Origin of the sequence: Streptomyces sp. 796.1 (assembly GCF_047525675.1) — a bacterium.
Taxonomy (GTDB): domain Bacteria; phylum Actinomycetota; class Actinomycetes; order Streptomycetales; family Streptomycetaceae; genus Streptomyces.
In genome coordinates this window covers 1-108,929 of sequence record NZ_JBLIWA010000028.1, presented here as the reverse complement: position 1 = coordinate 108,929, position 108,929 = coordinate 1, and the positions used below count along the sequence as shown (strand labels likewise).

The following is a 108,929-nucleotide window of genomic DNA, read 5'->3' as shown; positions in this document are numbered from 1 at the left end:
GTCGCGGCGGGGGCCGCCGCATTCGACGGGGCGCCGGGGTACCCGCCGGCGGCGTCCCGGCGGCCCGGCAGGTCGGCCTGCTGCGTCGGGTCGTAGGCGTGCTGGTGGCCGCCGCCGGCCGGCTGCCCCGGTACGGGCCCGGGCGCGCTGACCCCGACGCCGTGGCCGCTGCCGCTGACGCCGCTGCTGTTGCCGTTGCCGCTGGCCTGGCCGTACGCCGCGTGGCCCGTACCCGCGCCCGCGGCGTAGGGCTGCGGCTGCGGTGCGTCGGCGGGCCGGCCGTACGCCGACTGCTGGCCGTGCGCCGACTGGTGCTGGCCCCGGCCGTCTCGCCCCTGCTCCTGCGCCGGGGCGGGGCCCGGGCGCTGACCCGCGTCGGGGCCCGTGGCGGGGCCGTGGGACGCGTCGTGCCGGGCGCCGTGGTCCGGCGCCGTACTGGGTGCGGCCGGGGGATGCGCTGCGTGCGGCGGCTGGAGCCCGTAACTCGTGGGCTCGTCCGCTCGTCCCCCATGGTTTGTCATGCCACTCATCATGACCCGCCGCGGGACGTCGCTGGCCAGCGGGCCGGGGCGGTACGCGCGATGGTGACCAAGCCGTTGCCGCGGCGGTCAGCCGGCCGCGCCGGGGCGACGGAAGGTGTCCACCAACGTCTGGAAATGCCGCTTTCCTTCGGCTTGCTGGGATATCGGGGCGGAAATCCAAATGTCATACATCTGCCCGCCCTCGTCCCAACTGAGGTCGTACGTCCGCCGGGCGCCCCCGTCGTCCTCGGCCCCGTCCCAGGTGAACTCCCACCGCGCGGCCGGGTGCCCGTTCCTGGTGGTCTCGGTGACCCGGCCGTCCCGATAGCCGTCGTAGCGCTGCGCGCCCTCGGCGTGCGCCTCGCGCATCACGCGGACCGCTCCGCGCGGGTCGAGCGACTGCGGGTGGATACCGATCCGGAACGCCCGGCCCGGCGAGTAGTAGTAGACCCGGGGCGGCTCGTACGAGCGGACGTACCCCTGGGGGATCGCGATCCGGAACCCGGCGGGGTCGGTGACCAGCTCGTACCCCTCGGGGGCGGCGGTGGGGACGGAGGCCGGACCGGTCGGCGCGCGGTCCGCGCCACCGCCCCCGCCGTGCTGCGCGCCCTCGCCCTTGCCGTCGCCTTCGCCCTTGCCGTCGTTCTCGCCCTTGCGGCTCGGGTCGCCGTCACCGTCCTGGGCGCTGGCGGAGCTGCCGCCGTCCTTGTCGAGCACGGCGACCACGCCCACGGTCAGACCGGCCAGCGCCAGCACGGCGGTACCGGCCACGGCGGCGGCCCGCCCGCGCGGCAGCGCGTCCCGCACCGTGGGCCGACTCCGCCCGGCGGCGCGGGCCGCGGCACGGCCGGTGGGGGCGGCGGAACCTGTCGGGGCGGCAGGTCCCGCCGAGGCGGCGGCTGCGGGCGGTCCTGCGGCGGGGCCCGTTGCCGCTGGCCGGCCCTGCCGTCCCGGCTGGCCCGCTGCCAGGTACGCGGCTGCCGCCGCTGGCGCTGCCGGATCGGTCGGCAGGTGGCCGGCCGGGGCGGTGTGGCCCGGGCCCGGCGGCTGCGCGGTGCGGGCGGGGCCGGCGTACCCCGTACGGCCGGGGAGCGGGGCGCCGGGATGCGGGGCGCCGTACGAGGGGGCGCCGTACGAAGAGTCTCCGTACGGCAGGCTGCCGGGCGCGGTGCCTGCGGAGGACGGACCCTCGGACGGCGATCCGGCCGCCGCCCCGGCCGACGGTGCGAACGCGGCGCCCCGCAGCGGGAAGCCGTCGTCCGAGGGCGGGTCCGCCGCGTACGCGCCGAGCAGGGCGCGGGCCCCGGCCGTCGTCAGTCGGCGGGCCGGGTCGCGGGTGAGCAGGCCGAGGATGACCGGGGCGAGCGGGCCGGCCTCGGCCGGGGCGCGTATCTCGTCGAAGACCACCGCGTGCAGCACCCCGCCGAGCGAGTCGCGCCGGAACGGGGACTCGCCGCTGACCAGCGTGCACAGCAGCACCCCGAGCGACCACAGGTCCGACTCGGGGCCGGTCCTGTGGCCCGACATCCGCTCCGGCGCGGTGTACTCGGGCGAGCCGACGAAGGTGCCCGTCTCGGTGATGGTGGTGGCGCCGGTGACCTGGGCGATGCCGAAGTCGGTGAGGACGACCCGGCCGGTGGGCGCCTCGATGAGGACGTTGGCGGGCTTGATGTCGCGGTGCAGCACGCCCCGGCCGTGCGCGGTGGCGAGCGCGTCGAGCAGCGCGAGGGCGATCCGCGCGGCCTCCCGCCGGTCGACCGGGCCCCGTTCGGCGAGCTGGTCGGCGAGCGAGCGGCCGTCCACCAACTCCATGACGATCCAGGGGCGTTCGTCCTGCTCCACCACGTCGTGCAGGACGATCACGTGCGGGTGCTTGAGCTGGGCCACGGTACGGGCCTCGCGGAGCGTGCGTTCGCGCTGCACCTGGGCGTCGAGCGCGGACAGGCCCTCGACCAGGTGCAGTTCCTTCACCGCGACCTGCCGGCCGAGGAGTTCGTCCTGCGCCCGCCAGACGGTCCCCATGCCGCCGCGGCCCAACTGCCCCACCAATCGATAACGCCCGGCGATCAGCCGGGCGTTGCCCCCGTTGCCTACCATGCGGTTCATCTTGCAACACGGCCCGTACGGGCCGGCCGGGCGGGGGCACGCCGCTTACGCGCCCTCCACACACCCTGCCGCCAACCCCCGCAACGCGCTGTACGCCTGCTGGATGAAGGCGCCGCTCAGTGCGGGTGCCCGGTTGGCCAGCGCGACCAGCGAGACACCGGCCGCGGGGCTGAACCCGGCGAACGCGGTGAAGCCGCGAGTGCCGCCCGAGTGGTGGTAGAGGTCGTGCCCGGGGCGCGGCCTGATGTTCCAGACCAGGGCCAGCCGCGCGGTGCTGCGCGGCACCACCAGGCGGGGCCTGGTCACATCGGCGAGGGCCGCGATCAGCCGGGCCGGCGCGGTGCTCGGCGCGGCGGCCGGGTCGGCCAGCGCATCGAGCAGACAGAGCAGGTCGCGGGTGGTGGAGCGGGCCGCACCCGCGCCCGGCAGGCCGGGGATCTCCCACGGCGGCCTGGCCCTGCCGTGCCAGTAGCCGGTGGCCTGCGGCAGGTCGGGGCCGCAGGTGGTGCGGCGCAGGCCGAGCGGGCGCAGCACCCGGGCGGCGAGGAGTTCACCGAAGTCGCCGTAGGCGCCGCGGCCCGGGCTCGCGGCCCTGGCCAGCAGGTGGCCGAGGAGCCCGACGCCGAAGTTGGAGTAGCGGAACCTGGTGCCCGGCCTGACCCGGGTGCGGGTGCGGCCGAGCGCGGCGAGCAGGTCCTCGGTGCGGAAGGTGCCGTACGGGTTGGTGAACCACTCGGGGGCGCCGCGCAGCAGGAAGCCGGGCGGCAGCCGGGGCAGGCCGGAAGTGTGGGTGGCCAGGTGCAGCAGCGTGATCGGGCCGCCGGGCCCCTTCGGCGCCGCGATCCGCGGCAGGAAGCGGGTGATCGGGTCCTCGTACCGCACCTCGCCGCGCGCCACCGACTCCGCGAGCAGCAGCGCGGTCAGCGGCTTGGTCAGCGAGCCGATCTCGAAGCGGGTGTCGGCGTCCACCGACCGGCCGTCGCCCCAGGCGGTTCGGCCCTCCGCGAGGAAGACCCGGTCCGCGCCGCGGCGGGCGGCGACGGCCACCCCGCTGGCCCCCGGCGCGGCGCGCAGCAGCGGCACCAACGCCTCGGTGGCCCAGGCGGGTTCGGCCCCCACCGGCGCAGGCCGCACGGGCGCGCGGCCCCGCCGTCCGCCGGGTGCCGACCCGGGGGCCGCGGGCCGCCCGTCCGTACCGGGCCGAGGCGGCTCGCGGCCCGGTACGGGGGCGGTCCCCGGCCCGTCGTGACCGGGTCGTACGGGGGCGGTCCCCGGCCCGTCGTCGCCGGGCCGGGGTGGCTGTCCGGCCGGGGGGTCCGTCGCCTTCGCCGATTCCGTCACCTTCGCCGCTTGCGTCGTCTGCGCCGCGGGCCGTACGGGAGCGTCTGCCGCCGCGGCAGGCGGCCCGGCCGCCGCACCGGCCCGTACGCCGGCCGCCCGCACCCCGGCCGACGCGGCACCGGCAGGACCAGCCGGGGCAGCAGGACCGGCAGGACCAGCAGCACCAGTCGTGGCAGCCGCAGCAGAAGGACCAGCCGCGCCGGAAGTGCCGTCAGCACCAGCGGCACCAGCCGCCGTCCCGGCCCCGCCGGACGCGCCGGACGCGCCCCGCCTGCCCCGCGCCGCACCACCGGCGCCCCGGGCCGCACCACCCGCGCCCCGCGCCGCGCCAGCGGCCTTGCCGCGCGGCGCGCCCGTACCCGTGCCCGTACCCGCGGCCTTGCGCCGCTTCCCGCCGCCGGTCACCGGCCGCTGACCGGCGCGGAGCCGCCGCCCAGGGTGCGGGAGACGGCGAGGGTGCCGGCGACGGCCGCCACCACCGCGGTGTGCTGGTGGTCCTGGAAGCGTTCGTCGGGGTCGTCGGAGACCGGGTCGCCGTCCCGCGGCAGCAGGCCGTCCGCGTGCTGCACCCGGGCCAGCAGCTCCCAGTCGGCCGCGTCGCAGTACGGGCGGTCCAGGCAGCAGCCGACGATCATCAACTCGGCCACCAGGTCCCACTGTTCGATCTCGGCCCAGATGTCGATCCACACCGGCAGCCAGGTGGCGACGTACTCGGTCAACTCCGGTGAAAGACCGGTCGGGTTGCCGCCCCAGTCGGTCAGGTGGAAGACCGTGTGGGTCAGCGAGTAGCCGGTCATCCAGTCGATCAGCCAGGGCTCCGGGGTGCCGCCGAGCCAGGTGGCGCGGGTGAGCGTGTCCCAGTCGTAGGCGTGCCTGCCCTGGTCGATGCCGACGATGCGGGCGGCGTTGGCCACCGCGAGCTTCCGGTTGGGCTGCTGTTCCAGGCCGCGCACGGTGCGCAGCCCGGTGGTGTGGGTCAGCAGCCGCTCCAGCGGCCGGTGCCGGTAGCCGACCCGGGTGAAGTGGGCGTACGTCTCCAGCGGGTCGCTCATCATCGGGTAGCGCAGCAGCCGTTCGTAGAGCATGTCGCCCTCGCGGAACTGCCGCCAGCAGTAGTCGAGCAGTTCGCGCGCGATGCGCAGTTCGGCGGTGCCGGCGGCGGCCTCGCGCAGTACGAGCGTGCCGGCCAGCGCCGTCTCGCCGAGCGGTTTGTACACGCTGTCCGGGTCGCCGAGGTCGGCGGTGGTGCCCTCGGGCAGCGCCCCGCGCTCGTGGTGGGTGTGCAGCCAGGCCAGCGCCTTGGAGCTGACCTGGTGTGCGGTCTGGGTGACGGACGCCGTCATGCGGGGAGCTCCAGTGCGAGCAGTCGGCGGGCGATGGCCAGGTCGAGCGCGAGCCGGGGCCCGCCGCCGCCCAGCAGCTCCACGTGCTCGATCAGCGGGGGCAGTTCGATGGGCAGCGGCACGCCCTCGGAGCCGAGCAGTGCCAGCCAGCGCAGGATGTGGACGGCCGTGGGGTGGTCGCGCCGCAGCAGGGCGCGGCTCGCGCCCCGGGCCAGGGCCAGCGGCGCGGCCCGGGCCGCCCGGTGCACGGCGCTGTCGAGTCCGGGCAGCGCCAGCGGCGAGAGCTGCCCCATCCGGACCGACCAGCGCTGCCAGTCGAGCCCGGCGGCCTCGGCGGCCGTGGCGGGGGCGTCGGCCGGGTAGGCGACGCCGTGCGAGCCGGCCGCGTGCAGCCGGTCCGCGGTGTACGAGCCCTCGGGCACCCGGAGCGCATCGCGGGCGCCGGCCGTGCCGTAGGCGGCGCGCAACCGTGCCTCCGACAGCAGCGGCGCGCCCTGCGGCTCCGGGGCGCGCACCGTGCCGCCGGGGGCGTCGACGATCTCGGCGACGCCGCTGGCGTCGGTCCGCACGGTGGGCGGCAGGGCGTCGCCGCCGACCTCGGCGAACCGGCCGAGCACGGCGGCCATCGCCCAGTCGCGCCAGGCGACGACCCAGGGTTCGGCGGGCCCGTCCGGCGGCGGCGTCGGCGGGTTGACGGGGGGCGGGAAGACGGTGAAGGCCATGGCGACGGCCTCGGCGTCCTGCGGATGGAAGACGCTGTCGCCCAGCAGGTACGGGGCGAAGACGTCCGCTCCTACGACGCGCAGCGCGGCCAGTGCGGCCTTGGGATCTTCCGCGCGCTCGACGTGCTCGGCGACCAGCGCCGTGCCCCCGGCGCCCCGAAGGGCACCGAGGACACGGTGTGCCAGGTCGGCCGCCGATTCGGCATAGGCCGTCTGCGACCGATCAGGGGTCACTTGTCCTTGGGCTCCTTCGGCGAAAGAAGCGCAAGAAGCAGCAGGACGCCCGCTGCCTGCGGGGTGTACATCGGCGCATCGCTGAGCGGGGCCTCGGGCTCCGTCATCAGGTGGCCGATGGCCGCCGCATCGGTCGGAGTGGCGAGAAGGGACGTGGTGTGCTGAGCAAGCATTGATTGCCTCCTCAAATAGGCGTAGTCATCGCTGTCGATGACTCCTCACGACGCCCAAATTACACCCCTTTAGTCCGATTTGCTCCCTAGCTGATTCGACGCGCCGGCATATGACCCCGACCTGCGCAATCGGCCTAGTCGCACGCCGCACGAGACGGATGCACCGTCAATTACTGAGCCCTAAAGAGAACGTTGTAAGAAAAAGGTGCCGGGCCGGCCGCGGCGGCGGTGGACCAGTCGGCCGCGGCGGGGCCGGGGCGCGGAGCGGGCGGACCCGGGGCGCAGGCGGGCCACCACTCCCCAACCCGCCCCGAATTCCCCGGGCGAGCCACCGGCCACCGCCGCTCGCACTCTCAACTCACGGGGCACACAAGGCAGTTGACCCGCAGGGTCAGCCGCGCACCCACCACGACCTGCTGTCTGTGAGCAGCGCGCGCACCGCGGGGTCGCGGACCGCGTCCGTGGTGTCGGTGGCGCGGGCCGTGATCTGGTGCCAGCGGCCCGGGCGGGCGCCGAGCGAGGCGGGCGTGACGGCCTCCTTGCCGCGCGCCGAGCGCACCTCGCGCCCGTCCACGTACCACCGCACCGACGCCGACGCCGGCACCTGGACGCGCACCCGCTGGCCCCGCGTCAGCGGCCGGTCGGTGGGCACCGTGCTGGCCAGCACGGAGGCGTGCCGGTAGAAGCCGGCGATCATCGCCTCGCGCCCCGGCAGGTTGAACTCGCGCCCCAGGGTCCGCATGATCGAGTTCTCGGTGGGGCGGTTCAGCCCGTGCGCGAAGTAGCCGCCGCCCTCGTACGCGCCGACCGTGCCGCCGTCCGGCGACTGCTGGCCGAGCCAGCGGTGCCACTTGGTGCGCTGCGCCGCCATCGCGGACGCGCTCAGCGTGCTGCTGTTGGGCTCGCCGGGCTCGGGGCCGGTGTAGGTGCTGTCCTCGTCGTAGAAGTACTCGTCGGCGAGCTTGCCGAGCGAGTGGCCCGTCTCGTGCACCGCGATCTGCCCCGAGCGCGGGTCGTCGGAGGAGACGGTGGCTATGCCGTCGTAACCGGGCCCGGAGACGACGTCGTTGTAGCCGGCGCCGCCGTACTTGGTGGAGTTGCTGACCACGATGACCAGGTCGGCCGCCGGCGCCTTCGCCGCGTACGCCTCCACCTTGTCGGTGTCCACGCACAGCAGCCGCTCCATGTCGCTGCACCAGAAGTACGAGCTCAGCGCCGTGTCCTTGACCACCGACTTGACCGGGTCGCCGGAGACGCCGGACTCGCGCGAGACCGCGTCCACCGCCCACACGTTGAACAGCCCGCGGTAGGCGTCGTACGGCGCGACGGAGGAGATCTGCTGCCACTTCGCGCGCGCCGCGGCGTGGAAGTCCTCCTGCTGGGCCGCGGTGTAGCCGTCGCCGATGACGACGACGTCGAGCTTGTCCGCGGTGGAGCCGCTCTCCACGATCGGGGTGACGTCGCCGTCCGCGGCCCGCGCCGCGGGGGCCAGCGGGGCCGCCGCCCGGGCGATGCGCTCGGGCGTGGCCGCCGGCACCTGCACGTGCCGGCCGTGGCTGCCCGGCCCGCTGAAGTACTCGACCCGGTGGGCCCGCCCGTCCCCACCGGCGCCGCCGGCCCCGCTGGACCCGTTGGCCGCGCCGGCCCCGCCGGCCGCACTCGCCGTGCCGGCCAACAGCGCCACCGCACTCACCCCGGCGACCAGCGCGGCGGTACGAACCCGGACTCGTCTGGACATACGCAGCTCCCCCAGAGCAGTAATCAACTCGTTAAGTGGAATTAAGTTGCCGCTCAACGTAGGGGTGCGGCGGGCGCCAGGCAATGGGTCGGGCGGGAGTTCGTACGGAACGACAGGTGCGGGGCGGCGCGTTACGGGATGACGGGTACGGAAGGACGGGGCGCAGGCGCCGCCCCCACCCGCCGCCCCGTCCCGCCCGCTACGCCGTCCCGCCCGGCCGCGCCCCGCCGCGCGACCCGGGACCGCGACCCGTACGGCTCCCCTCCGGACGCGCCCCTCGTACGGCTACGCCTCCCCGCGGGCCAGGCGCAGCAGTCGGTCCAGGACCGCGCTGCCGCCCGCGCGCACGCCGTCGTGCTCGTACTCGTTGGTGACCCAGGTGCGCAGGCCGCGGATGGCGGCGGCGGTGCGCAGCGCGTGCTCGGTGTCCACGAACAGGTCGTCGTGGTAGACGGCCGCGGCCACCGGCACGGTGTTGCGGGCCAGTTGCTCCGCGTCGTAGAGCGGGCCCCAGCCGGTGCGGGCGGCCAGCAGGTGCGCCGTCTCGCGCAGCGGGCGCAGCCCGGGCAGCACGTCGAGCATCCACGGGTGCACGCTCTCGCCGGTGAAGAGCACCGGGTCGCCGGCCGCGAGCGCGCCCACCGCGTCGAAGGCGGGGAACTCGGTCCGCACCCGGTGCGCCGACCAGTCGGTGGCGCGGCCGTCCTGTGCGTAGATGGCCTCGTGCAGGAGCGTGTAGAGCGGGTTGGTGGTGCGGCTGAGCACCGCGGCCACCTGCTCGCCGAAGTGGTCGCTCAGCCGCGGCCCGTCCACGGTCGGCACGAAGGCGTCCTCCAGCAGGTAGTGGAGCCGGTGCGAGCCGTCGCCGCCGCCGAGCAGGATGCCGAGCTGCTGGAACGCCTCGGGGGTGAGCACGGTGCCGTCCGGCAGCACCTCCTCGTGGTCGGCGAGGTGGCGGACGATGCGCGCCGCGGCCACCGCGTCGCCCGGGTAGCGCGCGTAGTGGGCCAGCGTCTTGTGCGCCATCCGCGGGTAGGCGGCCCGGTAGACGGCGTCCGCGTCCGCGGCGAGGTCCGGCAGCCCGCCGGTGATCAGCGCGGTCGCGATCCCCTCCGGCGCGTACGAGAGGTAGCTGACCGTGCAGAAGCCGCCGAAGCTCTGGCCGAGCACGGTCCACGGGGCACCGCCGGTGAGCCGGGCGCGGATGGCCTCGCAGTCGCGGACGATGGCGTCGGCCCGGAAGTGGGCGAGGTAGTCGGCCTGTTCGGCGGGGGTGCCGCGGAGCGGCAGGGTCTGCCGGGTGGCGGGCGTGGAGCGACCGGTGCCGCGCTGGTCGAGCAGGAGCACCCGGAACTCCTGCACGGCCCGGCCGAGCCAGCCGCCGGTGCCCACCGGCCGGTCGGCCGCGCAGCCCGGGCCGCCCTGGAGGAACAGCAGCCAGGGCAACTCGTCGCGGTCGGCGAAACGGTCGGCCGCGACCACTTCGCGGGCGTAGACCTGGAGGTGCTCGCCCTCCGGTGCCGCGTGGTCGAGCGGGAGGTCGAAGAGGTGATCAGTGAGGACCAGCCCCGGCTGGCGTACGGTCACATGGGGGGCGATCACGTTCGACATCGTTCCATCCTGACGTAAAAGAATTTGAGTAAGTGAATTTAACTCCTCGATCAAACTACCTGCGGGAGACGAGGCACGGTGGCTGACAAGAGCGCCCGGGCGGCGGGGGACGCGACCCCTGGCCGCGGCACGGGTACGGGGCGCGCCCGCACATCCGGGGACGGCGCCGGCCGTGGGCGCGGGGCGCCCGCCACGCCCTCCGCGCGCGAGGCGGAGCGACCAGCCGCCGCGGACGCGCCCGACGTGCCTCGCGCGCGGGCGGGCGCGGGACGGGCCCCCACAGCCGCGGCCGAGACCCCGCCCGAAGCCACGCCCGGGGCCCCGTCCAGAGCCGGGGCCGGGCGGCCGGGCCGGCGCCCCGTCGAGCCGATGGGCGCCGATGACGACCCGACCGCCCCGCGCGCCATCGGGCGCCGGGTGCTGCGGCTGCGCACCGCACACGGCTTCACCCAGCGCCAACTGGCCGAGCCCGCCTACACCGCCGCCTACGTCTCCACGCTGGAGGCCGGTCGGGTACGGCCGTCCGAGGCCGCGCTGCGGCACCTCGCCGAGCGGCTGGGGGTCAGCCCCGAGGAACTCGCCACCGGCCGCTCCCCGCAGGCGGCGACCGAGGTGCGGCTCGGCCTGACCGACGCCCGCCGCACCCTGGCCACCGGCGGGGCCGACGCCGCGGCCGACGCCTTCACCGCCCTGCTCGACCAGGCCGGCGAACTCGGCCTGCCGGCCGAACGCGCCACGGCCCTGATCGGGCTCGGCGACTGCGCCCTGGAGAGCGGCGAACTCGGCACCGCCAGGGAGCGGTTCGAGGCGGCCGAGCAGTTGCTCGCGGACGAGCCGCTGCCGCGCCGGGTGCCGGCCATCCGCGGCCGGGCCACCGCCCACCTGCTCGCCGGCGAGCTGCGGTACGCCTGCTACCTGCTGGAGAGCGCACTGGACGAGCTCAACGCGTCGGGGCTGCACGACCCCGGTGCGCTGCTCCTGCTGTACACCGCCTCCATCGCCCCGTACATGGACATGGGCGCGCACGCCAGGGCCGCCCAGGCCGCCGAGATGGCGCTGGCGCTGGCGCCGCGGGTCGCCGATCCGGTGCTCGTCGCCGGCATGCACCGGGGCGTGGCCCGCACGCTCATCGCCGCCGGCCGGATCGCCGAGGCGGACGCCGCCCTCGCCAAGGCCCAGGACCTCTACCAGCAGTTGCAGATCCACACCGACCTGGCGCACTGCCACTGGATGCGCGGCTACGTGCACGCCCAGGACGGCGACCTGGCCCGCGCCGAAGACGAACTCCGCATCGCCCGCACCATGCTGGAGTCCAAGCGGGCCACCCTGTTCACCGGCCAGGTCGAGGTGGAACTCGCCGACGTGCTCCGCCGCCGCGGCAAGTCCACCGAAGCCGAATCCCTGCTCCGCCCCCTCCTCACCCCCGCCCCACCGGGTGCCCCCGCGCGCGAGGACGCGGCACGAGACGGCTCCGTACGGGAGGTCTCCGCAGCGGACGGAAGCGGGGGCGCGGGCGGGCGCGGGCGCGGGGCCCCCGTGGGGACGGCCGGCGGTGGGCTGAGCGCCGAGCGGGGTGCGGTGCACGCCGGCGGGGCGCACCGGCTGCTCGGGCTGATCGCGGAGGAGCGCGGCGACACCGAGGCCGCCGAGGAGCACTACTGCGCCGCACTGTCCCTACTGGAGCGCACCGGCGCGGCCGGCGACCTCGCCGACCTGTGTCGGCTGCTCGGGGACCTGCTGCGCCGCACCGGCCGGGTCGAAGCGGCGCTGGACGCCTACCGCACCGGCCTGGGTCACCGGGCCGCCCCCGGCACCACCACCCTGGGCCCGGCCCCGGCCGGCCCCCCGGTCTGAGCCGGGGCGGCGGGAGCAGCGACGGGATGCAGCGGCAGGGCCGGTGCGGGGATCTGCGGGGGGGCCGGGCCGGCCGGCGGCGGGGTACGGGCGGGATCGCGGGGCGGGGCCAGCAGGGGGGCCAAGCAGCGGGCCGAGCGCCAGCCCGGGCGGCGGGGCCGTCGGCAGACCCAGGCACGAGGCCCGGTCGGCGCGGCCGGGCAGCGGGCCCGGCCAGGCGGTCGAGGACCAAGCCCGGTCGGCGGGCCCGGGCGTCAGGCCCGGTCGGCGGGGCCTGGCTCGGGCTCAGGCAGAGAGGGGTTCGGCGGCCTCGTCGATCGCCGTGGGGAGGTCGGGGTAGACCTCGAAGAGCCGCCGTACGCCCAGGGCGGCCAGCACCCGGTTGACGTGGGAGCCGTCCACGGCGCCCTCGGCGGGCAGTATCAGGCGCAGCCGCCCCGAACACGACCGCATCAGCCGGCGGGCCGCGATGAGCACGCCGACCCCGCTGGAGTCGCAGAACCGCACCTCGCCCAGGTCGAGCACCAGACTCCGGCGCCCCTCGGCCACCGCGTCGTGCACGTGCTGACGGACCGCGGGCGAGGTCACCAGGTCCATCTCGCCGGAGACCCGGAGCACCGCCCACCCCTCCTGTTCGACCTCCAACACCTTCAATGTCACGCGCCCGAAGCCCCTTCCTCGTCCGCCCGTCGGAATCCGCAAACCGGAATTGACTGCTCCTGGAGCGGCTGCCCCTGCGCCACGCCACGAAACCCCGGAGCACCAGCCGAACCACCCGGCTCCGTCGACCCTATGCCCCGCTACGGCACATCAGCCCCAAAAATCCGGTCACACCGCGATAACACATCGACACAACCGCACGTCAACGGCGGGTAGCCGGCACGGCGGCACGTGCCGTGCCGCACGTTCGGCGCGCACCCGCCGAATCGGCCGTACCGACGGCGCGGGCCCGTACGGCCGGCACCGCCGGCACGGACCGCGCCGGTCGTACGCACAGTGCCGATCGCCATACCATCCGCAACCACCCGGTAGGCGGACGTTGCCGCAAAGCCGCCTCGCTCTCATCGCTGCGGACTACATTCGGGGAGACGTCGGCGTACGACCGGAGACAGGCATCGGGAACGCAGGGGGCCACATGACGCAGGAGGCACCGCCTCGCTGGGACCGCAAGATGCAGCAGCGCCTCGCCCGCGGGGAGGCCGCCGCACTCGGCGAGCTCTACGACCGCTTCGCGTCCCTGGTGCACCACCTCGCGTACCGCGTCCTCGGTGAGGAGGAGGCGGCCGACCGGATCACCCGCGACGTGTTCGCGCACGTGTGGGAGAACCCGGACGCCTTCGACCCCAAGCAGAGTTCCCTGCGGTCCTGGATCGCCACGCTCACCCACCGGCAGGCCGTGTACCGGCTGCGCCAGGCCAAGACCAGCGCGGCGGCCGAGGCCGCGGGCACGGGCGACGACCCGCAGAGCGCCGAGAACGTCGAGACCTCGATCCGCAAGGCATCCGCCGCCGCCCGCGCGGACTACATCGTGACCGCCATGCCGGCCCCGCTGCGCGCCGCGCTCGAACTCGCCTACCGGGAGCGGCAGGACTACCGGCAGGCCGCCGCCGCGCTCGGGGTCACCGAGGACGAGGCCAGACGGCGCCTGCGGCTCGGCCTGCAACTGCTCTCCACGGCCAACGACGTCGCCCCGCAGGCCGTTTCGCCACCCGGTTACGGATCGGGCCGGTGAGCGGGCCCGGCGAGCCGGGCCGCATCAGCCCGGACGACGACGGCGAACCCGGCCCCGCCGGGCGACCCCGCATACCCGCACCCCGCGCGCCGGCCGAGGACGGCGGCCACTGGCCCGGCCGTTCCGCCAAGCGCCGCGAGACACCCGACCGCACCCAGCCTCCCGGCACACCGCCACGGGCCGCCGGAGCTGAGGCCACCCCACGACCGACGGAGCCCACGGCGGATGCACTTACCCCGACGAGACCAGCGCCAGGCACCCCACCCGCGGCAGCCGAACCCCCCACGGCCACCCCGGACACGACCCCGGACACAGCGGGCCCAGACGCAGCGGCAACGGACGCCGCAGCAGGCGCAGCAGGCTCCGACGCGGTGGACATCCGCGCGGCCAGAGCCGCAGCCGGTGCGGCGAACAGTGCGGCAGACAGTACGAGAGGCAATACGGCAGACAGCGCGGCAGCGCGCACCGATGCCGACGCCACAGCCGGGACCGGCACCAGCCCCGACGCCAACGCCGCCGCACAGGGCGACGCCGCGGAAGGCGATCGCGTGAACCGGGACGCCGGCCACGGCGAGGCGTCCGGGCCGGCCACCGCCCCGGACGCCCTCTCGCACCAGGTGTTGAAGTCGCTGCTCGGCGCCTGGGCGCTGGCCGCCTGTTCGGCCGATGAGATCGCGGCCGTCGACCGGCACCTGGACCAGTGCACCCCGTGCTCCAACGAGGCGGAGCGGCTGCGCCGCGCGGTCGGCCTGCTGCACACCGAGGAGAACCTGGACCTCGATCCGCGGCTGCGCTCCCGGGTGCTCGCCGGCTGTCTCGGCCGCCGCCCGGCGCGCATCCCGGTGCCCGAGTGGGCGGCGCCGTACGACGCGGAGACCGCCCGGCTCGACGCGCTGATCAGCGACATGGGCGAGGCGGAGTGGCGGGCGCCGGTCCCGCTGCGCTGGTACGACGGGGTGCGGGCCCAGGAGCGGGACACCACCGTCGCCGGCGTCATCGGCCACCTGCTGGCCGTCGACGGGATCGTGGCCGGCGCCGTCGGACTGCCCGACCCGCTCGGCCCGGGCGCGCCGGCCTCGCCACTGGCCCGCACCGAGGCGTACTGGCGCGACGCGCCCGCCCACCTCGCCCGGCTGACCCGGCGCGGCACCCGGCCCGCCGGCATCCTGCCGCGGCCGACCACCCGGCCGGCCAGACCCGACCCCGCGCGGCCGGCGCCGCCGCGGCCCGGTGCGGTCCGCGAGCCGTGGCGCCGGCAGGGGCACGCCCTGGTGCGGACCGTGTCGTTCGCCGCCCGCGGCACCAGCCAGCTCTCGGTGCCCTACGGCGAGTTCGCGCTGCCGCTGCGCGACTCGTTCCTGGACCGCGCCTTCGAGTGCTGGGTGCACGCCGGCGACATCGCGGAAGCGGTGGACTATCCGTACGACCCGCCGGCCGCTGCCCATCTGCACCTGATGATCGACCTGTGCGCGCGGCTGCTGCCCCGGGCGCTCGCCGAACGCCGGCAGTGCGGGCTCGCCAGCCCGCCGCGCCACCTCGACCGGCCCGGGACGCCGAGCCGCTCCCTGCACCTGGAGATCGAGGGGCACGGCGGCGGCCACTGGTACATCGCGCTCGACTCGCCCACCGCGACGCCGGCCGTCGAGGAGCAGGTGGCCCACATCGCGCTGGACCGGGAGGAGTTCTGCCAGTTGGTCGCGGGACACGTGCCGCCGCTGGACGCGGCTGCCGGTCAGGTCGGCGACCCGGAGGCGATCCGCGACGTGCTGCGCACCGCCGCCTCGCTCTCCCGCCTGTAACCGGCCGGGGCGCGGGGCGACGGGGCCAACCGCGCGGCGCCGGGCCGCCCGCCGGGCGTGTCGTACGCGCACCTGGCGCGGACCCGCCTGCCGAGCGGCTGCCGTACGTCCCGCCGGGCGGGTCCCCGCCGTCGGGCGGCCCGGCGGGAACCCGCCCGGCCGCTACGCGAAGACGACGGTGCGGTGTCCGTTGAGCAGGACGCGGTGTTCGCTGTGCCACTTGACCGCGCGGGCCAGCGCCTGGCACTCCACGTCCCGGCCCACCGCGACGAGCTGGTCCGGGGTGACCTCGTGGCCCACCCGCTCGACCTCCTGCTCGATGATCGGGCCCTCGTCGAGGTCGGCCGTCACGTAGTGCGCCGTCGCACCGATCAGCTTGACCCCGCGCGCGTGGGCCTGGTGGTAGGGCTTGGCGCCCTTGAAGCTCGGCAGGAACGAGTGGTGGATGTTGATGATCCGGCCGGACAGTTGCTTGCACAGGTCGTCCGAGAGCACCTGCATGTACCGGGCGAGCACCACCAGCTCCACCTGCTCGCGCCGCACCAGCTCAAGGAGCTCGGCCTCGGCCGCCGCCTTGTTCTCCGCGGTGACCCGGATGTGGTGGAAGGGGACGCCGTAGGAGGCGACGAGTTCGGCGAAGGTGGGGTGGTTGGAGACGACGGCCACGATCTCGACCGGCAGCGCGCCGATGCTCGAACGGAACAGCAGGTCGTTGAGGCAGTGCCCGAACTTGCTCACCATCAGCACCACGCGCATCTTCGCGTCGGCCCGGTGGATCTGCCAGTCCATCGCGAAGGAGTCGCCGACCGCGGCGAAGCTGGCCCGCAGCTTCTCCACCGTCACCGGCGTCTCGGGCCGCGTCGCCGCTGCGCCCGCACCGTCCCGCTGCCCGCCCGTGAAGTGCACCCGCATGAAGAACAGCCCCGTGTCACGGTCGCCGAACTGCTGGCTGTCCTCGATGTTGCAACCGGTCATGAAGAGGAAGCTGGACACGGCGTGCACGATGCCCTGCTTGTCCGGGCACGACAGCGTCAGCACGTACTGCTCCGGGGCGGGCGGCGGCGCGGGATGCGAGGCGTTCATGGTGCCCAAGCGTCGCACACCGCGCCGGCCCCCGGGCCGGCTGTCCAACAGGCGGGCCGGCTGCCCACCGGGCGGCCCGGCGGGCGGTCAGACGGACTGGGTCAACTGCGCCAGGGCGTGCAGCGAGCGCGGCGGCGCGTCCGCGTCCTCACCGTCGCTGGCCGCGAGCCGCACGTGCGCCTCCCGTGCCGCGCGCACCGCCTCCGGCCAGCCGTGGTGCTCCATGTACGTGGAGACGGGGGCGTCGGCACCGACCTCGTGCATGATCCGCAGCACCCGCAGCACGGCCACGTCCACCAGGGCCGCCTCCTGGGTGTCGCGGAAGATCGTCCCGACGTACTTCTCGGCCGACCAGTTGTCCAGCCAGGTGTCCTCCACCAGCCGGTACACGGCGTCGGTGACGTCCCCGTAGCCGTCGTGGCCGGCGAGCCAACAGTCCCGCTGGAAGACCGGGTCGGAGAGCATGTGCAGCGCCGAACGCACATTGCTGCGCCAGCGCCACCACGGCATGTCTGTGAGGGGCATGGCGCCCATGGTGGTCGAGCGCCTGCCGCGACGGGAAGTCTTCTCCGAACCTTGCACAGTATTCGATCGTACGTTCCGCGCCCGACTCCCTCCACGCACCCCCGCAATTCACCTTCGATACACCTTTCATTCTCTCTACAACACTCGGGCGTTTTGGGCGGCACGCAAGGGTCTGTTCCCATGAACGGTCGGCGACGTTCCTTCCTCCGTCCCTCCTCTACCGCACGAGTGGCGGCGGCCTGCACGGCGGCCGGCACGCTGTTCCTCAGCGGCTGTAGCGCCTTCCCCGGGTCCTCTGGCGGGTCCCGTAGCGAGCCCATCACGGTCGTGACCTGGGCCCCTGACGACACCAACGCAACCAACATGCCGGGCATGCCTGCAATGGCGCAGGCGTACGCCCGTTGGGTCAACGACACCGGCGGCATCCACGGCCGCAAGCTCCACGTCATCACCTGCAACGAGCGCAACGACGCGATCACCGCCGCCAAGTGCGCGCGGCGCGCCGTCGACGCCAAGGCCGTGGCCGTGGTCGGCTCCTACAGCCAGCACGGCCGCTCCTTCATGTCCCCGCTCGAAGACGCGGGCATCCCCTACATAGGTGGCTACGGGCTCTCCGAGGAGGAGTTCAGCAGCCCGTTCTCGTACCCGGTCAACGGCGGCCAGGCGACGCTGCTCGCGGGCAACGGCCGCCAGTTGGCGAACGTGTGCTCCGCGGTCTCGCTGGTCCGCCCGGACACCATCGCCGGGGACGAACTGCCCGAACTCCTCGACGCGGGGCTGGCCGAAGGGGACCGCAAGCCGGCCACCGACGTCCGCGCCCCGGAGGACGCGAGCGACTACACGCACCAGGTCAAGGAGGCACTCGCCGGCGCGGGCGCGAAATCCGGCGGCACCCGGACCGGCACGGGTACCGGCACAGGTACAGGTACCGGCACGAGCACCGGTACGGGCACCGGCGTCTCGGACAGCGCGGTCGCCGACACCGGCGGCACCGAGGGCTGCGTGACCGCGGCGCTCGGCAAGCGCACCAACACCTTCTTCGACTCCTTCCGCCGCGCGCAGAGGGAGGATTCGCAGGTACGGATGGCCTCCATCCTCGGCAGCGTGCGCCAGTCCCTGGTGGACAGCACCGGCGGCCGGAACAGCCCGCTGGAGGGCACGTACGCCACGGGCTGGTACCCGGTGGCCGACGACCCGCGGTGGAACCCGATGCACAAGATCGTCGACGACTACGCGTTCGACGACAACCGCATCGACGTGGCCGACCCCGGCGTGCAGACCACCTGGATCGCCTACACCGTGCTCAAGTCCGTACTCACCGCGCTCGACTCGGACAAGATCACCGCGCGTGGGGTCCGTACGTCGCTCGACCGCGGCCACACCACGGACACCGGGGGCCTCACGCCCAAGCTCCGCTGGCGCTTCGAGGACCTGCTGCCGATCCGCAACTACCCGCGGATCATCAACGCCAACGTGACCTACCAGGTCGTCAAGGACGGCAAGCTCGTCGCCGTGAAGCAGGGTTTCGTCGACGTGGGCCAGACCCTGGTCAACCGCAAGGTCGCGTAGCCGCCAGGCGGCACGACCGCCGCGCGCGGTGCGCCGCCGCACCCCAGGAACGGGACCGCCCCGCGCTCGGTCAGCTTGTACTTGCGGGCCAGCGGGTTCCACAGCTTCGCCGCCGCGTTCTTGGCCGCGCTCGCCTCACCACTGGCCCGGTTGCCGAGCGCGGTGTGGCTGCTGGAGCGCGCCTTGCCCTTGTGGCAGCCGTTCTTCTTGCCGACCTGGTCGGCCCAGGCCGCGTAGTGGTTGTCCGCCGACGCGGAGGACTGCCACGCCTTGGTCAGCGCCTGGGTGAGCTGGGTGTGCTGCGGGAGCTTGTCCACCGAGATCTGGCCGAGCCTGGTCACCAGCGCGCTGCGCTGCCGGGCCGCGGCGCGCAGGTCGCTGGCCGCCTTCGGCAGCGCCTTGCAGGTCTTGATGTTGTTCACCGACGCGATCACGCTGGCCCGGCTGCTGTTGCTGTCCTTGAGCAGCGCGTCCAACGCCTTGGCCTGCGGTTCGGCCGGGTCGGCCGTCTTGCTCGGCGACGGGGCCGCGGACGAGGGCGGCGGCGAGTCGCTGGCCACCACCTCCTTGCCTGGGGTTTCGGCCTTGTCCTTGTCCTTCTTGCCGTCGCCGCCGCTCATGCTGATCGCCGCGCCGGCCGCGAGCCCGGCCACCGCACAGGCCGCGACCACCACGCCGATGATCACCCCGCGCCGGGAGCGCCGCCCGCCGCCGTCCCCGACGTAGTCGACGTCGGCCGGCGGCTCCTGCCCGTAGCCGCCGTGCTGCGGGTACGGGCCGCCGCCCTGCGCCGCGGGCTGCGGCCCCGCGCCCTGGTCGTACAGCGGCATCTGCTGCGTGGACTCCGGGCCGTCGGCCGCGCCGCCGGCCCGGAACAGCCCGTCGAACTCGGCCGGCGGCTGCCGGTCGCCCGGTGCCCCGGGCCGCACCCCGTACGGCGCGCCCCCCGGGTGCGGCGGCGGGCCGCCCGGGATCGGCCCCGGCAGCACCTGGGTCTCCTCGGCCGTGCCGACCCCGGCCGGCGGCGGGCCGTCGTAGTCGGGCCGGCGCAGCATGGTGGTCGACTCGGCCGGCGACTCCGGCTGGCGCAACTCCGGCTGCGGCAGGCTCTGCCCGGCCGCCGGCTGCCCGGGGCCGGCCGGCGTCGGCCGCAGGATCTGGGTGTGGCCCTGCTCGGCGGTGGGCGCCGGCGGCGTGGGCCGCAGGATCTGGGTGTGCGCGGCGGGCTGCTGCCCGGGGGCCGGCTGCTGGGCGCGCAGGATCTGGGTCTGCGGCTGCTGCGGCTGCGGTCCGGGAGCGGGCTGCTGGGCCCGCAGGATCTGCGTCTCGGGCTGCGGCATCTGCGGCTGCGGCTGCGGCTGCGAGAGATCGCCCTGCGGCGGCTGCTGGCCGGCCGGGGCGGGCGGCTGCGCGCGCAGGATCTGCGTCTGCGGCTGCTGGCCCGGGCCGCCGCCGTAGCCGCCCGGCTGCTCGGGCGCGCCGTACGGTCCTGGCTGCTGCGGGGTGGCCGGCTGCTGGCCGGGCTGGAGGCTCGGGAAGCCGGGGGCGGCCTGCTCGGGCTGCGGGTAGCCGGGCTGTGCTTGCTGCGGCTGCGGTGCCTGTTGCGGCTGGCCGTAGTACGGCTGCGGGGTGGTCGGGAACTGGCCCTCGGCCGGCAGCGGCTGGCCCGGCGCCCCGTAGCCGCCGGGTGCCTGCTGCGGCAGCGCGCCGGGCGCGCCCTCGGCGGGCAGCGGCAGGGCGCCGCCGGGTTGGGGGCCGCCGGCCCCGCCCGGCATCGGCCCGGGGAGCCCGCCCGCGGCGTCCGCCGGGTATCCGTCGGGCAGCGGCTGGCCCGGCGCCTGCCCGGGGTGCGGGATGTACTGCGTCGCGTCGCCGTCCTGGCCGGGCAGCGGTCCGTAGCCGGTGGGCGCCGCGGGCGGCAGCGCCTGGCCCGGCACCGGCTCCCGGGGCACCAGCGCGCCGGGCTGTCCCGGGTGGGCGCCGGGCGGCGGGCCCTGCGGCGTGTTCGGGCCCCAGGGATCGCCCCACGGCTGGCCTTCGGCCGGCAGCGCTCCCTGTTCGGGCGAGGGCCAGCCGTCGGCGCCCTGCGCCCCACCGTGGCGCAGGCCGGCCGAGGGCAGGACCACGCCCTCGTGCGCGGGCGGGGCCGCAGGAGGCTGCGGCTCGTTTCCCTGTCCGCTCTGCGTCACCGGGACTCCTATGAGATATGCGGATGTACGGAACCGCCCGTCACGCTACCGGGTCCACGCACCCGCCGAACCGCGGGCGGCCCCCATCCGCCCCCCTCATAAGGGGGTTTCGCGGCGCGGACCGGTACGGATGCGGCGCGCCGTGACACCCCACACAGCCCGCCGCAAGGTCCCGCAGAACACCCACCGCCCCCTCCACGCTGCGTGATCACGCCACCACTCGGAGCCCGTCCCGCCCCGAAGCCACCGGACGGACCTCACGCCGGAGCACCGGGCTCGTACGACGGGGGACCGTCCAGCAGGAGTTCGTACGACCGGCCCCATGCGGCGGGGGTCACGTTGCGGTGTCGCGCGGCAGGACTCGTACCGCGGGAGGCCGGCCACGATGGGCTCGTACGGCAGGACCCGGGCGGCGGGGCCCGCGCTAACAGGCCCGTGCGACAGGGATTCCCCTCGTCAGGCGCGCGGACGGCTGCCCCCCACCACCACGGGCGGGGCCCCCGGCGCCCGCTCGCGCCCGGCTCGCAACGTACGCGCGCCCCCGCGCGCGTGACCGCGTCGCGGTCGGTCGACCCCGATCGGCCCCGGTGTCGACGTGGGCCGCCGACCGCGACGCGGCTCCCCCGTGGGCGACGGCGCGCACCGCCCGCGCGCACCGCCGCCCCGTCCGTGGGTTCAGGCAGCCGCCACTTCGAGCCGGGCGCTGAACTCTCGCACCACCGGCTCGTCCCGGAAGGGTTCGAGGCGCTGTTGCAGGTCGTCCAGGTACTCCACGCCGCGGTTGGAGCGCAGGCCGCTCAGGACGTCGACGGCCTTGGCGCCGGTGTGGCACGCCTCCTCCACCTCGCGCTGTTGCACCTGTGCCGCGGCGAGCAGGAGCAGGCCGATCGCGCGGCGTCTGGCCCGGCTCTCCGGGTGGTGCTCGACCGCGTCCCTCGCGTGCTGCCCGGCCGCCTCGCCCTGGCCGAGGTCGCGGTGGCAGTGGGCGAGTTCGTCGGCGAGGTAGGCCCGGTCGAAGTGCCGGATCCACTGCGGGTCGTCGCCCGACTCGGGGGCCGCATCGGCCGCCTCCAGGGCGGCGCTGGCCTGGCCGGCCGCCGCCTGGCAGGCCCGCGCGTCACCGAGCAGGGCGTGCCCGCGCGCCTCCGCCGCGTGGAACATCGCGCGCGCCCGCGGGGTGATCTGCCCCCGGGCCCCCTCCTGAGCGGCCCGCGCCAACTGCGCGATCTCCCGCGGGTTGCCGAGCGTGGCGGCGAGGTGGCTCATGCTCGCGGCCAGCACGTACCCGCCGTACCCGCGGTCGCCGGCGGCCTGCGCAAGACGCAGCGCCTGGATGTAGTAGCGCTGGGCGAGGCCCGGTTGGCCGGTGTCGACGGCCATGTAGCCGGCGAGTTCGGTCAGCCGGGCGACCGCGGCGAACAGGTCGCGGCCGACGGTCTCCCGGTACGAGCCGCCGAGCAGCCCGGAGACCACGCTGTTCAGATAGTGGACGACGACCGGGCGGACGTGGCCGCTGCCGTACTGGTGGTCGAGTTCGACGAGCGCCTCCGTGGTCGCGCGGACCGCGGCCACGTCCGCCTTGCCGACCCGGGCCCCCGCGGAGCGGGCCACCTGCGCGTCGGCGCTGGTGATCAGCCAGTCCCGGCTGGGCTCGACCAGCGCGGACGCGGCCACCGTCGAGCCGCTCAGGAAGTCCCGCCGACCCACGTCGCTCCGCCACAGCTCGCAGACCTGCTCGATGGCGCCGAGCACGGTGGGCGAGAACTGGAGGCCGACGCCCGATGCGAGGTTCTTGCCGCCGGCCATGCCGATCTCGTCGATGGTGACGGTGCGCCCGAGCTTGCGGCCGAGCGCCTCGGCGATGATGGCCGGCGCCCGGCCGCGCGGCTGCTGTCCGCGCAGCCAGCGGGCCACGGACGTCTTGTCGTAGCGGAGATCGAGTCCGTGCTCGGCGCCGCACATGTTGACGCGGCGCGCCAACCCGGCATTGGAGCAGGCGGCTTCCTGGATGAGCGCCTGGAGCCGTTCGTTCGGCTGCCGCGCTACGAGTGGCCTGGCGGCCATGGTGTTACCCCCTGATGACTGCTGTGCGTTCGCGGAGAACGCCGGTGCCTGGTGAACCTTGCCCGCGCAAAAGAGGGGAAATACCGCAGTTGCCCGTATTGATCGCATGCGGGCAACTGCTGAACGCCCCTGTCCCCCCGCGACATCGCGGCCGTCGAGCACCGGTGCGTGCTCGTCACGGAAGGTGGTTACCCGCACACGGCCCGAGTCGTCGTACGCGCCCCCGTTCATGCATCGATGCGCCCCACGTGCCGTGGCGAAGCGGGCACCGTCAACGCCTGAGTAGCCGTAACCCTTGGTGACAGCGGGAGTTGTGTTGAGCGTGGAGGAGACCTTGGACGTCACAGCAAGTCGGCAAATCCCCCAGCAGCGCGGTGAGCTGCTGCTCGACGCGGCGGTGCGGTACGCGGAGGAGCGCCATTGGGAGGTCCACCCCGGCACCTGGCTTGAGGTGGTCGAGGGGGGCGAGCGGTGCTCGTGCGGGCGGCTCGACTGCCCTGCGCCGGGGGCGCACCCGGAGCGCACGGACTGGGTGGGCTCCGCCAGCGGCAGCCCCGCCGCCGCCCGCCGCATGTGGGGCGAGACCCCGAAGGCGTCGATCCTGTTGCCCACCGGGCACAACTTCGACGTCATCGAGGTGTCGGAGTCGGCGGGCTGTCTGGCGCTGGCCCGGATGGAGCGGATGGACCTGCCGCTCGGGCCGATCGCCTGCACGCCGGGCCGCCGGATGCTGTTCTGGGTGATGGCCGGCGGCGCGGCCAAGTTCCCCCATCTCGTACGGGAGTTGGGCTGGACGCCCGCCGCGATGGACCTGATCCCGCGCGGCGAGGGGGACTACGTGGTGGCGCCGCCCTCGCGCGTCGGCTCGCAGGGCGCGGTGCTGTGGGCCAGGCAGCCCACCGCCGTCAACCGCTGGTTGCCGGACGCCGAGGAGTTGGCGAGCGCGCTGGCGTACGCGTGCGGGCGCGAGGCGAGCCTCGCCCGCCGCCGCTAGGTGTCAGCCGCTTAGCCACTCGCCCCCGGCCCCGGCCCGGCCCCGGGGAGCGGCGAACACCAGCAGGTCGCCCCGGTTCGTCGCAGGTCATCGCAGGTCATCGCGCGCCCGAGAGCAGTCACGCTCCGGGCGCGCGGTCGTAGGGTGGGCGCTGGACGGGGACGATACGGGCGCTCCCCGCGGGCGGCGGAAGGCGAGAGCCGGTGGCATCGGAGGCAGCGCACAACAACGCGGGGGCGGCACGACGGCCCGGCCCCGACCTCGCGGAGGAGGCTGGCGCGGGCGCGGGCGCCGCGGAGGGCGCGGGCGCCGCGGTCCGTTCCGGGGCTGAGGCTGGAGCCGGGGCCGGTGGCGCGGCGAGTGCCCGAGTCGAGGCTGGGGCCGGCGGCGAAGCTGGTGCCGGTGGCGAAGCTGGTGCCGGTGTTGGTGTCGAGTCCGCGCAGGGGCCCGCGTACGAGCCCGCCCACGTGCCCTCGATAGCCGGTGCTCCCCGTGGCGACGGGCCGGTCGCGGTGCGGATCTCCGGGCTCTGGAAGCGGTTCGGGGAACAGATCGCCGTCGCCGGCATCGACCTGACCCTGCCGGCCGGCCAGTTCATCGGGCTCGTCGGCCCCAACGGCGCCGGCAAGACCACCACGCTGTCGATGGTCACCGGCCTGCTCAGGCCCGACGTGGGCCGGGTGGAGATCGCCGGGCACGACGTGTGGCAGGACCCGGTGGCGGTCAAGGCCCGGATCGGGGTGCTCCCGGAGGGGCTGCGGATGTTCGAGCGGCTGTCCGGGCGCGAACTCCTCTCGTACACCGGGCGGCTGCGCGGCCTGGACGGCGACGAGGTGGACAAGCGCGCCACCCAACTCCTGGACGTGCTCGACCTGGCCGGCGCGCAGCACAAGCTGGTGGTGGACTACTCGACCGGCATGCGGAAGAAGATCGGGCTCGCGGCGGCGCTGCTGCACAACCCCGAGGTGCTCTTCCTCGACGAGCCCTTCGAGGGCGTCGACCCGGTCTCCGCCCAGTCCATCCGCGGCGTCCTGGAGCGGTACACCGCGTCCGGCGCCACCGTGGTCATCTCCAGCCACGTGATGGCGCTGGTGGAGTCGTTGTGCGACTGGGTGGCGGTGATGGCCGGCGGCAGCATCCGGGCGCACGGCCCGGTGGCCGAGGTCCGGGGCGCCTCCCCCACCCTGCACGAGGCGTTCCTCGAACTGGTCGGCGCCCAGGACCGCGACCGCGCGCACCACCTCGACTGGTTGGGCGGCACGCGATGAGCACCACGTCCCCGCAGCAGCGGCCCGGGACCGGCGCCGCAGCCCCGACGACCGGCGCGCCGGCGCCGACCCCGGCCCCCGCCGCAGCCCCGACCGCGGCCTCCGTCACCACCCTGGTCGCGGTCTTCGCCGCCCTCAAGCTGTCACTGCTGCGCAACGGGCTGCGGCAGTCCAGCGGCCGGCGCGCCGCGTACCTCGCCTCGGTGGTCGTCGTCGGGCTGGTCGCCGCGCTGCAACTGCTCGGCCTGGTCGCGCTGCGCGGGCACGAGCACGCGGCGGCCCTGGTCACCACGCTCACCGCGGTGCTGGCGCTCGGCTGGGCCGTGATGCCGCTGTTCTTCCCCGGCGGCGACGAGACCCTGGACGCCACCCGGCTGGTGATGCTGCCGCTGCGCCCGCAGTCACTGGTGGTGGCGCTGCTGGTGACCTCGCTGATCGGCATCGGCCCGCTGTTCACGCTGGCGCTCGCGGTCGGCTCGGTGGTGGCCGTGGCGCACGGCGCCGCTGCGGCGGCCGTCGCCGTGCTCGCCGTACTGCTGACGATGCTGGTGTGCGTGGCGCTGGCCCGTATGGTCGCGACCGCCAACATCCGCCTGCTGACCAGCCGCAAGGGCCGTGACCTGGCGCTGCTGAGCGGCCTGTTCATCGCGGTGGGCGCGCAGGCGGTCAACCTCGGCACGCAGAAGCTCTCCGACGCGGGCGGGCTCGGCGCGCTGGAGCCGGTGGCGGACGTGCTGCGCTGGGTGCCGCCGGCCGCCGCGGTGGACGCCGTGTGGTCGGCGGGCGAGGGCTCGTACGGGGTCGCCGCCGCGCAACTCGCGCTGACCGTCACGTTCCTGGTGGCCGTCGGCTGGTCCTGGCAGCGCGGCCTGACCGCGCTGATGACCTCGCCGGACGCGTCCACGATCCAGGCCCCTGGCGAGCGCCGGGTACGCGCCCGGGCCGGCGGCCTCGCCGGGCTGCTGCCCGCCGGCCGCTCGGGCACCGCGTTCCACCGGACGTTGCAGTACGCGTGGCGCGACCCGAAGACGAAGGCGAGCTGGGCCACGGCGCTCGGCATCGGGCTGCTGCTGCCGGTGGTCATGATGGTGCAGGGCAACGGCAGCGTGTACTCGGCGTGCTGGGCGTCCGGGCTGCTCGGCATGCAGATGTACAATCAGTTCGGGCAGGACTCCTCCGCGTTCTGGATGGTCGCCCAGACCATCAGCACCCCCCGCGACGCCTATCTGGAACTCCGCGGCCGGGCCCAGGCGCTGGCCCTGGTGGCGGTGCCGTACCTGACGCTGGTCGTCGTCGGCTCCGCCGCCCTCCTTGACGGTTGGGACGCGCTGGCCGAGACCCTCGGCCTGGCCCTGGCCCTCCTCGGCGCCCTGCTGGCGACCGGCTCCATCGCCTCCGCCCGCTACCCGTACTCCATCCCCCAGGACAGCGGCTACAAGAACGTCGTGCCCGGGCAGGGCGCGCTGGCCTGGATCTCCATCCTGGGCGGCAGCCTGGTCGGCGCCCTGCTGTGCGCCCCGCTGGTGGCCCTCACGATCTGGCTCCACGTGGCCGGCCACCACGGCTTCCTCTGGCTCGTCCTCCCGCTGGGCGCGGCGTACGGCTACGGCACCGCCCAGGCGGGCCTCCGCCTAGCGGCGCCGCAGACGGCGGGGCGGTTGCCGGAGATTCTGGCGGCGGTTAGCCGGGGGTGAGGGCGAGGGTGAACGGGGCCCCGTCCTAGGGAACGGGGCCCCGTCCTAGGCCGCCGTACCCGCTCCCGGAACGGGTTGTGTGGTCACGGTGGCGTCCTGGGTGAGGACTGCGTACGAGGCGTGAGCCACGAGGCTCGCGTACGGACCGCGCGACCCGCCACACCGTGCCGTCGCTGCCAGCGCGGTCCACCTCATCCAGCGGACAGTTCCAGGACGACCCGTTCACCAGCACGGAAAAAGCCCTGCGAGCACCACAGACGGCATGTTGGGATGAATCATCATGAACCCCATGCACACACCGTCCGTCAATGAATCCGACCTTCCCCGCGCGATGGAGCAGAACCTCGCCGAGCACGCCTGCCACCTGCACCGAACCCTGAAGGGCGCGTCCGTCACCGACACCGACGACCTGCTGATCGCCGACAGCGGTCTCGACGACGACACCTTCAACATCGTCGCCAGGGCCCGCTTCACCCCGGGCACCGCCCCGGCCCGCGCCGCGGAGACGGCCCGGACCCTGGCCGCCACCGGCCGCCCCTTCTCCTGGTGGGTCGGCCCCGCCTCCACGCCGGACGATCTCGCCGAGCACCTTCAGTCCGCCGGCCTGGAGGCGTCGGAAACGGAGGCGGGCATGTGGAAGGACCTGCGCGGTTCCCTCCCCGACGCGCACGTCGACGGTCTGGAGATCCGCCCGGCCACCACCCCGGAACAGCTCGCCGACTACGCCACGGTCCTCGCCGCGAACTGGAACCCGCCCGCCGCCACGGTGCGCCAATTCTTCGCCGACGCCGCCGAGTCGGCCCTCGCCGCCGACTGCCCCGCCCGCTACCTGGTCGGCTACGTCGACGGCCGTCCCGTCTGCTCGGCCGAGACCTTCCTGCAGGCGGGCGTCGCCGGGATCTACAACATCGCCACACTCGCCACCGACCGCCGCCGCGGCTATGGCGGCGCCATCACCGCTGCCACCCTGCACACCGCGCGGGACGCGGGCTACGAGACCGCGGTGCTCCAGGCATCCGCCGACGGTGAACCCGTCTACCGCCGCCTCGGGTTCACCGCCTGCGGCCACTTCACCGAGTACGCCCTCACCCGCTGACCCCGCACGGCAACCGCTCCGCTCCTCACCACCGCCTGGTGGTCGGTCGGCAACGCTCCACGCCCGGAGCATCGCCCCGATCAGCCGCCAGCTTCGGCCTCATGCCTGACCAGCAAAGCCACGCATCCTGTGATCAGCAGTAATGGGAGGACCCTGAGCCGTTCAGCGGATAGCCTTCCGGGTTTCCCTTCGGGATTTCCCGGTCCAATAGCCCGTGGATGTCACTGGGGGTGACGGCCTGCAATACCACCCAAGTTCCGTCCGCGAATCGGATGCGGAACTTACCCGTCGGCCGGACCTCGGCCGGCGGTTTTTCTACCACTGCTTGGTCGGCCGTCAGCACCTGGAGGACCTGCATCTCCTTTCCCTTGCCGAACATCACTCGCTCAGGCGTGCCGAGAAAACCAATGACCCCCGGGGCCAGGGCCACCAGCCTCTGTGGATGCTCGGAAACCGTGTAGTACCGCAACAGGAACTGCCCCGCTTCGCCGCTCCAGTCACCGTCGAAGACGCGATCCAGGTCGTGTTGGGCCGCGGCCTTGCGCGCCGCTTTCGACTCCTGCCACGAACTGCGGACTCTCCTCAGGTTCCGAAACGGGCGGAAGGCCGCGACCAGAAGCGTCAGTGCGCCTTCGATGAGTACGTAGCACAAGACCAGGACCCATAGGGGTGCACCGAGCGCTATCAGCAGCACGGGGCCCAACGGCATCCGGCCGGGGCGCAGTCGCCCGTTGCCGGTCACTGCGCGCACTTCGGGCGGCGGCTGCGGAATGGGCCCGAGCTTGCACCATTCGCCCACGACCTGGTGCGGCTCCAGTTTTTCCGTGAAGTGTCCGTACCGCAGGAGGTCCTGCGCCCGCTCACGGTGTTCGCTGTCCAGCATGATTCCCCCGGTGGCGTCTTCCGAGATTTCTGTTCCCGTTGGAGGGGGCCGGGTCCTTCGACGGTCCCGACCCCCATCAGCTCGTACGTGAGGACCCCGCTCGGACCGGCCCCGACGCGCCCCCCACACGCGAGTTCGCCCCGACCGTCGGAACGAGCGGCGGGACCGCAGCAGCCCACGGCCCACGGCCCCTGTGCCCGCTACTGCGATGGGTCCTACTCCAGCGTGTCCCGAGCCGTGCCGTGTCCTGCCGAAGGCCTCAGTTCGCCGCCGCCTCCGTGTCATCCCGCCACGTCGGCAGGAGTTCGTCCAACAGCGCCTCCGTGCGCGGCGGTAGGCCGCGGGCGCCGTTGCTGAGGGTGGCGTTGCGGTCCAGGAGGGCGGTGGCCGTCGTGGTGAGGAGGGTCGTGTCGGTGGTGGCGTGGGCGGCGCGGAGGAGTTCGTTCCACAGGCGCTCGTCCGCGGGGGCCGAGTTCAGGGCCGTCTCCAGCGCCTCCATGGCCTTGCGCGGCTGGTCCGCCTCCCGGTGGTGGGCGGCGAGGGCGAGGGCCACATCGGCGACCAGCAGCGGGAGTTGGGCGTCGATGATCTCGTGGGACAGCCAGCCGTAGCGGCCCTGCGGGCGGCCGGCCAGGAGGGGGCCGCGGGCCAGCGCCAGCGCGTCCGTCAGCAGCCGCTCGCGGACCCGGGCGTTGTTCGCGCCGCGGCCCTGGGTCGCCTCGTGGTGCAGGGTGCGCAGCACGTCCAGGTCGGAGACGACCGAGGTGGCGAGGGTGAGCCGGCCCGTTGCGTCGGTGCGCAGCCTGGGCGCGGAGGCCGCTGCGCTCCCGGGTTGCGCGCCCGGCTGCCCAGCCGGCTGCACGCCCTGCTGCGCGCCCGGTTGCCCGTCGCTTCCCAGCCAGGTGCCGAGGCGTTCGATGAGGGCGTCGCGTACGTCCTCGGTGGCGCCGCGGGGCCACAGGGCCGAGGCCAGTACGCGCGGGTGCACGCCCTCGCGGTGCAGCAGGAGCAGGGCGAGCGCCTCGTGCAGGAGGGCGCCGCGCTGGTCGTCCGGGGTCTCCAGGCCGATGATCTCGTAGTTGCCGAGCAGCCGCGCGTACACCGCGGGCCGGCCCGTCTCGGAGATGTCCACCAGGAACGGGGCGCGGTGCGCGGCGGCCGGGCCCGCGCCGCCCCCGTCGCCGCCGTCGGGGTCGGCCGCGGCGAACAGGTCGGCCACCGCCCGGTGCTGCTCCTCGGGCAGTTGCTGGGCGGTGAGTTCGAGGCCGAGCAGCGGGGCGCGGAGCCGGCCTTCGCCGGTGATCTCCAACTCCCAACTCGCGCCGGGGAACTGCTGCTGGCTGGTGCCGATGAGGTAGCCGATGCCGAGCCGGCCGGAGTCGGCGGCGAGTTCGGCCAGCCGCGCCGCCTGCGCCTCGGTGGGCTCGGTCGCGAGGAGCACCAGGTGCGGGGCGCGCTGGGTGTGCTGGGCCTGGCCGGTGCGGCCGGTGAGCACCGAGTCGTGGCCGGCGGCGCTGAGCGCGGCCCTGCGCTGCTCGGTCTCCGCCGTCATCGTCTCCACCAGCGCGGCCACCCCGTCCAGGTGCCGGATGCGGGTGGGGGCGAGCGCGCCGAGTTCGGCGCCGAAGCCGACCAGGGTCAGGGTGAGCCGGTCGGACCAGCCGCTGGTGGCCAGTTCGGCGGCGACCGAGGCGAAGACGGCGGTGCGGTCGGCCGCCGCGCCGGTCAGCGACACGATGCCGGGCACGGCCTCCAGGTTGAGCAGCAGCCGCGCGTCGTCGTCCAGCGTGCCGAGGCTGACCAGCCCCGGGTACGGGGCGGCGGTGCCGTCGTCCGCGTGGGCCACGATCGCCGAGCGGCGCAGCCGCCAGAACGTGGCGTCCTGCCCGAGTTGCCAGGGCTGGGGCGGTTCGCCAGCCGTAGCGGCAAGTTGCAGATGCAGTTCGGTGCCGGTCAGCCAGGCCGCGTACACGACGGGCAGGCTACGGCCTTCGGCGGCGAGGGCTGCCGAGAGTCCGCGCAGCGCGCTGTCCAGGTCGCGTACGGCCGCCGGGTCGGCGCCGACCAACAGCGCCTCCTCGATCCGGGCGGCCGGGCCGGTCGCGGTCAGGTCGATGCCGCTGCCCAGGCCCAGCGCCGACATGGCCGACTGCCACAGCGCGGCCCGCCGGCGCCGGCCGAGGGCCGCGAGCAGCCCGGCGGCCAACAGCGGGGCTCCGATCAGCGCCTCGGACAGGCCGAACCCGGAGTCGTCGGCGGCCGTGGCCGGCGGGGTCTGGTCGGTCGGCAGCGGCGGCAGCGGCCGGTCGGGGGTGACGTCGCGCGCGTGGTCGGCGTGGCCGGGCCCGGTGTGCGCCGGGTCGGTGGCGGGGGCCGGGGTGCGGCGCGACTTGTCGTACTCGTGGATCTGTTCCCGCAGGTCCTTGGTGATCTCCGGCGAGTCCTCGGGCATTTCGACCAGTTCGCCGCCGTGTGCATCGGCCGGCATCTCCATGATCCAGCCGGGGCGGATCAGGCTGGCCTGGGAGAGCTTGGAGCCGTCGGGCTGCACCCGGTCCTTGTTGAGCTGGTAGATCTCCTTGTAGCGGCGGCCGTCGTCGAGGTGCCGTTCGGCTATCTCCCACAGCGAGTCGTGGTGCCGGCCCTCGGGCGGCTGGATGCGGTAGAACTTCGTCTGCCGGTGTTCATCGCCCGCCCGCGCGGTGCCCGCGCCGGGGTGCGCCGGGTCCACCATGCGCCGTTCGTGCGCCTCCAACTGGCGCTGTCCGCCGGGCGCGTCCGCCTGGTCGCCCGTTTGCCCGGGCGTCTGTTGGGCGGAGGCCACGGTGGAGCGCGCGTTGTCGTCGTACGCGTTGCCGATCTGCGCCAGGCCCGGGGTCAGGCTCGCCGCGGACGCGCCGACCAGCAGCAGCGCCGCCACCAGTTGGCGGGCCAGCAACTGGCTCGGCCCGGCGCCCGGCACCCGGGACGGCATGCCGACGCCCGAGATCTCCGCCTTGCCCTCGACGATCACACAGGCGGCGAACTGCGCCCAGGCCAGCCACACCACCACGGTCAGCACGTCGATGAAGACGCTCGCGGTGATCGGCTGCCGCACCGTCTCCAGGGTGGGCGCCTCGTCGGGGAGCGGCCAGCCGACGAAGTACGCGAGGGCGCCGGGCACGCCGATGAGCAGCGCGGACAGTGCGATGAACGCGAAGAACGCCTTGACGAAGTCGCCGACCGTACGGGTCCGCACGGGCAGCGGCTGCGGCTGCCGTCGCGGCTGCGAGCCGGACGGGCCTGGGGTGGGGCGGGCGGTGCGCGCCATGGGCGGGTTTCCTCAGCCTCGGGTGGATCGTCGGATGGGCGACGGACGCGGTACGGGTCGGATGGGCCCGGCCGTTAAGGCCCCGTACGGGTCGGGCCTGGCCCGCGGGTGGAGCGCGGGCCGCAGCGGATCGGCCGCCGGCCGGCTCCCGGGCCCGTGCGGCGCCGTTGCTCCGCGCGGCGGCGTCGCGCCGTACCGCGGCGTGACTCCGTACCGCAGCATGGCCGCGTACCGCGCCGTGGCTCCGTACCGCGGCGTCGCCCCGTACTGCTCGCCCGTGTCCTCAGCCCACATGGGACTCCGCCTTGGACGAGCCGCGCACGGTGAAGGAGCCGCTGTAGAACAGCCCGGTCAGTACGGGTTCGTAGGTGAGCTGGATCTCGACCTCGACCTGTTCGGCGTTGGCCGACACGCAGCGGGAGGCGGCGACGTCCCGGGGGGAGAGTCCGGCCTCGCTCGCGAACTTGCGCACCCGCGAGGCGCAGTTCTCGTAGTTGATGGGCGCCCGCTCGCCGCCGCTCTCGCGCAGCGCCGTCTCGTCGATGTCCTGCGCGGCGTACCGCGCGGCCTGCTCGGCGATGTCCGCGGCCCGCTCGCGCTGCGAGATCGACATGCCGCCGTCCACCACGAACGCGGCGAGCGCGAGGAAGAGGAAGGCGAAGAGGATGACGGCCGCGGCCCCCGCACCCCGGTCCCCCGCCCGTCCGGCGTACCGGCGCCGCGCCGCCGCACCGAGCGCGTCGATGCGCCGGGCGACCGCGCGTACGGCGGTGGGCCGTCGCGGGGCGCACCGCTGTGGGGAAGATTGCTGCGGCCGGTACGCGCGTACGCGCGCGGGAGTGGCGGTCGGCGGGTGCGGGCTCATGAGGCCCGCCGGTACGGGTCGATGGGGGAGCTCGCGGTGGCCTTGACCGTGGAGCCGATGTCCAGGCCGATCATGCGCAGGCCGCGCACCTCGCAGCTCACCTCGACCTTGAAGAAGCCGCCCGGCTCGAAGCGGGAACCGGTCATCCGGACGTTCACCGAGCCCGTGCACACGTCCTCCAGGTCGGCGGCGGCGGCCTTGCGGGCCTCGCGCATGGCGATGTCGTAGTCGTGCTGGATGGACCCCGCCCGGGCGGCGTCGCGCGCCGCGCCGTCCACCGCGCCGCGGCCGTCCACGAGTTGCCCGAAACCGACCAGTACCAGGATGAAGAGGATCATCACCGGCGCGAGGATGACCACCTCGATGGTCGAGAGTCCGGCGTCGGACGCGCGCCCGGCGGTGCCAGCGCGCGAGCCGCGGCCGGCCGCGCCGGCGGCGCTCCCGCTCGGGTCGGGCGTACGCCGCGCGCAGGGCCGGGCCACCGTTCGTCGCTCAGCACGCCACACCGCGCTCAGCCCCTGTCCACGACGAAGCGCTCGATCGGCCCCTGCGACCGCGCGTGCACGGTGAACTTCATGCCGGGGAAGACCGTCGGCACCTCGGCCTCGACCTGGACGCCGACCGTGTCCGCCCGCGGCGTCAGCACCGTCACCTCGGGCCTGATCAGCAGTTTCGGACCCAGTTGCTGGATGTAGCTGTCGGCCGTGCTGCGCGCCTTGCCGCCCCAGCCGCCGGGGTTCTCGTCCGCCTCGGCACGCGCCTTGCGCGCGCCCGCCTGCGCCGCCGCCTGTGCGACGTGGTCGGCGAAGAAGTACAGCGCGAACTGCACGGTCGCGAAGATCAGGAAGAACAGGACGGGTGTGAGCAGGACGAACTCGATGGCGGTCATCCCGCTGTCGCTCGTACGACTGCCGCTGCCGGGGCCGTTGACCCGGCACTGGCACCGGCACCGGCACCGGCACTGGCCCTCGACGCTCCCGCCGCGACCGTGCTCGCCGCCCGCACCGCCGCCGCTCCCACTCCGATCACGACACCGACCGCGACCGCGACCGTCCGTCGCGTCGCCGCTGCCGCCGCGACCACTCGTACGATCACCACCACCGTCGCTGCCGCCGCTGCCGCCGCAACAGCCCGTCCCGCCGCGGCCGTCGCCGCGCATCGCGTCCAGCCTGCGGCGCACCGCGCGGTGCAGGGTGCCGCCCCCGGTTCGTCTCATGCCGTCATCCCCGTTGTGTTCTCGATACCGCCCCGTCGCGGCCCGCGGGGGCCGGCCGGCGGGCCGGTGGTGCGGTGCGGCGCGCTGGCCGCTGCCGCGTGGTGCGCGCTGCCGTACCGTGCGCTGCCGTGCGCTGCCGTGCGCTGCCCCACCGTCACGTGCTGCCGAGTCCCGCCGGGCGGCGCCCTGTTCGCAGGGCTCGTGCCGTGGGCCCCGGCGCGGGCGCGCGGTTCGCGCCCGGTCGTGCGCCGGCAGGTGTCGTGCCGGGTCAGCAGGTCTTGCTGGCGTCCGCGCCCTTGATGCAGTCGCCGACCTTGTCCGCGCCGTCGCTGAGCGCCGCGTTGATGATCGCGGCGACCACGCCGACGATCGCGACCACCACGGCGGAGATGATGACCCACTCCACGGCGGACGCGCCGCGGTCGAGTTCACCGGAGCGGGCGCGCTCGACCCTGCCGCGTACGAAGGCGAGGAGGAAGTCCAGTGCCGGGTGGCTGAAACGAGGTCCTGTGTTCATGGTGGAAAGTGTCCTCTCAGAGGGTGGAGGGAACGGCGAAGGAACGGTGACCGTTGGAGGAAGGCAGGGCCTGCGTCGGCATCGGGACCATTCAGACCTCGAAGACCCGCATGGCGGCCGGAAAGATGAGGAACACGAGGAACCCCGCACACAACAGGAGCTGTGCCACCAGCATCGACTGCGACTTCTCCCCTGCGCTCCCTTCGATCTCCGCGAGCTCCCGGTGCCGCATCGTTTCCGCCCGCGACCCGAGGGATTCACGTACCTTCGCCCCGTCGTCGGCGACCAGCGCGAGTGACGACGAGAGGTCTTTGAGTTCATCGACGCCGAGTTCCTCGCCGAGGTTCCCGAGCGCCTGCCACTGACTGGTCCCGGTGATCCGGGCGTCCGCGAGCGCGTTCCTGATCCGGCGCAGCGCCCAGCCGTCGCTGACCTCGGCGGCGGCCATCAGCGCCTCGGGCAGACCGCGGCCACCGGCCAGGTTCATCGCCACCAGGTCCAGGTACGCGCCGATCACCCGCCGCAGGTCACGCCGCTTGTCCGCGGCGTCCCTGCGCACCTCCAGGTCCGGCAGCAAGAAGAAGACCACGGCGAACAGCAGCGCCATCCACACCGGGATGATCGGGCTGCTGCCGAAGCCCAGTTGCCAGACGATGACGAAGACGAACGGGCCGAAGACCAGGCCGGCCGCGCCCAGCAGCACCTTCGTCGCCAGGAAGGACTCCCAGCTCCGGCCGAGCACGGCGAGGTCGGCCCGCAGCGAGCGCTGTTCCCAGCCCTGTTGCAGATAGAGGTCGGCCACCCGCTGCCCGACCCGGCTCCGTACGGCGTCCATCCGACTCTCGCCGGCCTCCGGCCCGCCGGCGCCGAAGCCGCGGTCCGCGCCGGCGTGCGCCGAGCCGCGCGCCCGCAGCGCATCGATCTGCGCGACCCGCGCCACCGCCCCGCGTTTGCCCGGCATCAGGGCCCTGACCAGGACGTAGACGCCCAGCCCGAAGACGGCGCCGACCAGCACCGGCATGGTGATGCTGCTGTTCATCGGGGACTCACCTCATCGCCGTAGACGGGGGCCTGTACGATGCCGGCGCCGGGCTGCTGCGCCCCTGGCGCGCCGGCGCGCGTTGCCGCGAACCGCTCCGGCGCCGCGTCGCGGGTCAGGAACCGGTCCGGCGTGTCGATGCTGGAGAGCTTGCGCAGCCACCAGAAGCCCATCGCGAACAGGGCGCACACACAGGCCAGCACGAGCTGTCCGACCGCCGTGCCGTACGGCTCGACGAAGTCCCGGTTGAAGATCGACAGGCCGAGGACGAAGGCGATGGAGACGCCCACCACGATCTGCACGCTGCGCCGGGTGCTGGCGCGCTGGGCCATCACCCGCTGCCGCATGTCCACTTCCTCGCGCGCCGACTTGGCGAGCGCGCCCAGCACCTCGCGCAGGCCCGGGCCGCGCAGCCGGGAGTTGAGGATGAGGGCGGCGATGATGATGTCGGCCGACGCATCGTCAATCTCGTCGGCAAGTTGCTGGAGCGCGTCCGGCAGCGGCGTGCGGGCCCGCAGCCTGTCGACCATCGCGTCCAGGTGCGGGCGCAGCGCCGGCGCGGCGGCCCGCGCGGACGAGGGGATGGCCTGTTCCAGGCCGACCGCGCCGGCGATCGTGTCGCGCAGCGACTCGGTCCAGGCGGCCAGCGCCTCGACGCGGCGCATCGCCGAGCGTTCCTCGGCCGCGCCGCCGAACAGCCGGTCCCAGACGAAGACGAGCACGCCGGCGGCGAGGCCGGCCACCACCCAGCGGGTGAGCAGCAGCACGGCGAGCCCGACGCCGACCGCCAGCGAGCCGCGGCGGCTGACGAACCTGGCCAGTTCTGCGGCGCGTTCGCCCGATTTGACCTTCTCGTGCTCGGGCTTGGCCGGCAGCCCCCGTACGGCGACGATCAAGAGCGCGATCCCGCCGCCGAAGGCCACTCCGGCCAGCAGCGCGTACAGCGTGGGCAGCGAGTAGAACCCGCCCATCGAGGTGACTCCCTTCATGCGGCCCTACCCCCAGGCCCCGGTCGGGCGGTAGCCGAACGCGGACAGCTCGTCCAGGCAGGTGACCGGCGCGTGCGGCACGACGCGGCCGTCGGCCGTCTCGATGAACACCTCGCTGGAGAGCACCCGGCCGTCCACGCCGTTGACCTCGCGTACGGAAGTGACGCGGCGGCTGAGCGAGCCGCCGCTGTGGTAGTCGTTGCGGCGCTCGACGAAGACGACGAAGTTGACCGCGCCGGCGACCAGCATGTGGCTGGCCTCGATGGGCAGTCGCTCGTTCGCCTGGAGCGCGTACGTGGAGATGCGGTTGAACACTTCGCTGGAGCTGTTGGCGTGGATGGTGGAGAGCGAACCGTCGTTGCCCTGCGACATCGCGTTGAGCATGGTGACGATCTCGTCGCCGAGCACCTCGCCGACGATGACCCGGGAGGGGTTCATGCGCAGCGAGCGACGCACCAGTTCGGCCATGCTGATGGTGCCCTGCCCCTCGGAGTTGGGCAGCCGCTCTTCAAACGCCACCACGTTCGGGTGCAGGTCGGGGAATTGATCGAGCCCGAGTTCAAGCGCCCGCTCCACGGTGATCAGCCGCTCGCTGGGCGGGATCTCGTTGGCCAGCGCCCGCAGCAGCGTCGTCTTCCCCGCGTTGGTGGCCCCGGCGATCATGATGTTCTTGCGGGCCCGTACGGCGCAGGCGAGGAAGTTGCCGAGTTCCGGGGTGAGGGTGCCGTTGCCGACCAGGTCGGCCATGAAGACCTTGCCGAGCCTGGCCCGCCGGATGGAGAGTGCGGGCCGCCGGGTGACGTCCATGACGGCGGAGAGCCGGGAGCCGTCGGGCAGCCGCAGGTCGAGCTGCGGGTTGGCGGTGTCGAACGGGCGCGACGACAGGCCGGAGTACGCGCCGAGCACCTGGATGAGCTCGATCAGTTCCTCGTCGGTCTCGGCGACCGGCTCGCCCTGCTCCTCGCGGCCGTCCGCGTACCCGATGAAGACCCGGTCGCAGCCGTTGATGTCGATGTTCTCGACGTCGGGGTCGTCGAGCAGCGGTTGCAGCCGACCGACGCCGAACAGCGCGGCGTGCACGGCCGCCGCGTAGCTCTCCTCGCTCTCGGCGTCCAGCGGCGTGCGCCCGAAGGTGATCTCGGACCGCGCGTGGTCCTCCAGGATCTGCGCGATGACGGCGCGCGCGTACTGGCGCTCGTCCTCCGGGGTCATCGGGGCGGCGCCGGAGACCTGGTCGATCCGGCGCTGCTCGGCTATGCGGTCGCCGGCGTCCTGCCGGAAGCGCTTGACGAGCTGGTGGTCGACGGAGCTCACCAGCCGACTCCCCCGCCCGGGCCGCCGACCCCGCCGTCACCCTGGCCGGTGCCCGGGCCAGAGCCGGTGCCGTACTCGGGCAGGGGCTGGGGCTGGGCCTGCGGCAGCGGCTGGGCCGCTGGGCGGGGGCCGGCCGGGCGGCGCGGTTGGTGGATCTGTTGGGTGCGTTCGTTCTCGTGCGTGTGGGTTTGGGTGGGGGCGTGGGGCTGGGGCTGGGGCTCGGGCCCGGTGTCCTGGTGCTGGGGCTGGTTCCGCTGGGCGTGCCGGCCGCCGGAGGTCGGCTCGCCGTGCTCACCCTGCCGGGGCTGGGCGCCGGCGGCCGGTTGACCGGACGCAGGTTGGCCGGACGCAGGTTGGCCGGACGCAGCTTCCGGGGCGGGCCTGCGGTGGGTGCCGGCGCCGGGGGGCGGTACGGGGCCGCCCGGCGGGGGTGTGGTGTGCGAGGGGGTGGTGTGGCTGGGTTGACCTGCGTGGCCCGGCTGACCTCCGTGGCCCGGCTGGCCCCCGTGGCCGGGGTGGCCCGTCGGGGTGGGCTGGCCCGGCAGTTGCTGGCCGGCCGCGTGCTGGCCGCCCTGCTGCGCCCCCGTTACGCGCCCAGCGCCGCCGATCCCACTGCCGCGCGGGCCGCCCGCAGCCGAACCTGGCACGCCACTGGGCGTACCGGGGCCACCGGGCGTACCGGGGCCACCGGCCCCCCGGGGCGTGCCGGCCCCGCTCGCGCCGCCGCCCCCGCCGGCGAACGCCGCGCCGAACTGCTGGTGCAGATCGCCCACGACCTTCCGTGCGGAGCGGATGAGCAGGGACTTCTCCAGCCGACCGCGCTTGCGTCCGGCCAACTGGGCGGCGCCCGACGCGTCCTCGGCGACGACCCCGACCACCCGGGCGCCGGCCTGGGCGGCCATCAGCATCTCGTTGACCTGCCCGACGATCCGGTTGGCGCTGCCGACCGCGGCCACCAGGAGCACGCCGATCAGCGGCGTACCGAGTTGCGCGGCGCCGCGCTGCGGCCCGTGCAGCCGGCTGGAGAGCGCGGCGGCCCGGTCCCGTACGCGGGCCAACTGCTCGGGCTCGGTGCCCGCGACCAGCAACACGATCGAGGCGTACGGGAACATCTCCACGGCCACCGCGTCCGCGCCGATCCGGCCGCAGTCGGCGATCACGTCGGCCGGGCTGTTCGGCGAGTCACCGAGGCCGGCGAAGGCCCGCCCCAGCATCGGCCAGAGCCCGGCGAGCCCGGCCGACTGCTCCGAACTCCCCAGCCCCACCAGTACGTCGAGCCCGCCGAGCATCGGCTGCGCGTGGTCCCACAACTGCTCGGAGACCAGGCCGCGACGGGCGGTGGCACCGATCGAGAGCATGCCGGTGTTCGGGTCGAGCGGCCCGCCGTGCGCGGCCGAACTGCGGTAGACCAGGTCACCGCCGGCCGGGTCGACCTCGGCCAGCAGCACCCGGCGCGGCCACACGGCCGACAGCGCGACGGCGGCCGTGGTGACCCCGGGCGAACCCTTGTCCGCGGCGAGAGCGATGAGCGCCATGTCTGCTACGTCCCCTGTCCCTGGCGCCGCGGCTCAGTCGCCGCTGCGGGCGGAGACCTTGACCACGGAGACGGCACCGTTGGCCGCGGCCTGCGTCAGCGCGGGCGCCTCGTCCTGGTTCACCACGACGGAGACCGGCAGATCGCCGCCGCCGATGCCGTCGTTGGCGCTGGTCACGCTCTCCACGGTGGCGCTGCGCACCAGCAGGGTGTCGCCGGCGCCGGCGGAGGACCCACCATCGCCGGAGGAACCGCCGGAACCGCCCTTGACGTCACCCACCCGGTACGCGGCGACGACGTCCCCGGTCTTCAGACTCCGCGGGTACTGCCCGTCCTTGAGCGAAAGGCCCACCACGACCTTGCCCTCGGGGAGCCCCTTCCGATCGGTGAGCATGGAGCCCACGAGGAGCGAACCCTTCGTAATGTCAGTGGCGGCCCGGTATTTGGACAGCACATTACGCTGGTCCCACTTCACGTAATCGATTGCAGAATCCTCGGCGACCATCACGGATTCGATGGCGGAGTTCGGAATCGGCTTGCCCGCACTGACCTCATCCGTAATCTTCACCACTTCAATCCGATCACCGGCGCGCAACACCAGAACAGTGGCCCCGAGTGCGCCGACCAGGATGAGGAGTACGGCGAGCGCGGCCAGTGCGGGTTTCCGTTCACGAGGCGCCGAGGGAAGCCGCTCCCCTACCGGTTGACCAGGCGCGTTGGCCCTGCCACTCCCGATACCCGCGCGCTCTTGGATCTTCACGCCACTGCCCCCGAAGTTATGTCCGTATTCAGGCATTTGCCCGCTACAGCCACTGTCGCACGCTTAAACCGCAGACTAAGAGGCTGTCAAGTCATCGCACCGTATCAGCAGCCTATAGCGGCCTCAAGGCGCGTCGACAACACCCCGTCACCATCCGGGCCCACCGTTATCCACACGCAAGGGAACCGTCGGCAATGCCTTCGGCATCCATGTCATCATCGGTGGCGTTTCTCATCGAACACCCACGGGAGATACGTACGTTGAAGACTCACACACGCTTCGGTGCAGGTCTCGCACTGTTCGTAGCCGCATCGATGTCGCTGACGGCATGCGGAGGTGACTCGGACTCAGGCTCCGACAGCAAGGACAAGATCAAGGGCGCGGAGACCTCCACCCAGCCCACCTCCCCCAAGCCCTCCGCAAGCTCAACCCCCATGGACGACGGAATCGACCGGCCGGAGATCAAGCTGCCGGGGGACGTACGACACGTCTTCGAAGGCCGCACCACGGGCGATCCGACGAAAGACGCCGTCCTCGCCGACAACGAACGCAACATCCTCGCCGAGGACGATGCGATTCTCCGAGGGGATCCAAAAGCGCCGGCATTGAGTTTCTATAACGATGGCGAGGGGCTGATCGGCGCGGTTAACTGGGTCCAGAAGTTCGTCGATGCGGATCTTTCCTTCACTGGCACGGTGCGATACTTCAACCGCCGTGTCGTACTGGACGGCAACGACAAGGCCGCGCTCTCCTACTGCGGAGACGAGAGCAAGGCTCACAACAAGAACCGCAAGACCGGCGAAGTCGATAAGTCGGCTCCCTCAGCAAATAGTTACGTCTTCTACAACAGTCGCCTCGCCAAGAACGAGAAGGGCGTATGGCAGGTGACCAAATTGATTTCAGAACGAGGTGCCAAGGCATGCCAACCGTGACCCGCAACAGAGATCGCATATGCGTGGTGCTGGCCATAGCCGTGGTCTCCACCATGATGACCGTTTCGAACGCAAGCGCCTGCATCGGACCCGACTGCCAATCATCAAGCAGCTCCCGGGGCTCGTCCGACGGAAGCAAACTGACTGCCGAGGTTCATGTTTCCGGAGTGCAGAAGCGGGTCAATGGAAGGCCTACTGGGAAGACAGGCACCCTGACCCCCAAGAACACCAACTGGAAGCCACCCGCCTGCTGGTACGAGCCCCGGTACTCCCCCAAAGACCTCAAAGGCATGATCGAGGGCTGGGAAGACTTCAAGTTCATGGGGATCGGCACCATGATCTCCGCGGCGTACAAGTCCATCTTCCAGACGGACAAGTACGACGACTACAACATGAAGAAACAGGGCAAGGGCATGTTCTGGGTCTCGGTGATCAACGAGAAGCGCAAGAACGAGCCCGAGGCCATGTCGTGCAACAAACCGCCCTTCTGGGTGGATGAGGGCCAGACGCCGTCCGAACCACTCGCCGTCTCCGCCCGGGTACTCGCCGAGTACGCGTACGACGAACTCCCGGTGCCGCAGACCGACATCACCATGAACCCCTCCGGCAAGCAGACCGTGAACCTGGACACCTGGGTCTGGCTCGACAAGTCGCGGTTCAAGCCCATTTCCGTCACCGCCAGCCTGCCCGGTACCGGCCTCTCCGCCACGACCACGGCCAAGCCGGTGGCGCTCACGATCGAACCCGGCACCGCGGACGCCAAACTCCACCCCGCGTCCGGTGAATGCCGCATCGCCGGCGACGGCAGCATCGGGGCCCCGTACAGCGACGACAAGAAGAACCAGTCGCCGCCATGCGGCGTCACCTATCTGCGGTCCACCAACCAGACCGGACCGCACCCGCTCAAGGCCACCCTCACCTGGGAAATCTCCTGGTCCAGCAGCAGCGGTGAAGGCGGCACGCTACCGACCGGCACCTTCGGCAGCACCACGAACGTCACCGTCGGCGAAGTCCAGTCCGTCAACCGATGAACGCGGGCCGCAGGCCACTCGCTTTCAGCGACACGGCGAAAGCGTCAGCGGGCGCGTTCCGGACGCCCGCTGACGCTGCGGAATTACGGCATTACGTGCCGGCCGGCGCGCTCGGCGTGCTCGCCCCCTGGCCATCCAGGGCCGCGTCGTCGGATTCCTCCGCCCGCAGTTCCACCACCATCGCATCGGTCCGCTCGCGCAATGCACGCACCCGCTCGGCGGATTTCGCATCAAGCGCCGAGGGGTCGGCCGGCAGTACCGGAATCCCGGCCGCCTGGGCCGTGACCACCAGGCTGTGGGCGACGTCGAGTTGCTGCGCGAGAAGTGCGGTGGTGAACAAATTGGCGCGCAATGTCTTGGTACGGCCGAGCGCGCCCTTGTACGTCACTTCGCAGCCGACGTTGACGCTGTCGAGCCGCTGGTCACTGGCCTGTTCCAGGGCGGCCAGCATCACCGAGGCCAGCCCCTCCACCACCTTGGTCACCGCCCACTTACGCCCCGGAACAGGTGGCAGGACCTCTCGAATGCGATCGACTTCCGCGTCGAGTGCCTCCGTCGTCATGGCGCCGAACGCATTGTGCAGTTGGAGCCCGGTGACCTTCTTCCACGGAATGTCCTCGCCCTCGAAGCCCACGGATTCAGGCCCGAAACGCAGCGCGCCGAGGCTGTCGAAGGGGCGCAGCGCCCGCGCGGTCACCGCCGGCACGCGCGGGTGCTTGCACACCAGGGCGCCGAGTGAGAACTCCCATTCCTCGGTGGCCGGCGATGCGGGCGCGGGCAGGGCGCCCAGCACTCCGATCACCCACTCCCCCGAGGCATTCGCCCCGGTCCGCCGCGCGTCGCCGCCCCGACTGACGACCTCCCGCCCCACGTTCGCCGCGGCGGACGTCACCGCTTCCCCCATACCGCGTATCCGACCCCGAACCCCCACGGGTCCCCCTCCGTCTTCGCCCCGCATTGCGGTGCACAATCCCCATCAGTACGCCCTAAATCTATAGACCGTGGCCAGTGGGCGTCCAGGTCGAGGTGAGGCGGCCACCCGGCAACTCGGCGGGTGCCGCGCGGCATTGCTCACCACGCATAGCTCCCGAAGGAGTTCCTTGGTTTCATGGGACATTGCTGGCAGCCGCTGATGCACCTTGGTCTCGTGTTGGGGGGGCGGGCCTTTCGGCACCGCTGACATCGGGCGCTCAACAGCACACCGCATCACATACGGGGGGAATTATGCGTAATGTCAATCCAGGTGATTTGGAAGAGCTTGCCAAACTCATCGACGGCAAGGACGGTCTCAGCGGCAAGCTGAGTGAGGCGTTCACCCGCGCTTCGAACCTGAACGTCAGTGGCGAGTTGGCGGCGCTGAGACCCCTGACCTCCTGGGTATCGGATACCGCTCCCGACCTCCGCAAGCGCGCGGCCATCGCACGGTTGGAGGACGGCGACCCGGAAGCCGGTCTGCTCGCAGCCGGCTTCACTCCCGAAGACCTCAAGAACTACAACGGCACCGTCGCGCCCGGAACCCTGCTGCTCGCCAGTTCAGTGGCCCAGAGCGACGACCCGAATGCCGATGAGTTCGACCGCAAACCCGGTGAGTCACTGGCCGACTACATTGCGCGGCTCGAAGCGCACGCCATGAGCAAGATTCCTGGCCTTGAGCCGCACGAGGAGACGCTGACCACGCTGATCAAACTTGGTGGCGACGTCATGACGTTCACCACCGTGGCGGGTGTCACGGCCTTCCAGGGGTCCTCGTTCGTCAAGACCGTGGGCGGTAACTCCTTCAAACAGGGCTGGGGTGCGACGCTCAAGAACAACATTGCGGCGAAACTCAAGTCCGGCAGTTACCAGAAACTGGTCAAGGCGGGCGAGAGCCTGGAGAAGTGGACGCCCAAGATCAGGTCTCTGGCAGCCCCCGGGAGCTGGTTGCCCGGCCAAATGGGCACGTGGGCGGCCGGCCGAAGTCCCGCCTATGCCCAACTCACTCGTGTGCCGCTGACCGGCGGCGTGATCGGCGACGGTTGGGGAAACACGTTCGACGCGGCCCGCAGACAAGGCGCGATGAATGCGACATGGCGTGGGATGAACGCCAACCGCGCGATCAACATGCTCGTCGGTTCGGATGACCTCGCCAAGCTCTACGGCGGCGCCACCCACTCGGGCCAACCCGTCGCGCGCGCCGGTCAGGCCAATCTCATCAACGTGTTCCGCAAGGCCAAGAACTCCGAACGCTTCGTGCAGGCGCTCAACCTCTCCCCCAATACGGGAAGCCCCTGGCGATTCGGTCTGAAGACCGCCGCGAAGACAGCCGGTGGATTGCGCACCTTCGGCATCGTCGGCCAGGGCGCCATGACCGCGTACAGCTTCGCGAACGTCGTGTCGCAGGACCCGCGGGACAAGTTCGACAGCCGAGAGGAAGGCGCGGGCTACGTCGCGGACGTGGCGGAGCTCGGATTCAACGCCTCGCTGACGGCGGCCATGGTCGCCCCCAACCCGGTGACCATCGGTGCGACCCTCGTCACCGGCGCCATATACGGTGGCGCCAAGGTGGTCCAGCACTGGGACGACATCAAGGGCGGGGCGTCGAAGGCCGCCGGCTGGGTGGGAAACAAGGCCAAGGACCTCAAGGACGGCGCAGTCAACAAGGCAAAGGACCTCGGCAAGAAGGTCAATCCGAAGAACTGGTTCTAGGCAGCACACCGATCACCCATGGGAAGCGCACCCCTTCCCCGACCCCGTACCGGAGGGCGCGGACATGTCGTCATTCTCCTTTGAACTCACACCCTTCTCGCACCCGGACCGTACGGGGTGGTCAGGCCCCGTCGGGGATTTCGGCACGGTGACGGTGCACTACGAACTCACCAAGTCCAGCAAGGAGAAGATTGGCCAGGCCCGGCTGTACGGCGACGGATTTCCCGACGGGCTGTTCCGGGGGCGGGGGCCCGGAATGCCCACGCTGGACGACCCGTACATGTACATCGGCGGCGAACGGGTGGACGTCGCGTACAACGCGCGAGGGCTGCGGCGGAGGGCACGTGCGCTCCAGTTGACGCAGGGAGAACGCCACTACACGTACACCTCGCTCGGCCTGGGGAAGTCCTCCGAATTGCGTCGGGATGGCGTACGGATCGTCGTCGGGCCGGGCCGGCAGGTCGACGAAGCGGCCGACACGCACGTGTCCGCCGGCGTGGTGACCGGCTCCGCCGACGCCACCGACATGGCCTTCGCCCTCCTCTTCGAAGCCGTCGACACCTCTTCACTGACACTCAGTGGGGCCGTGATCTCGGCGCCCTTCACCTTCCTGCAACGCAGTTCCGACGGCGGGGTCGCATAGCCGGAGGACGAGCCCACCCCGCGCCGAAGATTCCGCCCAGGCCCAGCCGCCATGGGCGACAAAATCCCCTAACTCGTGCGCTGCAAGGACATATTCACGGAACAGCGGAACACCGCGCCTTTCCGTCACATGCCACGCCGATATCAAACACTTCCCTTGCTCCACCCCTTTCGGCACACCTTCCTCAAGATCCCCAATCTCCGCGACACTTGGCAGCCTGCTAGTTACACCTAGTTGCCGATTCCACCGTATGGATAGGCGGCTTCCGCTGCCAGCTTCCTCCCCGCACACCTGTGACAGCATGCTCTCCAAGAAGCCCGCCCGGCCCATCCACCAACGGGGCCACGCAGCTTCGTTCGCAGGATGGCCGGTAGGGAAAAGCGGGAGGGGATCGCAGTGGCGTTCGGCAAGGGTGCGGGCGGGAAGGAGCCTCCGGTCCCGGCCGTCGACTGGAAGAACGTCGGGGAATTCACGATCGGCGGCGTGGAGCGGCCCGTAACCCCGCACCGGAAGCGTTCCGTGCGCGGTCCGCGGGCCATCCGCGTCCCGTCCGGCGGGAAGAACTACCGGGTGTACGCGCCGTGCGCGTACTGCGCACCCGCCGCGGTTTCCGCCCCACCCGGTGTCACGGGGCCGTGCCTGTACGAGGACGAGGCGGGCGAGCGACTGCTCTGCGCGCTGGACAGCGCCGCGGAAACCGACGGCGAGCGCCAGCACCGTGTCATCGACGCTCGGGGCGAACTCATCGGCACCATCACCCGCATTCCACCCACCAAGCGGATGTTCAAACACACTTGGCGGATGGAACAGGTCGGTCACCCCGAAATCATCGGCCGTAATCAATGGGCCAGCGGAGACACCAAGGACATCGTGGAGAACGGCGTCAGCAAGGTCGTCTTCGGGGCGCTCAAATCAGCGGTGACCTCCCTGGGCGCGGAGGAGAGCGACCATTCCGAGTCGCGTGAGCGGACGCTCGAATGGCGGTCGGACGGCAAGGTGGTCATGGTCTCGCAGGGCAGCAAGTCGGTGACGGTGCGGGTCGGTTGGATCGACCGCCGGCTGGCCTTCGCCTTCGCCTTGCTGGGCGACCGCTAGGACGCATCACCAAGACGAAACACCAAGGACGAATCACCAGGAGCGAGCGCGTCATCATGCGGGGCGGCGAACCGGTCGTCACGCGGCGCACGCCGGCATCTGGGGCACGTGCACGTACGAGTACGGGGGAGCGCATCATGCGCAATGTCAATCCGGGAGACCTAGAGCAACTGGCCAAACTCATCGACGGTAAGGGCGGCGTCGACGACAAACTCCGCGAGGCCTTCACCCGGGCCTCCACACTGGGGGTGACCGACAGGCTGGCCGCGCTCAAGCCGATGTCGTCCTGGGTGCGGGATTCGGGCTCCGACCTGCGCAAGCGCGCCGCCATTGCGCGCTTGGAGGACGGCGACCCCGAAGCCGGCCTGCGGTGGGCCGGTTTCACCGACGAGGAACTGAAGAAGTACAAGGGCGAGGGGCTGACCCCCGACGCCCTCTTGCTCGCCAATTCCGTGGCGGCGAGCGATGACCCGAAGGCCAAGGTCTTTGAGCGACAGTCGAACGAGTCGCTGGCCGACTGGTTGGACCGCATCAAGGCGCACGCCGTGGGAAAGATCCCGGGCCTCGCGCCGCACGAGGCCACGATTCAAACCATGATCGGCCTCTACGGCGACTGGAAATCGGTCAATGGGACCGCCGCCGTGATCACCATCCAGTCCGCTGCCCTCACCAAGGTGCTGGTGGGCAATTCCATGGCCCGTGGTCCGCTGCGGGCCTGGAAGACCCGTATCGGCGTGGCCATGCGTGGCAGCAGCAACGGACGCGTACAGCAGTGGGGCGGAAAGCTCATCCGCATGAAGCTTCCGATACGTTCGCTGAGCGCTCCGGGGAGCTGGCTGCCGAGCAAGCTGTCCCAGTGGGCGAACAGGGTTCCCGGGACTTCCGGCATGATCGCCGACCGCACCGGCCAGCTTTTCGACGCCGCCCGCCGTCTGCCGTTCATGAATTCGCCGATATGGCGCGGGCTGACCGCCAACAAGGCCATCAATGCGATCGTCGGCTCCGACACGCTCGCCGCGCGCTTCGCCGGGCTCACCCATTCGGGCCAGCCCGTCACCCGGGCCGCCAATGCCAGCCTCTACAAGGTCACCAAGAACATCGCGACCCGGGGCCGGGCCGCCGGTTGGTCCCGGAGCACCGCGCTGGTCAAGGGGCTGGCCGGGGCCGGGAAGGTGTCGGGTGCACTGCGCGGGCTCGGCCTGGTCGGTGGTGTGGCCTCCACCGGGTTCAGCGCGGCCAACGTCATATCCCAGGGCAATCCAGTCAAGGCGTTCCAACGCAATGGCGCGGGGTATGTCGCGGACGTCGCCGAAGTCGGCTTCAACGCCTCGCTGACCGCTTCCATGGTGGCGCCCAACCCGTACACGATCGGTGCCGCCGTCGTCTTCGGCGGGATCTATGTCGGCGCCAAGGTCGTGGAGCACTGGGACGATGTGAAGAAGGGCGCGGCGAACGCCGCCAAGTGGACGGGGCGGAAGGCCAAGGAATGGGGCTCGGCCGCCGTCAACAAGGGCAAGAGCGTCGCCAAGAAACTCAATCCGAAGAACTGGTTTTGACGCGGCGGCCATCCGCGGGGGGCGTCTGACGGGCGACTCGCCGCGGCGCGCCCGCGGGGCCGCCGCCCGCCACGGCTGCCGGCGCCGTCACCTGGCCGTGGCGGCGCCCCGCAGCCGGGCTGCACCCGCGCCGGCGTCGCCCGGTCGTGCCAGCACCGCAGCGCCGCACGTCCGGTCACGTCTGCCCGTGCCCGGCCCTCCGTCGCCTCGCGTGCCGCGACGTAAAGGGCCCCCGTGCCGCCGGCCAGGCCGCCGCTGCCCCGCGCACGGCGATCCGTACGCGGGGCAGGCGGAGCGTCACGGGGCCGCGCCTTGGCGCGGGAGCAGCGCGTCGCTACGGGGCGGGGACCGGCTCGGCGAGTTCGTTCTTGTCGGGCAGCAGGTTGGTGATGCGCTCCCAGACCCGGCCCGGTGAGACGCGGACGAGCTTCAAGGCGCTGTCAGGGCCCACCTGGCCTTCCAGAATGGGTTCCTCGGGCTTTTCCCGCACCCAGTAGCCGCGCGGCCCGCAGTCCCAGACGGCGAGGGCCCGCACCATCGCCGAGCGCTCGCCCTCGTGGTTTCCGTCCCAGACGGAGGTGATGCGCCACATCGAATTCATGCTCAGCACGAGGTCGCTCAACGCGATGGCTTCGCTCTCCTTGAGGCCACCCGTTTCGATCAGCGCCTTGCGCGTCAATTCGATGGCCTTCTCCTCGTCGTTCTGCGCCTCGTCGAGTGCGCTGAACGCGGCATCGAGCACGCCCATCGTCGTTTCGATGCTGGCGACTTCGAAGTCCTCGGCGTCGCCGCGCATCAGATGGACCATGCGGGCGAGTTCCCAGATGATGGTCGTCGCGTCGATGGGGACGTACTCGGATTCCTCTTCGCCGGGCCAGCCCTCATGCGCAATGACGTCGTCCTGGCCGACCATGATGCCGTGGTTCAACGTGCCGTGTGCTCCGGTCACTTCGACGGTGAGGAGCAGCATGGGATTGGCCATGGTGGTCAGCAGCGGGGCGAGTACGGGGGCCAGTTCGCCTTCTTCGCCGACCAGGCCGATGGCCTGCAACTCCGTTAGCGATTCCCATAGTTCGTCGACCGGGGTTTCGCCGTCCACCAGATGGGCGAAGACGGCCATATGCCGGTCGGCCAGCCGGAAGCGCGCCCTTGAGCTGTCGTAAGAAGGCATGTTCCTCAGTTCTCCCCGTGAACTCAGCAGCCCGGCCGGCTCACTTGTCTTTTGGCTTTCTTGCATTTTCGGCGCTCTTGTCACACTGAGTCGCCATTTCGCGCAGTTTGGTGGCAACTGTCGTGCACTTCGTATGCCATGAGTTCAGGTCGCCGCGCACCTTGTCGGCGTTGGGTCCCGCCCACTTCTTCATCTGTGTGGTGCTGTGCGTCTTGGGCTTTGTGACCAGTGAATCAATGTGGTCGGCCAGCGACCTGAGCTGCGTCGCCCGCTTGGTGAGATTCTCGATTTCCGGGTCAGCCATGCCACTCTTCCCCCTATCACACGACGACTTCAGCATAGCCGTACACACCCGGTCTTCGATGGGCTCGGATAGCTGCTGTCTGGCATTGCATCAGGTCCGTTACAAGGGCCGATGGCGGTTACCCGATGGACGGGGGGTGCGGTAGCGTCCAAGCGTGCGGACGGAGTGTCCGTCTGCTTCTGCCACACGGGGAGGATCGCCATGTCCGATATGGACCGCGGTGCAAGTCTTGAGAAGCTCAAGTCGCTGTACGAGGACTTCGACAAGAAGGCCGGTGAGCTCGCCGCCCTCGTCAAGGCGTTGAACACCAAGACGACTGGCAGCGAAAGCTACTGGAAGGGCCCGAAGGCCAACAGCTTCCGCGACGAGTGGTCCAACGTGAAGCCGACGTTCGACAAGTTCGTGGAAACGCTGCACAGCGCCAGCAAGTCGGCCAAGACGAGCCACGACAACATCGAGCGCGCGACCTGATCGACGCACTGCCAGGCAGTGCGTGCGTTGCTGCGCAATGGGGCGTCCACCGCATCGGTGGGCGCCCCATAGTCATGCAATTCTCACGCTCAGAGACGTGCGGGTGGAATCGCGGCACACGGCGCCCCTTTCATGACGCTGCGTCGCCCGCCGTACGAACCCCGCGGTACGGCGTACGGCACGCGTGTGATCATTCGTCGATGACGCCCTGAATGGGCATCATTCCGCCACCACGTATCAACAATCCGCTACCTGGGGCGCCGGTGTTGCTATTCGCCGGCAGCCGTATGTTGAACAATTCGCCGTCGGACGAACTCTGTGGCGTCAGCAGCACGCCGTTGCGCGTCTTCCGGGCCTCGGTCACGAATCCCCGGTACTGCGACGAGAGGGTGTCGGTCGTACCCGCCGCCACCACCCCGTGGTCCCCGTCCATGCCGCTGCGCAGGACCGACTCCAACGCGTCGTCGAGCGGCTCGTCGTACAGCAACTCCGCGTCGTCGACGAGGACGACGTACGGGCCGGCGGCCCGCTCGGTCAGCTCCTCCAGGTCCTCCGCCTTGGCGTCCCCGCCGAGCACGCCGAGGACGCCCTCGGTGCCGGCCAGGTCGCGCAGCGGCGACCGGCGGGGCGTGATGAGGACGAGGGGGGTGCGCTGCCGCAGCAGCGCGCGGGCGGCGCCGAGCAGCATGGTCGAGCGGCCCGACTTCGGGGGCCCGGCGATGACGATGCCGGGGCCGGTCTCGCGGAGGTCGACGCCGACGGGCTGGAGTTCGTCCCCGCCGACGCCGAGCAGCGTCCACAGCGGGGAGGGCGCGGCGAACTCGGGATCGAGGGCGAGGGCGTCGTGCGTGCTGATGCGGGTGGGCAGCGCGTCGACCCGCATGGGCCGCAGCGACCTGGGCAGGCGCGGCTGCCGCTCGCTGGCCGCGGCTCCGATCCGGCGCAACGCGGCGACCTGCGCCTGACCCGAGGGGTCCGGGTCGAGCAGACCGAGTTGGGTCTCTTCCACCCCGTTGTCGGCCAGCCGCAGCGCCCGGCCTGGCGGCATGTGCTTGGGGACGTCCTTGGCACGGAAGCCCGCCGTGGTGTAGTCGCTGGGGTCGGCCAGCCGCAGCACCAGCCGCTCACCGAAGACGGAGGCGACCTGGCCGGTGAGGCCGCTGCGGTCGGCGGACATGACCACGCGCAGGCCGACCGCGGCGCCTTCCCGGAAGATGCGCTGCATGGCCTCGATGAGCTGGCCGTAGTTGTAGCTCTCGAAGGTCGATATGAAGCCCTCCCACGCGTCCACGAGGAGGACCATCCACGGCAGTCGCTCTTCGGGCGCCGCGGCGGCGCGCTGCTCGGCCGCGCTGGACGCGCCCTGGAGGGCCAGCATCTGCTGGCGGCGGGAGATCTCCGCGAGCAGCCGGTCGATGAGGCGCCGCACCCGGTCGGGCTGGTCACGGGTGACGACCGCGCCCACGTGCGGCAGGGTGACCAGCGGAAGCAGGGCGTTGGAGCCGCAGTCAACGGCGTAGACGTGCACGTCGGCCGGTGAGGTGCCGTGCACCAGCGAGCCGGCGAGGGTGCGCAGCGCGGTGGAGCGGCCCGAGCGCGGGCCGCCGATCAGCAGGGTGTGCTCGCCGTCGACGAGGTCCAGCGCGTACGCCGCCCGGGACTGCGCGGCGGGCAGGTCGGTGAGGCCGAACGGGGCGGGCGCCACGTCGCCACCGGCCTGCCCGGAGCCGGTCGCGGGCAGTTCGGCGAGGCTGACCTGGTCCGGCAGCGGCGGCAGCCAGGGGCTGCGCGGCGGCGGGAAGGCCATGGCCGCGGCGCCGCCACGGACGGCGTCGACGAGCACGGCGAGGTCGGTGACCATGGTGCCGTCGTCGTCGGGTTCCACGGGCCGGGGCATCGGGCGGCCGTACGCGGACCGGGTGAGGGCCAGCACGGTGGCCTTGGGGCCGACCTGCCCGGTGCTGGGGCGGCGCCCTCCGATGCGCGCGGACTGCACGCCGACCAGCGACTGGGCGCCGGATCGCACGTAGGCGCGGCCGGGCGTCGCCTTGGAGATGGCGCCGGCGTCGGGGGCGTCGATGACGTCGGACGATTCGGAACCGTCCGTGACGCGCAGGGCTATCCGCAGGTTGGTGTTGGCCCGGATGTCGGCGCTGACCACGCCGGCCGGGCGCTGGGTGGCGAGGACCAGGTGCACGCCGAGGGAACGGCCCCGGCGTGCGATGTCCACCAGGCCGGCGATGAAGTCGGGCAGTTCGGCGACGAGCGAGGCGAACTCGTCGATGATCAGCACGAGCCGCGGCATCGGCTCCAGTTCGGGCTGGAGCCTGCGGGTGTCGTTGTAGTCCTCGATGTCCTTGGTGCCGGTGTTGAACAGGATCTCTTCGCGGCGGTGCAGTTCGGCGGCGAGGGAGGCGAGCGCCCGCTCGGTGAGGTGCGCGTCCAGGTCGCTGACCATGCCGACGGTGTGCGGCAGCCGGGCGCAGTCCATGAAGGCGCTGCCGCCCTTGTAGTCGATGAGGACGAAGTTGAGGGCGTCCGGGCGGTTGGCGACGGCGAGCGAGGCGATGATCGTCTGGAGCAGTTCGGACTTGCCCGCGCCGGTGGTGCCGGCGACCAGGGCGTGCGGGCCGTCGCGCCGGATGTCGAGGACGAACGGGCCGTCGGCGGCGATGCCGATGGGGGCGGCCGTGGTGGCCCCGCCGGCCCGCCACACGCGCTCGATGTCGGCGCCCGTGGGGTCGGGCATGCCGAGCAGGGAGAGCAGTCTGGCCGCGGTGGGCAGGGCGCTGTCGGCGTCGTCGCGGCTGACGTCGCGCACCGGCGCGAGCGAGCGGGCGACCAGTTCGCACCAGCCCTCGGTCACCTGGTCGACCAGGACCGGGCCCATCGACTCCAGCCCGGAGCCGCGCAGGTGGGCGCGGGTGGCCGAGTCGGGCGTCCAGCACAGGGCGGTGCGGCACTCCTCGGGCAGCAGCCGCTCGTCCGCGTCCAGGCAGAGCGCGAAGATGCCGTGCCGCGGGCCCTCCTGGAGGAGTTGCGGGACGCCGGGCATGCGGCGCAGCAGCCGGGCGCCGTCCAACAGGACGAGGACGTACGGGTCGGGGCGCAGCGCGCCCAGGGCGTTGTGGTGTTGGGCCGCGGCCTTGCGCCGGTCGAGCTCGACGAGGAGTTCGTTGACGCGGCGGGCCACCGTCTCGGAGTCCGAGCCGAGCAGGGCCACGCAGTCCTGGCCCTGTTGGGGTGCGGTGTGCGGCAGCCAGTGCGCCCAGCCCCAGTCGGCGCCGGCGGTGGCGTTGTCGCAGAGCACGACCAGGGACAGGTCGCGCGGGCTGTGCAGGGCGGTGGCCTGGACGGCGAGCCATCGGGCCGTGGCGAGCGCCCGCTCGCGGTCGCCCGCGATGCCGACCACGCCCAGCTCGCCGTAGGCCAGCGGGACGGGTACGTCGTTGATGACGGGCGGCTCGGGCCGCTCCTCGTCGTAACCGCCGCCGCGGGCCATGACCAGCTCGATGTCGGCGGGCAGGTCGGCCACGCCCAGGCGCAGTTGCATGGCGTCCGGGTCGGTGATCCGGCGCTCCCACAGCCGGCGCCGCGGGCCGGTGGCGAAGAGCAGCACCTCGGCGGGGTCGGGGTGGGCGGTGCGGCGGTTGCGCTGGTCGTCCTTGCCCACCTCGCGCAGGGCCACGGCGTGTTCGGCCATCTCGGCCTTGTACTGCTTCATGGACTTGCGGTGCTGCTTGCGCCCGTACCGGGTGTCGCTGACCCACTGGCCCACCATCATCAGCGGGCTCATCAGGCAGAACAGCAGCATGTAGATCTGCTTGGTGACGAAGTACATGATCAGGCCGAAGAGCAGCGGCACCAGGGAGGACAGGATCTGGAACCGGGAGGACTCGGCCTTGCCGGGCAGCGCCGGCACCACCAGGCGGGCGCGCGGGCGCAGCGGCGAGAGCCTGGGCGGGCGGTTGTACGCCAGGCCGCCTTCGCCGGTGGCTGCCAGGTGTGCGTCGGGTTCGGCTGGTTCGTCCAGGACGAACAGGGAGTCGCCGGCCCGCAACACGCCGCCGCGCGGCCAGTCCTGCTCGCCCGTCAGGGGCTCGTCGTCGAGCAGCAGGGTGGCTTCGGGGTGCGGGGTGACCCGCACCGTGCCGTCGGCGTGCACCGTGATCCTGGCTGCGGCCGGCGGCAGGCCGGGGTCGGGGGCGGCCAGCGTGCAGGTGTGGTGGCTGCCGATGGTGGCCACGCCGGCAGCCAGCCGCACCACGCGGCCTGCGCCGGGCCCCGCGGCCACCCGCAGTTCGAACCGGCCGGTGGGCTCGCCGGCGCGGAGCAGCGGGCCGATCGCGTCGTCGATCGAGATCCGCATGCCGTCGCGGAGGACGGAGCTCGCGCGGTCGGCCGGGTGGCACCGGCGGCCGTCCGCCCACAGCGTCGGCGCCCCGCCGGGCCCCGGGGCCTGGGGCGCGCCGGCGGGTGACGCCTCGGCGGACCAGGCGAGCGAGACGACCTTGCCGGTCGGGGTGGTGGCCCGGCGTGCGCCTTGGGGGGCGAACTCGGCCGTGAGCGCCCCGGCCACGTCGTCGGCCGTCGCCGCATCGTCGGCCGTGACCAGTACGTCCTGGGGTTCGGCCCCCGCCCGCACTGCCGTCACCAGGACACGCATGGCTGCCTTCCTCCCCGTTCGCGGCGCTGCGCCGGTCTCACTCGGCTGCCACCGAGGCTATCTGCTGGGTACGTCACGCATCCGGCGGCCTGTGGATAACTCGGCGCCGTGCGTTGCCCGTGGCGTACCGGGCCGTCCGTCGGCATTCACGGCACGGGGGTGGACGGTGGTTCCCACGGCTCCCGGAGGGTGACATTCCGGGGGCCGTGGAGCGTGGGGTGGGGCGTGGGCGGCGGTTCCGTGCGAGTCGGTGGGCAGCGGGGCAGCGGGACCGTGAGGCGGTGTGGCCGCGTACGGGCCCGGGGACGGCGTTTTGGCCCGGGGCGAGCGGCATTCGGGTAGGACGCGACGCTCGGCAGTGGCGTACGGGCCGACGGGCGAGCCGGCCGACGGGCGGCGTACGGGCCACCGGTCAGCGGCCGGCGGCCGGCCAGTGAGCAGCGGCGCCGCTGCCGCTCACCGGTCCACCGGGCGCCCAGGGGCCACGGGGTGCAGGGCCGTGCGGGCGAGGCGGATGAGGCCGGCCCGCATGCGTTCTTCGCCGAGCTCGGGCAGGAGGGCGGCCACGTGTTCGGCGGAGAGGGCGGCGAGCAGGGCATGGGCGGTGTGTTCGGGGTCGGGCGTGGCGCCGAGCAGGATCGTGGTGTGGCGGTGCCAGAACCGGTACGCGCCGATGCGGTACCTGGCGCCGGGCGTCGCCACCTCCGACATCCGGACCAGGGCCAGGTGTTCCAGCAGGTAGTCGAAGTAGGCGTCGATGAAGGCAGCCAGCCGCTCGTCGTCCGGCGCGCCGGGGCCCAGCGGGGGCGGGCCGGACAGGATCGCCTCCTGGAGCACTCGCTCGCGGGCGTCCAACAGGGCGACGGCCAGCCCGGACTTGTCGCCGAAGCGTCGGAAGAGGGTGCCCTTGCCGACGCCGGCGGCTGCTGCCACCTGGTCCATCGAGACGCCGTCCACGCCGTGTTCGGCGAAGAGGCGGGCGGCGGCGTCCAGCGCGGCGGCGCGGTTGCGGGCCGCGTCGGTCCGTTCCTTGGGGGGTCGGGTGCGCAGGAGTTCCAGCGGGATTGCAGAACCGGACTGCGGTCCGTTAACGTCATGAGCCACAACCGGACTATAGTCCGATTTCCTTGGGAGGGCATTGCCATGACCGCACTCATCACCCGCGACGAACTCCGCCAGGCCATCGACGCGGGCAGCGTGACCGTCCTCGACACCCTCGGCGGGGCGCAGTACGAAGCGCGGCACCTGCCCGGCGCCGTCGCGCTCGTACGGGCCGACGTCGATGCGCAGGCGTCCGCGCTGCTCCCTGATCGCGACGCCGCGATCGTCACGTACTGCTCCAACACGGCGTGCCCCAACAGCGGCCAGGTCGCCGACCGGCTCACCGCGCTCGGTTACACCAACGTCCGCAAGTACCGCGAGGGCATCCAGGACTGGGTGGAGGCCGGGCTGCCCACCGAGTCCGCCTGAGCCGTCCCCGGCCCCGGCTCCCGCTCGACGTCGCCGGGGGCGGGCAGCGCGTTCGCGTTGTCCGCCCCCGGCGGTCGCGCGTACGGGGAGTGCGTACGGCGGGCGCGTCAGGCCGCGGGTTGGGCGGCGAGCGCCTGGGTGAGGGCCGTCAGGAACGCCTGGGGGTCGCGGGTGGGGATGCTCAGGCCCTGTCCGCGTCGGGTGGCGATGACGACGCTGTCCATGCCCATCGGGACGGCCCAACCGCCGCCCACCAGGCGGGGCTCGCTCCGGACCGACTGCTGGGCGGCGCGGGCCGCGGCGAACGGGCGCCCCGGTGGCTGCTGCGCCAGGTGCAGTGCGGCGGCCACCGATGCCGCGTCGAGGTCGGCGAGCGGCAGCCGCTCGCGGCCGACGCGCAGGGTGGTGGGGTCGATGTCGATGCGGTTGTAGAAGTACTTGGAGATCGGGACGCTGGTGAAGGCGAAGAGCAGGAGCAGGAAGAGCGCCGAGACCGCGAGCCACGCCCCCAGGTCGTCGGGCAGCGAGTCCACGCCCATCCAGGCGACGCCCACGACGTAGACGGAGAGGCAGATCAGGGTCCAGACCTTGGACGGGCGTTCGCGGTACATGCGGTTGATGATCCGAGAGGCGTTTCCCGCCTGGCAAGCGAGTCCCGGACCACGCCACGATGAGATGGGCCACACGGGCTGGATACGGGGCCGGCCGGCGGACGCTTGCCGGCGCCCCGCGTGTTGGCGGTCGCGCGCGGGGTGGCGGCGGTCGCGGCGATTGCGTACGGCTCCGTGGCCGGGCAACTCCGGTGCCGGCAACGGCTCCTGCTGCGGTCGGGGCGACGGCGGCGCGCCAGCAGCAGCGACACGGCGGCAACGGCGCCGCGTCGCACGTGGCAGGCGTGTCGGCCGGGACGGCCGCCCCACGAATCCCCACCCCACGAATCCCCGCCCCCGGCATCACCCCAGGAGTTCGGCCGCCAGGAAGGGTTCGACCACGCGTCGCCAGTCGTCGGGCTGGTCGTAGTGGACGAGGTGGCCGGCGTCGGGGACCTCGGCGTATATGCCGCGGGGTAGGACGCGGACCATTTCCTGGGCCTCCGCGCGGCCCAACTCGCCGTCCAGGCCGCGCACGACCAGGGTGGGGCACTGCACCAGGGCGAGGTCCTCCCAGTGCGCGTCGTGCACCCAGGTCTCACGGGCCATCAGCATCTGACGGCGGGAGAAGACCGGCCGCCAGCCGTCGGCGCACTCCGACATCACCTCGGCGTAGAAGTCGCCGCGGGTGGACCTGGGGCGCTCAAGCGTCGGGTCGTCCTCGCCGAACCACCTGCGGACGTCGGCCAGCGTGGCGAAGGGGACCGGCCACGAGGCGAACCAGTCCGACCACTCGTGCTGCGACGCGGCCCCCAGCGCGGAGGCCCGCATGTCGCAGATGACCAGGGCGCGCACCAGGTCGGGGCGGCGGGCCGCGAGCTGCCAGGCGGTCAGGGCGCCCATCGAGTGCCCGATGAGGACGGCCGGGCCGAGGCCGAGCTGCTCGACGGCGGCTTCGGCGTCCGCCACGTACGCCTCGCGGGTGTACGGGCCGTCGGCGGGCTTGTCGCTGCGGCCGTGGCCCCGCTGGTCCAGGGCGACGGCCCGGTGGCGGGTGGAGAGCCAGCGGGCGGTCTCCGCCCAGTGCGCGGCCCGGCCCATCAGCCCGTGCAGTAACAACACGCCGGGCGCCTGCTCGGCGCCGCTCTCCGCCTTGGGCGGATCGGCGAACTCCCACGCGGCGAGCCGCACGCCCGCGGCCCCCGTCACGTCCGTGCGCCGCACCATGTGTCCCGGCACCTCCATCCCTCCCTAGAGCAGCCCCACAGTATCGAACCTTTATTCGAACAAGTGGCTATCGGCGCGAACACCCCTCGTTCGGGTGACTGGTCGCGGGGATTGTCAGCCGCTGCCGAGGGGAGACAGCTACACGGGGGCGGACTGCTCGGGGAAGGGAGTCCGCCGCGGTCGACCTTGAGAGCTCGGGGCTCCAGGTCGCCACAGGGGAACGGGGAGGCAGGGCCCCGGCGGCTTCGGCCGCCGGGCCCCTGGCGCTGTCACCGCCCCGCCCGCCCTGACCGACCCGCCCGCCCCGGCCGGTCCGTCCGCTCTGACCTCGCCGGTCGCCCCCACCGCGGTGGCCGCCTTGCCGGCCCCGGCCACCTCGCCCGCCCTCGTCACGCCGGCCACCCCCGCCCCACTGGCCGCACCGGCCACCCCCGCCGCGCCGACCGTCCCGATCGCTGGTGACGCACCACCGACCGTCCCGATCGCGGGTGGCGCGCCCCGCGCCCGACGCCGCCCCTGCCGCCAGCTCCCCGCCAGCGCACCGGGCCCCGCCCCGGGCCCCACAGCCACCTACCGCCAGGCCCCCGGCCCCGCGACCACGCACCACCGGGCGGCGGCCCGTACGCCCGCGGGCCCGGCCACACCCGCCGGCCCGGTCCGTACGCGAACCGGGCCCGCCCGGGCCCGAAGCAGCCGCCGAGCGACCCCGGGGCAAGGCCATGCGGCCGGCGTTCGGCGTTCTTCGCGCGGTGGCGCCCCTCGTACGTGACGGGCCCATCCGGCCCACCTCCCCAGCCCCGGGAGACGCCGGCGGTGGGCCCGCGTGCCCCACTCCCACCGGCTCTCAGCGCACCTGCACGCGTATGCGTCAGCGACAGGGTGGCACGCCGCGCGCGCGGGCGCGTGGTTTCCCCCAACTCCGGGCCGGGAAAACCGTGTTGCCGCAGGTGAGCAGGGGAACTGCGGTACCGGTTTCGGCTCACCGCCGTGCGGCGCGGGGCCGTCCCCGTGCGCCCGTACCCGCGCCGCGCTCCCCACGGGCGCTCCGACACCGCGCATCGTCCGCATCACCACACCACACCGCCCGCGGCACGCGCGCGTACGGGCGGGGGGCAGAAGGCGGGAGGGGCCCGGCCAGCGGGCCCGTACGGCAGTGTCTCGGCGCGGGGCCGCCCGCGGGCACGCGCGCACGCACGCGAAGGGCGCCGGCCCCGCGGAGGGGGGCCGGCGCCCTGTGGGTCCTACGGTCTGGGCCCTACGGCGGTGTCAGCGCTTGGCCACGAAGACGTGGGAGGCGATGGCGGACTCCAGCTCGGCCGCCTCGCCGCTGCTGCCGACCATGACGCCGGCCGCCGACTCGGTCACGCTGACGACCGCGCCGGGTTGCACCCCGGCCCGCCGCAGCGTGTACATGAGCTGGGGGTCCGTCTGGATCGGCTCGCCGATCCGGCGCACCACCACGGTCTTGCCCTCCGAACCGGGCTCCAGCTCCAACAGGCTCACCATGCCGGAGTCCAGGAACGGGTCGACCTCGGCCGACTCGCCGAGCTCTTCGAGGCCGGGGATGGGGTTGCCGTACGGCGACTCGGTGGGGTGCCGCAGGATCTCCAGCACGCGGCGCTCCACCGCCTCGCTCATCACGTGCTCCCAGCGACACGCCTCCGCGTGCACCTGCTCCCACTCCAGGCCGATGACGTCGACGAGCAGGCACTCGGCGAGCCGGTGCTTGCGCATCACGCGCGTGGCCAGGCGACGACCCTCGTCGGTCAGCTCCAGATGACGGTCGCCGGCCACCGTCACCAGCCCGTCGCGCTCCATCCGCGCCACCGTCTGGCTGACCGTGGGGCCGCTCTGGTCGAGCCGCTCCGCGATCCGGGCGCGCATCGGGACCACACCTTCTTCTTCGAGCTCCAGGATGGTGCGGAGATACATCTCCGTCGTATCGATCAAACCGGACATGTGCGTGCCCCTCGATGTGTCGTGCGGTGGCCCTGGACTCAATTCTGACGCATCCCGCGGACAACCGGGGCTCGCTCCCGCCATCGAGCAGGGTCAACGGCGTACGACGTATTGACAGGGCACTGGTCCAGACCGCAACGTGATCCGCGCCACGCACGTCCGGCGCGTGATAGCCGATGCCAGAAAAGAGCGAAAAACCTCTCGCTCACCGTGGCAATAACAGCCGAATAACGAAATAAAAACGAAGGAAAGGGCCCCTCGTCGATGAGCGAGAGCACGCGGTCAGTCCCTGCCGAGTTGGCCGAGCGGTACCTGGATGCCGCCATCGCCCTGCTGCGCACCGTACGTGACGAGGGTGTCGGGCCGATCGCCGAGGCGGGCGCGTTGATCGCGGACACCGTGCAGGCGGGCGGGCGGCTGTTCGCCTTCGGTGCCGGGCACTCCTCGCTGCCGGCGCAGGACGTGGTCTACCGCGCGGGCGGGCTCGCCCTGATGAACCTGCTCCAGGTGCCGGGCGTGATCGGCGTCGACGTGGTGCCGGCGACGCTGGGCAGCGCGTTGGAGCGGGTAGACGGGCTGGCCGGCGCGGTGCTCGACACCAGCCCGGCGGTCGCCGGCGACCTGCTGGTGATCATCTCGCTCTCCGGTCGGAACTCGCTGCCCGTCGAGATGGCGCAGAACGCCCGGGCGCTGGGGCTGAAGGTGATCGGCGTGACCTCGGTGGCGTACGCGGCGGAGACCAAGTCGCGGCACGCCTCGGGCACCTTCCTCAAGGACCACTGCGACCTGGTCCTGGACAGCAAGATCGCGGTGGGTGACGCCGAGCTGACGGCCGACGGCGTGGCCGCGCCGTTCGCCCCGGCGTCCACCGTGGTGACCAGTGCGCTGATGCAGGCGATGCTGGCGGCAGCCGCCGGCGAACTGGTGGCGCGCGGCATCGACCCGCCGCTGCTGCGCTCCGGCAACGTCGACGGCGGCCACGAGTGGAACGGGCGCGTGATGACGGAGTACGGGGACCGGATCTTCTACCGGCACTGAGCGGCCGGCGGGCCGGCCCCGCGCTACCGCAGTTGCTGGGCCAGGTCGATGGCGGCTGCGACGCGCACCGCCACGTCTTCCGCGTACGCCGCGTCCGTACGGTCAAACGCGCGGCGGCTGGTTCCGCGGAGGAACGAGGCCACGCCCAGGGTGCGGCCCCGGCTGCGGAGGACCGCGCACAGGCCGTGCACCGTGCCGCCGGGCCACTTGCGCGCCGCCGCCCACTGGAGGCAGCCCTCCTCGTCGGTACGGCCCGCGCTGGCGCGCACCGAGCCGCAGCGGTCGGCGGCCTGGAGTGCGGGGTGGCCCGGCACGTACGCCACCGGGATGCCGTCCGCGGTGCTGAGCGGGGTGCTCGGGCCGGCTCCGGTGGCCGCGCCCGCGGGTGCCGCCACCACTCTGACCAGCGCGATCGGTGGCCGGTCCGGCAGGCTGGAGGGCCCGCCGATGAGCGCGGCGCCGTCCCCGGCGGGGTGGGGGCCTGCCGCGCCGTGGTCGGGCGCGCCGTGCGCGGCGGCGTCGTGCGCGGCGGCGTCGTGGCCGGACGCATCCTGGCCGGACGCATCGTGAGCGGGGATTCCGTGGCCGGATGTGCCATGGCCCGATGAGCCGTACCCGGGTGGCGGGTAGCCGGCCGGCCCGGCGTCCGCTGCCCCGGCCTCCCCCACACCGACGGCATCGCCCGTACCGGCGACACCTTCCCTCCCCGTGGCACCTGCCACCCCAGCGGCATCGCCGAACCGCTCGGCACCACCCGTAACGTTCCCGCCCGAGGCCGCGGGCCCCGCACCGGCGCCACCAGCGGTACCGCCACCACCGGCAGCAGCACCAACAGCACCCGCGGTGACGCCGTTACCGCTGCCGTCGCCACTGCCGTTACCGCTACCGTCACCACGGCCCACACGGCCGGCACCGTCGGAGCCGCGCTGTCCGGTGGGCCCGCCCCACCGGCTCGGGGACGGTTCGCGGACCAGGTCGATCAGGGCGTGGTCGGCGAAGCCGGCCAGGGCGAAGTCGAGGTAGACGGTGGCCGCCTCGAAGGGGTCCTCGCATTCGGCGGCGGCGCGGGCGGCCCGGTGCAGTTGGTTGCTCCGGAACCGCATCCGGGCGCTCTCCTGCTCGGCCCGCTTGGCCTCGGTGACGTCGCGGAAGATCCACGCCACGCCCAGCGGCACCGCCTCCTCGGTGAGCGGCGAGGCCAGCCGTAAGAAGCCGCTGCGCCAACAGCGGCGCTGCGGCGGCTGGCCGACGGCCGCGCGCTCGCCCCGTACCGTCACCCAGATCTCGGTCGGCTCGGGCGGCGCGCCCTCCGCCAGCACGTGTTGGAACGCGCTCTCGACCTCCTCCACGCCCTGGTCGATGAGGTCGCCGAGCGGGCGGCCGAGGAGTTCGGCGCGGGGCGCGCCCAGCGAGCGCGCGGCGTGCCCGTTGAGCACCGCGGGGCGCAGGTCGGCGTCGACCAGGACGACGCCCCAGGAGGCGTCGTCGAAGAGTGCCTCGCTGAGCGCGATCGACCGTTCCAGGTCGATCTGCGCGTGCACCTCGCTGAAGGCGCAGTACACGCCGGCGGCGGCGCCGTCCGCGGTGGGTACGGGGGCGGTCTGGGCCCGTACGAGCACTCGGCCGCCGCCCTTGGTGACCAGGGCGAACTCGTGCACCTGGCGACCGCTCGCGCGCCGCGCGCCCAGCAACTGCGCCTCCACCTCGGGCGCGTCGGACGCCCGCAGCGCCCAGCCGGCCAGGCCGCGCCGGCCGATCGCCTCGGCCGGTGGCCAGCCGAGTACGCGTTCCGCCTCCCGGTTCCAGTGCGTGACGGTGCCCTCGGCGTCGAAGGCGCACAGCGCCGCGTCCATGCCGTCGAGCAGCGCGGCGAGCAGGTCGAAGTCGCCGTGGCCCGCGGTCTGCGCGTCGCCGGCGGGATCGGCGGCGCCCGCCGGTGGGCTGGTGGTCGGGCCGTTCCCGGGGCCCGCGGCACCCGACGCGGCCGTGGAACCCGACGAACGGGCGGGGTCGGAGCGTTGTGGAGCGGTCACCGGACACCCCCTGCTAGACAGGCTGGACGTGGCTGTGCGCGCCGCGCGTAGGGCCGTGCGTGGCACGTACGCGCGTGTGCGTGTGGTGTGTGCGTGGTGTGTGCCGTACGGCAGGTGTGGCGGTGCGGCAGGCCGGTGCCGGTCGGCAGCCGCACGTCGAAACATTCAACTCGAACGTGACGCGCACCACACCACCTTCGCCGAAATCGTTGCCTGCCGGAAATTCGGTTGTGAGGGGTCCGCGCCCGTCCTTACGGTGTGGGTACACGAGAAGGGAGGTGGTTCGGCCGATGTACAAGATCCGGACGCGTGAGGTGACTGCGGGCTAGTCGTCCGCCGTCGCATCCCGCCCGCACCCGATCCCCGTCCCACGGGGCCGAGGGTGCGAGCCGCGCAATGCCGGACGCGCACGCGAAGGCGTGTGCGGCTGGCCAATCCCAAGCAGTCACCCGACCCGCGAGTCGCCGGTACGTCCGACCGGCCCCGAGGTGCCGTCCGGCACCCGGGAAGCGACTCGCGGGTCGTCTGCGTTTTCCGCCCGTGGTGCCCGGCTGAGCTGCCCGCCCGTGGTCACCGGCGGCCGGTCCCCGCGCGCGGCGACCGGCCGGGGTTCAGCCCGCTACGGGCACAGCCGCTCCACCTGCCACGGGGGCGCCTCGGCCCCGGCCGCCCCCGTGCGGACGTACCGCAGCCGGTCGTGCAGCCGGTTGGCGCGGCCCTGCCAGAACTCCACCGTGTCGGGGGTGATGCGGAAGCCGCCCCAGTGCGGTGGGACCGGGACCTGTTCGCCCGGTGGGTAGCGGTCGGCGAGTTCGGCGTACATCGCGTCGAGTTCCGCGCGGGAGCCGACCGGTTCGGACTGGCGGCTGGCCCAGGCGCCCAACTGGGAGCCGTGCGGGCGGGTGCGGAAGTAGGCGGCGGTCTCGTCGCGCCCGGTGCGCTCCGCGACGCCGGTGACGATGACCTGGCGGGCCAGCGCGTGCCAGGGGAAGAGCAGCGAGACGGCGGGGTTGGCGGCGAGGTGGCGGCCCTTGCGGGAGCCGTAGTTGGTGAAGAAAACGAAGCCGCGCTCGTCGTACCCCTTGAGCAGCACGGTGCGGGCGTGCGGGCGGCCGGTCTCGTCGACGGTGGAGAGGACCATCGCGTTCGGCTCGTGCAGCCCGCTGTCGACGGCCTCCTCGAACCAGTGGGTGAACTGGGCGAAGGGAGTGGCGGCCAGGTCGGCCTCGGAGAACCCCGCGCCGCGGTACTGCTCACGCATGGCGGCGGGGTCGTGGACGCGCGGCTGGTGCGGGTCGGCATGGGACACGCGCATATCTTGCAGCATCGGGGTGAAGTCACTTGACGCTGCCCCGGGGCGCTTACGGGTAACCCTCTCGGGTGGAAGGGGGCAGTGTGCCTCTTCTCACGCTTCCCCGCAGGTGAGGAACCCACCAAAATCGTCGACTGTCCCACTGTGGCATCCGCACACCACGCACTATCGTGGCCGGTCCCCGCACCGAGCCGTACCACCCGCCACCCCTCTCGGCCCGATCCGTACGCGACTGGATGACCACCACGCCGCGCGGGACCGCGGTCGGGGCCGCCGGACCGGAGCGCGAGCCGCATGTGCGGCCGTGCAACCGTGCCGGCCTCCCAGACCTGGCGATGCGGCCACGAGCCGCCTCGTCCACCACTCGCGAAGGAGCCACCCCATGACCGACTTCGTACCCGGGCTCGAAGGAGTCGTCGCGTTCGAGACGGAGATCGCCGAGCCGGACAAGGAGGGCGGCGCGCTCCGTTACCGCGGCGTGGACATCGAGGACCTGGTGGGCCACGTCTCGTTCGGCAACGTGTGGGGCCTGCTGGTGGACGGCGCGTTCAACCCGGGGCTGCCGCCGGCCGAGCCGTTCCCGATCCCGGTGCACTCCGGCGACATCCGGATGGACGTGCAGTCGGCGCTCGCCATGCTGGCGCCGGTGTGGGGGCTCAGGCCGCTGCTGGACATCGACGCCGAGCAGGCCCGCGAGGACCTGGCGCGGGCGGCCGTGATGGCCCTGTCGTACGTGGCGCAGTCCGCGCGCGGCCAGGGCCTGCCGATGGTGCCGCAGCGCGAGATCGACAAGGCCGAGACCGTGGTGGAGCGGTTCATGCGGCGCTGGCGCGGCGAGCCGGACCCGCGACACGTGGCGGCCGTGGACGCGTACTGGACCTCGGCGGCCGAGCACGGCATGAACGCCTCCACCTTCACCGCCCGCGTCATCGCCTCCACCGGCGCCGACGTCTCGGCCGCGCTCTCCGGTGCGGTCGGCGCGATGTCGGGCCCGCTGCACGGCGGCGCGCCGTCCCGGGTGCTCGGGATGATCGAGGAGATCGAGCGCACCGGCGACGCGACCGCCTACGTCAAGGGCGCGCTGGACCGCGGCGAGCGGCTGATGGGCTTCGGGCACCGCGTCTACCGGGCCGAGGACCCGCGCGCCCGGGTGCTGCGCCGCACGGCGCGCGAGTTGGCGGCGCCGCGCTTCGAGGTGGCCGAGGCGCTGGAGAAGGCCGCGCTCGAAGAGCTGCACGCGCGCCGCCCGGACCGGGTGCTCGCCACCAACGTGGAGTTCTGGGCGGCCATCGTGCTGGACTTCGCGGAGGTCCCGGCGCACATGTTCACCTCGATGTTCACCTGTGCCCGCACCGCCGGTTGGAGCGCGCACATCCTGGAGCAGAAGCGCACCGGGCGCCTCGTCCGCCCCTCCGCCCGGTACACCGGGCCGGGGTCGCGCAGCCCGAAGGACATCGTGGGGTACGCGGACATCGCGCGCTGACCGACTGACCGCGGCAGCCGCCCTCCGTACGGAGCCGTTCCGCCGTTCCGCCGTTTCCACCGCCCCGTCGTCCCGTCGGCCCCGCTCAGGGGGCGCCGGGGTGGCGGGGCGGCTGCGTGTGCGTGTGCGCCCATTTTGAAGCAGTCGCTCCACAACATGCTAGGGTCTGCAGCGGCGCGCAACCGAAGACACCACGGGCTCGCGCGGACCCCACTTATGAAGCGAACGCTCCAAAACGGCGACCCGCTTGCCCGCACCACCCCTCACGCCGCCTCACCCCACCCCATCCCTCCCGGAGGACACCGTGCCGCTGCCGGTCTACATCCTCGGCTTCGTCATCTTCACGCAGGGCACCTCGGAGTTCATGCTCTCCGGGCTGCTCCCGAACATCGCCGATGACCTGGGCGTTTCCATTCCCGATGCGGGGTTGCTGATCTCCGCGTTCGCGATCGGGATGGTGGTCGGCGCCCCGCTGCTCGCGCTCACCACGCTGCGCTGGCCGCGCCGTACCGCGCTCGTCGCGCTCCAGGCGGTCTTCATCGCCGCGCACGTGGCGGGCGCGCTGGCCCCCGGATACGGGGTGCTGTTCGCGACCCGCATCATCAGCGCCCTGGTGTACGCGGGCTGCTGGGGCGTGGCCCTCGCGGCGGCGGTGAGCCTCGTACCCGCGGGTGCGCGGGGGCGGGCGGTGGCCACGGTGGCCGGCGGGCTGACGCTCGCGACCATCGTCGGCGTGCCGGCGGGCACCCTGCTCAGCCAGTACGCGGGGTGGCGCGCCGCGTTCTGGGCGGTGGCCGCGGCGACCCTGGCCAGCCTCGTGTGCACGGTGCTCGCCGTCCCCGACGGGCGCGGCGCGGCCACACCCGGCCACTCGGCCGCGACCGAGCTGCGCGGCCTGGCCCGCCCCCAGCTCTGGCTCTCCTACGCCGTCACCGCCTTCACCTTCGGCGCGGTGATCGTCACCTTCAGCTATCTGGCCTCGCTGTTGACCGACGTCAGCGGGGTGCCCGAGGGGTGGGTGCCCGGGGTGCTCGCGCTGTTCGGGGTGGGTGGGCTGCTCGGCATCGCGGCCGGCGGCCGGCTCGCCGAGGCGCATCCGATGCGCACGCTCGGCTGGGGCCTGGCCGGGCTGCTCGCGGTGTCGGCCGCGCTGGCCCTGACGGCGCGGCACGCGGGCGTGGTGGTCGCGCTCGTCTTCGTCCTCGGCTTCGTCGCCTGGGTGACCAATCCGGCCCTCCAGTCGCGGGTCTTCGCGCTCGCGCCCGGGGCGCCGACGCTGGCCGGGGCGGGCAACACGGCCGCGTTCAACGTCGGCAACACGCTGGCCCCGATGCTCGGCGGGGCGGCCATCGACGCGGGGTACGGCTTCGCCTCGGTGGCCTGGGTCGGCGCGGGCCTGGCCGCGGTCGGCCTGGCCGCCACCCTCGTGGCGGCGCGCACGGGCCGCCGTACGCCGCCGGCGACCACCGGCCCGGCGGCCTCCGCCCCAGGCCAGGGGGCCCCGTCCCCGGCGAACGCGCCACCCCGGCCCGTACGGCATGACTGCCAGCCCACGCCGCATGACCACCGGCCCGGCCCGCGCGCCCCGCCGCCATTTGGTGCGGGCGCTCCAAAACCCTTACCGTGGCGGCATGGCCAGGCCACGCGGGTTCGACGAGGGGCGCGTCATCGACGCGGCGATGGAGACGTTCTGGCGGCACGGGTACGAGGCGACCTCGACCCGGGAGCTCAGCCAGAGCACGGGGCTCGGCCCGTCGAGCCTGTACAACGCCTTCGGCGACAAGCGGCAGCTCTACGTGCGCGCCCTGCGCCGGTACTGCGAGACCGCCACCGCCCACCAGGTCGAGCTGTTGCAGCGGCCGGGCCCGGTCATCGACCGGCTGCGCGCGCTGATGGTGGAGGCGATCGACGCCGACCTGTCGCCGGACGGGCGGCGCGGCTGCTTCGCGGTGAACTCGGCGATCGAATCGGCCGCGCTCGACCCGGAGATCCGGGCCGCGGTACGGGAGAACTTCGGCCGGGTCGAGGACGAACTGACCGCGGTGCTCGCCTTCGGCCAGGCCAGCGGGGAGGTCCGCACCGACGGCGAGGCCCGGGCGCTGGCCCGGCAGGTGCAGGGCGCGTACTACGGGCTCCGCGTGCTCGCCCGGGTCCAGGACGACCGGGCGGCGCTGCTCGCCTCGGCGGAACTGACGCTCGCCGCGCTCCGATCCACCCAGCGGGCTCAACTCGCTTGATTCATGGCCGAGTTGCCGCCATCCGCCGTCCACCCGAGTGGCCGGATCGCGCGCCGCGGCTGCCGCGGTGACGACCCGGAGGACGGGGACGAGGCAACCGCCGCGGACGGAGCGAGCGAGGCGGGTGGCGCAGACGACGTAGCCGGGGCGGACGGCGCGGGAGCGGGCGGCGCGGCGGGGGCGAAACGCGCCACCCCGCCCGGCCGGAGGGCGTCCCCTTCGGCCGGGCGGGGTGGTCGGTCATGCGGGGCGTCGGTGCGGGGTGCGGATCACGGCTTCGGGCACTGTTTCCAGGCCAGCCGGTAGATCGTGTTGATGTCGGTGTCCGTCGAGTCCATCGTCATGAAGCTGGTCTTCTTCGGGTCCGACGTACCGGCGTTCACCCGGAGTTCGGTGTTGATGTTGAAGTTGCGGCGCGCTCCGCAGGGGGCCCAGACCAGTTGGCCCCAGTCGGTCTCGTCGGTGGCCTGCCAGTTGTCGTTCTGCGGGCCCTTGAAGTTGTGGCTGATGGCGGCCGTGTCCGGGGAGCCCTGGAAGTAGTACGACGCCTTCTCCTGGCCGGTGGCGCCGGGTTGCAGCGAGGTGTAGCCGCGGTAGTCGGCGCTGGCGATCGCGTAGGTGAAGCCGCTGGGGACGTACACGATCAGGCTGAGCTGGCAGTTCTTGCGGAACTCGGTCGGGTCGGAGTCACCGCCGACTCTGGCCAGGTACTTGCTGTAGGTGACGGTGAACGCGGTGTTGTCCGGGGAGACCGCCACCTCGGCCGAGCCCTTCGGGCAGCCGGAGCCGTTGACCGTCGCGAGCTCGATGACGATCTTGTCGTCGGGCGGGTTGATGATCGCGGACGGGCTCTGCGGCGAGAGCGTCGCGGAGAACAGGCCCACTACGGCGCCGGTCGCGAGAATGCCGGGATGCATGGGAAGTCCAATCGTCTGCCTTGGGGATGGGCACTTGCTGCGGGCACGCAGGGGTCACCGCGGAACTGGGGACGTACGCGTGCGAAACGGCGACCCGCCGATGCCCAGGAACGATCTGGAGCGATCTGGAACGGTGCAGCGGTTCGGCAGGGGCGCATGTGATCTGAGCGGCATGCGCATGCCAACCGAGCGAGATGTTAAGGAACCGTAGGGACGTCGCCTAGGGCGAACTCCGGCCAAACCATAGGCATACGGCGTACAAGCCCCATGCAACGTAGAAGGCCCATGCGTCGTAGAAGAGCTCATACGACGTAGGAGGGACAGCGTGCACGGGGCGGCCCGCGGGTGCGGCGGGGACTACCGCGGTTCGGCCGTCGGCAGGGCGTTGCGGATCAGGCGCGCGGCCTCGGCGGGTTGGTCGGCCGCGAAGTACACGTGTCGCGCCAGCACCGGCTCGCCGCGGCGGAACCGTACGGAGAGGGGTTCGGCGAGCTCGACGGCCATGGTGGTGGCGCTGCTGACGGAGCAGGCGACCGCGTCGGGCCGGTCCAGGGAGCGGCGCAGGCCGTGGCTCGGGGTCAGGCCGTGGGCGGGACGTACGGACGCGATGTGCGCGAGCGGGACGGCGAGCGTGCGGAAGGGGCCGGTGCGCAGGTGGAGCGTGTCGGCGTCGATGAGGTGCGGGGCGCGGGCGGTCATCGCGCAGCAGCCCGCGGTCAGCACGAGCGAGCAGAGCACCCAGGCGACGTGCAGCAGCCGATAGGCAGCCGGGATCATCGCGTCCACGACGACGCTGGAGACCAGGTCGGCCGCCATGACCAGGTAGATGGCCTGCCGTGCGTCGGCGGAGTGCCGTATCGCGTGGCTGGCGCCGGCCAGGGCGACCGGGCGGCGCGCCAGCAGGGCGACGAGGTCCCCGAGCAGGGTCCGCAGCCAGGTCCCGGCCGACCGCCGCGGCAGCGCACCGGCCGCGACCGCCGGCACGGCCTGGGCGGCGCCCCGCGTTTCACCTTGGGTTTCGCCCCGGGTTTCGCCCTGCGGCTGCGGTTCGGGCCGCGGTTGGTCCTGGGCTTCGCCCTGGGACTCGGGCTGCGGTTCCGCCCGACTGTCGGGCTGGCCCTCGCGGTGGGCTTCGTGCGGCGTGCCGTACGACCCGTCACCCTGTCTGTCGTACGGTCCGTCGGCCTGCCCGCCGCCCTGCCTGGCGTCCTGCACGTCGTGCGCCCCTCCCGCCCGGGGGACCGTGCGTGTCGACTCCGCGTCAGCCCCGTGCCAGCACCTCGTGGATCAGTCTCGCCCACTGGGTGACCACGCGTTCGCGTCGGGGGGCGTCGTCCGTGAGGAGGTTGGCGAGGCCGAGGCCGCGGGCCATGTCGAGCATGCCCTGCACCGTTTCGCGGACGCCGGGGACGCGCTCGTCGGCGCCGAGGAGTTCGATCGCCATGCGGTGCGTCTCGCGGCCGATGCGGGCTTCGAGCGCCTGCACCCGGGAGCCGAGTTGCGGCTCGTTGGAGGCCGCCACCCACAGTTGCAGCGCGGCCCGGAACAGCGGCCCGGTGTACAGGCTGATCAGGCCGTCCACCACGGCGTGCGTCCGCTCGGGGCCGTCCCGCTCGGGCGGGTCGGCCGCGGCCGGCAGCAGCGAGCGCAGCGCGGCCGTCCGCTCCTCGGCGACCTGCTCGACGGCGGCCGTGAACAGGTCCTCGCGGGTGGGGAAGTGGTGCTGCGCGGCGCCCCGGGAGACGCCGGCCCGCTCGGCGACCACCGCGACGGTCGAGCCGGCCCAGCCGTGGTCGGCGAGACAGCAGATGGCGGCTTCGAGCAGCCGCTGCCGGGTGGCTCGGCTGCGGTCCTGCTTGGGGTCGCGCAGGGCTGGGCGGGTGGTCAACGGGGGGCCTCCGCGGTACTGGGGGCGGCCGACGCCACCCGTTCGGTACGGGTAGATGGCCATATCGGGGCACGGCGTTCCAGAAAGGCGGTCATTCCTTCGCGGGCCTCGGCCGATGCGAAGAGCCGTGCCGACTCGGCGACCAGGGCCGCGGCGTCCCGGTCGAAGGTGCGCCGCACCTCGGCCGTGGCCAGCCGCTTCGCCGCGGCCAGGCCCTGTGGCGCGCCGCGGCGCAGCCCGTCCAGGATCGGTTCGAGCGCCCGTTCCGGGTCGCCGGCCAGAGTGATCAGGCCGATCCTCGCGGCCTCGGCCGCGTCGAACCGCTCGCCGGTGAGGTAGTAGCGGCCGGCGGCCCGCGGGTCGAGCCTGGGCAGCAGCGGCAGCGAGATGACGGCCGGCGCGAGGCCGAGCCTGACCTCGGTGAAGGCGAAGCTGGCCGCCGGCCCGGCCACCGCGACGTCACACGCGCCGAGCAGGCCGAGCCCGCCGGCCCGTACGTGTCCGCGCACCCGGGCCACCACGGGCAGCGGCAACTCCACGATGGCGCGCATCAGGTGGACGATGGCCTGCGGGCCGCGCGGTACGGCGTCGTCGCCGGCGGGGGCCGGGCCCGCGAGCCCCTTCGGCGCCGCCGACGTCGCCTCGGACAGGTCGGCGCCGGCGCAGAACGTGTTGCCCGTGTGGTCGACCAACACCGCCCGGGCCGCCGGGTCGGCAGCGGCTGCCGTCAGGCCCGCGAGCAACTCCGCGACCAGGCGGGACGAGAGCGCGTTGCGGTTGTGCGGCGAGTCGAGGGTGAGGGTGGCGATGCCGCGGTCGTGGCCACGTCGTACGAGCGGTGCCGGGCGCTCCTCGTTCGGCCCCGCCGGCCGGTGGCCATCGGATGGCTCGGTCATCGGTCCGCCGGCCTCCTTCCTGGTTCGAGAGTTGCTGTTGCTGGTCCTGACGGCTGTGCTCGCTCCGGTGTTCCTGCGTTCCTGCGCTTTTGGGGTGAGTGCGCCTCTTGAGGTGGTTATGTCTCTTGGGGTGGGCGTGCGCTTCTCGGGGTTCTCGTCGTGGGGTTCTTGCGCCCCGCGGTCCGTTCCGTTGCCGTGGGCGGGGCGGCTGCCGGTCGCGGCCGGGGCCCGCGCAGGGGTTCAGTACGACTTGGGGAGGCCGAGTGAGGCGTGCGAGACGTAGTTGAGGATCATCTCGCGGCTGACCGGGGCTATGCGCACCACACGGGCCGCCGTGACCAGCGAGGCGAGCCCGTACTCCGAGGCCAGGCCGTTGCCGCCGAGGGTGTGTACGGCGCGGTCGACGGCGTTCACGGTCGCCTCGCCGGCCGCGTACTTGGCCATGTTGGCGGCCTCGCCCGCCGCCCGGTCCTCGCCCGCGTCGTAGAGGTGCGCGGCCTTCTGCATCATCAGCCGGGCGAGTTCGAGTTCGATGTGGGACTGGGCCAGCGGGTGGGCGATGGCCTGGTGGGCGCCGATCGGGGTCTGCCAGACCTGGCGGGACCCCGCGTACTCGACGGCTCGGGACAGCGCGAACCTGCCCATGCCGAGGCCGAACGCGGCGGTCATGATGCGTTCCGGGTTGAGCCCGGCGAAGAGTTGGCGCAGCCCCGCGTCCTCGTCGCCGACCAGTGCGGCGGCCGGCAGCCGCACCTCGTCCAGGGTCAGTTCGAACTGCTTCTCCGCAGCCGCCACCTCCATCGGGATGGGCCGGTAAGCGAAGCCCGGAGCGTCCCGCGGGACGATGAACAGGCAGGGCTTGAGGCTGCCGGTGCGGGCGTCCTCGGTGCGGCCGACGATCAGCGTCGCGTCGGCGCGGTCCACCCCGGAGATGAAGACCTTCCGACCGGTGAGCACCCAGTCCGCGCCGTCCCTGCGGGCGGTGGTGGTGATGCGGTGCGCGTTGGAACCCGCGTCGGGCTCGGTGATGCCGAAGGCCATCGTGTGCGATCCGGTGGCGAGCCCGGGCAGCCAGGCCCGCTGCTGCTCCTCGGTGCCGAACCTGGCGATGACCGTGCCGCAGATCGCCGGCGAGACCACCATCATCAGCAGCGGGCAGCCGGCCGCGCCGAGCTCTTCGAGGACGAGGGCGAGTTCGGTGATGCCGGCGCCCCCGCCGCCGTAGGCCGCCGGCAGGTTGACGCCGAGGTAGCCCAACTCGCCTGCCTCGGACCAGAGTTCGTCGGGGTAGCCGCCGGCGCGTACGACGCCGTCCAGGTAGGGGCGGCCGTAGCGCGCACCGAGCGCGGCGACCGCGGCGCGCAGGGCGCGGTGTTCCTCGGACTCGATCAGGGCGTGGGGCATGGCGTCCTCCTCGGCGCGGGTCCTGCCAGTCGTCCGGCCGGCTCCCGGGATTGTGCACGGGGGCCGGCCCAGGTCGGTGGGTCGGGGTGCGCGGTCTCGGTCGGTGGTACGCGGTGGCGGTGGCTGGTCGGGGTGCGCGACGGTCGGCCCGGGCGGGGCGGGGCGGGTGGCGGCCGGCCGGGGTGCGCGCGGCGGCCGGGGTGCGCGCGGCGGCCGGTCGGGGAGTACGCCCGGCCAGTCACGCGCGCGTGGTCAGTCAGGGGCCGTGACGACCGCCAGCAGGGTGCTGACGTCCACCTGTTGGCCCGCCGTGACGGGGAGTTCGGTGAGGGTGCCGGCGGCGGGGGCGCTGATCTGGTGCTCCATCTTCATCGCCTCAAGCCAGAGCAGCGGCTGCCCGGCCCGTACGGCATCGCCCACCGCCACGCCCGCCAGCCGCAGGACCGTGCCGGGCAGCGGTGCGAGCAGCGAGCCGGGTTCGGTGCGGGCGGCGGGGTCGGGGAAGCGCGGGAGGCGGGTGAAGGCGTGGGCCGTGGGGTGGCCGGCCGGGGCGGGGGTGGCCGGCCCGTCCACGTACACCGCGTCGCCGTCCGCGTACGCCGCGACCGCGTAGCGCTGCCGTACGCCGGCGACCTCAAGGACGACCGCGTCGCGGGCGACCGTGAGCACCCGCACGTCGGGCAGGTCGACGGCGCACGGGCCGTCGTGGGTGAGGTGGTAGCGCACGGTGTGTTCGGTGCCGTCCGGTTCGCTGCGGTAGGTCTTGGTCTGCGGCTGGGACGGTACGTTGCGCCAGGGGCCGAAGCGGGAGCGGTCGCAGCCGTCGGCCAGGGCCGCGGCCAGCGCGGCGAGGTGGACGGCGGCCGGCGGCGCGGGCGCGGTCAGTGCCGCGCGGTGCCGGGTCAGGAAGCCGGTGTCCAGCTCGGCGGCGCCGAACTGCGGCTGGCGCAGGGCGCGTACGAGCAGGTCACGGTTGGTGTGCGGGCCGTGCAGGCGGGCCCGTTGCAGGGCGTGGGACAGCGTGCGGACGGCCTCGGCGCGGGTCGGCGCCCAGGCGATGACCTTGGCCAGCATCGCGTCGTAGTGCACGCCGACGGTGTCGCCGGCGGCCACCCCCGCGTCGACGCGCAGGCCGGATGGGGTACGGCTGGCCGCCGGCCCGTTCCTGACCTCGGCGGGCAGCTCGAACCGGTGCACCGGCCCGGTCTGCGGCTGCCAGTCGCGGCCGGGGTCCTCCGCGTACAGCCGGGCCTGCACCGCGTGCCCGACGGGTTCGGGCGGGGTCGCGGGGAGCGCCGCGCCCTCGGCGACGCGCAGTTGCCAGGCGACCAGGTCGATGCCGTAGACGGCCTCGGTGACCGGGTGTTCGACCTGGAGGCGGGTGTTCATCTCCAGGAAGGCGGCGCGGCCGTTTCGGGAGACGAGGAATTCGACGGTGCCGGCGCCGCGGTAGTCGATGGCGGTCGCCGCCCGGACGGCGGCGGCGTGCAGTTCGTCGCGGAGCGCCGTGGGCAGCGCGGGGGCCGGGGCCTCCTCGATGACCTTCTGGTGCCGACGCTGGAGCGAGCAGTCGCGGGTGCCGAGCGTCCAGACCGTGCCGTGCGCGTCGGCGAGCACCTGCACCTCCACGTGGCGCCCGTGCTCCAGGTACGGTTCGGCGAACACCTCGCCGTCCCCGAAGGCCGCCGCCGCCTCGGCGCTGGCTCCCTTCAACTCTCGCTCAAGCTCAGCAAGTTGCCGTACGACGCGCATACCGCGCCCACCGCCGCCGGCCGCCGCCTTGACCAGCAGCGGCAGGTCGGCTTCGGTGGCGGCGGCCGGGTCGACGGGGGCCAGCAGCGGGACACCGGCCGCCGCGAGCACCGTCTTGGCGCGGGTCTTGGAGGCCATGGCGGCCATCGCCGCCGGCGGCGGGCCGACCCAGGTCAGCCCGGCGGCGAGGACGGCGCGGGCGAAGTCCGGGTGTTCGGAGAGGAAGCCGTAGCCGGGGTGGACGGCGTCCGCGCCGCACTCCAGCGCGGCCCGCACCAGCAGGTCGGCGCGGAGGTAGGTGTCGGCGGGCGCGTTGCCCGGCAGGTGGCGTGCGGCGTCCGCCTCACGGACGTACGGGGCGTCCGCGTCGGCGTCCGAGAACACGGCGACGGTGCCGATGCCCAGGTCACGGCAGGTGCGGAAGATACGGCGGGCGATTTCGCCGCGGCCGGCGACGAGCAGGTTGGTGATCACGTGGGCCTCACATCCGGAAGACGCCGAAGCCGCCGCGGGCGCCCTCGACCGGCGCGCCGTGCACGGCCGACAGGCACAGCCCGAGCACGGTCCTGGTATCGCGGGGGTCGATGACGCCGTCGTCGTACAGCCGCCCGGACAGGAACAGCGGCAGCGACTCGGCCTCGATCTGCTGCTCCACCGCGGCCCGCAGCGCGGCGTCGCCCTCCTCGTCGTACGGCTGGCCCTTAGCGGCTGCCGCGGCGCGGGCGACCAGCGAGAGGACGCCGGCCAACTGCTGCGGGCCCATCACCGCGGACTTGGCGCTCGGCCAGGCGAACAGGAAGCGGGGGTCGAAGGCGCGCCCGCACATGCCGTAGTGGCCGGCGCCGTAGGAGGCGCCGACGAGGACGGACAGGTGCGGGACGGTGGAGTTGGCGACCGCATTGATCATCGCGGCGCCGTGCTTGATGATGCCGCCCTGCTCGTACTCCTTGCCGACCATGTAGCCGGTGGTGTGGTGCAGGAAGATCAGCGGCAGGTCGCGCTGGTTGGCGAGTTGGATGAAGTGGGCGGCCTTCTGCGCCTCGGCCGAGAACAGCACCCCTTGGGCGTTGGCCAGCACCCCCACCGGATAGCCGTGCAGCCGGGCCCAGCCGGTGGTCAGGCTCGGCCCGTACAGCGGTTTGAACTCGTCGAAGTCCGAGCCGTCGACGATCCGGGCGATCACCTCGCGCGGGTCGAACGGGGCCTTCAGATCGTCCGGCACGATGCCGAGGAGTTCATCGGCCGGATAGCGCGGCGGCTGCCCGGGCGGCGGGCCCGGGTGCGCCTTGGTCCAGTTCAGGCGGGCGACGATGCGGCGGGTCCGGTGCAGCGCGTCCGGCTCGTCGACGGCGAAGTGGTCGGCGAGGCCGGAGGTGCGGGCGTGCATCTCGGCGCCGCCCAGCGACTCGTCGTCGCTCTCCTCGCCGGTGGCCATCTTGACCAGCGGCGGGCCGCCGAGGAAGACCTTGGCCCGCTCCTTGACCATGATCGTGTGGTCGGACATGCCGGGCACGTACGCGCCGCCGGCGGTCGCGTTGCCGAACACCACGGCCACCGTCGGGATGCCGGCCGCCGACAGCCTGGTCAGGTCCCGGAAGAGGGCGCCCCCGGGGATGAAGACCTCCTTCTGGCTGGGCAGGTCGGCGCCGCCCGACTCGACCAGCGAGATGACCGGCAGCCGGTTGGTGCGGGCGATCTCGTGGGCGCGCAGCGCCTTCTTCAGCGTCCAGGGGTTGCTGGCGCCGCCGCGTACGGTCGGGTCGTTGGCGACGATCACGCACTCCACGCCGGCGACCACGCCGACGCCGGTGACCAGGGCCGCGCCCACCGCGTACGCCGGCGCTTCGCTGCCCCAGGCGGCCAGCGGGGAGAGTTCGAGGAAGGGCGTGTCGGGGTCGAGCAGCAGCTCGATGCGCTCGCGGGGCAGCAACTTGCCGCGGGCCCGATGGCGAGTCGCGTACTTCTCGCCGCCGCCGGCCACCGCCTTGGCGTGCTCGGCGGCGACGGCGGCCAGCTTGTCGAGCATCGCCGCCCGGCGGGCCGCGTACTCCGCGCCGCTCACATCGAGCGCGGACGCGAGGACGGTCACCACAACACCTCCGGTAGTTCGACGTGCCGGGCGCGCAGCCACTCGCCGACGGCCTTGGCCTGCGGGTCGAACCTGGCGCCGGCCGCAACGCCCGCGCCCAGCAGCCCCTCGATCAGGAAGGTGAGCCCGCGCAGCTCGGGCAGCAGATGCCGGCTGATGCTCAACTCGGCTGTCTCCGGCAGGAGTTGGCGCAGTCGCGACACGGTCAGCTCGTGCGCGAGCCAGCGCCAGCCCTCCTCCGTACGGGCCCAGACGCCGAGGCCCGCGCAGCCGCCCTTGTCGCCGCTGCGGGCGCCGAAGACCGCGCCGAGCGGGGCGCGCCGGGTGGGCAGGCCGGCCGGCAGCGGCTCGGGCAACGGCGGCGGGTCGACCGGGGCGAGGCCGCGGGTGTGGCCGGGCGCGGGGATCGGCAGCCGCTCGCCGCCGGGCAGCACGGCCGTGTGCGGCACGCCGGCCGCCGGCAGGAAGACCGCGTCGAAGGCGCCGTACGGGGTGCCCTTGCCGGGCGGGGCGGTGAGGTGGAGGCCGGGGACGCTGGCGAGGGCGAGTTCGACGGCGGCTGCGCCGAGCGCCCGGCCCACGGATTCGGCCGCCGCGTCGCGCGCCACCAGCCGCAGCAGGGCGCTGGCCTCCTCCTGTACGGCGGCGTCCGGGTGGTCCGTACGGGCCAGGGTCCAGCGCAGGTCAGCCGGCCGCCGGTCGGCGAGCGCGGCTTCCATCTGGGCGCGTACGAGGGCGGCCTTGGCGTCGATGTCGAGCCCGGTCAGGACGAAGGTGACCTCGTTGCGCCAGCCGCGGACGCTGGTCACGCCCACCTTCAGGTCGGGCGGCGGGGCCTCCCCGCGGACCCCGCTGATCCGCACCCGGTCGGGTCCTTCGGCGGCGAGCCGCACCGTGTCCAGGCGGGCGGTGACGTCGGGCCCGGCGTAGCGCGCGCCCTGCGTCTCGTACAGGAGTTGCGCGGTGACGGTCTCCACGGTGACCGCGCCACCGGTCCCCGGGTGCTTGGTGATCACGCTGGAGCCGTCGGCGTGGATCTCGGCGAGCGGGAAGCCGGGGTGGAAGGGGGTCGGCCCGCTGGTCTGGAGGGGTGCCGCGGTCCGGACGGGTTCCGCAGCCTGGACAGGTTCCGCGGCCTGAAGGAGTTCGGTGAAGAAGGCGTAGTTGCCGCCGGTGGCCTGGGTGCCGCACTCCAGGACGTGGCCGGCGACCACGGCTCCGGCCAGCGCGTTCCAGTCGTCGGCCGCCCAGTCGAAGTGGGCGACCGCGGCCCCGCTGACCAGCGCGGCGTCGGTGACCCTGCCGGTGACCACGACATCGGCGCCGGCGCGCAGACAGGCGGTGATGCCCGCGCCGCCCAGATACGCGTTGGCGGTGAGCGCGTCCGCGCCCCACCCTTCGCGCCGCCCGCGGGCCAGCACGTCGTCGCCGGTCACGTGGGCCACCCGGACCGCGATCCCGAGCCGGTCGGCGAGTTCCCGTACGGCGTCGGCGAGCGCGGCCGGGGCCAGCCCGCCGGCGTTGGTGACGATCCGCACGCCCCGCTCGACGGCGAGCCCGAGCCCCTCTTCCAGTTGCCCGACGAAGGTCTTCGCATAGCCGCGCCCGGGGTCCTTCAGCCGGTCCCGCCCCAGGATGAGCAGGGTCAACTCGGCCAGGTAGTCCCCGGTGAGCACGTCCAGCGGCCCACCGGTGAGCATGTCCCTGACCGCCGAGAAGCGGTCGCCGTAGAAGCCGGACGCGTTGCCGATCCGCAGCGGCCCGGGCGGCGCGGAGGGCAGCGGCGGGGCTCCGGGCGGCGGGGCGGCTGCGCTCATCCGCGGGCCCCGCTGGGCCGGACCGCCCCCGAGGGGCAGGCCGGAACGGCCACGCCACCCGCTGCCCGCGCCGGGTCGGTCGTACGCGCCGAATGGGCCGTACGGACCGGGTCGGCCGTACGCGCCGAGTCAGCGGTACGCGCCGATTCAGCGGTACGTGCCGCATCGCTCGTACGCACCAGATCGGCCGCCCTCGCCGCACGCGACCGCTTCGCCGTACGGGCGACCGGGGCCGCCCGGCCCACCGCACAGCCGGCGATGCGCGCACCGGGGGCGGGGACGGGGGCGGGGCCGCCGTCATCGTCCTGCCCCGTCGGCCCCGTCGCACCGGGCGTACCGCCCGCGCGGCGCCCGCGGCCGGGCGGCCCGGCGAACGCCTGGGCGATGCCGAGCCAGCGCCGCGCCTCCGCGCCGTCCACCCGCAAGGCCAGGTCATCGCGGTGGGCGCGCTGGGTGACCAGCAGACAGAAGTCGAGCGCGGGCCCGCTGACGCGCTGGGTCGCGGTGGGCGGCCCGTAACACCACAACGAGCCGTCGGGCGCGGTCAACTCGACCCGGAACTCCTCCTGCGGCGGGTCCAGATCGTGGACCAGGTACGCGTAGTCGCGGGCCCTGGTGCCGATGTGGGCGATGTGGCGCAGCCGCGCGGTGGCCGGCCGGCGCACGCCGAGCGCGTCGGCGACGTCCTGGCCGTGCGCCCAGGTCTCCATCAGCCGGGCCGTCGCCATCGACGCAGCGCCCATCGCCGGCCCGTACCAGGGCAGCTTCGCGCCCGCCGGCAACTCGGCGAGCAGGTCGATCAGGTGGGTACGGCCGGCGCGCCAGCGGCTCAGCAGGGCGGCGGGCTGCTCGGCCGCGCCGGCCGCGGCCCCGTCGTCAACGAACCGGTCCGGCGCCCGGCGCGACTCGGCCACCTCGCGCGCGAAGACCTCAGGGGCCGTGATCGCCTCGCCCGCCCGGGCGTCGGTCCAGGCCAGATGGGCGATCTGGTGGGCGATGGTCCATCCGACGGCGGGCGTGGGCCGAAGCCACTGGCCCGGATCGAGCCCACTGACTAGCGCCTCCAGGGACTCCCCCTCGGCGCGCAGATCATCGAGCAGGGCAGCGGTGTCGGCCACGGTGCACTCCCCTCGTCGGCCACGGGAGCTGATCCCGTACGGGCCACGCGATCCTTACCGGGCAAGGGAGTTGGGGACCCGGGGCCATTCCTTCCGCCCCGCCCCCGCGCGGACCAACCGGGGCCGCGCACCCACGCCGAGGACGAGAGTGACAGCGCCCTCAGAAACAAGCAAGCGTGATTGCATTATTCATGGGGGCGGGTTGCTGGGGAGACGGTCGGGCGGGGCGGTTGGGCACTGGTGGGGGGGCTGGGCGCGCCGCTGGGTGGGGTGGCCGAGCGGGGCGGTTGGGCGCTGCCGGGAAGGGTGACGGGTTGGAGCGGCCGGGCGCCGCCGGGAGGGATGACAGGTTGGAGTGACCGGGGGCGCCGCCGGATCGCGGCCCCCGCCCCCGGGATGCCGCCCACCAACAGCGCCAGCCGGGTGAGGGGCTTACTCTCCCGCCCCGTCTCCCTTCCCCCGCCCCGGCTCGGGCAGCGGCATCCCCTCCACCAGCACAGGTGGCTCGACGGCCAGCAGCCGCGTACGCAGGGCGTGGACGAGCGCGACGCGCTCCAGGTTCTCCACGGCCGACCACTCGACCTCGACCTGATCGCGAGGCAGATCGGCGAAGGCGTCTTCGGCCGCACTGCCGCCGTCGAAGACGAAGGCGATTTCCTCGTCCTGCTCGCCGTCGATGGCGGGTTGCTGATCGACCGCGAGCAGGGCTGCCGCCTTGGGCAACCGGATGCCGAGCGCGTCAGCCACGCGGCGGGCGGCGTCAACGATCGCCTCCCCGGGTTGCACGATGACCCCCGGCGGGCAAGCCCACCCGTCCCGTACGACCTGAAGTACACGCGGCCACATGCCCAGCGGCGCGAAGTACTTCGGGTTTTCTGCCGGGCAGCGGACCAGCAAGAACACCCAGACCTCGCGGGGCGGGTTGACGGATTCGCTGCCGCTCACGGCATGCACGAGCTTCATGCAGCGGCCCCACTTCCGTGGGTGAGGGCGCGCAGCCCGGTGCAGGCTTGCGGCGCGCGGTCGTTGAGGGTGATGAGTCCGTACGCGGCCCGGCCGTCGGACCAGCACCAGCCTTCGACGGTCTCGTACTCGGCACGATGCCGGTTGGGGCACAGGACGTCCCTCCGCAACGCGTCCGGGTCGAACATCGACTCCTGATACGCGTCATGGAACTCGACATCCGTCACCGGCGACCAGGTGCCGTCCTCACCGAAGCTGAGGAAGAAGCGGAGCGGGGTGCCCATGATCAGGACACGGTGGGTGCCGTCGCCCCTCATGCCTCGCCCCCCGTCACGACAACGGAGCCGCCGTACAAGTTGAGGGGCCGAGCGACCTTGGGGCGGAGTTCCGGGCAGCGGTCCTTGTCCCCGCACTGGCAGGGGGGCCAGGTCAGGACGTCTCCCCGATTTCTAGGCGCAGTTGGCTGCTGCTGACGTTCATTCGCTGTCGTAGTCTGGCTCATGGCTGCCTGCCCATCGTTGGTGGTCCACGCCCCCGGACCGATTGGCGCGGTCGCGGGGGTTCGCGCTTGCATCGCTGCCCTAGGTAACCGGGCATGCACGGAGAGCGGTACCGTGGGCGGGAGCCCCAGATTTAAGACCGCTTAAAAGCGTGGGCGCATGAGGAGCGTGGAGCCACATGTCAGCGCCGGAATCGAACACCAAGCTCGAAGCACTCTTCCAAGAATCCGGTTGGACACTGCGCCAGTTCGCACAGGCTGTCAACCGGTACGCGACCGAGGCCGGCACACCAACGAAGTACCGCGAGCCCTCCATTCACCAGTGGCTCAGCGGGCATCTACCCAAGCGAACAGTGCGCCCCCTGGTTACCGAAGTGCTGTCCCGGAAACTAGGGCGAGTGATCTCCTTCGCCGACGCGGGTTTCCCCGGAAGCTCTCCCATCCGAAAGGCCGATCCGCAGAGCGATATCGTCGACGATCTCACTTCTCTGGGAAGGTTAGACATGGATGCCGCACGTCGAACGCTACTCAGTGCAGGAGCCTTTTCCGCTTCACTCGCAGTGCCCTCATGGGCGGAACTAGTAGGACGTAGCAACCTCATCCGGATGGACAGCACTGCCGCCATTGGCTCATCCGATGTGATGCTCGTTCGATCTATGCTGAAGCACTTCTCGCAGTTGGACGATGTGATGGGTGGAAAGGTCGCCCGCCCCAGTGCGGCCACCTTCCTTGTCAACAACGTGACCCCGCTCCTCCGTGCCCCAGCGAAAGAATCCGTACGGAACGAGGTGCGAGCGGTCGCCTCCGAGTTCTGCTACCTGCTGGGTTACATGGCGGTTGACGAGGGAGCCCACGGAATCGCCCAGCACTACTACACCAAGGCACTTGAACTTGCGGCAGGCGCCAACAATCCCGCCCTGCACTGCCTCACACTGCACGGCATGAGCTCTCAGGCAGTAAACGCCGGGCACGCTTCAACCGGCCTTCGTCTGGCAAATGCAGCCGCAACAGCCACACCGGTCGTGAGCCCCAATATGCGCGTCCACCTCTACGCGCAACAAGCGTATGCGGCAGCAGCTTCGGCGCGGAAAGGCGAGGCGTTCTCCGCCTTACAGCAAGCCGAGAAGATCCTCGGTCAGGCCGAGCCCGAGTCAGACAGGATCGTGGTCGGTCTCGCCACTCCGGGGCTCATCGCCTACTACCGCGCACAAGTTGAATACAGCCTCGGCAACGTCTCGCGTTCCGTGACGGCAATGCAGGAAGCGCTACAGCCCCTCAAAGGCCGATCCCGTACGCGCCGGCGCGTACTCGACACCGGCCGGCTGGCCGATCGCCAATGCCAAAGCGGTCTGCTCGAAGAAGCGTGCTCCACCTGGAGCGCCGTGCTCACCGAATATCCCCACGTACGCTCCGGACGCTGCGACGACCAGATGCGCATCATGTTCGCCCGACTCCGCCCCCACCTCAAGAACAAGACCGCCCGCGCACTCTACGAACGCGCACGAACCACCATCCCCCACACGGCCCTGGCCTGACCAGCACGACTCACGGTTCCCCCCAGAGCCTGACCCCAAGTCAACGCCAAGTGGAAGGGACACCCATGGCCAGCCAACCCACCTGCGAGGCCATCGCAAACCACTACCGCGAGCGGATCCTGTCCGGCGAGCTGGAGCCCGGGGCGAAACTGCCGTCCAACCGTGAGCTCTGCGGTACGTGGGGAGTCGCTGCGGCGACCGTGAGCCGTGCGTTCCAGGCCCTGGTCGTCGAGCACTACGTCCGCACGACCCCCCGCGGAACCTTCGTCGCCGACGACCCCCGCTGGACCCTCACCCCCCGGGACCGACTCGCCAGGGTGCAGCGCGTAAAGAGCTTCCTCGCCGAAGGCGAGACATCGATCGTCCTCGCCGCCGAGCTGATCCGCCCACCGCTGTACGTAGCGGAGATCTTCGACCTGAGCCACGGGGACCAAGCCGTACGGCGCGAGTGGGTAGCAGGGCGCGGGCGCACTCGGACCATCTACGCAGTCACCTGGTACGCCGCCGCCTCACTCGCCGCAGCGCCCGAACTGCTGAACACCGCCCCCTCCCGCAACCACACGATGACCAGCAAGGTCCTGGAAGCCACCGGCCGAAAGATCACGCACGCACGCGACGACATGCACGCCCGGAGCGCCAAGGCCCACGAGGCCAACCACCTCGGCATCCCCGTCGGCGCGAACATCCTCGCCGGCGCCCACCGCTGGTCCGACGGAAACGGGGTCATCGAGTACGGCGAGTGGTGCCTACCCCAACTCATGACGATCGGCTACGAGTACCGCCCGTAGTCCCGCTCCCCGCGCCGTTGAGGTGCTGGACGGCTACGCCAACGGCGCCCCAGTCCGCGACAGCAAGGATTCCCACAGCCCCGCCCTCGTCTTCGGCAGCGCCGCTCGGTCGGCGTTCGTCACGGGCGTTAAGGCCGGCGACTTCGACGCCTGATCTCCGCCTTCTCACACGGCTGGACCCCCGGCCGCTGGGCGAAGGGTCGGGGGCCCAGGCACGCTCAGGCCGTCATACAGCGGCCTGCGACTTCGACTCACCGACCGCGTGTTGAGGCAGTCGCTGCATGGAAAGCTGCGGTCATGGGCTCACAGAACACGCCGCCCGCCCCGGCCGAGAACATCAGCGTGCTGCGCAAGGCCCGCCGCATCAGCCGGGCCGCGCTGGCGCGGCAGGCCGGGCTCACCGTCAGCCAACTCTCCAAGGTGGAAACGGGGCTGCGCCCTGCCACCCCGTCACTCATCGCCGCCGTCGCCGACGCCCTCGGCGTCTCCACCTCCCGGATCTACGGCCAGCCGTACGCGGACGCCTCGCACCAGGCGCGGGCACTGGACGCACTCCGGGCCGCCGTGCGACGGCACGACCTGCCCAGGGAAGACGTCCTGCCACCGGCGGCACTCGCCACCAAGGTCCAAAAAGCCATCGGACTGCGAGCCCAGACCCGATACCTGGACCTGCTCGACATGCTGCCCGAAGCCCTCGGCCAGGCGACCGCCGTTGCGCTGTCGGCTCCCGGTGAGGCCGGAGCGTGGGCACAGGTCGCCGACCTCTACGGATGCGCGTACGGCGTCGCCCACCGGATGGGACAAGCAGACCTGGCAGACATGGTCGTCTCCCGACAGATGTGGGCCGCCCAGCAGACATGGGCGCCAGACCTAGAGGCCGCAGCAGCCTGGAACCTGGCCGGTACCTACCAGACGGCCGGCCAGTACGACGACGGCCTGGCCATCGTCGAACGCGCGATCAGCCAGTACGAACGCTCCCTGCGCGGCACCGCGAACACACCCGCGCAACTCATCTCACTGGGCTCACTCCACCTACGAGGAGTCGTCCTCGCCTCACGGCACCGGGACGCCAACGCCACCGCGGACCATGTCAGCAAGGCCAAGTCCATGGCCGAACAACTCCCCACGGACGCCCTCGTCCACAACCTCACGTTCGGCCCGGGAAACACCGCGCTCTACGAACTCGCCGCCTACGTCGAACTCGACCGACCACACGACGCCGTACGAATGGCGACTCCCCTGCTCAAGGCACCGCCGCCGGGGCTCCGCCCCACCCGGCTGGGGCGCCTGGCCATCGACACCGCCCGCGCCCAACTGGCCGTACGCAAATACGAGGACGCAGAGAAGGCGCTGGCCCAAGCGTTCGCCATCGCCCCCGAAATGACCCAGACCCACCCCATGGCACGCGAGGTCGTACGCGTCCTCTTCGTCCTCAACCAACGAGCCCGCCCCGCCCTCCTCGACATGGCCCGACGGGTGGGACTGGCTACGTAAGAGCCGCATCGACCAACTCCGAAAGACTGCGACCCACGTCTGAGCAGTGGATCAAACCCAGTCACACCAACGCCAACGGCGGCAACTGCATCGAATGGGCCCCGGCACAAACACCCAGGACCGGCACCGTGCTCGTCCGCGACAGTGAGGACCGGAGCGGCTCCACCCGCGCGTTCCGCACCACCGCATGGACCGCCTTCATCGCAGGCGTGCAGCCCGGCGACTTCGACGCCTGACGTGAGGATGTAGATCGCACCGCTTGGTGGGCTACCCCGCCGCTTGACCGACGCTTCGACGGTGCGCCCGACGACGGGCGCACCTTCACACACCCACCAGCCCCACACACCGCACCACCCGGCCCAGCCCCCTACCCAGCCCCCTACCAGAACCTCCCCGTGGTAAGGATTCGGGCGAATCGCATGGCCGAATCTCAGTCACTGAAAACGGAACTCCCGCCCTCCCGCACCCGCACGATCCGGCCACCTTCTCTCAACTCCCGCGCAGATGCGTCGCGTTAAGTCGCCGACATGCGCATACGCGCCGATTCGACGGGGTGGTTTCGGCCGCCGGCTCCGGATGGCTCGTACGGTGCGCGAGTCAGCCGTCCGCTTCGCCGGCCGAGCGGTCGCGGCGGCTGCCCTATACGCTGAAAGTCCTGGGCAGGAGCCGGGGGCGCCCCTTACGAATCGGGCGCTTCTGACGAGTCATCCGACTCCCGGACGAGGGCGAAGCAGCAATGCGGAACTGGGCAGCGCGCAGCGTGTTGGCGGCCGTCGTCGCCGCTCTGCTGGCCGTGCTGCTCGGCGGCCCCTCCGCCCAGGCGGCAGCACCAGCCACACCGGCCGGATCGACCAGCGCGAGCCAGTCCGCTGAGACACCCCGGTTGTGCGAGGACGTGCCGCGCCAGACCCGGCAGGGCGAGGAGTTGCCCGCCAGGACCACGGCCCCGGGCCGGTACGGCGCCACGCAGAGCCCGCCGCCGACGATGCGCCAGGGCAGTTCGACACCCTTGACCCTGGCCGCACGCCCCTCAGGTGCGCCGGGGCCCGGCGGCCCCAACTGCGTGTCCCTGGGTCAGGGCAGACGGCACCATGCCGCCCTGCCCGCCATGCTCCAGGTCTTCCGCTGCTGATCCCCACCGCCTGAGCGCACCCCGGCCCGCGGGCCGGCCCCCTCCCACCGTCGCGGACTCCCCCGGCGCGCTTCGGCGTCGCCCGGGCCCGCCGTCGGCCGCCCGGGGCCCGGCCGTGCGCCGACCGGTGGCCGGGCGCGTCCGTGCCGTACGCGAACCGTCGGCCTGACCCCCGAGCCCCCAGCCGAGCGACCCAACCCCCCGCACGCGCCGCCCGCGCCACGGGGCACGCCACCGTGTGCCTCCACCGGCGCCGCGCGCCCCACCCCGGGCGCTTCACCCACCGGTGAGGATGGGCCCTACCCCGGCCTCCGCCCCGGCGGGCGCTCACGGGTCGCACGCCGGACGCCCGTGCGTCCGGCCGTGCACCCCCGCTCGGCTCCTGCGCTCCGGCTCACCTTCTCCACCTCTCACCTCATCCACGCCAGTTCGTACCGATGCGCACCCTCAACCAGCGCAGGAGGCAACTGACATGCAATCCCTCATCGACCACGCCCGTACCTTCCAGCACCAACTGCTGGCACGCGGCGAGCAGCTCGCCCCGCTGGCCGCGGGGCAGGCGCCGGAAGCGCTCTTCATCACCTGCTCCGACTCCCGCGTCGTGCCGTCGCTGATCACCGGCGCCCGGCCGGGCGGGCTCTTCGAACTCCGTACGGCGGGCAACATCGTGCCCGAGTACCCCGGTGCACACCCCAGCGGCGAGGCCGCCACCATCGAGTACGCGGTGGAGGTGCTGGGCGTCGCGGACATCGTGGTGTGCGGGCACTCGCACTGCGGGGCCGTCGGCGCGCTGGTCCGCGGCGACGACCTGACCGCGGCCCCCGCGGTCTCCGGCTGGCTGGCCCACGCCACCACCGCGCCGACCGGCCCGGACGGGCCACTGGCCGCGGCGGAACACGGCCCCGACGTGTCGGGCCCGGTGCAGGTGCACGTACGGGCCCAGTTGGCACGGCTGCGCGCGTACCCGTGCGTCGCGCGGCGGCTGGCGGCCGGCGAGCTCACCCTGCACGGCTGGTTCTACGAGGTGCACACCGGCGCCGTCTTCGCGCACCGGTCCGACCTCGACGCCTTCCTCCCGCTGTGAACCCTGCCGTCCGGCGCGCCCGGGCAGCCGGCCCATCGCGCGGCAACGTCGCCGCCGCGCGTTCCGGCTTGCTGCCCAACTGCCGCGCAAATCAGGTGAGTTCACTAACGGATCCGGAGCTGCCCGGCCTTCCCCAGGGCCCCGTCCGCGCGGTTCCCCGCCCCCTTCCTCGAATCCGCCCGTGGTCCGGCGCCCCCGCCGCCGGCTCCACGGCCAACCGCATCGCGAGGACACCATGCGTCCCAATTCCCTGACCCTGCGGCGAGACTTCGCCGCCTCACTCGTCGTCTTCCTCGTCGCCCTGCCGCTGTGCGTCGGCGTCGCCGTCGCCTCCGGCGTCCCGGCCGAGGTGGGGCTGATCACGGGGATCGTCGGCGGCCTGGTCACCGGCCTGCTCCCGGGCAGCAGCCTCCAGGTCAGCGGCCCCGCGGCGGGCCTGACCGTACTCGTCTACGAGGCGGTCGAAACGTACGGGCTCGGCGCCCTCGGCGTCATCGTGCTCGCCGCCGGGCTGCTGCAACTCGCGCTCGGCGCGCTGGGCTGCGGCCGGTGGTTCCGCGCCATCTCGGTGTCGGTCGTCGAAGGCATGTTGGCCGGCATCGGCCTGGTCATCATCGCCGGCCAGCTCTACGCGATGGGCGACCTGACCGCGCCCAAGACCGGGCTGGACAAGATCACCGGGCTGCCGGGGCTGATCGGTGACGTCGCCGGCAGCAGTACGGCGCTGACCGCGTTCGCCGTCGGCGCCGGCGTGGTCGCGGTGCTGGTGGGCTGGCCGCACCTGCCGGCGAAGATACGCGTGGTGCCGGGCGCACTGGCCGCCGTCGTGCTGGCCACCGGCGTGACCGCACTGGCCGACCTGTCCATCGCCAAGGTGGAGGTGCAGGGCCTGCTCGACTCGGTGAACGTGCCGGGCTCGGGCGACTTCGGCGAACTCGCGGGCGTCGGGCTGCTCGGCACCATCGTGGCGTTCACCCTCATCGCTTCGGCCGAGAGCCTGTTCAGCGCCGCGGCCGTGGACCGGCTGCACGACGGGCCGCGGACCGACTACGACAAGGAGCTGATGGCGCAGGGCGCGGGCAACGCGGTGTGCGGCGTGCTCGGCGCGCTGCCGATGACCGCGGTCATCGTCCGCAGCTCGGCCAATGTGCACGCGGGCGCGGTCACCAAGGCGTCCCGGGTGCTGCACGGCGTGTGGCTGCTGCTGTTCGCCGCGCTGCTGCCCGCCGTCCTCGGCATCATCCCGCTCGCCGCGCTCGCCGGCGTCCTGGTGCACGCCGGTTGGAAGCTGCTGCCGCTGCGCCACCTGCGGCCGATGTGGCGTGAGCACCGGGGCGAGGCGGTCATCCTGGGCGTCACGGCCGTCGCCATCGTGACGGTCAACATGTTCGAGGGCGTGCTGATCGGGCTGGCCCTTTCGGTGATCAAGACGGCCTGGGAGACCTCGCACGTGCACACCACGGTCGCCGAGACCCCGAGCGGCACGCTGCGCGTCACCCTCGTCGGCAACGCGACCTTCCTGCGGCTGCCGAAGATGCTCGACACGCTGGAGGGCCTGCCCGCCGACCAGCCCATCGAGCTCGACATCAGCGGGCTGCGCCACCTCGACCACGCGTGCAGCACCGCCCTCGTCACCTGGGCGGAGCGGCACAACGACGCGGACACGGTCCCGGTCCGCATCGCGGCTGCCGGCGGCGGCGCGCACCGGGAGCTGACCGCGGGGGCCCTGTCCGCGAAGGTGCTGTCGGCGAAGGCGCTGCCCGCGGGGGCGTCGGCCGCGGCCGACGGTGAGGCCCACCGGGAGCAGCCGGCCGCGGAGGCCGATCCCGCCGCCACCTCCGCCGGCGCATCCGACCGAGACCGGGAGCGGGTGACCGCCGAGACCCCCTGACCCGAGCCGGGAGCAGTCGCCCGTACGGCAGCAGTCACCCGTACAGAGCCGGCCACCCGGCCGCCCCACCCCCGCGAGGTCCGCGGGTGGGGCGGCGCGGGTGGCCGTGGCGTTTTCCGGGACGAGTAGCCGCCGGGGTCGGGGCGGGATTGGCCGGCGGGGCGGGCGGCGCGGGGCCCGGCCCGCGTGCGGCGAGCACACCCCGCCCTAGGTTGAACGAGCCAATAAGTTGACTCGTTGCACTTTTCTCCCTAGCCTCCCTTTCAGGGTCGACACACCCCGCCCAGCACGCCGGCGACGACCGTCGCTCCCCTCTGCGTATGACGCTAACTCACCTACCAAGAGAGCCAGTTGACGCTCTCTCATGTCGGCGGAACCCACCATCCCCGTACCGCGCGAAGCAAAGGACCAGTCATGCACTCACCCACCCCCGCCCGGGCCAGGATCAGCGTCATCGGGGCCGGACCCGGCGGGTTGACCTGCGCTCGGGTGCTCCAGCGGCACGGCATCGCGGTCACCGTCTACGACCGCGACCCGGGCCGCGACGCGCGCGACCAGGGCGGCACCCTCGACCTGCACGCGGACAACGGGCAGCACGCGCTGGCGGCGGCGGGGCTGCTCGACGCGTTCCACCAACTGGCGCGCCCCGAGGGGCAGGAGATGCGGCAGTACGACCCGGCCGGCACCCTCGTCCAGCACCACGTGCCGCGGCCCGCGGACCGCTTCAAGCCGGAGATCGACCGCGGCGAACTGCGCGATCTGTTGCTCGACTCGCTGTGCCCGGGGACGGTGCAGTGGGGGCACCGGCTCGTCGCGGTCGGCGGGCCGCCGCAGGGGCCGCGGCTGCTGCACTTCGCGGACGGCACGACCATCGAGAGCGACCTGGTCATCGGCGCCGACGGGGCGGGCTCCCGGGTCCGCCCGACGCTCTCCCCGGCGCGCCCCGCGTACACCGGCGTCAGCTTCCTCGAAGGGTGGTTCTCCGACGTCGACGAGCGGCATCCGGAGCTCGCCGCGCTGGTCGGCCCGGGCAGCGCGGCGGCGGCCGACGGCGACCGCGGACTGTTCGCCCAGCGCAACGGCGGCAACCGCATCCGTGTCTACATCATCCAGCGCCTGTCGCCCGACTGGATCACCGCCAGCGGCTTGACCAGCGATGACACCCTCGGCATCCGGGGCAGGCTGAGTACGGCCTACGCGCACTGGTCGCCCGTCATGCGGAAGTTGCTCACCGACAACGACGGCCGGTACGTGCACCGGCCGATCTTCGCCCTGCCGGTCCCGCACACCTGGGCGCCCGACCCCACGGTGACCCTGCTCGGGGACGCCGCCCATCTGATGCCGCCGCTCGGCGTCGGCGTCAACCTCGCCATGCTCGACGCCAGCGAACTCGCCCTCGCACTGGCCGGCGCGACCACCGTGGACGAGGCCCTGCGCGACTACGAGCGGACCATGCTGCCCCGCTCCACCAGGACCGCCGCCCTGCTCGACGGGGCGGCCGAACACCTGCTGTCGGCGGACGTGCCCGACTTCGGCGAGGAGATGGCGGGCATGGGCGAGGGGCCCGCCTGAGGCAGGCGGGGCCCGGTCGTGGCCGCTTCGGCTACCGGTGGTCCGGCGCGGCCGTGGCGCCTATCGCTGGTCCGGCGCGGCCGTGGCACCCGGCGCACCCGCCGTGCCCGGCGCCGCCGGGGCCCACACGCCGAACCACTGCTCGGCGCCGTACTCCTCGAACCGCTCCACCTCGGTGAAGCCCAGCCTCGCCGCGAGCCGCACCGCCCGGTCGTTGACGCTCTGGGTGGTCAGCACCACGGGTTCGCCGGGCAACGCGGCGGCGCACCAGCCCAGCGCCGCGGCAGCCGCCTCGTGCGCGTAGCCGTGCCCCCAGGCCGCCGGCAGGAAGAGGTAGCCGAGTTCGACCTCGTCGCCCTCGGCCCTGACCCGGCCGCGCCGCTCGGTACCGCGCCGGTCCAGGGTGACCATGCCGATCATCGCCCCCTCGCGCGCGACCACGAAGGTGCCCGCCCGGTTGCCCGGCACCTCGGGGACGGCCCGCTCCAGTTCCTCGCGCGGTCGCGCACCGCCGATGTACGTGCCGACCTCCGGCGAGGCGAACAGCTCGACGAACGCCGCCCGGTCCCGCGCGGCGGACGCGCGGAGCACGAGCCGATCGGTGTCGATCGGGGCGGGCGGCCAGGCAACGGTTCCGAGTCCGGTCATGCGGCGGAACCTATCGCACGGCCGTACGGGCCACCTGGCCTGCCCGGGCTACGCGCGGCGCGCCGCAGCCGACTCAAGACCTGCGGCCAGCACCTCCGCGATGTGCCGCGCCCGCGGCGCCAACTGGCCCTCCACTCCGGCTAGTTGATCGATCTGCGTACGGCAGGAGAAGCCGTCGGCGATGACCTCGGCGCCCGGTGGCCGGTCGCGTACGGCGGGGAGCAGGGACTCTTCGGCACAGGCCACCGAGACCTCGTAGTGGCCCGCCTCGAAGCCGAAGTTGCCGGCCAGGCCGCAGCAGCCGCCGGCGAGTTCGCCGGTCAGGCCGGCGCGGGCGCGCAGGGCGCGTTCGGCCGCGTCGCCGAGTACCGCGTGCTGGTGGCAGTGGGTCTGGCCGACGACCGGGCGGTCGATGCGGGGCGGCTGCCAGTCGGGCGCGTACCGCTCCAGGGCCTGCGCGAAGGTGAGCACCGACGCGGCGAGCTGGGCCACGCCCGGATGGTCCTGGCCGAGGAGTTCGGGCAGGTCGCTGCGGAGGGCTGCGGCGCAGCTCGGCTCCAGGACGACCAGCGGCAGGCCGGCGGCCAGCGCCGGCACGAGCGCGGCCACGGTACGCCGCATCACCTGCCGCGCCCGGTCGAGTTGGCCGGTGGAGACCCAGGTCAGGCCGCAACACAGGGGCCGGCCCCGGCCGGTCGGCGGCAGCACGACGCGCAGCCCGGCGTCCTCAAGGACGGCGACCGCGGCCCGGCCGACGGACGGCGAGAGGTAGGTGGTGAAGGTGTCGGGCCACAGCACGACCGTCTGCCCGCCGGGGCGCGACCGACCCCGCACTGACGCCCCGGCCGCCGTCCCCCGGGCCGCTCCGTCCGCCCCCGCAGAGCCGCCCCGGCCCGCCGATGCCGCCCCCGCGCGCCCGCGCGCACGTTCCCGCTCGCGGCGGCGCCACCAGTGCGTGAAGGGTTCCGTGGCGAGTTCCGGGATGGCGCGCTCGGGGGCGATGCCGGCCGCGCGTTTGGCCAGCGCGGCCAGTGGCGCACAGCCGGTGGCCGCGTTCGCCGCCGGGGCCAGGTGCAGCGCGCCGGCGGCCCGCAGCCACACCGGCAGCCAGCCCATGGCGTAGTGCGCGGCGGGGCGCAGCCGGCCCGCGTAGTGGTGGTGCAGGAACTCCGCCTTGTACGTGGCCATGTCCACGCCCACCGGGCAGTCGCTGCGGCAGCCCTTGCAGGACAGGCACAGGTCGAGCGCGTCCCGCACCTCGGTGGAGTGCCAGCCGTCGGTGACGAGTTCGCCGGCCAGCATCTCGTGCAGCAGCCTGGCCCGGCCGCGCGTCGAGTGCTCCTCGGCGCCGGTGGCCCGGAACGAGGGGCACATCACGCCGGCGCCCGGCGCGCCGGTGGTGCGGCACTTGGCGACGCCCACGCAGCGCCGGACCGCGGCCGAGAAGTCTCCGCCGTCCTCCGGGTAGCCGAACACCACGTCCACCGGCTCCCGCGGCAGCACCGCGAACCGCAGGTTCTCATCCAGCCGGTGCGGCCTGGCCAGCATCCCCGGGTTCAGCCCGCCGGCCGGATCCCACAGGTCCTTGTAGCGCTCGAAGAGCCGCACCATGCGCGGCCCGTACATCCGCGGCAGCAGCTCGGCCCGCGCCTGCCCGTCGCCGTGCTCGCCCGACAGCGACCCGCCGTGCGCGACGACGAGGTCCGCCAGGTCGTGGGAGAAGTCCCGGAAGCGCGCCACGCCCGGTTCGGTCAGCAGGTCGAAGTCGATGCGTACGTGGATGCAGCCGTCGCCGAAGTGCCCGTACGGGATGCCGTGCAGGTCGTACTGGCCGAGCAGGGCGCGGAAGTCCCGCAGGTAGCCGCCGAGTCGGGCGGGCGGCACCGCGCAGTCCTCCCAGCCGGGCCAGGCTTCCGCGCCGGGCCCGCCGGCGACGCCGGGCAGCCGGGTCGCGGTGCCCGACGCGTCCTCGCGGATGCGCCACAGGGCGCGCTGTCTGGCCGGCTCGGTGACGACGGCGGTGTCGGTGCAGTCGGCCGCGACGGCGCGCACCAGCGCTTCGGCGTGCGCCCGCGCCTGCCCCGGGTCCGCGCCGCCGACCTCCACGAACAGCCAGGCCCCGCCGCGCGGCAGGGTGCCGGCCGCGGCCGGCCCCACCAGGTCGTTCGCCATCCCCTCGACGGTCAGCGGACGGTGCGGCAGCACGGTGGGGGCGGCGTCGGCGGCGCTGCTCTCGTCCGGGTAGCCGAGCACGGCGAGCACCCGGGCGCCCGGCGCGGGCACCAGCCGCACCGTCGCCTCGCCGATCACGCCGAGGGTTCCCTCGCTGCCGGTGAAGGCCCGTGCCAGGTCGACGCCGTGCTCCGGCAGCAGTTGGTCGAGCGCGTAGCCGGAGATGCGGCGCGGCAGGTCGGGGAAGCCGGTGCGCAGCAGCGCCAGATCTCCGTCGACCAGGGCGCGCAGCCCCTCGCGCAGCCGTGCCGGCAGCGCGTCGAGCCCACCGCGCGCCAGCCGCACCCGCTCGCCCCCGTACAGCAGCGCGTCCACCGCGTGCACGTTGTCGGCGGTGGTGCCCCAGGCGACCGAGTGCGAGCCGCAGGAGTTGTTGCCGATCATCCCGCCGATGGTGCAACGGTTGTGGGTGGCGGGGTCGGGGCCGAAGGTCAGCCCGTACGGGGCGGCGGCCGAGCGCAGCGCGTCGCAGACCACGCCCGGCTGGACGCGCGCCGTACGGGCCTCGGGGTCTAGCGCCACGATCCGGTTCAGGTGCCGGGTGCAGTCGAGCACCACGCCGGTGCCGGTGGCCTGCCCGGCGATGGAGGTGCCGCCGCCGCGCGGCACGACGGGCACGCCGTGCTCCCGGCAGAGCGCGAGCGTCGCGGCGATGTCGTCCGCGTCGCGCGGGGCGACGACGGCGAGCGGTACGCGGCGGTAGTTCGAGGCGTCCATCGTGGTGAGCGCGCGGGCGGTGACGTCGTCCGCCACCTCCCCGCCGACGGCCGCGCGCAACGCGCGCACCAACGCGGCGGCATCGGCGCCGCCAGGCCCGTCCCCGCCCGGCGGCCCGCCACCGCCCGGCCGCCGCTCGTCCCCCGCACCCGTACCCGATCCGCTTCGCCATCGCGCCATGCCTCCAGCGTGCCCCCCGCGCCCCGTCCGGCACGGCCCGACGCACGAATTTCGGGCACGGGCCGCCGCGGCGCAGCCGGGCCACGGACCGGTCCCGGGCCCGCCGGCCCCGGCGCCGCGCGTGCGCAGCACCGGGGCCGGCGGCCGGCGAGCGACCGTCGCCGGGTCAGTCGCAGCGGTCACACAGATAGCTGGGCCGCGCGGCGGGCAGCGACTTGCCGACCCCCGGTTCGGGCACCCAGCGGCCCCGGTGGGACCGGCGCGAGGGCGGCCCGTACGGCGACTGCCAGGCCGGCCGGTCGGACCGCGGCGCGTCGGCCGGCCCGCGGCGCCACACCGCGGGGCCCGACCGGGACCGCACCGCCAGCCGGGCGAGGGCCAGCGCGGTGGGGGCCGGCGCGGCCAGTGCCGGGCCCGCAGCGCTGACGCGCCAGCGGCCCAGTGGCTCGGGGCGCAGGCACCGCGCGCTCAGCCGCTCCCACACGGCGAGCCCGCTGCGCGGCGCGGGCGGCCGGACGGGGTGGGGCGCGGGGCCCGCCGGGACGCGGCAGGCGGCGTACGCAGCGAGGTGCGCGCCGCCGCCGTCGGGGCGGGGCCGGCCGGTGGTCGACGGCTGGGCGGGCAGGCAGGTGGGCAGGGCCACCCGGTTCATGGACACAGAGGGACACCGGATTTCAGTGAGGGACCGCAGCGGAAAGCAGCGCGGCGCACTCGGGCGACGCGCGACGGATCAGCGTTCGGGGTGACTCACTTGCGGTACAACGGCATGTCCTTGACCTGACGACAGTGGGCGAAAGGACGGTAACGGCGGCCGGCCGCACGGCTCCACCGATTTTCGGCCGCTGTCCGGGGCCGACGGGCCAGCCGCGCCGCCGGCCCGTACCCCCACGCCGCGCCGGCCCGTACCCCCCTGCCCGCACGCGTACCGCCCCCGGCCCGCTCCCGTACCACTCGGCACCAGCGCCCGCCCGTACGACGCTGCCCACCGCCCCGTACCTGCCCGGCGGGCCTAGGTCTACGGCCCTCGGTCCGGGTCCGGCCGAGTCGGGTCGCGGGCCCGATGCCGCGGCCCGGTGGCCGGGGGGAGCATGCGGTGCAGACCCGTCGATGAGGAGCGCACCATGTCCTACCTGGAACCCCTCGCCTACCCCGAGCCCCGCTACCACGGCGCCGAGGGCGAGGTGAGCGCCGTCTTCCGCCCCGCGGACGCGCCACCGGAGCTCTCCTCGCCCGGCGGCTCCACCCACTACCTGGCCACGAACGAGTCCACCGGCGGCGAGTTCGGCCTGTACAAGGTGGAGCTCGCCGCGCGTTCCGCCGGCGCCAAGCCGCACTTCCACCGGGCGATGTCGGAGTCGTTCTACGTGCTCTCCGGTGCGCTGGAGCTCTACGACGGGGACCGCTGGGTGACCGGCCGCACCGGCGACTTCCTGTACGTGCCGGTCGGGGGCCTGCACGCGTTCAAGAACACCACCGACGAACCCCTGACCATGCTCATGCTCTTCTCGCCCGGCGCGCCCCGCGAGGAGTACTTCGAGCGGGTCGCCGAGGTGGCCCAGCGCGGCGGGCAGGAGCTGACGGACTTCCGCACCCGACACGACAGCTACTTCGTCGAGGACTTCCAGCGGGACTCCGTACGGGGTGCGCCGCAGCGGCCGGCGGACGGCGGGGCCGCGTAACAGCGCGTCCGGGGTGCGGAAGTGACGGCCCGATTCGGCCGCTCCCGCTCCCGGGTGGCCGGCCGCGCGGCAGGGCGGCCGGCCACCCGGGTCACCCGGCCCCGACCCCGTCGCCATCTCCGTCGCCGGCCGCACGCCCCGCAGCGGCCACCGTGCCGAGGACGACCGTGACGTCGAGTTCGCCCGACGTCGTCAGCCGGGCCGTCAGCCCACCGCGCAGGAAGGCGAGTGCGGCCGGGGCGGCCTGGCCCTCGCTCGTCTCGACCAGGACGCAGCCGCCCGGCGCCAGCCATTCCCGCGCGCCGGCCGCCACCCGGCGCAGCACGTCGAGCCCGTCCGCGCCGCCGTCCAGCGCCACCCGCGGCTCGTGCTCGCGGGCCTCGGCCGGCAGCAGGCCCACCGCGCCCGTGGGCACGTACGGCACGTTGGCGGTCAGCACGTCGACCCGGCCGCGGAGCGCGGCGGGCAGCGGGTCGAACAGGTCGCCCGCGTAGACGCGCCCGCCGACGGCGGCGACGTTGCGGCGGGCGCAGCGCACCGCGGCCGGGTCGACGTCGGCCGCGTACAGCGCGATGCCGGGGCCGAGCGCCGCCCTCACGGCCGCGCCGACCGCGCCCGAACCGCAGCACAGGTCCACGACGACGGGGCGGCGGGCGGGCGCGGCCGGGCTGGCCCGCACATGGGCGACGGCCCGCCGCACCAGGAACTCGGTGCGCCGCCGCGGCACGAACACCCCGGGATCGACCGCGATCCGCAGCCCGCAGAACTCCGCCCAGCCCACCACCTGCTCCAACGGCAGCCCGGCCACCCGGCGCTCCACCAGCGCGTCGAGCTCGCCCCGGGTACCGGCGGCGGCCAGCAGCAGCCGCGCCTCGTCCTCGGCGAACACGCAGCCGGCGGCCCGCAGCCGCGCGATCACGGCGGGCCGGTACGGGGCGAGGACGGATGGGGACGCCGTACTGGCGGCGGGCGCTGGCGCGGCAGCGGGAGGCTCCGCTACGGGCAGCGCGGTGTGGTGATCAGGAGGACCACAGGGAGTACGAGAAGTACGGGGGCCGTGCGAAATGCGGGGAATACGGGGAATGCGGGGAACGTCCGGCATGGGGAGCCTTTCGGATCGCCTGCGGGGCCCCCTGCGGTCACCGCTACCGGGTGAGCCGCACGCTCATGAGGGGGAGCGCCCGACCTGACACTGCGGTAATGGGGCTCACCTCCTCGATCGTCCACTGCTGGAGCGCGTCACTCTACCCGACCGGCGCACGCGATCCGCTACGCGCCCCCACCGCCGTACGGGCGGCGGCCCGCGCGCTGGCGGCCCGTCAACCCGCCGAGGGCAACGCCCGACAGAGCGCGTCCAGGGCGCCGGCGAAGGTGTGATCCGGCGGCGTGCCGTAGCCGACGACCAGCCCGTCCCGCGGCGGCATCGGGGCCCGCGGGTGCCGGTAGGAGGCGAGCCCGTCCAGAGCCAGCCCCTGCCAGGCCGCGGCCTGGATGATGCTGCGCTCGGTGTCCGGCGGCAGGTCGAGCACGGCGTGCAGCCCGGCCGCGATCCCCGAGACGGTCAAGTGCGGTGCGTGCGCGGCGAGTTGGGTGACGAGCTGGTCGCGACGCCGGCGGTAGCGCTGTCGCATGCGCCGCACGTGGCGGTCGTACGCGCCCGAGGCCAGCAGGTCAGCGAGGACGAGCTGATCGGGGATGCCCACCCACATCTCGCGCTCGCCCTTGGCCGTGAGGACCGCGTCCACCAGGGCGTCGGGCAGCACCAGCCAGCCGATGCGCACCGCGGGCGACAGGCTCTTGCTGACCGAACCCACATAGGCCACCCGGTCCGGATCGAGCCCCTGGAGCGCACCCACGGGTTGCCTGTCGTAGCGGAACTCGCCGTCGTAGTCGTCCTCGATCACCAGCCGGTTGCCCGCCCGCGCCCAGTCGAGCACGGCCGTCCGCCGCTCGGGGTGCAGCGGGCCGCCGGTCGGGTACTGGTGGGCGGGCGTCAGCAGCACCGCCCGCGCGTCGGTGCGCGCGAGCTCCGCGACCTGCGCGCCGTTCTCGTCGACCGGCAGCGGCACGGTGCGCAGCCCGGCCCGGTGCAGGATCGTGCGGTGGAAGTCGAGCCCGTACGACTCCACGGCCAGCGTCGGCCCGCCGCCCGCCGCAGTCCCGGCCCCCGCCCCGCCGGTCAGCACGTCGGGCCCGACCGCCGCGACCCGGCCCCAGGCGGCGGCCGGACCCGCGGCCCCCTCGCCGCGCGCCGCCCGGCCGGGCCCGGCGCCCGCGCCCGTGTTCCCGTCCGGGTCCGAGTCGCCCGCCCCGACGCCGGCCAGCACCTCGGCCAACAGCCGCACCCCGTGGGCGAATCCGGCACAGATGACGATGTGCTCCGGGTCGGCGCGCACCCCGCGCGCCCGGGCCAGGTACTCCGCCAGCATCCCCCGCAACTCCGCGCGCCCGCGCGCGTCGTTGACCCCGAACGCGGAGCTCGGGGCGCCCGCCAGGGCCCGCCGGGAGGAGGTGAGCCAGGCGGCGCGCGGGAAGGCGGAGGCGTCCGGCGCCCCGGGCATCAGGTCGAAGGTGGGGCGGGCCGCGAGCGGGGGCCTGGTGGGCCTGCGCGTGGTCGCGGGCGGCGGCGGCACCGCGCCCTGCGCGACCCGGGTGCCGGCGCCCCGCCGGGCCGTCAGCCAGCCCTCGGCGACGAGTTCCGCGTACGCCTCGGCGACGGTGTTCCTGGCCACCCCGAGGTCGACGGCGAGCGTGCGGTACGGCGGCAGCCTGGTGCCGGGAACCAGCCGGCCCCCGCGGATCGCCTCCCGCAGCGCCCGGGTCAGCGAGGCCCGTACACCTCCCGGACCGGTCAATTCCAGATGGAGGTCACTGCCCAGCCCAGCAGCCGATTTGCACCACGATTCCGCCATGGCCATGAACCATATGCGTGTTCCAACGGGCTTCTAAAGTCGAGGCATGACCACAGAGCAGACCGCAGCCCGCACCGCAGGACACGCCGCCGAACACACCGCGCGGATGAACTTCACGAAGGCCGCCCCGAAGGTCTTCCAGGCCCTGGTCGACCTGACCATGGCGGCCAAGGAGGGCCTCGATTACACCCTCATCGAGCTGGTCCAGATCCGCGCGTCGCAGCTCAACCACTGCGCGTACTGCCTCCTCATGCACACCACCGACGCCCGCAAGGCCGGCGAGAGCGAGGAGCGCATCAACCTGGTGAGCGCCTGGCACGAGGCGCCCGGCTTCTTCACCGAGCGGGAACAGGCCGCGCTCGCCCTGACCGAGGCGGTCACACTGCTGCCCGGCGGCGTGTCGGACGAGGTCTACCACCGCGCGGCCAAGCACTTCGACGACACCGAACTCGCCAAGCTGATCGGCGTCATCTTCGCCATCAACTCCTGGAACCGGATCGCCGTGACGACGAGCAAGGTCCCCGGCACGGCGTGAGCACGTACGCATGGGCGGGACGGCTCCGGGCGGCTCGGGGCGGAGTGGCCTGAGCGGCAGGGCTTGAGCGGGGCGGCTTGCGCAGGGTGGCGTTGAGCGGAGCGGCTTGAGCGGAGCGCGCGCCCCACTCCCCCGGGCGCCGGCGGAACGACACCTTCCGTCGGCGCCGGGCCCGCCCCTCCCAGAGCCCCCGCCCGGACACGCCGGCCCCACCCCGAAACCGGAACCCGGCGATCACCCCAAGATGGCCAGGAGTGGTCGCCGGCGGTCGCATCAGGTGGCCGGGCGGTCTCATCCGGTGGACGGCACCGAGGGGCGGGGACGGAACGGATTAGGCTTCGGCCCGTGGCTGATATCCAGATTCCCGCTGACATCAAGCCCGCCGACGGACGATTCGGCTCGGGCCCCTCCAAGGTGCGCACGGAGGCGCTCAGCGCCCTGGCCGCCACCGGCACCTCGCTGCTTGGCACCTCACACCGACAGGCACCGGTCAAGGACGTGGTGGGCCGGGTGCGCGCCGGCGTCAGCTCGCTGTTCTCGCTGCCCGACGGGTACGAGGTGATCCTCGGCAACGGCGGCACCACCGCGTTCTGGGACATCGCGACGCACGGACTGATCGAGCGCAAGTCCCAGCACCTGACCTTCGGCGAGTTCTCGTCGAAGTTCGCCAAGGCCGCCGCCGGCGCCCCCTGGCTGGACGAGCCGACGGTGGTCAGCTCCGACCCGGGCACCCACCCGGAGCCGGTAGCCGAGGCCGGCGTGGACGCGTACGCCTTCACCCACAACGAGACCTCCACCGGCGTCGCCGCCCCGATCCGCCGGGTCGCCGGGGCCGATGCGGGCGCGCTCGTCCTGGTGGACGCCACCTCGGGCGCGGGCGGCCTGCCCGTGGACGCCGCCGAGACGGACGTCTACTACTTCGCCCCGCAGAAGTCGTTCGCCGCCGACGGCGGCCTGTGGCTCGCGGCGTTCTCGCCCGCGGCCCTGGAGCGCGCCGCCCGGGTGCACGCCTCCGGCCGGTACGTGCCCGAGTTCTTCTCGCTGCCGACCGCCATCGACAACTCGCTCAAGAACCAGACGTACAACACCCCGGCGCTCGCCACCCTCTTCCTCCTCGCCGACCAGCTTGAGTGGATCAACGGCCAGGGCGGGCTCGACTGGGCCGTGCAGCGCACCGCCGACTCCTCGTCCCGGCTCTACGGCTGGGCGGAGAAGTCGCCGTACGCGTCGCCGTTCGTCGCCGACCCCGCGCAGCGCTCGCAGGTCGTCGGCACCATCGACTTCACCGACGACGTCGACGCCGCCGCGGTCGCCAAGGTGCTGCGGGCCAACGGCATCGTGGACACCGAGCCCTACCGCAAGCTCGGCCGCAACCAGCTCCGCATCGCCATGTTCCCGTCCGTCGACCCGGCCGACGTCGAGGCGCTGACGGCCTGCGTCGACCACGTCATCGGCAAGCTCTGACCGACCGGAGCCGCAGGCTCCGCCCGTACGGGCCCACCGGCGCAGACCGTGCGCCGGGGCCCTCGCCACGCGCACCGAAGGCCCCCGCTCAGCGGGGGCCTTCCGCGTACGCACCGCGCCTCACTTGCGGCCCAGCAGCCTTCGCGCGGCCATGCCGATCGCCGTGCAGACCACGATGAGCACCCCGGCGACGTAGTAGTTGCCCGAGTCCGCTTCCTTCGCGTCGTCGCCGGCTGAATCCTTGCCGCCTCTGCCGCCCTTGCCGTCTTCGCCGCCCGAGCGCTCCCGCTCCAGGCGCGCCTGCGGCGAGAGCAGGTCGTCGTCGAGCCGCACCGCCGCGACCCGGCTGTGCTCGCCCTCGGTGCCGTACATCAGCGTGCCGCCGTCCAGCGTGTACGTCACCGCCTCGCCCTGCTGCTGGATCGGCATCCGCGGCTCGCCGATGTGCTCGATCCGGCCGCCGCGCCAGGCGTAGAGCCCGACCTCGAAGTAGCCGCGCAGCACCAGGTGTTCCCCGTCGGGCGAGAACGCGCCGTCGGTGACCCACAGGTCCACGTCGGTGACGCGGGTGAACCGGTTGGTGCCGGTCGCGCTGAGCTTGGCCGGCCCGGCGTACAGGCCGGCGTCCTGCTTCTCCTTGCTGACGATGTAGACCCGCCCGGTCTTCGGGTGCACCATCATCGCCTCGGCGTCCCGCGGCCCGCCGTCGTACTGCACGGTGTACTGCGTGGCGGTCACCGTGGTGTCCGCGAGCCGCTTCGGCTCGGGGAAGGCGTAGATCCACACCTTGGGCCAGGTGCCGCCCATGTTGTCGCCGATGTCCGCGACGTAGACCCGGCCGTCGGGGCCGACCGAGACCGCCTCCACGTCGCGCGGGTCGCCGATGCCGCGCAGCGTGACGGTGGCGACGGTGCGGCCGGTGGCCGAGTCCACGGCGTACACGTACGGGCCGTCGTCACTGTCGTTGTGCGTCCAGTACACGCCCGGGTGGGCCCGGCTCGCGGCAAGACCACTGGACTCGGTGATCCGCTCGTCCTCGATCGTGAACGAGGAGGCCCGCCCACCGAACTCGGCGGCGTGCGCGGAAGCGACGGGGGCCGCTCCGAGCGAAGCGGCGGGAAGCGCCGTGAGCACGGCGGCAACGGTGCAGGTCACGACGCGAGCAAGGGAACCCATGGGGACAAGCCTGCCATCCCGCGCGGGAACGGTGCGGGCCGCGTCCACGGTCGCCGCCGGGTCCGCCGCAGGACCGCACGGGGGCGCGCAGCCGACCGCGATGCGTCAACTTCGCTCCGTAAACCCCCCGAAAGGGGGAAGGCGCGACAAAGCCGCTGGGTACCCTAAAAGGGTCGGCAAGAATCCCGATCATGGGAGCACTAATGACGCCTGTCGCGCCACAGCCCGAGTGGCCCCGCCCGCCCGCGGGTGGGTACACCGCCGACGATCTTGACCGGCTTCCGAACCTGCCTCCGCATACGGAGCTGATCGACGGGAGCCTTGTTTTCGTGAGTCCGCAGACCGCGTTCCACACCCTGACCATGCGCCTGCTGGACGATCGCATCGCTCGTTGCGCACCACCCGACCACCTGGTCTTTCGGGAGATGACCATCGCTCTCGATGCGCGCAGCCGCCCCGAACCCGACATCATGGTGGTGCACTCCGAGGCCTTCACCAGCCTCGCCCAAACCTCCTTCAAGCCCTCCGACGTCGTCCTCGCCATCGAGGTCGTCTCCCCCGACTCCGAGGCCCGGGACCGCGACCGCAAGCCGGTCCTGTACGCCGCCGCCGGCATCCCGCACTTCTGGCGGGTCGAGGAGGACCGCGGTCAGGCCGTGGTCCACGTCTTTGAGCTCGAAGACGGCAAGGACACCTACACCGCGAAGGACGTCTTCCGCGAACAGCTCAAGGTGGCCGCGCCCTTCCCGGTCGAGATCGACCTGCGGGACATCGACCCGCGGCGCCGCCCGTAGCTCGACGGCTGGCAGCGGGGAGTAGCGCGGACGTACGGGCGCCGCGGCGGGTGACGGGCACACGCCGCGCCGCGGTGAGCCGCCGACGAGGGTGGCGGACGCCCACCGGCGGACGGCGGGCTTGCTTGGAGTCCGCTCCAAGCAGTTGGCTTGGCTCCCATGAAGTACACGCAGCTCGGACACACCGGTCTCAAGGTCAGCCGTCTGGTGCTCGGCACCATGAACTTCGGTCCGCAGACCGACGAGGCGGACAGCCACGCCATCATGGACGCCGCACTCGGTGCGGGCATCAACTTCTTCGACACCGCCAACGTCTACGGCTGGGGCGCCAACAAGGGGCGCACGGAGGAGATCATCGGTTCCTGGTTCGCCAAGGGCGGCGACCGGCGCGACAAGACCGTGCTCGCCACCAAGATGTACGCGAACATGGCGCCCAGCGACGACGCGCCGTGGCCCAACCACGACCTGCTGTCGGCCGTGAACATCCGCCGGTCCGTGGAGGCCAGCCTGCGCCGGCTCGGTACGGACTACATCGACGTGTACCAGTTCCACCACGTGGACCGGGCGACGCCGTGGGAGGAGATCTGGCAGGCCGTCGACGTCCTCGTCCAGCAGGGCAAGATCCTCTACGTCGGCTCCTCCAACCACGCCGGCTGGCACATCGCCAAGGCCAACGAGGCGGCGCGGCGGCGCGGCTCGCTCGGCCTGGTCAGCGAGCAGTGCCTGTACAACCTGGCCGAGCGGCGCGCCGAAATGGAGGTCATCCCGGCCGCGCACGACTACGGCCTGGGCGTCATCCCCTGGTCGCCGCTGCACGGCGGGCTGCTCGGCGGCGCGCTCCGCAAGGAGCGCGAGGGCGGCGCCTCGCGCACCAGCAGCGGGCGGGCCGCGGAGGAACTGGCCAACCCGGCGGTGCGCAAGCAGGTCCAGGCGTACGAGGACCTGCTCGCCAAGCACGGCATCGAGCCCGGCGAAGCGGCCCTCGCCTGGCTGCTGACCCGCCCCGAGGTGACCGGGCCCATCATCGGCCCGCGCACCACCGAACAGCTCGAATCCGCGCTGCGTGCGGTGGAGCTGGAGCTGGGCGACGAGGTGCTGGCCGGCCTGGACGAGATCTTCCCCGGCCCCGGCCCGTCGCCGGAGGCGTTCGCCTGGTGATCGGCTGTTGATCGCCTGTTGACCGCCGCCAGGCGGTCACCCGGTCGGTGATCGCCGTCCGACCACGGGATGGGCCCCGGCGCACGTGCGCCGGGGCCCGCGCCGTTTTCCCCGCCCCGCGCGCCCTCCCGGAATGAGCCACACCGCACAGGACGCGCCATCCGCACCGCATCCCGGCCGCGCCGTCACCTCAAGTACGCCCGCCGTCACCGGGCCCCCACTATCGTTCCGCACGGTAACTCGGCTGCTACGCAAGCGAGTTAAGGGACTCGGGGGAAGTGGGGGAAATATGTCCTTCCAGGAGGAGTGGGGCCGGATTCGTCGCGCGGCGGAGGCGGACGGCCGGACCCGGCTCAACAGCGCGGCCAGCGGTTCTCCGGGCGACGGCGCGGACCGGCTCGTGGTCCACCAGGAGGACCTGGGCCAGGTCGGCCACGAAGCGTTCCTGCTGCACGGCAGGTTGAAGAAGGCCGGCGATGTGACCCGCGGTGCGACGGGGGACGGCTCGACCGCCACGGCGGCCCGTGTCCTCACCTCGCACAACTTCACCATGGGCGATGCCCTGACGACGACGGCGGCGATCTGGGAGGACCAGGTCAAGACGCTGCTCCAGGCGTGTGCGCACATCTCCAACCACCTCGACTACTCGAAGAAGTCGCACACCCACGAGGACCAGAAGATCGCGGCCACCATGTCGCACCGCGACGGCCGGGCCGTGTCGACCTCGGAAATCGCCAAGTTCTACGAGTAGCCGGCGGCATCGGTCGAAAGCAGTCGGCAACAGCGCCCCAGGCAAGCGCACGGCAATGACGTGAGGTGACCGCAGCATGGCACGGCTGACCTACGACGACCTGTACCAGGTCCCCTTGAAGGACCTCGGCTCGGCCGCCGACGACTGGAAGGAGATGGTGGACCAACTCGCCCAACTGGCCACGGCGGCGCGGGACGGCATGGTGCGGAAGTCCGAAGCGGCCCGCTGGGAAGGGGTGAACGCCGGAGTGACCCGGCCGTTCATCCGCACCACCGCCGAGGAGTTCCACGATGCGCACACCCAGGCGAAGGGCATCTGGAGCATGTTGCGCGATGCACACCGCGATCTGACGGAAATCCAGAAGTCCCTCAAGCGGGCCATCGACGTGGACGCGAAGAAACACAGCATCCAGGTGTCGTCCGATGCGGACGGCGGCGTGATCTGCAAGTACGTGGACCGGTCCGGCGAGCAGACGAAGGACACCGCGGCCCAGACCGCCTATCTCCAAAACTTCGCCGACCGGGTCGCCTCCCTCGTCGCGCAGGCGGCCGAGATCGACGGCTCGGTGACCCGCGCCCTGGGCAAGATCCACGGCAACGACAGCCATGACTTCGGCCATGCGACGTACGACTCGCTGGACGACGTCCAACGCGAGCGGACCGTGCAGCTCGCGAAGAAGAGCCTGTCCCTGCACGAGAGCGGCGAGGAGTTGAGCCCGACGGAACTCGCCGAGTTCCGCACGCTGATGCAGGGCAATGCGAAGGACCCGGAATTCGCGGTCGAGTTCTACCGGGACATGGGCGCGAAGGACGCCCTGCGCTTCGAGGCCCAACTCGCCATCAACGCGTCGTCGGGCGACGACAAGACCCGCCTCGAACTGGCCCGGAGCATCCAGAAGGACATGGGCATCGCCCTGGCCACCGCGACCGACCCGCCATCCGGCAAGGACAACCCGCACACGTCCTTCCGCGAGGACCGCACGTACCTCGGCAAGGCGTGGATCAACGAGCTGAAGAAGGTCGGCCTGCAACCGCTGGGGGTCGGCCTCGACCACGCGGAACCGGTCGGCTACCAGGCCCTCGCGTCCCTGCTGCGGTACGGGACCTACGACAAGGCGTTCCTCAACCCGATCGCCGAGGAGTTGGTCAAGCAGGAACGCGAAGGGGCAACCTGGCCGGTGCCCGACCCGCACAACGGCGACACGCACTTCGGCCTCAACCTCGCGGACGAGAAGAGCCCCGGTTGGGACCCCATGACCGGCGTCCTCAAGGCGTTCGGCAACAGCCCCGACGCCTCGACGGCCTTCTTCAACGGCGCCACCGGCGGCGGTGACAGCAACCTGAAGCGGCTCAGCAACCTGGAATTCTTCCTGGGCGACGAAAACGGCCGCGAGGAATGGCTCCCCGACAAGACGAGCGGCCTCACCGACCCGGACGACGCGAGCCGCGTCCCCGCCAAACAGGCCCTGGGCGAGGCCCTGCAATCCGCGACGACGGGCCGCCCGTACGGCGACGAGGGCCCGTTGAAGCCGCATACGCGGGCGCAGGCCGATGTTTTCGAGGGGGTGGTGAAGGAGGTGGGCAGCAACCCGGGTTCGGTCAAGCACGACGGCGAGCTCGCGGCGATCGCTCCTCATCTCGGGAACATGTCGGCTGAATACATGTATGACATTCAGCGGACGTTTGCCGGTGGCGACTCCAGCGGGTATTTCGATCATGCGGGGGCGGATGCGAATTCTAAAGCCCTGAGCGACGAACGCAATCTCACCAAATTCCTACAAGCGACCGCCGAAGACCCAAAAGCCTATGCGGCTATTAAGCACGCCCAGCAGGCCGTCACCACCGAGGCGATCCGAGATAATATCAGTGGCATCGGTGAAGATTCCCTGGCTCCGACAGCGGAACGAGTCGTAAGGCCTGGGGCGACGATCGCCAGCATCACTGCCGTTGGGCAAGCAGAATCGATTGCAGCGGCCGATGACAGCCTCAAGAAAGTGCAGGAGTACAACCAGAGCCTAGAAGAAAGGGCCAAATGGGTCGGCAGGTTCGCCGAGATGGGGGCAAATCATATTCCGCTCTACGGCGACTTCGTGAACTGGGCATATGAGGACGCCCAGGAAGCGGTCCTCAAGCACTACACGAGGGATGAAGAAGAGGTCGTTCAGCAGATCGAGTCCGACCGGAAAGACTTCCTCGACGGCGAGCGCGAAAAGTCGGCTCTTGCCACAAAGCAAGCCTTCCTTGACGCCGCGAGGAAAGAGAACATCCCCACGGCGCCCGGCACGACGGGCGCCGGAGCAGCCGACGACGTCTTCTACTCCGTCAATACCGGCTTTTCGGATGGGCGAACCCGCTGATGGCCACCAAACTGACCGCGATCACCTCGCCCGCTCGGCTCATAATGTCCGCCGCTGTCGCACTCCTCCTCATCGGAGCGGGCATCTGGTGGGTCAGCACCGACCCGCTGGCCGATGACGACGCCACGAGAATTCCCCGGCGCGTCTGCGACGACCGCATTTCCGGCTCGGATGTCAAGCCGCTGCTTCCCGCTCACGACGGTGAGCTGAAGACGGAGACGCTGTTCTTCGACAAGCTCTATGACCAAGGGCACTGCGAGCTGAGTACCGAGAACGAGAAGGTGCTCATTACCGTCGACTCCGTGCCCGTCTATCGCTACCCGCGTGAAAGCACGCAGCGCCAGGGGGTCCCCGTCACCCTGGGCAAAGCCTATGGGTACCTATCCGACAAGCATTCCCTGCATCTCTACGTCCCGTGCAGGGTGAAGGAAGAAACGCAGCGCGTGGTCGTCGGGGTCAGTAGTTCGCTCCATCGGCCGGACTCCGAGTCTCCTCCTGCTCGCGCACGGCCGGCCGCAGGTGATGACGAGGTTGCCGTGGCCGCGGCGAACATCGCTCGCGAGGTGACGGGGGACTGGCTCCACTGCCCACGCGCCGACAAACTTCCCCCCGGCCCCGCCCAAATCCACTGGCCGTAGCCGGCTGCGCGCAGGGCAGACCCGCTGCGCGCAGGGCAGATCAGCGTACGAGGGAGGCCACGGCCACCACGATGAGCAGGACGACGAACGTGCCGCTCACGATCAAGCTTCGAATCTTCGGGTCCACCCTCCGAGGTTAGCCGCAGGTCGTGGCCGGGCTGCGACCGGGCCTTGGGGGCGGGGCGGGGCGGAGGCGCCCCCGCCCGGTCACTCGCCCAGTGGCCAGGACGTCACCCTCTGGTACCGCGGCTGGGCGCCGGGCACGCCGGGCTGCGGGGGATTGCTGCGGACCAGCGTGAGTTCCTCGGCGCGCCACGGCCGGCCCTCGAAGTCGGCGAGGGCCTCGACGTACGCGGCCAGGTCGACGGCGTCGGTGCGGTTGCGGGCCAGGGTGAGGTGGGGGGTGTAGGCGTGGTGTGCTGACATGTCGACGCCGGCGCGGCGGGCCGCCGCGGACGTGGCGTCGGCCAGGCGCCGCATCGGTGGCAGGCCGCCCGACGCGCCGGCCCACAGCGCCCGGTTGCCGAAGCTGCCGCCGCCCGTCAGGCGCAGTTGGAAGGCGCCGTTGCGGTGGGCGGCGCGGCCGAGCCTCGTGTACAGGTCCGGCAGCGTCTCGGCGGCCACCTCGCCGTAGAACGCGAGCGTGAAGTGCCAGCCGGCGCGGGCCGTCCAGGTCAGCCGGTCCGCCTCGGGCAGGTCGTGCAACGGGGCGACGGCGGCGGCCAGTTCCGCGGTGGCCGACTCCGGTGGCAACACGGCTGCGAAGAGTCTCATCCGCTCAGTGTCGCCGACGGAGCCGGCCGGGCGGTCGGCCGGGGCCGCGCGGCGCGGGCCGGCCGGCGCGGCCGAGGCGGGGCGCACCGC

The 108,929-nt window shown here is 73.1% G+C and carries 85 protein-coding genes and 4 pseudogenes; 37 read left to right on the top strand and 52 right to left on the bottom strand.

Going from position 1 to position 108,929, the window contains the following annotated elements; all coding sequences use genetic code 11:
- The 8 genes and pseudogenes from ACMA1D_RS19980 to ACMA1D_RS19945 form a co-directional block, all read right to left on the bottom strand.
- Positions 1-521: pseudogene (locus ACMA1D_RS19980) on the bottom strand (hypothetical protein); the annotation flags it as partial.
- Between the two features lie 87 nt (positions 522-608).
- Positions 609-2,618 carry a serine/threonine-protein kinase gene (locus tag ACMA1D_RS19975; protein ID WP_414725365.1) on the bottom strand — a complete coding sequence of 670 codons (2,010 nt, stop codon included), beginning with the start codon at positions 2,616-2,618 and terminating at the stop codon, positions 609-611.
- Between the two features lie 54 nt (positions 2,619-2,672).
- Positions 2,673-3,746 (bottom strand): serine hydrolase domain-containing protein, encoded by a 1,074-nt coding sequence (locus ACMA1D_RS19970; protein WP_414725364.1) that lies wholly within the window; start codon positions 3,744-3,746, stop codon positions 2,673-2,675.
- A 623-nt stretch (positions 3,747-4,369) separates the two neighbouring features.
- Positions 4,370-5,311, bottom strand: a complete 942-nt coding sequence (locus ACMA1D_RS19965; protein WP_414725363.1) for a DUF6895 family protein — start codon at positions 5,309-5,311, stop codon at positions 4,370-4,372.
- Positions 5,308-6,267 carry a hypothetical protein gene (locus tag ACMA1D_RS19960; protein ID WP_414725362.1) on the bottom strand — a complete coding sequence of 320 codons (960 nt, stop codon included), beginning with the start codon at positions 6,265-6,267 and terminating at the stop codon, positions 5,308-5,310. Before ACMA1D_RS19960 ends, ACMA1D_RS19965 begins: the two co-directional genes overlap by 4 nt.
- Complete coding sequence (locus ACMA1D_RS19955) at positions 6,264-6,440, bottom strand: hypothetical protein (protein WP_349994054.1); 177 nt, start codon at positions 6,438-6,440, stop codon at positions 6,264-6,266. Before ACMA1D_RS19955 ends, ACMA1D_RS19960 begins: the two co-directional genes overlap by 4 nt.
- A 391-nt stretch (positions 6,441-6,831) precedes the next feature.
- Positions 6,832-8,178: a M64 family metallopeptidase gene (locus ACMA1D_RS19950; RefSeq protein WP_414725361.1), complete on the bottom strand. Its 1,347-nt coding sequence runs from the start codon at positions 8,176-8,178 to the stop codon at positions 6,832-6,834.
- A gap of 285 nt (positions 8,179-8,463) precedes the next feature.
- Positions 8,464-9,789: an alpha/beta fold hydrolase gene (locus tag ACMA1D_RS19945; RefSeq protein ID WP_414725360.1), complete on the bottom strand. Its 1,326-nt coding sequence runs from the start codon at positions 9,787-9,789 to the stop codon at positions 8,464-8,466.
- 369 nt (positions 9,790-10,158) lie between these two features.
- Here ACMA1D_RS19945 and ACMA1D_RS19940 point away from each other — a divergent pair, with 369 nt between their 5' ends.
- Positions 10,159-11,643: a helix-turn-helix domain-containing protein gene (locus ACMA1D_RS19940; RefSeq protein WP_414725359.1), complete on the top strand. Its 1,485-nt coding sequence runs from the start codon at positions 10,159-10,161 to the stop codon at positions 11,641-11,643.
- A 285-nt stretch (positions 11,644-11,928) separates the two neighbouring features.
- Here ACMA1D_RS19940 and ACMA1D_RS19935 read toward each other — a convergent pair whose 3' ends face one another.
- The gene (locus ACMA1D_RS19935) at positions 11,929-12,303 is read right to left on the bottom strand and encodes an STAS domain-containing protein (RefSeq protein ID WP_414725358.1); all 375 of its coding nucleotides are present in this window, start codon (positions 12,301-12,303) and stop codon (positions 11,929-11,931) included.
- Positions 12,304-12,778: 475 nt separating this feature from the next.
- Here ACMA1D_RS19935 and ACMA1D_RS19930 point away from each other — a divergent pair, with 475 nt between their 5' ends.
- Positions 12,779-13,375: an RNA polymerase sigma factor gene (locus tag ACMA1D_RS19930; protein ID WP_414725357.1), complete on the top strand. Its 597-nt coding sequence runs from the start codon at positions 12,779-12,781 to the stop codon at positions 13,373-13,375.
- Between the two features lie 371 nt (positions 13,376-13,746).
- Positions 13,747-15,174 carry an immediate early protein gene (locus ACMA1D_RS19925; RefSeq protein WP_414725356.1) on the top strand — a complete coding sequence of 476 codons (1,428 nt, stop codon included), beginning with the start codon at positions 13,747-13,749 and terminating at the stop codon, positions 15,172-15,174.
- 162 nt (positions 15,175-15,336) lie between these two features.
- Here ACMA1D_RS19925 and purU read toward each other — a convergent pair whose 3' ends face one another.
- Entirely contained in the window at positions 15,337-16,257 is a 921-nt protein-coding gene (gene purU, locus ACMA1D_RS19920) for a formyltetrahydrofolate deformylase (protein WP_414725355.1), read from the bottom strand.
- 87 nt (positions 16,258-16,344) lie between these two features.
- The gene (locus tag ACMA1D_RS19915) at positions 16,345-16,791 is read right to left on the bottom strand and encodes an SCO4402 family protein (protein WP_414725354.1); all 447 of its coding nucleotides are present in this window, start codon (positions 16,789-16,791) and stop codon (positions 16,345-16,347) included.
- Positions 16,792-16,962: 171 nt separating this feature from the next.
- Here ACMA1D_RS19915 and ACMA1D_RS19910 point away from each other — a divergent pair, with 171 nt between their 5' ends.
- Positions 16,963-18,351 (top strand): ABC transporter substrate-binding protein, encoded by a 1,389-nt coding sequence (locus tag ACMA1D_RS19910; protein ID WP_414725353.1) that lies wholly within the window; start codon positions 16,963-16,965, stop codon positions 18,349-18,351.
- Here ACMA1D_RS19910 and ACMA1D_RS19905 read toward each other — a convergent pair.
- Entirely contained in the window at positions 18,261-20,540 is a 2,280-nt protein-coding gene (locus tag ACMA1D_RS19905; RefSeq protein WP_414725352.1) for a hypothetical protein, read from the bottom strand. The genes ACMA1D_RS19910 and ACMA1D_RS19905 overlap by 91 nt on opposite strands.
- 675 nt (positions 20,541-21,215) lie before the next feature.
- Positions 21,216-22,604, bottom strand: a complete 1,389-nt coding sequence (locus ACMA1D_RS19900) for a transcriptional regulator (RefSeq protein WP_414725351.1) — start codon at positions 22,602-22,604, stop codon at positions 21,216-21,218.
- Between the two features lie 313 nt (positions 22,605-22,917).
- Here ACMA1D_RS19900 and ACMA1D_RS19895 point away from each other — a divergent pair, with 313 nt between their 5' ends.
- From ACMA1D_RS19895 to ACMA1D_RS19880, 4 genes are all read left to right on the top strand, one after another.
- Positions 22,918-23,598: a bifunctional DNA primase/polymerase gene (locus ACMA1D_RS19895; protein ID WP_414725350.1), complete on the top strand. Its 681-nt coding sequence runs from the start codon at positions 22,918-22,920 to the stop codon at positions 23,596-23,598.
- Positions 23,599-24,065: 467 nt separating this feature from the next.
- Positions 24,066-24,866, top strand: coding sequence for an ABC transporter ATP-binding protein (locus ACMA1D_RS19890; protein WP_414725370.1), 801 nt, complete (start codon positions 24,066-24,068; stop codon positions 24,864-24,866).
- Complete coding sequence (locus tag ACMA1D_RS19885) at positions 24,863-26,560, top strand: transporter (protein ID WP_414725349.1); 1,698 nt, start codon at positions 24,863-24,865, stop codon at positions 26,558-26,560. The genes ACMA1D_RS19890 and ACMA1D_RS19885 overlap by 4 nt, the downstream gene beginning before the upstream one ends.
- A gap of 331 nt (positions 26,561-26,891) precedes the next feature.
- Positions 26,892-27,656 (top strand): GNAT family N-acetyltransferase, encoded by a 765-nt coding sequence (locus ACMA1D_RS19880; RefSeq protein ID WP_414725369.1) that lies wholly within the window; start codon positions 26,892-26,894, stop codon positions 27,654-27,656.
- A 133-nt stretch (positions 27,657-27,789) separates the two neighbouring features.
- Here ACMA1D_RS19880 and ACMA1D_RS19875 read toward each other — a convergent pair whose 3' ends face one another.
- The 11 genes and pseudogenes from ACMA1D_RS19875 to ACMA1D_RS19825 all read right to left on the bottom strand — a co-directional run bounded on the left by ACMA1D_RS19875 (position 27,790) and on the right by ACMA1D_RS19825 (position 40,083).
- Entirely contained in the window at positions 27,790-28,539 is a 750-nt protein-coding gene (locus ACMA1D_RS19875) for a hypothetical protein (protein WP_414725348.1), read from the bottom strand.
- Between the two features lie 259 nt (positions 28,540-28,798).
- On the bottom strand, positions 28,799-31,849 hold the full coding sequence (locus ACMA1D_RS19870) for a hypothetical protein (RefSeq protein ID WP_414725347.1): 3,051 nt from the start codon (positions 31,847-31,849) through the stop codon (positions 28,799-28,801).
- A gap of 283 nt (positions 31,850-32,132) precedes the next feature.
- The gene (locus tag ACMA1D_RS19865; protein WP_414725346.1) at positions 32,133-32,714 is read right to left on the bottom strand and encodes a pilus assembly protein TadG-related protein; all 582 of its coding nucleotides are present in this window, start codon (positions 32,712-32,714) and stop codon (positions 32,133-32,135) included.
- On the bottom strand, positions 32,711-33,196 hold the full coding sequence (locus ACMA1D_RS19860) for a TadE/TadG family type IV pilus assembly protein (RefSeq protein WP_414725345.1): 486 nt from the start codon (positions 33,194-33,196) through the stop codon (positions 32,711-32,713). Before ACMA1D_RS19860 ends, ACMA1D_RS19865 begins: the two co-directional genes overlap by 4 nt.
- Before the next feature lie 29 nt (positions 33,197-33,225).
- On the bottom strand, positions 33,226-33,603 hold the full coding sequence (locus tag ACMA1D_RS19855; RefSeq protein ID WP_414725344.1) for a TadE family protein: 378 nt from the start codon (positions 33,601-33,603) through the stop codon (positions 33,226-33,228).
- A 595-nt stretch (positions 33,604-34,198) separates the two neighbouring features.
- Positions 34,199-34,447: a hypothetical protein gene (locus ACMA1D_RS19850; protein ID WP_349990003.1), complete on the bottom strand. Its 249-nt coding sequence runs from the start codon at positions 34,445-34,447 to the stop codon at positions 34,199-34,201.
- Between the two features lie 91 nt (positions 34,448-34,538).
- On the bottom strand, positions 34,539-35,486 hold the full coding sequence (locus ACMA1D_RS19845; RefSeq protein WP_414725343.1) for a type II secretion system F family protein: 948 nt from the start codon (positions 35,484-35,486) through the stop codon (positions 34,539-34,541).
- Entirely contained in the window at positions 35,483-36,475 is a 993-nt protein-coding gene (locus ACMA1D_RS19840; RefSeq protein ID WP_414725342.1) for a type II secretion system F family protein, read from the bottom strand. The genes ACMA1D_RS19845 and ACMA1D_RS19840 overlap by 4 nt, the downstream gene beginning before the upstream one ends.
- Before the next feature lie 6 nt (positions 36,476-36,481).
- Positions 36,482-37,789: a CpaF family protein gene (locus ACMA1D_RS19835; protein WP_414725341.1), complete on the bottom strand. Its 1,308-nt coding sequence runs from the start codon at positions 37,787-37,789 to the stop codon at positions 36,482-36,484.
- 668 nt (positions 37,790-38,457) lie between these two features.
- A pseudogene (locus ACMA1D_RS19830) lies at positions 38,458-39,324 on the bottom strand (hypothetical protein); the annotation flags it as partial.
- A 33-nt stretch (positions 39,325-39,357) separates the two neighbouring features.
- Positions 39,358-40,083, bottom strand: coding sequence for a hypothetical protein (locus tag ACMA1D_RS19825; RefSeq protein ID WP_414725340.1), 726 nt, complete (start codon positions 40,081-40,083; stop codon positions 39,358-39,360).
- Between the two features lie 194 nt (positions 40,084-40,277).
- On the opposite strand from ACMA1D_RS19825, the gene ACMA1D_RS19820 reads away from it, so the two are divergent.
- Both ACMA1D_RS19820 and ACMA1D_RS19815 read left to right on the top strand, forming a co-directional pair.
- Positions 40,278-41,015 (top strand): hypothetical protein, encoded by a 738-nt coding sequence (locus ACMA1D_RS19820; RefSeq protein ID WP_414725339.1) that lies wholly within the window; start codon positions 40,278-40,280, stop codon positions 41,013-41,015.
- Between the two features lie 290 nt (positions 41,016-41,305).
- Positions 41,306-42,046 carry a hypothetical protein gene (locus tag ACMA1D_RS19815; RefSeq protein ID WP_414725338.1) on the top strand — a complete coding sequence of 247 codons (741 nt, stop codon included), beginning with the start codon at positions 41,306-41,308 and terminating at the stop codon, positions 42,044-42,046.
- Positions 42,047-42,137: 91 nt separating this feature from the next.
- Here the strand turns inward: ACMA1D_RS19815 and ACMA1D_RS19810 are convergent, their stop codons facing one another.
- Positions 42,138-42,950: a hypothetical protein gene (locus ACMA1D_RS19810; RefSeq protein WP_414725337.1), complete on the bottom strand. Its 813-nt coding sequence runs from the start codon at positions 42,948-42,950 to the stop codon at positions 42,138-42,140.
- Positions 42,951-43,270: 320 nt separating this feature from the next.
- On the opposite strand from ACMA1D_RS19810, the gene ACMA1D_RS19805 reads away from it, so the two are divergent.
- The 4 genes from ACMA1D_RS19805 (at position 43,271) to ACMA1D_RS19790 (ending at position 48,025) form a co-directional block, all read left to right on the top strand.
- Positions 43,271-44,731 (top strand): PE-PGRS family protein, encoded by a 1,461-nt coding sequence (locus ACMA1D_RS19805; protein ID WP_414725336.1) that lies wholly within the window; start codon positions 43,271-43,273, stop codon positions 44,729-44,731.
- Between the two features lie 64 nt (positions 44,732-44,795).
- The gene (locus ACMA1D_RS19800) at positions 44,796-45,374 is read left to right on the top strand and encodes a hypothetical protein (protein ID WP_414725335.1); all 579 of its coding nucleotides are present in this window, start codon (positions 44,796-44,798) and stop codon (positions 45,372-45,374) included.
- Positions 45,375-45,737: 363 nt separating this feature from the next.
- Positions 45,738-46,469, top strand: coding sequence for a hypothetical protein (locus tag ACMA1D_RS19795; protein ID WP_414725334.1), 732 nt, complete (start codon positions 45,738-45,740; stop codon positions 46,467-46,469).
- Positions 46,470-46,606: 137 nt separating this feature from the next.
- On the top strand, positions 46,607-48,025 hold the full coding sequence (locus ACMA1D_RS19790) for a PE-PGRS family protein (RefSeq protein WP_414725333.1): 1,419 nt from the start codon (positions 46,607-46,609) through the stop codon (positions 48,023-48,025).
- A gap of 334 nt (positions 48,026-48,359) precedes the next feature.
- Here ACMA1D_RS19790 and ACMA1D_RS19785 read toward each other — a convergent pair whose 3' ends face one another.
- Both ACMA1D_RS19785 and ACMA1D_RS19780 read right to left on the bottom strand, forming a co-directional pair.
- Complete coding sequence (locus ACMA1D_RS19785) at positions 48,360-49,196, bottom strand: hypothetical protein (RefSeq protein WP_414725332.1); 837 nt, start codon at positions 49,194-49,196, stop codon at positions 48,360-48,362.
- A 40-nt stretch (positions 49,197-49,236) separates the two neighbouring features.
- Positions 49,237-49,500, bottom strand: a complete 264-nt coding sequence (locus ACMA1D_RS19780) for a WXG100 family type VII secretion target (protein WP_414725331.1) — start codon at positions 49,498-49,500, stop codon at positions 49,237-49,239.
- 201 nt (positions 49,501-49,701) lie between these two features.
- Here ACMA1D_RS19780 and ACMA1D_RS19775 point away from each other — a divergent pair, with 201 nt between their 5' ends.
- Entirely contained in the window at positions 49,702-49,971 is a 270-nt protein-coding gene (locus ACMA1D_RS19775; RefSeq protein ID WP_349989989.1) for a WXG100 family type VII secretion target, read from the top strand.
- A 190-nt stretch (positions 49,972-50,161) separates the two neighbouring features.
- On the opposite strand, the gene ACMA1D_RS19770 is transcribed toward ACMA1D_RS19775, so the two are convergent.
- A complete protein-coding gene (locus ACMA1D_RS19770) occupies positions 50,162-54,637 on the bottom strand; it encodes an FtsK/SpoIIIE domain-containing protein (RefSeq protein WP_414725330.1) in 4,476 nt (1,491 codons plus the stop codon).
- Between the two features lie 456 nt (positions 54,638-55,093).
- Positions 55,094-55,741: a TetR/AcrR family transcriptional regulator gene (locus ACMA1D_RS19765; RefSeq protein WP_414725329.1), complete on the bottom strand. Its 648-nt coding sequence runs from the start codon at positions 55,739-55,741 to the stop codon at positions 55,094-55,096.
- A 39-nt stretch (positions 55,742-55,780) separates the two neighbouring features.
- Here ACMA1D_RS19765 and ACMA1D_RS19760 point away from each other — a divergent pair, with 39 nt between their 5' ends.
- On the top strand, positions 55,781-56,107 hold the full coding sequence (locus tag ACMA1D_RS19760; RefSeq protein ID WP_414725328.1) for a rhodanese-like domain-containing protein: 327 nt from the start codon (positions 55,781-55,783) through the stop codon (positions 56,105-56,107).
- Positions 56,108-56,214: 107 nt separating this feature from the next.
- Here ACMA1D_RS19760 and ACMA1D_RS19755 read toward each other — a convergent pair whose 3' ends face one another.
- The 3 genes from ACMA1D_RS19755 to ACMA1D_RS19745 all read right to left on the bottom strand — a co-directional run bounded on the left by ACMA1D_RS19755 (position 56,215) and on the right by ACMA1D_RS19745 (position 59,883).
- Positions 56,215-56,718, bottom strand: coding sequence for a hypothetical protein (locus ACMA1D_RS19755; protein WP_414725327.1), 504 nt, complete (start codon positions 56,716-56,718; stop codon positions 56,215-56,217).
- A 342-nt stretch (positions 56,719-57,060) separates the two neighbouring features.
- Entirely contained in the window at positions 57,061-57,924 is an 864-nt protein-coding gene (locus ACMA1D_RS19750) for an alpha/beta fold hydrolase (protein WP_414725326.1), read from the bottom strand.
- Between the two features lie 1,266 nt (positions 57,925-59,190).
- Positions 59,191-59,883 carry a metal-dependent transcriptional regulator gene (locus ACMA1D_RS19745; RefSeq protein ID WP_349991865.1) on the bottom strand — a complete coding sequence of 231 codons (693 nt, stop codon included), beginning with the start codon at positions 59,881-59,883 and terminating at the stop codon, positions 59,191-59,193.
- A 264-nt stretch (positions 59,884-60,147) separates the two neighbouring features.
- Here ACMA1D_RS19745 and ACMA1D_RS19740 point away from each other — a divergent pair, with 264 nt between their 5' ends.
- Positions 60,148-60,921 carry an SIS domain-containing protein gene (locus ACMA1D_RS19740; RefSeq protein WP_414725325.1) on the top strand — a complete coding sequence of 258 codons (774 nt, stop codon included), beginning with the start codon at positions 60,148-60,150 and terminating at the stop codon, positions 60,919-60,921.
- A gap of 23 nt (positions 60,922-60,944) precedes the next feature.
- Here ACMA1D_RS19740 and ACMA1D_RS19735 read toward each other — a convergent pair whose 3' ends face one another.
- Positions 60,945-62,954 (bottom strand): PAS domain-containing protein, encoded by a 2,010-nt coding sequence (locus ACMA1D_RS19735; RefSeq protein ID WP_414725324.1) that lies wholly within the window; start codon positions 62,952-62,954, stop codon positions 60,945-60,947.
- Between the two features lie 619 nt (positions 62,955-63,573).
- Entirely contained in the window at positions 63,574-64,269 is a 696-nt protein-coding gene (gene pdxH, locus ACMA1D_RS19730; protein WP_414725323.1) for a pyridoxamine 5'-phosphate oxidase, read from the bottom strand.
- 379 nt (positions 64,270-64,648) lie between these two features.
- On the opposite strand from pdxH, the gene ACMA1D_RS19725 reads away from it, so the two are divergent.
- The 3 genes and pseudogenes from ACMA1D_RS19725 (at position 64,649) to ACMA1D_RS19715 (ending at position 67,986) form a co-directional block, all read left to right on the top strand.
- Entirely contained in the window at positions 64,649-65,749 is a 1,101-nt protein-coding gene (locus ACMA1D_RS19725; RefSeq protein ID WP_414725322.1) for a citrate synthase 2, read from the top strand.
- Positions 65,750-66,113: 364 nt separating this feature from the next.
- Positions 66,114-67,112 (top strand): annotated as a pseudogene (locus ACMA1D_RS19720) (Cmx/CmrA family chloramphenicol efflux MFS transporter); the annotation flags it as partial.
- 268 nt (positions 67,113-67,380) lie between these two features.
- Positions 67,381-67,986 carry a TetR/AcrR family transcriptional regulator gene (locus ACMA1D_RS19715; protein WP_414725321.1) on the top strand — a complete coding sequence of 202 codons (606 nt, stop codon included), beginning with the start codon at positions 67,381-67,383 and terminating at the stop codon, positions 67,984-67,986.
- Between the two features lie 269 nt (positions 67,987-68,255).
- Here the strand turns inward: ACMA1D_RS19715 and ACMA1D_RS19710 are convergent, their stop codons facing one another.
- From ACMA1D_RS19710 to ACMA1D_RS19660, 11 genes are all read right to left on the bottom strand, one after another.
- Positions 68,256-68,903 carry a DUF4360 domain-containing protein gene (locus ACMA1D_RS19710; RefSeq protein WP_414725320.1) on the bottom strand — a complete coding sequence of 216 codons (648 nt, stop codon included), beginning with the start codon at positions 68,901-68,903 and terminating at the stop codon, positions 68,256-68,258.
- A gap of 357 nt (positions 68,904-69,260) precedes the next feature.
- Entirely contained in the window at positions 69,261-70,118 is an 858-nt protein-coding gene (locus tag ACMA1D_RS19705) for a hypothetical protein (RefSeq protein ID WP_414725319.1), read from the bottom strand.
- Between the two features lie 46 nt (positions 70,119-70,164).
- Complete coding sequence (locus ACMA1D_RS19700) at positions 70,165-70,791, bottom strand: TetR/AcrR family transcriptional regulator (RefSeq protein ID WP_414725318.1); 627 nt, start codon at positions 70,789-70,791, stop codon at positions 70,165-70,167.
- Positions 70,788-71,687 carry an enoyl-CoA hydratase family protein gene (locus tag ACMA1D_RS19695; RefSeq protein WP_414725317.1) on the bottom strand — a complete coding sequence of 300 codons (900 nt, stop codon included), beginning with the start codon at positions 71,685-71,687 and terminating at the stop codon, positions 70,788-70,790. The genes ACMA1D_RS19700 and ACMA1D_RS19695 overlap by 4 nt, the downstream gene beginning before the upstream one ends.
- 240 nt (positions 71,688-71,927) lie before the next feature.
- The gene (locus ACMA1D_RS19690; protein ID WP_414725316.1) at positions 71,928-73,091 is read right to left on the bottom strand and encodes an acyl-CoA dehydrogenase family protein; all 1,164 of its coding nucleotides are present in this window, start codon (positions 73,089-73,091) and stop codon (positions 71,928-71,930) included.
- A 252-nt stretch (positions 73,092-73,343) separates the two neighbouring features.
- On the bottom strand, positions 73,344-75,317 hold the full coding sequence (locus ACMA1D_RS19685) for a biotin carboxylase N-terminal domain-containing protein (protein ID WP_414725315.1): 1,974 nt from the start codon (positions 75,315-75,317) through the stop codon (positions 73,344-73,346).
- A gap of 7 nt (positions 75,318-75,324) precedes the next feature.
- Positions 75,325-76,932, bottom strand: coding sequence for an acyl-CoA carboxylase subunit beta (locus ACMA1D_RS19680; RefSeq protein WP_414725314.1), 1,608 nt, complete (start codon positions 76,930-76,932; stop codon positions 75,325-75,327).
- Positions 76,929-78,749 carry an acyclic terpene utilization AtuA family protein gene (locus ACMA1D_RS19675; RefSeq protein ID WP_414725313.1) on the bottom strand — a complete coding sequence of 607 codons (1,821 nt, stop codon included), beginning with the start codon at positions 78,747-78,749 and terminating at the stop codon, positions 76,929-76,931. Before ACMA1D_RS19675 ends, ACMA1D_RS19680 begins: the two co-directional genes overlap by 4 nt.
- Positions 78,746-79,867, bottom strand: a complete 1,122-nt coding sequence (locus ACMA1D_RS19670; protein WP_414725312.1) for a TIGR03084 family metal-binding protein — start codon at positions 79,865-79,867, stop codon at positions 78,746-78,748. The genes ACMA1D_RS19675 and ACMA1D_RS19670 overlap by 4 nt, the downstream gene beginning before the upstream one ends.
- 432 nt (positions 79,868-80,299) lie before the next feature.
- Positions 80,300-80,830, bottom strand: coding sequence for a hypothetical protein (locus ACMA1D_RS19665; protein ID WP_414725311.1), 531 nt, complete (start codon positions 80,828-80,830; stop codon positions 80,300-80,302).
- Positions 80,827-81,147 (bottom strand): hypothetical protein, encoded by a 321-nt coding sequence (locus tag ACMA1D_RS19660; RefSeq protein WP_414725310.1) that lies wholly within the window; start codon positions 81,145-81,147, stop codon positions 80,827-80,829. Before ACMA1D_RS19660 ends, ACMA1D_RS19665 begins: the two co-directional genes overlap by 4 nt.
- 361 nt (positions 81,148-81,508) lie before the next feature.
- On the opposite strand from ACMA1D_RS19660, the gene ACMA1D_RS19655 reads away from it, so the two are divergent.
- The 9 genes and pseudogenes from ACMA1D_RS19655 (at position 81,509) to ACMA1D_RS19615 (ending at position 90,825) form a co-directional block, all read left to right on the top strand.
- On the top strand, positions 81,509-82,864 hold the full coding sequence (locus ACMA1D_RS19655) for a tetratricopeptide repeat protein (RefSeq protein ID WP_414725309.1): 1,356 nt from the start codon (positions 81,509-81,511) through the stop codon (positions 82,862-82,864).
- Between the two features lie 65 nt (positions 82,865-82,929).
- Entirely contained in the window at positions 82,930-83,652 is a 723-nt protein-coding gene (locus ACMA1D_RS19650) for a GntR family transcriptional regulator (protein WP_414725308.1), read from the top strand.
- 13 nt (positions 83,653-83,665) lie between these two features.
- A pseudogene (locus ACMA1D_RS19645) lies at positions 83,666-83,806 on the top strand (DUF397 domain-containing protein); the annotation flags it as partial.
- 143 nt (positions 83,807-83,949) lie between these two features.
- Complete coding sequence (locus ACMA1D_RS19640) at positions 83,950-85,146, top strand: helix-turn-helix domain-containing protein (RefSeq protein ID WP_414725307.1); 1,197 nt, start codon at positions 83,950-83,952, stop codon at positions 85,144-85,146.
- A 26-nt stretch (positions 85,147-85,172) separates the two neighbouring features.
- Positions 85,173-85,382: a DUF397 domain-containing protein gene (locus ACMA1D_RS19635; RefSeq protein WP_414725368.1), complete on the top strand. Its 210-nt coding sequence runs from the start codon at positions 85,173-85,175 to the stop codon at positions 85,380-85,382.
- Positions 85,383-85,882: 500 nt separating this feature from the next.
- On the top strand, positions 85,883-86,278 hold the full coding sequence (locus ACMA1D_RS19630) for a hypothetical protein (RefSeq protein ID WP_349993808.1): 396 nt from the start codon (positions 85,883-85,885) through the stop codon (positions 86,276-86,278).
- Positions 86,279-86,750: 472 nt separating this feature from the next.
- A complete protein-coding gene (locus ACMA1D_RS19625) occupies positions 86,751-87,362 on the top strand; it encodes a carbonic anhydrase (protein WP_414725306.1) in 612 nt (203 codons plus the stop codon).
- 235 nt (positions 87,363-87,597) lie between these two features.
- Positions 87,598-89,253: a SulP family inorganic anion transporter gene (locus tag ACMA1D_RS19620; RefSeq protein WP_414725305.1), complete on the top strand. Its 1,656-nt coding sequence runs from the start codon at positions 87,598-87,600 to the stop codon at positions 89,251-89,253.
- A gap of 414 nt (positions 89,254-89,667) precedes the next feature.
- Positions 89,668-90,825 (top strand): FAD-dependent oxidoreductase, encoded by a 1,158-nt coding sequence (locus ACMA1D_RS19615; protein WP_414725304.1) that lies wholly within the window; start codon positions 89,668-89,670, stop codon positions 90,823-90,825.
- 60 nt (positions 90,826-90,885) lie between these two features.
- Here the strand turns inward: ACMA1D_RS19615 and ACMA1D_RS19610 are convergent, their stop codons facing one another.
- From ACMA1D_RS19610 to ACMA1D_RS19600, 3 genes are all read right to left on the bottom strand, one after another.
- Positions 90,886-91,473: a GNAT family N-acetyltransferase gene (locus ACMA1D_RS19610; RefSeq protein WP_414725303.1), complete on the bottom strand. Its 588-nt coding sequence runs from the start codon at positions 91,471-91,473 to the stop codon at positions 90,886-90,888.
- Positions 91,474-91,521: 48 nt separating this feature from the next.
- Positions 91,522-94,602, bottom strand: a complete 3,081-nt coding sequence (locus tag ACMA1D_RS19605) for an FAD-binding and (Fe-S)-binding domain-containing protein (protein ID WP_414725302.1) — start codon at positions 94,600-94,602, stop codon at positions 91,522-91,524.
- Positions 94,603-94,768: 166 nt separating this feature from the next.
- The gene (locus ACMA1D_RS19600; protein WP_414725301.1) at positions 94,769-95,254 is read right to left on the bottom strand and encodes a hypothetical protein; all 486 of its coding nucleotides are present in this window, start codon (positions 95,252-95,254) and stop codon (positions 94,769-94,771) included.
- A 469-nt stretch (positions 95,255-95,723) separates the two neighbouring features.
- Between ACMA1D_RS19600 and ACMA1D_RS19595 the strand changes: the two genes are divergently transcribed.
- Positions 95,724-96,281 carry a cupin domain-containing protein gene (locus tag ACMA1D_RS19595; RefSeq protein ID WP_414725300.1) on the top strand — a complete coding sequence of 186 codons (558 nt, stop codon included), beginning with the start codon at positions 95,724-95,726 and terminating at the stop codon, positions 96,279-96,281.
- 91 nt (positions 96,282-96,372) lie between these two features.
- Here the strand turns inward: ACMA1D_RS19595 and ACMA1D_RS19590 are convergent, their stop codons facing one another.
- Both ACMA1D_RS19590 and ACMA1D_RS19585 read right to left on the bottom strand, forming a co-directional pair.
- The gene (locus ACMA1D_RS19590; RefSeq protein ID WP_414725367.1) at positions 96,373-97,287 is read right to left on the bottom strand and encodes a putative protein N(5)-glutamine methyltransferase; all 915 of its coding nucleotides are present in this window, start codon (positions 97,285-97,287) and stop codon (positions 96,373-96,375) included.
- A 313-nt stretch (positions 97,288-97,600) separates the two neighbouring features.
- Entirely contained in the window at positions 97,601-99,193 is a 1,593-nt protein-coding gene (locus ACMA1D_RS19585; protein ID WP_414725299.1) for a PLP-dependent aminotransferase family protein, read from the bottom strand.
- Between the two features lie 46 nt (positions 99,194-99,239).
- Between ACMA1D_RS19585 and ACMA1D_RS19580 the strand changes: the two genes are divergently transcribed.
- Both ACMA1D_RS19580 and serC read left to right on the top strand, forming a co-directional pair.
- The gene (locus tag ACMA1D_RS19580) at positions 99,240-99,728 is read left to right on the top strand and encodes a carboxymuconolactone decarboxylase family protein (protein WP_414725298.1); all 489 of its coding nucleotides are present in this window, start codon (positions 99,240-99,242) and stop codon (positions 99,726-99,728) included.
- Positions 99,729-100,073: 345 nt separating this feature from the next.
- The gene (serC, locus tag ACMA1D_RS19575) at positions 100,074-101,192 is read left to right on the top strand and encodes a phosphoserine transaminase (RefSeq protein WP_414725297.1); all 1,119 of its coding nucleotides are present in this window, start codon (positions 100,074-100,076) and stop codon (positions 101,190-101,192) included.
- Between the two features lie 120 nt (positions 101,193-101,312).
- Here the strand turns inward: serC and ACMA1D_RS19570 are convergent, their stop codons facing one another.
- Positions 101,313-102,368, bottom strand: a complete 1,056-nt coding sequence (locus ACMA1D_RS19570) for a hypothetical protein (RefSeq protein WP_414725296.1) — start codon at positions 102,366-102,368, stop codon at positions 101,313-101,315.
- Positions 102,369-102,559: 191 nt separating this feature from the next.
- Between ACMA1D_RS19570 and ACMA1D_RS19565 the strand changes: the two genes are divergently transcribed.
- The 5 genes from ACMA1D_RS19565 (at position 102,560) to ACMA1D_RS19545 (ending at position 108,065) form a co-directional block, all read left to right on the top strand.
- Positions 102,560-103,162: a Uma2 family endonuclease gene (locus tag ACMA1D_RS19565; protein WP_414725295.1), complete on the top strand. Its 603-nt coding sequence runs from the start codon at positions 102,560-102,562 to the stop codon at positions 103,160-103,162.
- 159 nt (positions 103,163-103,321) lie between these two features.
- Entirely contained in the window at positions 103,322-104,320 is a 999-nt protein-coding gene (locus ACMA1D_RS19560) for an aldo/keto reductase (RefSeq protein ID WP_414725294.1), read from the top strand.
- Positions 104,321-104,609: 289 nt separating this feature from the next.
- Positions 104,610-105,071 (top strand): hypothetical protein, encoded by a 462-nt coding sequence (locus ACMA1D_RS19555; RefSeq protein WP_414725293.1) that lies wholly within the window; start codon positions 104,610-104,612, stop codon positions 105,069-105,071.
- Positions 105,072-105,147: 76 nt separating this feature from the next.
- A complete protein-coding gene (locus ACMA1D_RS19550; RefSeq protein ID WP_414725292.1) occupies positions 105,148-107,427 on the top strand; it encodes a DUF6571 family protein in 2,280 nt (759 codons plus the stop codon).
- Positions 107,427-108,065 carry a hypothetical protein gene (locus ACMA1D_RS19545; protein ID WP_414725291.1) on the top strand — a complete coding sequence of 213 codons (639 nt, stop codon included), beginning with the start codon at positions 107,427-107,429 and terminating at the stop codon, positions 108,063-108,065. The genes ACMA1D_RS19550 and ACMA1D_RS19545 overlap by 1 nt, the downstream gene beginning before the upstream one ends.
- A 207-nt stretch (positions 108,066-108,272) precedes the next feature.
- Here the strand turns inward: ACMA1D_RS19545 and thpR are convergent, their stop codons facing one another.
- Complete coding sequence (gene thpR / locus ACMA1D_RS19540; RefSeq protein ID WP_414725366.1) at positions 108,273-108,839, bottom strand: RNA 2',3'-cyclic phosphodiesterase; 567 nt, start codon at positions 108,837-108,839, stop codon at positions 108,273-108,275.
- Positions 108,840-108,929: the final 90 nt, after the last annotated feature.

What these genes read in the sequence shown, in the direction of transcription:
- ACMA1D_RS19600 (WP_414725301.1), bottom strand. Translation starts at nt 95,254, where the DNA reads ATGAACCGGGTGGCCCTGCCCACCTGCCTGCCCGCCCAGCCGTCGACC.
- ACMA1D_RS19950 (WP_414725361.1), bottom strand. Translation starts at nt 8,178, where the DNA reads ATGTCCAGACGAGTCCGGGTTCGTACCGCCGCGCTGGTCGCCGGGGTG.
- ACMA1D_RS19850 (WP_349990003.1), bottom strand. Translation starts at nt 34,447, where the DNA reads ATGAACACAGGACCTCGTTTCAGCCACCCGGCACTGGACTTCCTCCTC.
- ACMA1D_RS19820 (WP_414725339.1), top strand. Translation starts at nt 40,278, where the DNA reads ATGCCTTCGGCATCCATGTCATCATCGGTGGCGTTTCTCATCGAACAC.
- ACMA1D_RS19690 (WP_414725316.1), bottom strand. Translation starts at nt 73,091, where the DNA reads ATGCCCCACGCCCTGATCGAGTCCGAGGAACACCGCGCCCTGCGCGCC.
- ACMA1D_RS19545 (WP_414725291.1), top strand. Translation starts at nt 107,427, where the DNA reads ATGGCCACCAAACTGACCGCGATCACCTCGCCCGCTCGGCTCATAATG.
- ACMA1D_RS19595 (WP_414725300.1), top strand. Translation starts at nt 95,724, where the DNA reads ATGTCCTACCTGGAACCCCTCGCCTACCCCGAGCCCCGCTACCACGGC.
- ACMA1D_RS19640 (WP_414725307.1), top strand. Translation starts at nt 83,950, where the DNA reads ATGGGCTCACAGAACACGCCGCCCGCCCCGGCCGAGAACATCAGCGTG.
- ACMA1D_RS19965 (WP_414725363.1), bottom strand. Translation starts at nt 5,311, where the DNA reads ATGACGGCGTCCGTCACCCAGACCGCACACCAGGTCAGCTCCAAGGCG.
- ACMA1D_RS19695 (WP_414725317.1), bottom strand. Translation starts at nt 71,687, where the DNA reads ATGACCGAGCCATCCGATGGCCACCGGCCGGCGGGGCCGAACGAGGAG.
- ACMA1D_RS19975 (WP_414725365.1), bottom strand. Translation starts at nt 2,618, where the DNA reads ATGGTAGGCAACGGGGGCAACGCCCGGCTGATCGCCGGGCGTTATCGA.
- ACMA1D_RS19800 (WP_414725335.1), top strand. Translation starts at nt 44,796, where the DNA reads ATGTCGTCATTCTCCTTTGAACTCACACCCTTCTCGCACCCGGACCGT.
- ACMA1D_RS19785 (WP_414725332.1), bottom strand. Translation starts at nt 49,196, where the DNA reads ATGCCTTCTTACGACAGCTCAAGGGCGCGCTTCCGGCTGGCCGACCGG.
- ACMA1D_RS19880 (WP_414725369.1), top strand. Translation starts at nt 26,892, where the DNA reads ATGGAGCAGAACCTCGCCGAGCACGCCTGCCACCTGCACCGAACCCTG.
- ACMA1D_RS19805 (WP_414725336.1), top strand. Translation starts at nt 43,271, where the DNA reads ATGCGTAATGTCAATCCAGGTGATTTGGAAGAGCTTGCCAAACTCATC.
- ACMA1D_RS19910 (WP_414725353.1), top strand. Translation starts at nt 16,963, where the DNA reads ATGAACGGTCGGCGACGTTCCTTCCTCCGTCCCTCCTCTACCGCACGA.
- ACMA1D_RS19675 (WP_414725313.1), bottom strand. Translation starts at nt 78,749, where the DNA reads ATGAGCGCAGCCGCCCCGCCGCCCGGAGCCCCGCCGCTGCCCTCCGCG.
- ACMA1D_RS19650 (WP_414725308.1), top strand. Translation starts at nt 82,930, where the DNA reads ATGGCCAGCCAACCCACCTGCGAGGCCATCGCAAACCACTACCGCGAG.
- ACMA1D_RS19555 (WP_414725293.1), top strand. Translation starts at nt 104,610, where the DNA reads ATGTCCTTCCAGGAGGAGTGGGGCCGGATTCGTCGCGCGGCGGAGGCG.
- ACMA1D_RS19740 (WP_414725325.1), top strand. Translation starts at nt 60,148, where the DNA reads ATGAGCGAGAGCACGCGGTCAGTCCCTGCCGAGTTGGCCGAGCGGTAC.
- ACMA1D_RS19550 (WP_414725292.1), top strand. Translation starts at nt 105,148, where the DNA reads ATGGCACGGCTGACCTACGACGACCTGTACCAGGTCCCCTTGAAGGAC.
- ACMA1D_RS19760 (WP_414725328.1), top strand. Translation starts at nt 55,781, where the DNA reads ATGACCGCACTCATCACCCGCGACGAACTCCGCCAGGCCATCGACGCG.
- ACMA1D_RS19955 (WP_349994054.1), bottom strand. Translation starts at nt 6,440, where the DNA reads ATGCTTGCTCAGCACACCACGTCCCTTCTCGCCACTCCGACCGATGCG.
- ACMA1D_RS19565 (WP_414725295.1), top strand. Translation starts at nt 102,560, where the DNA reads ATGGGAGCACTAATGACGCCTGTCGCGCCACAGCCCGAGTGGCCCCGC.
- ACMA1D_RS19845 (WP_414725343.1), bottom strand. Translation starts at nt 35,486, where the DNA reads ATGAACAGCAGCATCACCATGCCGGTGCTGGTCGGCGCCGTCTTCGGG.
- ACMA1D_RS19945 (WP_414725360.1), bottom strand. Translation starts at nt 9,789, where the DNA reads ATGTCGAACGTGATCGCCCCCCATGTGACCGTACGCCAGCCGGGGCTG.
- ACMA1D_RS19570 (WP_414725296.1), bottom strand. Translation starts at nt 102,368, where the DNA reads ATGGGTTCCCTTGCTCGCGTCGTGACCTGCACCGTTGCCGCCGTGCTC.
- ACMA1D_RS19755 (WP_414725327.1), bottom strand. Translation starts at nt 56,718, where the DNA reads ATGTACCGCGAACGCCCGTCCAAGGTCTGGACCCTGATCTGCCTCTCC.
- ACMA1D_RS19630 (WP_349993808.1), top strand. Translation starts at nt 85,883, where the DNA reads ATGCGGAACTGGGCAGCGCGCAGCGTGTTGGCGGCCGTCGTCGCCGCT.
- ACMA1D_RS19585 (WP_414725299.1), bottom strand. Translation starts at nt 99,193, where the DNA reads ATGGCGGAATCGTGGTGCAAATCGGCTGCTGGGCTGGGCAGTGACCTC.
- ACMA1D_RS19940 (WP_414725359.1), top strand. Translation starts at nt 10,159, where the DNA reads ATGGGCGCCGATGACGACCCGACCGCCCCGCGCGCCATCGGGCGCCGG.
- ACMA1D_RS19605 (WP_414725302.1), bottom strand. Translation starts at nt 94,602, where the DNA reads ATGGCGCGATGGCGAAGCGGATCGGGTACGGGTGCGGGGGACGAGCGG.
- ACMA1D_RS19745 (WP_349991865.1), bottom strand. Translation starts at nt 59,883, where the DNA reads ATGTCCGGTTTGATCGATACGACGGAGATGTATCTCCGCACCATCCTG.
- ACMA1D_RS19655 (WP_414725309.1), top strand. Translation starts at nt 81,509, where the DNA reads ATGTCAGCGCCGGAATCGAACACCAAGCTCGAAGCACTCTTCCAAGAA.
- ACMA1D_RS19780 (WP_414725331.1), bottom strand. Translation starts at nt 49,500, where the DNA reads ATGGCTGACCCGGAAATCGAGAATCTCACCAAGCGGGCGACGCAGCTC.
- ACMA1D_RS19915 (WP_414725354.1), bottom strand. Translation starts at nt 16,791, where the DNA reads ATGGGCGCCATGCCCCTCACAGACATGCCGTGGTGGCGCTGGCGCAGC.
- ACMA1D_RS19815 (WP_414725338.1), top strand. Translation starts at nt 41,306, where the DNA reads ATGATCGAGGGCTGGGAAGACTTCAAGTTCATGGGGATCGGCACCATG.
- ACMA1D_RS19620 (WP_414725305.1), top strand. Translation starts at nt 87,598, where the DNA reads ATGCGTCCCAATTCCCTGACCCTGCGGCGAGACTTCGCCGCCTCACTC.
- ACMA1D_RS19725 (WP_414725322.1), top strand. Translation starts at nt 64,649, where the DNA reads ATGACCGACTTCGTACCCGGGCTCGAAGGAGTCGTCGCGTTCGAGACG.
- ACMA1D_RS19775 (WP_349989989.1), top strand. Translation starts at nt 49,702, where the DNA reads ATGTCCGATATGGACCGCGGTGCAAGTCTTGAGAAGCTCAAGTCGCTG.
- ACMA1D_RS19865 (WP_414725346.1), bottom strand. Translation starts at nt 32,714, where the DNA reads ATGAGCCCGCACCCGCCGACCGCCACTCCCGCGCGCGTACGCGCGTAC.
- pdxH (WP_414725323.1), bottom strand. Translation starts at nt 64,269, where the DNA reads ATGCGCGTGTCCCATGCCGACCCGCACCAGCCGCGCGTCCACGACCCC.
- ACMA1D_RS19615 (WP_414725304.1), top strand. Translation starts at nt 89,668, where the DNA reads ATGCACTCACCCACCCCCGCCCGGGCCAGGATCAGCGTCATCGGGGCC.
- ACMA1D_RS19625 (WP_414725306.1), top strand. Translation starts at nt 86,751, where the DNA reads ATGCAATCCCTCATCGACCACGCCCGTACCTTCCAGCACCAACTGCTG.
- ACMA1D_RS19855 (WP_414725344.1), bottom strand. Translation starts at nt 33,603, where the DNA reads ATGACCGCCATCGAGTTCGTCCTGCTCACACCCGTCCTGTTCTTCCTG.
- ACMA1D_RS19875 (WP_414725348.1), bottom strand. Translation starts at nt 28,539, where the DNA reads ATGCTGGACAGCGAACACCGTGAGCGGGCGCAGGACCTCCTGCGGTAC.
- ACMA1D_RS19900 (WP_414725351.1), bottom strand. Translation starts at nt 22,604, where the DNA reads ATGGCCGCCAGGCCACTCGTAGCGCGGCAGCCGAACGAACGGCTCCAG.
- ACMA1D_RS19750 (WP_414725326.1), bottom strand. Translation starts at nt 57,924, where the DNA reads ATGGTGCGGCGCACGGACGTGACGGGGGCCGCGGGCGTGCGGCTCGCC.
- ACMA1D_RS19770 (WP_414725330.1), bottom strand. Translation starts at nt 54,637, where the DNA reads ATGCGTGTCCTGGTGACGGCAGTGCGGGCGGGGGCCGAACCCCAGGAC.
- ACMA1D_RS19870 (WP_414725347.1), bottom strand. Translation starts at nt 31,849, where the DNA reads ATGGCGCGCACCGCCCGCCCCACCCCAGGCCCGTCCGGCTCGCAGCCG.
- ACMA1D_RS19665 (WP_414725311.1), bottom strand. Translation starts at nt 80,830, where the DNA reads ATGAAGCTCGTGCATGCCGTGAGCGGCAGCGAATCCGTCAACCCGCCC.
- thpR (WP_414725366.1), bottom strand. Translation starts at nt 108,839, where the DNA reads ATGAGACTCTTCGCAGCCGTGTTGCCACCGGAGTCGGCCACCGCGGAA.
- ACMA1D_RS19560 (WP_414725294.1), top strand. Translation starts at nt 103,322, where the DNA reads ATGAAGTACACGCAGCTCGGACACACCGGTCTCAAGGTCAGCCGTCTG.
- ACMA1D_RS19710 (WP_414725320.1), bottom strand. Translation starts at nt 68,903, where the DNA reads ATGCATCCCGGCATTCTCGCGACCGGCGCCGTAGTGGGCCTGTTCTCC.
- ACMA1D_RS19930 (WP_414725357.1), top strand. Translation starts at nt 12,779, where the DNA reads ATGACGCAGGAGGCACCGCCTCGCTGGGACCGCAAGATGCAGCAGCGC.
- ACMA1D_RS19810 (WP_414725337.1), bottom strand. Translation starts at nt 42,950, where the DNA reads ATGGGGGAAGCGGTGACGTCCGCCGCGGCGAACGTGGGGCGGGAGGTC.
- ACMA1D_RS19610 (WP_414725303.1), bottom strand. Translation starts at nt 91,473, where the DNA reads ATGACCGGACTCGGAACCGTTGCCTGGCCGCCCGCCCCGATCGACACC.
- ACMA1D_RS19885 (WP_414725349.1), top strand. Translation starts at nt 24,863, where the DNA reads ATGAGCACCACGTCCCCGCAGCAGCGGCCCGGGACCGGCGCCGCAGCC.
- ACMA1D_RS19715 (WP_414725321.1), top strand. Translation starts at nt 67,381, where the DNA reads ATGGCCAGGCCACGCGGGTTCGACGAGGGGCGCGTCATCGACGCGGCG.
- ACMA1D_RS19660 (WP_414725310.1), bottom strand. Translation starts at nt 81,147, where the DNA reads ATGAGGGGCGACGGCACCCACCGTGTCCTGATCATGGGCACCCCGCTC.
- ACMA1D_RS19580 (WP_414725298.1), top strand. Translation starts at nt 99,240, where the DNA reads ATGACCACAGAGCAGACCGCAGCCCGCACCGCAGGACACGCCGCCGAA.
- ACMA1D_RS19795 (WP_414725334.1), top strand. Translation starts at nt 45,738, where the DNA reads ATGGCCGGTAGGGAAAAGCGGGAGGGGATCGCAGTGGCGTTCGGCAAG.
- ACMA1D_RS19840 (WP_414725342.1), bottom strand. Translation starts at nt 36,475, where the DNA reads ATGAAGGGAGTCACCTCGATGGGCGGGTTCTACTCGCTGCCCACGCTG.
- ACMA1D_RS19790 (WP_414725333.1), top strand. Translation starts at nt 46,607, where the DNA reads ATGCGCAATGTCAATCCGGGAGACCTAGAGCAACTGGCCAAACTCATC.
- purU (WP_414725355.1), bottom strand. Translation starts at nt 16,257, where the DNA reads ATGAACGCCTCGCATCCCGCGCCGCCGCCCGCCCCGGAGCAGTACGTG.